This window comes from Mycolicibacterium lacusdiani, from assembly GCF_021916785.1.
In the GTDB taxonomy this organism is placed as follows: Bacteria; Actinomycetota; Actinomycetes; order Mycobacteriales; family Mycobacteriaceae; genus Mycobacterium; species Mycobacterium lacusdiani.
The window spans coordinates 343,402-457,350 of record NZ_JAKCFC010000002.1 but is presented as its reverse complement, the minus strand read 5'-3'; the positions used below and the strand labels follow the sequence as shown (position 1 = coordinate 457,350).

The window sequence follows — 113,949 nt, the reverse complement described above, 5'->3', positions numbered from 1 at the left end:
CGACCGCTCGCTGGATCTGGGCCAGCATCCCGTTGAGCGCCAACGACAGTCGCCCCACTTCGGTGCGGGGGTCGCGCTGCGGGATGCGCCGGTCGAGTTCGCCTGCCGCGATCGCCGCGGCCGTCCGTTCCACCTCGACCAACGGACGCAGGCTGCGGTGCACCACCGCGTAACCCACGATGCCGAGCACGAGCAGGACCGCAGTGCCGATGCCGACCTGCGACCACGTCAGCGCCCGCACCGTCGACTGCACCTCGGACAGGTCGATCGCCACGGTGGTCAGTTCCCCGCGCGGGCCACGCACGGTCATCGCGCGCCACTCGACGCCGGAGTGGTTGACCGAATCGATCGTCACCGGAACGGGGCCGACGTCATTGCCGTCGGGCAACTGCGGTTCGGCCTCGCGGTCGTTGACCGCCATCCACACCCGGCCGTCGGGATCGATGCCCCGGACGTAGAAGTCCGTCGGCGGCCGGCCCGGATTCGGGCCCTCGATCGGAGTGGTCGGTACGCGGCTAGGCGCCTGCGCCCACCCCCGGGAGGCATCCAGCAGCGACTGATCGACGCGGTTGATCAGGCTGTGCCGCATGATCGACGTGACGGCGACGCCGGAGGCCAGCAGGCCGCACGCGACGAGGACGAGCGTCGCAGCCACCAGTCCCACCCGCAGGGGCACGCCTGCGCCGTCCAGTCTCGACACGTCTCTATCGTGCGCTAGCGGGGCTCATGCTCTTCGCGCAAGCGCTCATCGGGGCTCGCGCAGGACGTAACCCACTCCGCGCAGCGTGTGCAGCAACCGCTTGTCGCCGGTGTCGATCTTCCGTCGCAGATAGCTGACGTAGGACTCGACGACGTTGACGTCGCCGCCGAAGTCGTAGCGCCAGACGTGGTCCAGGATCTTCGGCTTCGACAGCACGGTGCCCGCGTTGATGATGAAGTACCGCAGCAGCGTGAACTCGGTCGGCGACAGCGAGACGGGCTGGCCGGCCTTCCACACCTCGTGGGTGTCCTCGTCGAGTTCGATGTCGGCGAACGACAGTCGCGCGCTGCGGGGTTCCTCGACGCCGCGGCCGGAGCGGCGCAGGATGACGCGCAGCCGCGCGACGACCTCCTCCAGGCTGAACGGCTTGGTGACGTAGTCGTCGCCGCCCAGCGTGAGGCCGGCGATCTTGTCTTGCAGGGAGTCCCGCGCGGTGAGGAACAGAGCAGGCGCGTCGATGCCGTCGGCGCGAAGCCTGCGCAGCACGCCGAACCCGTCCATCCCGGGCATCATCACGTCGAGGATCACGGCGTCCGGACGGATCTCGCGCGCCTTGTCCAGGGCGGCGGGACCGCTCGACGCGGTGTGCACCTCGAACCCCTGGAACTTCAGGCTCACCGAGAGCAGTTCGACGATGTTGGTCTCGTCGTCGACGACCAGGACCCTTGCTTCGGGAACGGACTCGGGAATCGCAGGCATTGCCATGGATCTCAATGTCCCTCGTTTCGCTGAGAATGGAACTGCCGAGGCGCTGTGAGATTCCTGTGAATTTTCTCAGTTAGCGCTTCCACCCAGACGGTCACATGCTGTGACGGCCGCCATAGACTCGAACCATGAGCCTCGGCAAGAGCCTGTTCGACCTGGCCACGGCGCCCGCGCGCGTCGGATTGGCAGTCGCCGACGCCGGACTCGGCATCGCCGGAGCGACGATCAAGACGGTGCAGCGGGGCCTCTCCGACGCCTCCGCTCCCCTGGGCGGAACGTCGTCGATGGCGAAGGTTCTCGGTCTCGACGATGCGGTCGAGCGTGCCAACCGGCTGGCCCGCCTGATGGACGACGACGCGCCGCTCGGGCGTGCCCTGGCACCCGACGGCCCCCTCAACCGGTTGCTGCGGCCGGGCGGCATCATCGATCAGCTGACCGCCGATGGCGGTCTGCTCGACCGTCTCACCGAGGACAACGGACCACTGACGCGCGCGGTCGCGCCGGGCGGACTGGTCGACCAGATCACCGCCGAGGGCGGACTGCTGGATCGGCTCACCACCGACGACGGCGCGCTGTCCCGGGTGATCGCGCCGGGCGGTCTCGCCGATCAGCTGCTCGCCAACGACGGACTGGTCGAGCGGGTGCTGCGCGAGGACGGCGTGGCCGACAAACTCCTGGCCGAAGGTGGCCTGCTCGACACCCTGACCGCCGAGGACGGCCCGCTGCTCAAGCTGGCCGACGTCGCAGACACCCTCAACCGGCTGGCTCCGGGGCTCGAGGCGCTGGCGCCGACCATCGACGCGCTGCACGAAGCCGTCATCACGCTGAGCCAGGTCGTCAACCCGCTGAGCAACATCGCCGACCGCATTCCATTGCCCGGGCGTCGCGCCGGGCGCCGGGCGATGCCCCGGCCGGTGACCTCGCAGCGGATCATCGACCACGAGGATTGACCACGCAGCCGGTCGAGCGAGCGGGCCCGGAACCGATATCCTGAGCCCGCATGCCTCCTTAGCTCAGCGGTAGAGCAACGCTCTTGTAAAGCGTAGGTCATCGGTTCAATCCCGATAGGGGGCTCCACGCCGGGCGCGACCCCGAGCTGCGCGCTCGGTCATCAGCAAATCGACACCCATGGTAGCCCGCCGAAAACCAGATCCCGAGGCCTCGCGAAACTGCTGATAGACCGCCGCGTCGACTAGGGTTACGATCATGAATCGCACTAGCCCGAACTTCCACCAGCAATGGAGACGCACGGGCTGAGCTGGTTTCGGCACCATTCGGGGGTGGGGTTTGTCGCGCGTTGGCACCTGGCTGCACGAACCCGACCAATTCGAATGGGTGACGACGTTCCTACGCCAACGTGGCCTGCTGCGCACTGCCCGCATCGTCATGGCCGTGATCGCTGGGTCGGCCGCGCTGACCCCGATCACGGCGCTGCTGCGGCCCGATCCGAGCGCGGGCGTCGTGGCCATCGGGGTGATGGGTGCCGCGATAGCCCTCGGCATGGCGTGGTTCTGGCTCACCCGGTGGCCGAGCCGACGCGTGTCGCTCTACTCCGTGGTGCTCGGCATGTTCTGCGCGGCGGCGTGGAGTCTCACTGAACACAGCGCGGCCGTCGCGGCCCTGGCGTGCATGGTCCTGGCCATCACCGGCGGTTACGTGGCGTTCTTCCACAACACCCGGGTGCTCGTGCTCAACACCGCCGTCGCCCTCGGTTCGGCCGCCGTTGCGGCCTATCGGCTGGCCAACGACACCGACCTCGCCACCGCCGTCGCCGCGTTCTGGCTGATGTGGTTGCTCAACATCGCCGTGCCCCTTGGCATTCGCGCGGCGATCAAAGCCATGGGCCGGTACGCCATCCGCTCCGATCAAGACCCGCTCACCGGACTGCTGAACCGTCGCGGGTTCAGCCACGCCGTCGAGCGCTTACTCATCCCGGACATGTACGAGACCGGGCAGGCCTACCTGGTCGTGATGATGATCGACCTCGACGACTTCAAGCGAGTCAACGACACTCGGGGGCACGCCGCGGGCGACGTCATCCTGCTACGCGTCGCCGACCAACTGCGGCAGCACGTTCCCGCCGCAGCGGCCGTATGCCGCTCTGGCGGTGAGGAATTCCTGGTCGCGATGTCGTCGTGGACTCACGACGCGTCCATCCTGACCGGGCCGCTCTGCCAAGCCATCCATCGTCACTGCGACGACGTCAGCGCCAGCATCGGCGTGGCGTGGGCTCCGCGAAGTGAGACGGAAGCCATCACGACCGACGTCCTCGTCAACCAGTTGATCGACGCGGCCGACGCGGCGATGTACGAGGCCAAGCGCAGCGGCGGGAACCGGGTGCACGTGTCGCGCCACATGCGCTGCGCCTGAGGCCGGCGCTTCAGTATTCGTCGGCGACCTGGTTGCGGTCCTGCTGCAGCGCGGGCCCTTCGGGATCCTCGCCCTGATGATCGAGTTCCTCCTGCAGTTCCCGCTGCTCCTCGCTGGCCTCGGTCGCGTCCTTGGGCGTCGGCGGCGGGGTGCTCTGCTGTTCCATTGCCGTCGTGTCTCCCGTTTGGCACGTGACTAAACGCTTCGCCGGCGGGTCATGCGGCTCGAGCGTCACGTTCGCGTCGCCGTCAACCGTTACGCGGGTTTTACTTCCCGGGGTTGACGCGGTGCGGTCAACATCACACACTTGCAGTCACTAACGGTCACGGATCCACAGAAGGGTGCGGTGTGCTTCCCGTAGCTCGGCACGACGCCATCGTCGACCTGGTGAATGGTGCGCATACGGTCAGCACCGACGAACTGGTCAACCGGCTTGGCGTGTCGGCCGAGACCGTGCGACGCGACCTCGCACTGCTCGAGGAGCGCGGCGCCATCCGGCGCGTGCACGGCGGCGCCGCCAGCCTGCTGCAGCGGGTGAGCGGCGAGGAGCCGCCGTTCGCCGAACGCACCGTCATCCACCAGGAGGCCAAGGCTCGGCTCGCCCGCGTCGCCGCGGAACTGGTGCAACCTGGCCAGACCGTCGTCATCGACATCGGCACCACTGCCGTCGAGGTGGCCCGCGCAATCCCCGCCACGTTCCGCGGCACCGTAGCGACTTCATCGCTGCTCGTCGCCATCGAACTCGCAGCGCGACCGGGCATTCACGTGCTGGTGTCCGGCGGCCGGGTCCGGGCCGGCGACCTCGCGTGCCGAGGAGCCCACGCGCGCTCGTTGTTCGCAGACGTCTACGCCGACGTGGCATTCATCGGCTCCGGCGGCGTCGACGCGGCCGCCGGCCTGACGGACTACCACCTCGACGAGATCGACGTACGCCGCACGATCATCGCCAACAGCGCGTCGAGCTACATCCTGGCCGACTCGTCGAAGCTCGACCGGATCGGCCCGCACCGGGTGTGCGACCTGACCGCGGTCACGGGTCTGATCACTGACGAATGCACGTCACCGGCCGTCGAGGCCGCCGTCCGAGAGGCAGGGGGTGTGGTCCTGTCAGCGTGACCGACCCCGTATGGGGCAGCCCCGAGCAGGGGTGCGGGCGGCGACTACTTGTCCGGGCAGCGCCGCCCGCGCGGATCGAACAGTCAACTCACGTCAGAAAGCACGATCCATGACCAATGATTCCACACCCGGCGACGCACCCAGCGTCGCTCAATTCGGCTACACCCAGGCGATGGAGCGGTCGACCGGCCGCTTCGCCTCCTTCGCCGTCGCCTTCGCCTTCGTGTCGATCGCGACGGGCATCTTCACCACGTACGGGAGCGTCCTCAATTCGTCCGGACCACTGGGCATCTGGACGTGGCCGATCGTCGTGGTCGGCCAGCTCGCGGTAGCGCTGCTGCTGGGCGCCCTGGCCGCGCGCATCCCCGTGACCGGCTACGCCTATCAGTGGGTGTCGCGCCTGGCCAACCCGATCTTCGGCTGGATCACCGGCTGGATCTCGTTCACGTTCCTGGCCATCGTGGTGATCGCCGTCGACTACACCGTCGCCTCGACCGTGCTGCCCGCCCTGTTCGCCTTCGAGGGCACTCCTGCCACGGCGTTCCTCATCACCGCCGTCGTACTCGTCCTGCAGGCATTGCTCATCGGGCTGTCGACCCGATGGACCGAACGGGTCAACAACTTCGCCGTCACCGCCGAACTCATAGGCATGGTCGCGCTCGTCGCGCTCCTGCTCATCATCGGCGTCATCACCCACCGCCTGAGCGTCGACAACCTGTTCTCCCACGGCGCCGTCCCCACCGAGGACTACTGGAGCTTCGGCGAGGCCACCGCCGCCGGCCCCTGGATGCTTGCCTTCCTGTTGGGCGCCTTCACGATCGTCGGCTTCGAATCGGCGGCCAACCTCGCCGAGGAGACCAAGCAGCCCGAGGTCGTGGTACCCCGTGCGATGTGGCAGGCAGTGCTCGCCTCGGGAGTGCTCGGATTCCTGTTCCTGCTCGCGGTGACCGCGGCGGTCGACGACCCCGTCGCGCTGGCCGAGTCCGGCACGCCCATCGCCGACGTCATCAAGGACATCCTCGGTTCGTTCGTCGGCACCGCTCTGCTGGTACTCGTTGCGATCGCGATCTTCGCGTGCGGGCTGGTCATCCTGTTGACCGGCGTGCGGTTGGTGTGGGCCATGTCGCGCGACGAGCGCTTCCCGGGTTGGCAACTGCTGCAGCGGATTTCCCCCCGCACCAAGACGCCGCTGAACGCCACGATCGTGATGACGCTCATCTCGGCAGTCATCCTCGGGCTGTTCTCGACGAGCACCGACGCCCTGTTCAAGCTGTTCGGCGCGGCGACGCTGCTACCGGCCATCATCTACGCGATCACCGTGGGCCTCTACATCGCCAAGCGCCGCACCCTGCCACCCAGCGCGGGATTCAGCCTGGGCCGGTGGGAGATCCCGATCATCGTCGTCGCCGTCGTGTGGCTGGTGTTCGAGCTGTCACTGTTCCGCGACGCCTCGTTCCGGGACCCGTGGATCTACCTTGCCGTGATGGTCGCGATCGGCGCGGTGTACCTCGGCTACCTGCTCGCCACCCGCGGCCGCGACGGCCTGCGGATGCCCGACATGCGTTCCATCGACGCCGAAATCGAGACCGTGTGACGGTACTCGCCATAGATCAGGGCACCTCCGGAACGAAGGCGATCGTCGTCGATCCCGCGGAGGGGGTCGTCGGCATCGCCGAAGTGGCGGTGCACCCGCGCTACCTCGACGGCGGCGGAGTCGAGCAGGATCCCCGGGAATTGCTCGACTCGGTGCTGGAGGCGGGCCGGGCCGCCGTGGCCCAGGCGGGCCGGCAGATCGACGCTGTGTCGCTGGCGAATCAGGGCGAGACCGTCCTGGCGTGGGATCCGGTCACCGGACGCGCTCTGACCCAGGCCATCGTGTGGCAGGACCGCCGCGCCGAGTCCATCTGCGCGGATCTGACCGAGCACGCCGCCGAATTCGCCTGTCGCACCGGGCTGGTACTCGACCCGTACTTCTCGGCGCCCAAGATGGCCTGGCTGCGGCGCAATGTCGAACGCGACGGCGTCGTCACGACGTCGGACACCTGGCTGCTGCACCAGCTGACCGGGGAGTTCGTCACCGACGCCACCACGGCCAGCCGCTCGCTGGTGGTCGGTCTGGGCGAGAACACCTGGAGCGCCGACCTGTTGGCGCTGTTCGAACTCGACGGTGAGCGATTGCCGGACATCGCCGCCAACGACGCCGTCATCGGTACGACGTCGGCGTTCGGCCCCGAGGTGCCCGTCGGCGGGATCGTCGTCGACCAGCAGGCCGCACTGCTGGCCGAGTCGTGCTTCGAGGCGGGCATGGCCAAGTGCACCTTCGGTACCGGCGCCTTCCTGCTCGCCAACACCGGTGGCACACCGGTGCTGTCGACCTCGGGCTTGACGACGTCAGTGGCATGGCGGGTCGCCGGTGACGACACCTTCTGCGTCGACGGTCAGGTCTACACCGCGGCTTCGGCCGTGCGCTGGCTGGCGTCGCTGGGGATCATCGCCGGCGCGCATGAACTCGACGCTGTCGCAGCGACCGACAGTGGCGGCGTGCTGTGCGTTCCCGCACTCGCCGGGCTGGCGGCACCGTGGTGGGAAAGCGCTGCCACGGCGTCGTTCTCGGGCATGACGCTGTCCACCGATCGCGGCCACGTGGTGCTCGCCCTACTGCAGGGCATCGCGGCGCAGATCGGTGAACTGGTGGCCGCCGTCGGAGAGGGCACGGCTACACCACTCACCCGCCTGCGCGCCGACGGCGGCCTCACCCAGTCCACCGTGCTGATGCAGGCGGTCGCCGACGTAGTGCAGGTGCCGGTGGACGTCTACCCGTCGGCACATGCGACCGCCCTCGGCGCCGCGGCCCTAGCGGATCTGAGCCTGCACCCCGACAAGGGATTGCGCGGCGTCGTACCGTCGTGGAAGCCGTCGTCGACCTACGAGCCGGCCTGGGATGCCGGACGCGCAGAGGACTTCCGATCGTCGTGGCGCGCCCTCGCCGCGACGACCTATCCGAGAGAGGGAACGTGAACACTCAGTACGACGTCGTCGTCATCGGCGCCGGCATCGTCGGATCGGCCATCGCACGCGAATTGTCCGGCCACGAACTGTCGGTCGCGCTGCTCGACGCGCGCAGCGACGTCGGCGACGGCACCAGCAAGGCCAACACCGCGATACTTCACACCGGCTTCGACGCCACGCCGGGGACGCTCGAGTCGGCCATGGTCAGCCGCGGCTACCACCTGCTCAGCGAGTACTCGGCACGCACCGGCATCCCGATCGAGCACACTGGCGCCATCCTGGTCGCCTGGGACGACGAACAACTCGACGCCCTGCCGAAGCTCCGGAACAAGGCCCTGGCCAACGGATACGACCGCTGCGAGATCATCGATGCAGCAGCGGTTTACGATGCCGTTCCCGACCTCGGCGGCGGCGCGCTCGGCGGGCTGACCGTGCCGGACGAATCGATCATCTGCACGTGGACGGTGAACCTGGCGCTGGCCACCGACGCCGTCAACCGCGGTACGGCATTGCTGACCAATCACCGCGTGCACGGTGTGGACGTCGGCGACGACCGCACCACGCTGCACACGGACGCGGGGTCGGTCAGTGCGCGCTGGGTCGTCAACTCCGCGGGCCTCGGCGCCGACCACCTCGACGAGCTGTTCGGCTACTCGCGGTTCACCGTCACTCCCCGACGCGGCGAACTCATCGTCTACGACAAACTGGCCCGCACGCTGGTCAACAAGATCGTCCTGCCGGTCCCGACCTCGCGTGGCAAGGGCGTGCTCGTCAGCCCCACGATATACGGGAACGTGATGCTCGGTCCCACGTCGGAGGACATCGAGGACCGGTCGGCCACCGCCACCACCGCACACGGCATCGAGTTTCTGCTCGACAAGGGCCGCAGGCTGATGCCGCGGCTGCTCGACGAGGAGGTGACGGCCACCTATACCGGCCTGCGGGCAGCGATCGATCACGGCGACTACCGGATCGAAACCGATGCGGCGCAACGCTATCTGCTTGTCGGCGGTATCCGCTCGACCGGCCTGACCGCGGGCATGGCCGTCGCCGAACACGTTCGCGGCATGCTCGCCGACGCCGGAATGGCGCTGACACCGCGCGCGAACCTGCCCGAGCCGCCGCGGATGCCCAACCTCGGCGAGGCATTCACCCGTCCGTATCAGGACGAGACGCGCATCGCCGAGGACCCGGAGTACGGCACCATCGTGTGCTTCTGCGAACGCGTCACCGCCGGCGAGCTGCGCGACGCCTGCCGGTCCACGATCCCGCCCACCGGACTGGACGGCCTCCGTCGCCGCACACGGGTGATGAATGGGCGCTGCCAAGGCTTCTACTGCGGCGCCGAGGTGCAAGCCGTCCTCGACCGGCAGGTGGCTAGCCGATGAGCACCCCCGTCATCGAGACCGACGTCGCGATCGTCGGAGGCGGGCCCGCCGGACTGACCGCGGCCGCAGCGCTCGCCCCCGAACTCAGGGTCGTCGTCCTCGAGCGGGAGGCAGCGGCAGGCGGCATCCCCCGGCACAGCGACCACCCGGGTTACGGCATCAGGGACATGCGGACGTTCATCAGCGGACCTTCCTATGCCAGGCGGCTGGTCGACCAGGCCACCACTGCAGGTTCCGAGATCCGCACCCGTGCGATGGTGACCGGCTGGTCGGGGGACACCGCGCTGGACGTCACGTCACCTGAAGGGCGGCAGCGCATTCAGGCCCGCGCAGTCGTCCTCGCCACCGGTGCGCGCGAGCGGCCGCGGTCGGCGCGACTCATCCCCGGTGACCGAGGATCCGGTGTCTACACCACCGGTCACCTGCAGAACGTGGTCCACGTCCAGCACCGCACGGTCGGTCGGCGCGCCGTGATCGTCGGCGCCGAACTCGTGAGCTATTCGGCTGTTCTGACGCTCAAGCACGCCGGATGCGACACCGCGCTGATGACGACGACGCATGCCTCCCCGGAGTCCTACGCCGTGTTCAACCTCGCCGGCCGGTCACCGTTCCTGGGCGTCGACGTCGCCACCCGCACCCGGGTCACCCGCATCATCGGCAAGCCAGCACTGCGGGCCGTCGAGATCGAGCAGCTCGACACCGGGCGGCGCCGCATCGTCGACTGCGACACGCTGATCCTCACCGGCGACTGGATCCCCGATCACGAGCTGGCGCGGGCGGCCGGGCTCGACATGGACCCGGCGACGCTGGGCCCGCTGACCGATACCGCGTTGCGCACCAGCAGATCCGGCGTATTCGCGATCGGCAACCTGCTGCACCCCGTCGACACGGCAGACATCGCGGCGCTCGACGGCCGCCACGTCGCGACGGCCGTGCGGAGCCATTTGAGCGGCGTGCCGGTGCCGGCGGCAGGGGCGCGGCTGACGGCCGAGGCTCCCCTGCAATGGGTAACGCCGGGCGTCCTTCGGCCCGGCGACGGCCCGCCGGCCCGCAACCGCCTGTTGCTGTGGACCGACACCCTGGTGCGGGCGCCCAAGGTGGTCGCCCGTCAAGACGGCCGGGTGGTCGGCCGCAGAACCCTGCCATGGGCTGCCTCGCCAGGGCGCGTCTTCCGTGTCCCGTCGGGGATCCTGGACCGCGTCGACCCCGAGGGCGGACCCGTCACCGTGTCGCTGGGTTGACGTTTACCGTGCGGGCGCCGGTTACGTAGTTTCGCCCGAAGGAACGTGCGGGACTACTGCACTTTGCTGACGAACTACTGGCCTTTCCGCAAAACCCTTCCCTTTAGCTCGACGCCAGGGTAAATATTGTCAGCGGCGTCAACGTGACTCGTGAGTTTTGCTTAGCCAGCCTTGCAAATCGGAGTCGAGTCATGGGTTTCAGCCGCTACGTCGGTCGTGTCGGAGCATTGGCCGTGGTGCTGGGGGTCGGCACCGTCGTCGCCTTCCCGCAGACCGCACTCGCCGACGAGGGCGACGGATCGGTCGGGTCGACCGCCGCCTCCTCGCAGGAGTCCGCCTCCGGAACCGCTGGTGCAACGGCTGCGGAGTCGAACCTCGGAGCGCCGACGGTCACCGCGCCCGACCCGACGACGAACACCACCGCCACCGGGACGCAGGATACGAGCGGTGATGCGCCGTCGAGCACCGTCAGCGCTCAGACGAACACGGGCAGCAGCACGCAGACGTCGGTCGATCCGTCAACGGAGCCCTCATCGTCACTTGAGCCGACCACCGAACCGGTCGTCATCGAGGAGCCCACCGGCGAAACTCCGGTCACCCCCGACACTCCCCCACCCGCGGAACCAACCGGGACCGAGACACCGACGGCCGGCCCGGCTACCGGCTCCGACACCGCACCCCCGTCGACGGCGAAGCCACCCGTACCCGAGGCGTCGACGCCCTCGAAGCCGACCACCGAGCCCGCCGCCGCGGCGCCTCGCAGCCTGCAGGCGGCAACGAACGCGACGCAGCAGCCCGGCCCCTCGGCCGAAACCCTCAGCCAGCGCATGACTCTCACGACCACGGCGGCACTGGTGCCTGCGGCTCCTGCGCTAGACCCGCTCAGCGCGCTGCTGGCGATTCCGGTGTCGATCGTCACCACGTTGGTCAACGCAGTCCTGACACCCTTCCTCGGCGGCGCCCCCGCCGCGCCTGCCCAACCCCCGCTGCTGTGGGCGGTGCTGGCCTGGGTGCGTCGCGAGTTTCAACGCACTTTCGCGAATTCGACGCCGATAGCGCCCAACCAGAACGTCACCATCAGCTTGGCACTCCCCAACGCGGTGAGCGGACCCATAGCGTTCGGCGCCACCGACGCCAACGGCGACCGGCTGACCTACACCGTGCCCGCGCGCGGCGCCGTCGGAGGACCGACTCACGGCACCGTCACCGTCGACCAGGCCACGGGCACCTTCACCTACGACCCGGACGATGCCTATGCGCTGACCGGCGGGACCGACACCTTCACCTACACCGTGAGTGACGCCGGCGCACGGCGGAACATCTTCGGCATCCCGCTGTCTTTCAGCCCGACGACGGCCATGGGCACCGTCGCCGTGACACTCAACCGGGTCAACGTCGCGCCGATCATCAATGGCGACGACCGCACCATCCTCGAGGACACCCCTGTCACCATCGCCGTGCTCGGCAACGACACCGACGCCAACGGGAACCCGCTGACGGTCACCGGCGTCACGCAGGCGACCAACGGGACGACCACCTTCACGGCGTCAGGGGTCACATACACGCCGAACGCCAACTACTCCGGCACCGACAGCTTCACCTACACCGCGACGGATGGATCGCTCAGCGGCACAGCCACCGTCACCCTCACCGTCACTGCCGTCGACAACAGCCCCGGAGCAGTGAACGACACCGCCACCGTCACCGAGGACAGCGGCACGACCTCGATCGACGTCCTGGCCAACGACACCGACATCGACGGCGGACCCAAGACGATCACCAGCGTCACCCAGCCCACCGGCGGCACGGTCACCTTCACCGGCACGACCGTGAGCTACACCCCCAACGCCAACTACAACGGCACCGACACCTTCACCTACACCCTCACCGGCGGCTCCACCGCCACTGTCACAGTCGCCGCCACGGCCGTCGAAGACAACCCCGTGGCCGTGAACGACACCGCCACCGTCGCCGAGGACAGCGGCACGACGCTGATCGACGTGCTGGCGAACGACACCGACGTTGACGCCGGACCCAAGACCATCACCGCCGTCACCCAGCCCACCAACGGCACGGTCACCTTCACCGGCACGACTGTGAGCTATACGCCGAACGCGAACTACAACGGCACCGACACCTTCACCTACACGCTCAACGGCGGCTCCACCGCCACCGCCACCATCACAGTCACCGCCGTCGACGACGGCCCCGTGGCGGTGAACGACGCCACCACCGTCGCCGAGGACAGCGGCACCACGCTCATCGACGTCCTGGCCAACGACACCGACGTCGACGCCGGACCCAAGACGATCACGGGGGTCACCCAGCCCACCGGCGGCTCGGTCACCTTCACGGGCACCACCGTGCGCTACACCCCCAAGGCGAATTACAACGGCACGGACACCTTCACCTACACCCTCACCGGCGGCTCCACCGCCACCGTCACCGTCACCGTCACCCCGGTCAACGACGCCCCGGTCGTCGGGCAGGTGTCATCCACACCGGGGTCGGGTAACACCTGGGTGGTATCGACGAACGCCAGCGACATCGATGGTGACGTGCTGACCACCACGGTGATCAGCGCGAATGCCACCCCGCTCACCGTGACTCAACTGCCCGGGGGCAACCTTCAGGTGACCGTCGACCCCACCTGGGCCAGCGCCCACCCTGGTGCGCAATTGCCGGTCACCGTCACCGTCACCGATACCCAAAATGTAAGCGTTGCCAAGAGTTTGGTCATGGGCACCGCCAGCAACGTGACCGCCATCGGGATGAACGTCTACGGACAGACGAACATCCCCGCTCTACCGGCCGGGGTCACCTACACCCAGGTAGCGGTCAGCCTCTTTTCCACGGTGTTGCTGCGGTCCGACGGTACTGCCGTAGGAGTCGGGGACAACTCCGACGGGCAGCTGGACATCCCTCAGCCACCCGCAGGTATCACGTACACCCAAGTGGCGGCCGGCTACAACCACACAGTGCTGCTGCGCTCCGATGGCACCGCTATCGGTCTTGGCGACAACGAGTATGGACAGATCAACATCCCCCAGCTGCCGGCCGGCATGAAATACACGTACGTCGCCGCCGGCGAAGACGGCACGGTGCTGCTGCGCTCCGACGGCACCGCGGTCGCCTTCGGCACCAATGACTACGGACAACTCACCATCCCCCCGCTGGCGGCCGGGGTCACCTACACCAAGGCCGCCATCGGGATACGGCACACGGTCCTGCTGCGCTCCGACGGCACCGCCGTCGCCATCGGCAACAACGCCTGGGGGCAAATTGCCGTACCCGCCTTACCGGCCGGGGTCAAGTACACCCAGGTCGCCGCCGGCGAGATCCACACGGTACTGCTGCGGTCCGATGGCACCGCCGTCGCATTCGGGAACAACGGCTGGGGACAATCCACCATCCCGGCGTTGCCCGCCGGGATGACCTACACCAACGTTGCGGCCGCCCGCTACAACTCGGCGCTACTGCGCTCAGACGGCACCGTCGTCGCCTTCGGGCAGAACGCAAGCGGGCAGCTCAACATCCCGGTCTTACCGGCCGGGGTCACCTACACCCAAGTCGCCGCCGCCAATCACACCGTCTTGATCTCCTCCACCACCGCCGCGCTCAACACACCGCCGATCGCCGCGAACGAGGCCGCCACCGTCGCCGAGGGTGGCACCACCACCATCACGGTGACCAACAACGACACCGACGCCGACGGCACCGTGGACAGCACCACCGTCGTCATCACCCGGCAACCCACCTCGGGAACCGCCACCGTCAACCTCAACGGCACTGTCACGTACGCCAACAACGGCAGCGAGGCGAGTACCGACAGCTTCGCCTACAAGGTCAAGGACGACACCGGCGCGCTCAGCAACGAAGCGACCGTGACGATGACGATCACCGCGGTCAACGACGCCCCGGTCGCAGTCACCGACACCGCGACCGTCGCCGAGGGTGGCACCACCACCATCACGGTGATCAGCAACGACACCGACGGCGACGGCACCGTGGACAGCACCACCGTCGTCATCACCCGACAGCCCACGGCAGGCACCGTCACGGTGAACCAGAACGGCTCGGTCACCTACGTCAACAACGGCAGCGAGGCGACCGCCGACGGCTTCGCCTACAAGGTCAAGGACGACACCGGTGCACTCAGTAACGAAGCGACCGTGACGATCACGATCACCCCCGTCAACGACGGGCCCACCGCCGTGAACGACAGCTACACCGTTGTCGGGAACGGCACGCTGACCATCAGCGCACCGGGCCTGTTGGCCAACGACACCGACCCCGACGGCAACACTCTCGCGATCTCGGCCATCTTCACACCTCGAAACGGCACGCTCTCCGACGTGTTCTCGGGCGGCGGCTTCACCTACCGACCGAACGCCGGTTTTCTCGGAACGGACTCGTTCCGATACACGATCAGCGACGGCACGACGACCAGCGAGGGCATCGTGACGATCACCGTCATTGCCGATCCGAACAACGTTGCGCCGGTGGGTAACCCAGATTCGTACACCATCAACGAGGACACAGTCCTGACCGTGAACGGCCCAGGGCTCCTGGGCAACGACACCGACGCCAACGGCCAAACGCTGACCGTCGTGAGTATCGGCGTCCTACCGACCCGTGGCTCGCTGGTGCTCAACGACGACGGGTCCTTCACCTACACGCCGGGACCCAACCTCAACGGCACGGACACGTTCACCTACAAGGCGAGCGACGGGGCCGCCGAGACGGCCTTCACGACCGTCACCATCAACGTCACCGCCGTCGAAGACGTCCCCGTGGCGGCCAACGACACCATTCCACACGCCAAGGACACCTCCGTGGCCTATTCGTTGCTCAACCGGGTGTCCGACGCCGACGGCGACACGCTGACCGCCACACTGGTCTCGAGCACCCAGCACGGCACCCTTCAGTTCTTGGCCAGCCAGTTCGCGTTCGTCTACACGCCCAACGCCGGCTACACCGGGACGGACTCCTTCACCTACAAGGTCAACGACGGCAAGGCCGACAGCGCCATTGCCACCGTCACCCTCACCGTGGCCTGACGCCCCCACACGAACGTCGACTTTCCGTCGCCCCCAGGCCGGATGGGCGACGAGAAGTCGACGTTCGCCAATCTCCCACGAGTTTCGTTACGCCGTGTAACGATATGCGCCATGACGGCGGAACCCTCTCGCGGTAGGCCGCGCGACCCCCGCACGCAGCGGGCAATACTCGCCGCCGCCCGCACGCTGCTGTCGACCGTCGGATACGAGCAAGTCTCGATGGACGCCATCGCGCGCGAGGCGGGGGTGAGCCGTCCGACGATCTACCGGCGCTGGCCGTCCAAGGCCCACGTCGTCTTCGATGCGGTATTCGGCGAGGCGGACGTCGACCACGTCCTGTCCAGCACAGGCCATTTCGAGACCGATCTGCGAGACTTCGTCCGCGCCGTGTGCGAGTTCTGGCGTGACCCCGTGGTTGCGGCTGCGACGATGGGCATTCTCGCCGACCGGCACCGCGACCCGGCGCTGTCGATACGGACGCAGCAACTCCTCGACGAGCACACGCGCAACAGGTTCGCCGGCCTGGTCCGCTCGGGCATCGACCAGGGCGTAGTCGCGCGAGACGTCGACGTGGACATGCTGTGGCAGCTGCTGGTCGGCACCAGCCTCTACGCCGTTCAGGTGCAGCTTCTCGAGGACGTCGACGACCTCGCCGGCCGAATGTGCGCCCTCGCCATGCAGGGCGCAGCCACCAGGAAAGAGGATCGATGACTAACGAACCAACGCAAACCGAACTCTCGCAGGCGTTCTCGGGACTACTCGACGAAGTCAGGGCCGTCGAGCGCAAGATGCTCGATGCCGAGCCACCCCTGGACGAGCCAGACCTGCTCGACGGCTACCGCCTCGCCTTCAGCCTGCTGCGCGTCGCCGTCGATGCCTTCGTATGGAACGAGAAGGAACGCCCGCGCCTGGTCGACGTGATCGCACCGTTCCTCAAGTGGGGCGGCGACAACTCCGACGCCTACTACCAACTAGCGCCGATCGATCCCACCCGGACGTACCGCGTCAGCGGGAATCGCGGCGACGCCGTCTACCTGTCGATGACCGTCTACGGCGGCCCCGACGACGGTCACTACTCCGACCGCATCGTCGGGACGCTCAACGACAGGTCGCTCGACTTCGACGCAGACGGCAACTTCGAGTTCGTCATGAGCCCCGACCCCACCAAGGGCCCCGGCCTGACGTTGGAACCCGACGCGGTCTTCGCGCTCACCCGCGACTACGTCAACCACCGCGCCACCGACCGCCGTCCGGTGTGGACCATCGAGGCACTCGACGCTCCCCAACGCCGCAGCGAGGACCGCGCCGACCTGACCCGCAGGCTCACGGCGGCACGCACCTGGCTCGCCGAACAGCTGTCGTTCCTGCCCACCCGCCTCGAACCGCCCAACGAGATCCACGAGCCCTACCCGGTACCCAGTCAGACCTACGGTTGGGCAGCTGGCGACGCGGCATATGCCATGGGTGCCTTCGACTTACGACCCGATCAGGCACTCGTCGTCGAGGGCAGCTCACCCGACTGCGTGTTCTGGAACCTGTGCCTGTGGAACCCCTTCCTGCACACCTTCGACTTCAGCTCCGAGCGGACCACCATCAACGGCGCCGAGGTGACCTACGAGGCCGACGGGTCGTGGCGCATCGTGATCGCTGAACGCGACCCCGGACACCCGAACTGGGTATCGACGGCAGGTCGACCAAGAGGCCTCATCTGGCTGCGCTGGTTCCTGCCCGTGGCCACCCCGTCGCGTCCGGTCTGCCGGGTGGTCGCCGTCGACGAGGGCGTCGCGTGACTGCGCAACGGCCCGCCGACATCAGGCTGACCGATCTCGCCGACCCCGTCTTCCCGGACGCGGCACGCCCGATGCGCGACGGCCTGGCTGCCTACGGCGCGACGCTGACGCTGAATCCGGAAACGCTGCTCGACACCGCAATCGAGCGCACCGGTCTCGCCGACTGGGGCGATCCCGCGTTCCGCGAACGCCTCGACGTGCTGTGCGAATCGTTGACCACGCAGGCCCATCTCTCCGACGTCGGCACCGCGATGGTCTTCGAGCAGCTGGTCGGCCATCTGATCAACCGGCTGCGCCTGGAAGCCCTCGTCGCCGCGCACCCCGAGATCACCGACGAGCCAGTCATGGCGCCGATCATCATCTGCGGTCTACCCCGAACCGGAACCACCCACTTGCACAACCTGATCGCCGCCGATCCCGCATTGCGGTACCTGCCGTACTGGGAGAGCCTCGAGCCCTTCCCCGGGCCCGACGACGTCGACGAACGACCGCGCCGGGACCGGTGCGCGGCCGGCCTCGACATCATCGAGGACTCCATGCCGGAGTTCAAGCGGATGCACGAGATGACCGTCGACCACGCCCACGAGGAGATCCAGCTTCTGGCCAACGACCTGTCGGGCATGCTCTTCGAAACCACCTACCAGGTGCCGGGTTTCGCCGCGCACTACAAGGCGCACGATCAGACCTCGTCGTACGCCTACCTGAAGCTCACGTTGCAGGCACTGCAGTGGCTGCGCGGCGGCCGACGATGGGTCCTCAAGTCACCGCAGCACCTCGAACAGTTCCCCGCTCTGCTCGCCACCTTCCCCGACGCGACGTTCGTGGTCACCCATCGCGACCCGGTCGCGGTGACGCAGTCGATGGCCACGATGATCAGCTACGCGTCGCGGATGGCGTGCGAGCGGCCCGACCCGATCGCCGTCTCGCGCTACTGGCTGGGCCGCGCCGACGACCTACTGGGCGGCTGCCTGCGCGACCGGGACGTACTACCGCGGGACCAATCGATCGACGTGCGGTTCGAGGACTTCATGGCCGACGAACAGGGCACCGTCGCCGCGATCTACGACCTCGCCGGCCAGCCATACGACGCGCGGGCGCGGGAATCGATGTCGGCCTTCTGCGCCGAGCACCCCCGCGGACGCCACGGCGGGGTCGTCTACGACCCGACGGTGCTGGGGCTCCGCCCGGCCGAGGTCGCCGACGCCTTTCGCGGGTACCGGGAGCGGTTCGTCGACGCGTGACGGGCTAGTCGCCCGCGACCGCCGCTTCGTGGTCGGACACCAACAGCCTCGCCACGTCGGCCAGGCGGACGTTCGTCTCCTGCGACGCCCGGATGAGCGTCGCGAACGCCTGCAGACCCGTCAGGTTGTCACGGTTCATCAGGATGCCCTTGGCCTGACCGATGATGTCGCGGCTGGCGACCGCCCCATGGAGCTGCTCTTCGGTGGCGACACCCTTCATCGCCACGGCGGCGTGCTGGGCCAGGAGTTTGCCGACTGCAAGCGACTCGTCGCTGAAGGCGTGTGGCGTGTCCGAGTACAGGTTCAGCACGCCGAGGTTCTCGGTCGAGATGAACAGCCGGAACGACAACATGCTGCGCACACCGAACTCGACGGCACCTCGCGCGAAGTGCGGCCAGCGCGACTCGGCGGACAGGTCCTCGACGTGGACGGTCCGGTGCTCTCGGAGCACGTCGAAGACCGGTCCCTCGCCGAGATCCATCTGCATCTGATCCAGCCGGGCAGAAACCTCATCACTGGGGGCATGCGAGCGGACCTTTCGGCCCGCCACGAGTGAGAGGCACGCCCATCGCGACCCGGGCACGATGTCCACCGCGGCGGTTGAGAGGACCTCTAGCACGGACTCCGAATCGCGCAGCTCCCGCATCTGCACGGCCAGATTGCCGAGGGTGGACGCGAGCACGTGGCGCGTCGGGTCGGCTGATATCTGAGAATCCTGGTCGGACATCGGGCATCACTCGCTTGGTTCGTGCAGGCTAGGTCGTTCGCGGCTGCGCCCTTCCGGACGCTGCGTACCTGGTGCTCAAGTACTGGGCGCTTCGCCTGACCAGCTTCCGTTCGAGAGCGCCGCGACGTCCATTCAATACCCAAGAATGGGAAATCTTGAAACTTCCTAGGTCGTATCGCATGGCGTCAGAGTGTCGGCCGATCGGTTCGCCGCGACGCCGATAGGTTCGACGTCGAGGAGGCAACCGATGTCTGAAGCGGGTATCTGGGTGGCATGGGGAATTCCCGCCCGCGGGCGGGAACGGCAGGCATTGGACTTGCTGCGCGAGACCGCCTCGGGCTATCTCGACACACTGCGCGATGCAGGGCGAATCGAGCGCTTCGACGTCGCCATCCTGCGTCCGCAGAGCACCGAACTCGGCGGCTTCATCCTGATTCAAGGATCAAAGGACCAGGTAGAGGCGCTACGCACCGATCACGAGTTCGAGGTCTGGCTGACCCGCGTCCAGTTGGTCGCCGACCGCGTCGGGGTCGTCGACGCCTGGGTGGGCGACGGACTGTCCGAGGCGATCGACCTCTACGAAGACGCCATTGCCGAGATGGGCGCACCACCCCGGTAACACCTGTGTCTCCTGTGACGAAGAACATCGCGAGTGAGCGCTGAGGCCAATCCTCGGGTTTGCGCACCTCCACGCCGATAGAGGAGTTCAATCGGCAGTCGGGGGGTGAGGTGATTGGTCTGAGCAAGGGGACGTCATGGGTGCTTCCAACTACATCGGTCGCGTCGGCGGCCTAGCGGTCGCGCTGGGCGTGGGAACGGCGGTCGTCACCGGACACGGCGTCGCGTTCGCTGATGACGGCGGTGGCGATACGAATACCTCATCGTCTGAGGGCGCATCGAGTGGCGAGGGGCCCGACACGGGCCCCGCCGCCTCGACCACGGACACCACGTCCGGGACCGCTTCCACGACGCCGACGTCTACCTCGACGTCCACGGCCACCGATTCGAAGGCGACCGATACGACGACCGGCTCGGGGCCCGCGCCCGCCGGGGTCGTGAGCGCGCAGACCAATACCGGATCGTCGTCCAACGGCACGGCCATCAAGCCCCCCGAGCCCGAGCCCACCGCGGAGCAGGCACCCACCGCCACACCGGAACCTACGGCCGAGTCGGCGCCCACCGTGACTCCGGAACCCACGGTCGAGCCGAAGCCAGAGCCGACGCCCGAGCCGACGCCCGCAGCCGACGACAACGACGGCGGAGGAGCCTCCAAGACACCCACCGCGACGCCGAAGCCGACCAAGACCCCTACGGCAGCCGAGTCGGGAACCGAGGCTCCCGCCGCACTCGCGGCGACTCCGAAGGCCAAGAACGACACCGAACCGGCAGCGACTGCGCTGGCGGCGAAGGTTCAGTCGACTGCACAGATCGCCGCCGCCGCCGTCACGTCGGCTTCCGTCACCCCGGCATCCGTCGCGGTTGCGCCCGCGTCCGCCCCCAATCCGCTCCAAGTCGTGGGCAACGTACTCTCCAGTGTCGTCAACTGGGTGCTCGGCCCACTGGCTGGCACCGCACCGGCCACCCCGGCCGAACCCCCTCTTGCCTGGACCCTGCTGGCCTTCGCCCGCCGCGAGATCGACACCTTCGTGTCTGCGGTCACCGGTGCGCTCGGCCTGAGCAACCCGGCCGCGGCCGCCCAGACCACCAGCCTGGCCGCGACCAGCCTCGCCCTGGCTCAGCCGTTCGCCCTCGCCGCGGCAGCCGCGGTGCCCGCGCGGCCCGGGTTCCCCGTCCCCGGCGCGCAGATCAGCCCGTCGACGAGCTTCGTCGACTGGGTCACCGGCAACTTCCAGCCGAACAACACCTACGCCCGATACGGTATGTGGGGCACCGACATCGGCACCATGTGGGACAACGGCATCGCCGACGACCCGACCACTCCAATCAACGAGCACCAGGTTCTCATCGCGTTCGGTGACACCTTTGGTGGGCCGAACATGACGGGCACGTGGCGGCTGAACACGCTGTTCCGCAGTTCGGATCTCACCCTGGCCGACGGGCTGGCCGTCCCCGACGGACAGTGGCTGAACGGCAACATGTTCGGCGGCTCGCCGCTGTGGCAGTCGGACTACGCGCGCCAGATCATCCTGCCCGAACGGTTGCCCGCGGGCCTGCCCGCCGGCGTGACGCTGATCCCGACCGCAGGCATCTCGGTCCCGACGCCCGGCACCCAGTTCGGTGCCACCCAGTACCTGAGCTTCATGTCGGTCAAGCAGTGGGGCGCCGCTGGCCGCTGGACCACCAACTACTCGGCGATCGCGTACTCAGAAGACAACGGTGAGAACTGGTACGTCGCGCCGCAATCGGTCCGGATGAACGACTCTTGGAGCGGCAACGCCAACTTCCAGCAGGCCGCGTTCGTGCGTCCCGGTGACGGCTACGTGTACTCCTACGGGACGCCGAACGGCAGGCAGGGCGCGGCCTACATCTCGCGCGTCGCCGAGAAGGACATCCTCGACGTGTCCAAGTACGAGTACTACAGCAAGGGCACCGCAGGCGGATGGTTCGGCATCGGTGCCACCAAGGCCGGGTGGTACAAGGGCCAGCCCGCGAAGGCCACCGCGATCTTCGGCGGCGCCGAGCAGGGTGCCTGCGGCGCGACCAAGCCGGGCAGCCAGGTCAGTGAGTTCTCGGTCCAGTACAACAAGACGCTGAAGAAGTACGTCGCGATGTACGGCGACCAGTCGAACAACATCGTCATGCGCACGTCGGATACACCGCAGGGCGGTTGGTCCGAGGCGAAGGTCCTGATGACCCAGCAGCCCGGTGGCATCTACGCCCCGATGATGCACCCGTGGTCGCCGTCGACGATGGGCACCGGAAGCGACCTGTACTGGAACCTGTCGCTGTGGTCGGAGTACAACGTCATGTTGATGAAGACCGACCTGACCAAGGTGTAGTCGTGCGCTGGTCTGCGATCGCCATCGTCGCCGCCGCCATCGTGACACCGACGGCGACGGCGTCGGCCGAGCCCGCCGTTCCCCCGCCATGCACTAGCGACCTCGCCGGCGCGATGACCTGGCCTGCCGGCGCCGAGGCGCCACTACGGTGCGACGGTGGGCGCTGGCTGGGCGTCGATGATCCCTACCCGTTCAGCGACCGCTGGGTCAGCGACGGCCCGTCGATGACGTTGTACGGCGGCGCCAGGCCCAACCCGGCCATCGAGCCCGGCGTCTGGACGGCCACCCCGCTGACCGCAGGCGACCGCTGCAGCGCCCGGCAGACCACCGTCACCTACGGCAAGGTGGACGGTCCGCCCCGCGTCGACGAGGGAGGCGTCGGGCAGCCGCTTCGGGTGGAGGTGCTGCCGCGGCTGCTCACCATCGACATGAGCGGTGATTGTCTGTGGCAGAAGCACTCTGACTGATCCTCACCCGAGCCGCGCGCGGGCGACGTCCAGGTGGGACTCGATGCCTGCCCACGTCTCGCGCACGATCTGCTCCACTGGCAGCAGGTCGAGGATCCGCGACGAGACCTGGCCGGTGTTCGCGACGCTGGCCTCCATGTCGCCACCGAAGTACAACTCGGTGACCTGACCGAGCAGTCGTGCGTCCGGGTCCGCCGCGGACACCCGGGCCGCCAGACCGGTCCGCAACACCCGCATGGTCGGATTGCCGGGGACGTCGAGCAACACGGTGCCCGCATCGTCGGCCGCCACGATCGCTTCCTTGAACCCGACGTGCACCGCCGACTCGAGGCTCGCGAGCATCCGCGTCCCCATCTGCACGCCCTCGGCTCCGAGCACCAAAGCGGCTGCCGCAGAACGCGCATCGCACATGCCGCCGGCCGCGATGATCGGCAGGTTCACCCGTTCGGCGACCAGGGGAAGCAACACCATCGTCGAGGCGCCGAGTGCCGACTTGAACCCGCCGCCCTCCACGCCTTCGACCACCAGTGCGTCGACGCCGGCGTCGGCGGCCTTGTGCGCCGCCTTCAGGGATCCGATGACGTGGACGACCTTCATGCCCGCGTCGTGCAGCCTGGCGGTGAACAGCGCCGGATCGCCCGCGGAGGTGAACACGTGCGTGATTGGCTCCGCGCGGATCGCCCGCACCAGCCGCAACGAGCACCCGAGGCGTTCGGCGATGTCCTTGGCCGTCAACACCCGCAGCGTCAGCCCCGAGACTAACCAGGCCCGGTCCTCGATCGGGAGCTGCGTCATACGCCGCGACGCTTTCGGCGACGACAACACCGCGTCGACGATGTGCGCGTCCGGCTCCCCACCGCTGCGGCGCCGTCACGCATACGAATTTCCAGCCAGCGTCACGCGGCGCGTGATAGACAGGAACCCCCCGACACCGCTCGCGTCGATACTCCATCGTGGGCGACGTGGGGTCGATGACGGAGCCCTTTCCACCCCCGCGGACATTCTCGTCTTACCCCCACCCGGTGACGTCTAGGCGCCGTTAGGGTTGGCCGTGGCGCTTTCGAAGCTCATCCTCGACCTGCAGGCGCTGGGGGCTGGCGCCGTCGTACGACAATGGCTCCTTCACCGTGAATTCGACGGCAACGACTTCGCCGACTTGGCGGGCGGCGTAACGAACGCACTCCTCCAGAATCTGCCGGTAAGTGTGTGGGCCGACCGTGGAGCAATGGTCACCGCAGATAGCGGCGGGGAGGTCACGAACGAGACAGTCGTCGAGATCGCGCCAGTAGTGTCAGACACCGCCAGGAGAGCGGCCGTCGAGTCGTCCTGGCAATTCGAGTACGCGACTCACATGATCGTGGGAAGACGGTGGGTTGACGACGCGTCCGACAGTTGGCGAACCGACGACGCCAGAAGCAAGTTGGCGCAGTTGGCGATACATGAGTTCAGACACGCCAGCGCTCGAGCTGCCCATGCCGACGACACCGAGCGAGTTATTCAAGCCGAGGTTGCGATCGTCGGGGGTTACCTCCTGGTCCCCTCGCTCGACGACGTTCGTAAAACACTGCGCAACGTTCTCCGGGTGGCAACCCGCGCTCAGTCGTTCGATACCTACCGTGCTGTCTCGTCCCTAGCAGAGCAATATCGTGCACTCCCTGCAGACGCAAGTCTTCCGCTGCCCTTAACGAGTAGAGAATTCCAGTGGTCTCCCACTCCTGTGCAGCTCTCCCCAGAAGCAATCCGCGCAGGACTGCGGTCTAAACGTCCGACTGAGCCAGAATCCGGCACTGTTCCAAGGCGTCCGTCCAATGGGGCTCGGCCCCGAAAGCGCCGAAACAGCTGAGGCGGCTCGCCACCGAATACTCCAAGAACCCCAGCAACACCGTGACAATGGCTTGTCACTACACACCGTCCCAGCTACTTTTTCGACATGGGATTCGCCGACGACCTGGCAGCCATGGGGGACGACCTCAGTAAGGCGACGGAGACAGCCAAGAATGCCCATGCCAAGGCGCTCGCAGCCAAAGCCAGCGCATCGGAGCGCATCGCAACCGACCTAGCCGAGGTCGGCCAGTTTCTCCGCCAGCGCGGGCATAGCCCCCTACCCATTGTCGAAAGACCCTTGCCTCAATCACGTTGGAGTATGTCGAGAACGCAGTTGCGCCTCGTCGGGCGAGGATGGGCATTGCCAGGGACCGGCATGCTCACCACCGACAGTGAACTCTTCTGGCCAGGCCACTTCAAGCCACGGGCGCGACTGTCGAAACCCGTGCTCAAAACGCTTTACGCATCCCCACCGCCCGGGGTGGCCGTCGACGACTTCGTCTACCTCCACGGCCACCTGTGCCCGATGCCCGCTCTCGAACCACTGCCGTACGACACTGCAAGCCTGGTCGCCATCTCCGACTTCGGGCCCGGCAATCTGGGCCAACGCAACTACCGGCAGTTTCGAAGCACACACATGGTGACCCTCCCCAAGCCCCCGCCGGGGGTTCCGGCCAATCTGACATCAAAGTACCTCGGCGTCACGCACGACGAAGAACCGATCCTCGTCAGCGTGAACTATGACCCGCAAGATGGTGCGTTCTGCACTCTGGTGTCGTTCGAATATCAGCTCAAATACACCGTCAAGACAATGCTGGCCTAGCAGCCGCCGCGCTTACTGGGCCACTGGCATGGTCAGCGCCGTCCGGTCCGCGCCCAGCGCTGCCCGCCCGATCCAACATGCGGATCGCGCCCGCCAGGTCGGGTTCGAGCGTGCGAGTAACTCGTCGAACACACCACGCCGCCTGAGTTCATCGACCAACGTCGACACCCTGCCAACCGTCCGCGCTGACTGCGGCCGCCCCACACACACGCCCAACGCAAGCGCCAGCGCAGCATCCCACAACGCCACTAAGCGCGAATCTCCTGCCGGGGCTGGAACGCTCACGGTCGTATCATCACGACGTCGCGACGGAACGCGTCCTGGGCTCGGAACAAACGTTGCGTACACGTGCAGCGCAAGCCTGGTTCTGCCTGTCGGCGTGTCCCAGAACACATTCCGTGATGCGAGCTGGATCATCTTCGTATGCCGCCGGTTCCGCCTCCGCCCACCGAACGTCTGATTAGACGTCTGCTGCTTTCCCGGTGGGGGCGACCCGTGCAGTGGTTCCGCGACGAGCAATTCTGGCGTGACGTCACCAAGAGTGCTGTGTCGGCGCTCATCGTCGCCGCGATTATCTACGCTTTCGGCCTCGGCGCCGGAACCATCCCGCCCCCCACCAGCGACAACTTCGCGGTAAACGTCCTGGTGGTCATCGGTTCGATCGTCCTGTCGCTGTTCCTGGCAGCACTCGTCGGCGCCGTAACTAACGCGCGATTCATGGTCCCGCGTGATCAGTTCGGCCGCGCCTGGTTTGCCGCGCAACCCTTCAATCGACGACTGGGTGCGTACGTTGTCCGAGCGTTGCCTTGGACTGTCTTCGTTAGCGGTTCGCTGGGCATCTCATGGGCGTTGATCAGCTGGCTTGCCCCATGACGCAGGTCGCAGTTTATCGACACATTCCGGGGCCATGCCGCGGAAGATAGACCCGCCAGCCGACACGGCTACCCCACCCGCTGCGACATCCAATCGTCGATGCGCGTCACCGAACCGCGCTGTGACATCGGCGTGAAACCGTTTTGCCCCAATGTCAGACCATCCAGCTCTGACGGCGCGGCGAACGACCACTCCGCACCCACCGCGTGACTGAGCACATCGTCCGCAACGACCCACGCCGCCAACGAGTCTGGCTGATGCTGCCCCGCCTGCAACAACACCGCCCGCTCCTCCAACGACGGGAAGTGGCCGGCCAACCTGGCCGTGCCGACCTCGAGCGCCTTGAGCAGAGCACCACTGCGCGCCACCGCGTCACCACCACCACGACCGCTGCCCTTCGGCGGCCAGGATGACACCTTGATCGGTCGCCCCACCTCCGCCCGGGCGATCGCATCCCGAACCATCCGCGTGTACGTCTCCCGCGCGCTGAACCCCTCCACCGCGATCGCGCTGGCCCCCACCTCCACAGCGAGTTTCACCGCGGCCCGCGCCCACTCATCCGACGTCGTCGGCGCCGACTCATCCGCAATCAACGCCCGCACACCGTCACCCGTCATCGACGCCGCCACCAAACCACACGCATCACCCTTACCGCTGTCCGACGGATCCACCCCCACCACCGTCAACAACGGCCGCGCCGGAGCCGCCGCCAACAGCCACTGATCCAGCCACGACGCCTTGATCAACCCACCTGCGGCGCCGACGGCACCCCCATGTACATCGAATACCACGTCCTCTCACCACTAGTTCGGCGCATCGCCGCGTAGTGCGCCTCGGTGTAGCCCAACGCCGACGTCATCACCGCACCCGGCCGACGCCCCAACGCATCCGGCAGGAGATGCTCCGCGACGCCCAGGAGTACGCGCACTGGCTGACCACGCACGGGGTTCCCGTGCGGGACGTTGCGGAGCTGTTGGACGTGTCGCCTCAGCGTGTGAGCCGACTCGCCAACAAGGAGTGACCGGTGTGCCGGCGGGTGATGACCGCGGCGCGGGAGTTCGCCCTTGGGCCGCCTATCTGGCGCGCTGCGTTCTCAGCCGAACGGTTGAGGTGGAAGCGACCCGCCGGTGTGACGGGGTTCGGCAGCGATTTGATGGTGATTGATGATCCGGTGAAGGACGCGGCGGAGGCTGATTCCGCGGCGCGTCGGAAGAGGGTGCTGAACGAGTTCCGCAGCGGACGAATGCGCCGGATCGCCTGCGGAGGTGAACACGTGCCGCACCCCTGCCTCGGCGAGGACGTCCACGATCGACGGGTCCCGCTTCCATCCCTGGATCATCAAGTTGGCCGCGACCGGCCGATCGGTCAGGGAACGGACGCGGTGAAGGTCCTCGCGCCCTTCGGGAGTCAGCGTCTCGAGCATCCCGAGGCCGCCCGCCTCGGACACCGCCGCGGCCAGTTCGGCCCGCGCGATGTACGTCATCGGCGCCTGGACGACGGGGTAGCGGACGCCTAGGAGGGTCTGGATCCGGTTGCGCACGAACCCATCATGACGTGCGCCGGGTCAACGCCTCAGCATGCTGGGGAACGGAAGCGCGGCGTCGGCCGCGTCCTCGCGCTGCGCGTCGGCCATGAAGCAGACCAGGCTGGCGCAGAAGCTGGCCAGCGCGGCGACCAGAACGAGGGTCGCGAAGCCGCTCGACCCCATGCCGAACACGGCCAGGCCCATCACGAATCCGATCACGGCGGCGAACATCAACAGCAAGCCAGTCGAGGACATCGCCTCGTTCATGGGATCGTCGACGTCGCCGCGACCTGGCTTGCTCATCATGTGGTCCTTCCGGTTCGGGTGGGGCGCAGCTCTGATACCCGGGCGCGCCGCAAACGAAACGGACCGACTCACAACGGCAATCTGCGATTGAGGAGGACCGCCGAGATCGCCGCCACCGCGAGCACCAACGCGCCCAGCCGCAGCCAGCCGGTGCTGGCGTCGCCGCGCATCGTCTCATAGCCGATCTGGTCCTGCAGCGTGTCGTAGATCTGGTTGAGTTCCGCCGTGTCGTCGGCGGTGTAGGAGGTGCCGCCGGACAGCTGCGCCACCTCCTTCATCGTCGAGTCGTCGACGGGCACCTCGACCTCGGATCCGTCGACCTCGACCTTGCCGTCGGGGGTGCCGAACGCGATCGTCGAGATCGGGATGCCCTGGTCCTTGGCGGCGCGGGCGGCGGTGAACGCACCTCTGGGGTTGTTCGGATTCGCCGGGGTGGTCTCCTTGCCGTCGGAGAACAGCACGATGCGTGCGGGCGGCGGGCCCTCTCCCCCGCCGATCACGGCGCCGACAGTCGATATCGCCTGCAGTGCGGCGAAGATCGCCTCGCCGGTGGCGGTGCGCTCGGCCACCTGCATCTTGTCGATCGCGACCTTCGTCGCGTCGTGATTGGTCGTCGGCGAACTGAGCATCGTGGGGTTCGCAGCGTAGGTGATGAGCCCGAGGTTGACCCCTGGGGTGAGTTCGTCAGCGAACTTCTTTGCCGCCTCCTGCGCGGCCTTCAGACGATTGGGCGGCACGTCGGTGGCGTTCATCGAGGTCGACACGTCCATCACCAGCATGATGACGGCGCGGTTGCGTGGGAGCTTGCGGTCGAGCGAGGGGCCCGCCATCGCGATCGTGAAGAAGACCAGGGCCACGGCGACGAGCACGGCGGGCAGGTGCCGCCACCGGTTCTGCGGCGCCGCGGAGATGCGGCCGATCATGTCGCTGTCGGCGAATCGCGCGAGGCGCCGCTGTCGGCTGCGCTGAATCGAGACGTAGAGGACGGCCAGGCCCGCGATTACGAACAGGAAGAGGAAGAACCACGCGTGGGCGAAGCCCGACAGTGGCAGCTCGCCCAATACGGGCAGATTCACGACGCTTCCCTTCGACTGATCAATGCGGATCCCTGACCGAGAGTACAAAGCCTGCGACCGACTGCCGGGATGACGAGGCGCCACGCGCGCTGTGCAGTCGCTCAGGTCCGGTCCTGCCCGGGCGCCGGCGCGCACATAGACTCCTGCTGTGCGCGATGTCCTGGACGAGCTGCTCGCCGTGTGGCGGACCGGAGGCACGGCAGGTCTCGCCACCGTCGTGCGCACCATCAAGTCAGCGCCACGGGCGGCGGGGGCGGCGATGGTGGTCGCCCCCGACGGCTCGGTCGCGGGATCGGTGTCCGGCGGTTGCGTCGAGGGCGCGGTGTACGAACTCGCCGGGGAGGTGGTCCGGACCGGCCGGGGGCAACTGCAGCGCTACGGCATCACCGACGACGACGCCTTCGCCGTTGGGCTCACGTGCGGCGGGATCATCGACATCTTCGCCGAACCGCTGTCGGCGGAGACCTTCCCGCAACTCGCCGCCGTCGCCGACGACATCGCCGCGCACCGACCCGTCGCGGTGGCGACGGTGATCAGCCATACGGACGCAGAACGCGTGGGCCGACGGTTGGTGGTCGGTACGACGACGGTCGACGGATCGCTCGGTTCGGCGCGCGCGGACGCGGCAGTCGCCGACGACGCGAGGGGTCTGCTGGCAGCCGGCCGCACCGACGTCCTGGTCTATGGCGCCGACGGCGAGCGCCAAGGCGAGGGCATGGAGGTGTTCGTCGCCAGCCACGCGCCGCGGCCCCGCATGATCGTGTTCGGTGCGATCGACTTCGCCGCCGCGCTCACGCGCCAGGCCGCCCTGCTCGGCTACCGCATCACGGTGTGCGACGCCAGACCCGTCTTCGCGACGCCCGCGCGGTTCCCCGCCGCCGACGAGGTGGTGGTCGACTGGCCCCATCGATATCTAGCCGCCCAAGCCGAACTCGGCGAACTCGACGGCCGGACCGCCATCTGCGTGCTGACCCACGACCCCAAGTTCGACGTGCCCGTGCTCGAGGTGGCCCTGCGCCTGCCGGAGGTGGGCTACGTCGGCGCGATGGGATCGCGTCCCACGCACCACGACCGGGTCGAGCGGCTGCGCGAGGTGGGCCTGACCGACGCCGAGCTCGGCAGGCTGTCGAGCCCCATCGGCCTCGATCTCGGCGCTCGTACGCCGGAGGAGACGGCGGTGTCGATCGTCGGCGAGATCATTGCGCGTCGCTGGGGCGGCGGCGGACAGCCGCTGGCCGACATTCCCGGCCGGATCCACCACGACTAACCTGCGGTAACGCCACTCTCTCTTTTTGATACTCGGCTTCTCTTGTACGATAACGAAGCTTGCCCGCCGATGTGATGCGCACCACTTACCCGCGAAAGTGACCAGGGAGCAGCCCATGACCACGAGTACGCCGGAAGTAGTCGCCGCGCGCTACGCAGGCACCCGCATGGCCCGGGTCGAGGACACCCGCCTGCTGACCGGCAAGGGCACCTTCGTCGACGACGTGCAGCGCCCCGGCATGCTGCACGCCTGCTTCGTCCGCAGCCCCTTCGCGCACGCGCGGATCGCGAACATCGACACTTCCGCGGCACTGGCACTGCCCGGCGTGCGTGCGATCTTCACCGCTGCCGACCTCAACGGCGAGGTCGTCGAGGCATGGCATGCCGTCGCAGGCAAGGACGTGCCCGACACTCCGCGACCGCCGCTGGCCGAGGGCGTCGTCAAGTTCGTCGGCGATCCGGTCGCGCTTGTCGTCGCCGAGAACCGCTACGTCGCCGAGGACGCGGTCGACCTCGTCGACGTCGACTACGAACCGATGCCCGCCCTCGCCGACTTCCGCACCTCACCGGAGTCCGGCGTCGTGGTCCACGACGAGTACCCCGACAACGTCGCAGGCGGCATGGGCGGCATGCCGCCTGACGAGGAGCTGTTCGCCTCGGCACCCACCGTCGTGTCCGAACGCGTCTATCAGCAGATGTACGTGCCGGTGCCCATCGAGACCCGCGGACTCGTCGTCGAATGGTCAGCCGCCGCAGGCGAACTCACGCTCTGGGCGTCCACCCAGACGCCGCACGAGTTGCGGGCGTTCTGCGCCCGACTCCTCGGACTACCCGCACAGCGCGTGCGGGTGATCATGCGCGACACGGGCGGCGGGTTCGGCCAGAAGGTCGTGCCCATGCGCGAGGACATGTGCATCATGCTGGCGGCCCGCAAGGTGCCCGCGGCGCTCAAGTGGATCGAGGACCGCAGGGAGAACCTGATGTCGGCGGGTCAGTCCCGGCACGTCGACGGCACCGTCCGGATGGCCTTCGACGACGAGGGCAAGATCATGGCCGCCGACATCGACTTCATTCAGGACGTCGGCGCCTACCCCACTCCCTACCCCGTGCTCACCACCGCCGCGATCGGCATGTTCTTCCCCGGCCCGTACCGGGTGCCCAAGGCCAGCTTCAACTACAAGACGGTCTTCTCGAACACCGCTGGCCTGCACGCATATCGGGGCCCGTGGCAGTACGAGACCCTGGCCCGCGAGATCCTCATCGACATCGGCGCACGCAAGATGGGCATGGACCCCGTCGAACTCCGTCGCATCAACATCCTGCGCGGCGACGAGATGCCGTACGTCAACCCCAACGGCATGCCGTACGACAACGTCGCACCCGCCGACACCTTCGAGCAGGCCGTCAAGATCCTCGACCACGAGGGCTTCCGCAAGGAGCAGGCCGAGGCACTCGCCCAGGGCCGCTACATCGGCCTCGGCTTCTCGGCCTACATCGAACCCACGGCGGCAGCGACCGGCTACCTCGGACACGAGGGCTGCACCATCCGCATCGAGCCGTCGGGCACCATCAACGTCTACGTCAATGGCGGCTCCACCGGCAACAGCCTGGAGACCACCGTCGTGCAGCTCACCGCGGATGCCTTGGGCGCCAACGTCGAAGACGTCCACACCATCCAGGGTGACACCGCCGTCACCCCGTACGGCGCGGGCACCCAGGGCAGTCGCAGCGGTCCCATGACCGCCGGTGCGGTCAACGAGGCCGGTACCGCGGTGCGCGGACAACTGGTCACGCTCGCGGCGCACGCCCTCGGCGTCGACGGGTCCGAGATCGAACTGCGCGACTCGAAGGCCCTGTCGCGCAACGACCCCGAGAAGTCGGTGAGCTTCGCCGAGCTGGCCTACCGGGCACACTACGAGCCCGCACAGTTCCCGCCCGGCATGGCCACGCAACTCGAGGCGACCGCCCGGTTCGTGTCGCAGGCGATGATCCACTGGGCCAACGCGACGCACGCGTGCACCTGCGAGGTCGACGTCGACACCGGCCACGTCACGCTCACCCGCTACATCGTGAGCGAGGACGTCGGGCCGATGATCAACCCGAACGTCGTGGAGGGCCAGGTCGCCGGCGGCACGGTGCAGGGCATCGGAGGCGCACTCCTGGAACAGCTTTCGTACGACACCGACGGCAACCCACTGTCCTCCACCTTCGTCGACTACCTGCTTCCCACGGCCACCGAGGTCCCGCCGCTGGAATTCGGCCACGTCGAGATTCCCGGACCCGGTGTCGGCGGTTACAAGGGCTGCGGCGAGGGCGGCGCCATCGGCGCGACGCCCGCCGTCATCAACGCCGTCAACGACGCACTGGCGCCGCTCGGCGTGACCGTCACCGAACTTCCCGCAAGCCCCGCCACGATCGTGGACCTGATCGAAGCTTCCGGAGGGCGCGAGCGAAGCGACCCGGGAACGAACCTACGAAAGGACCACTGACCGTGGAACTCAACAACGAATTCCGGGTCGCGGTACCCGCCGCGAAGACGTGGGACGTCCTGACCGACGTGGAACGCGTCGCACCGTGCCTGCCCGGGGCGACCCTGCTGTCGGTCGACGGTGACGACTTCACCGGCGCGGTGAAGGTGAAGGTCGGCCCGATCACCGTCTCCTACAAGGGCGTCGCCTCCTACAAGGAGAAGGACGAGGCCGCGCGGCGCATCGTGCTGCGCGCCGAGGGCAAGGAGACGCGCGGCAGCGGCACCGCCGCGGCCACCATCACCGCGCAGCTCGAGGACCAAGGCGACGCCACCCACGTGGTGATCAGCACCGACCTCGCGATCTCGGGCAAGGCCGCCCAATTCGGCCGCGGCGTGCTCGCCGACGTGTCCTCCAACCTGATCGGCCAGTTCGCCCGCAGCCTCGAGGCGGAACTGCTGGGCGCCACCCCCGGGGCCGCCGCGGGCACGACGACCACCGCGCCCACGGCCGAGGCCGCGGTGGCAGCGGCCCAGCCCGGTGCCGATTCGGTCGACCTGCTCAAGGTCGTCGCCCTCCCCGTCGCCAAGCGGGCCGCCCCCGTGGTCGCGGGCCTCGCCGCGGGCGCCGCGCTCGGCTTCCTGTTCGGTCGGCGCAGGAAGCCCGCGCACCCGGCCGCGATCAAGGCCGACGAACTCATCGCGGCACTATCCCGGCTCGTCTCGTGAAGGCCGCGCCGTTCGCGTATCACCGGCCCGGCTCGGTGAAGGAGGCAGTGGACTTGCTCGCCGAGTTCGGCGACGACGCCAAGATCCTGGCCGGCGGACAGAGCCTGGTGCCGATGCTGGCGATGCGGCTCACCCACTTCGAGAACTTGATCGACATCTCGCGCATCGACGAGTTGTGCGGCATCGACCTCGTCGACGGCGAGGTGGTGATCGGCGCTGCCACCCCGCACGCGCTGGTGGGCCTCGACGACGAGGTTGCCGACTCCGTGCCGCTGCTCACCGCGGTGACCCCGCACATCGGCCACTTTCAAATCCGGACCAGGGGCACTCTCGGCGGCGCGGTCGCCCACGCCGATCCCGCGGCGGAGTACGCCGCCGTTGCGTTGACGCTCGGTGCGACGATCGACGCCGCGTCATCGCGCGGCGACCGGCAGATCCCGGCGGCCGACTTCTTCACCGGCTTGTGGGAGAACTCCCTGGAACCCGACGAGATCCTGCGCTCCGTGCGCTTCCCCGTGTGGTCGGGCCGCACCGGTTTCGCGGTTCACGAATTCGCCCGCAGGCACGGCGACTTCGCCATCGCCGGTGCCACGGTGGCCGTCGCACTCGACGGCGATGACCGCGTGACGCGCTGCGGCATCGGCCTGCTGGGGCTGGGATCGACGCCCAAGCGCGCCACCCCTGCCGAGGACGCGGTCACCGGGCGGCCGGTCGCCGAGATCAGCGCCGAGGAGATCGGCGCGCTGGCGATGTCCGGTCTGACCGACGTCCCCAGCGATCTACAGGGCTCCGCGTCCTACCGCACGCGGGTGGGTGCGGCGATGGTCGCGCGGGCATGGACGGATGCGACCACGGAGGCACTCGATGCACGAGACTGACGTCCACATGACGGTCAACGGCACCCCGCACGGCGGCGTCGTCGAGCCGCGGCTCACGCTCGCGGACTTCCTGCGCGAGAAGTGCGGGCTGACCGGCACCCATCTCGGCTGCGAGCACGGGGCATGCGGTGCGTGCACGGTGCTCCTCGACGGCCAGGCGGTGCGGTCGTGCCTGATCTTCGCCGTCCAGGTCGACGGCCAGGAGGTGACCACGGTCGAGGGCATCGCATCGCCCGACGGCGAGCTGTCACCGGTACAGGCGGCGATGCGGGCGTGTCACGGTCTGCAGTGCGGTTTCTGCACACCAGGGTTCGTCACGTCGATCACGGCGTTGCTGCGCGACAACCCACAGCCGACCGACGACGAGATCCGCGAAGGGCTCTCGGGCAACTTCTGTCGATGCACCGGCTATCAAGGCATCGTCAACGCCGTCCACCAGGCCGCCCAGTCCCAGACGTAACAGTCGTCGGCCACGGCCGATACACCCTTCGAGGTTTGCTGACGTACGGTGGACCCGCACGGTTCATCGCTGAGGAGGGCAAGACGCATGAGGTTCGGCCACGTCGCCGCGGCACTTCTGATCGCCGCCGGTACCGCTGCATCCCTGGCGGCGCCCGCGTCCGCTGATCCCGCCGACGCGCAGGTGGACAAGGTCTTCGCCAAGGCCGTTCGCGACGCGCGGCTGCAGATCCCGTCCAGCGAGGCCATCGACCTCGCCCAATCGACGTGCAACGTGCTGGTCAACGGCGGCTCGGTCGAGGCGGCGCTGCGGCACATCCAGACCGCCACCGAGTGGAAGTCGGTCGACGACATCAGCACGTTCGGCAGCCTCGCCGTGCAGGGCTACTGCCCGCAGGCGAACCCGAACCGCTAACCGGCTCGACGGGCATTCTCCACACCCCGCGGTGATAGTGGAGAACATGGACATCGGATTCGTCGGACTGGGCAACATGGGCGCGGCCATGGCCGCCAACCTGATCGCCGCGGGACACACGGTCACCGCATACAACCGCTCCTACGACAAGGCGGAGGCGCTCGAGGGAGCGCACCCGGCCCGCACCGTCGCCGAGGCCTGCGGAGGTGACGTGGTCGTGTCGATGCTCGCCGACGACCACGCCGTCGAGGCCGTCACCTTCGGCGCCGACGGCATCCTCGCGGCTCTGCCGCCGTCAGCCGTGCACGTGTCGTGCTCGACCATCAGCGTCGGTCTGGCCGAACGCCTCACCGCCGCGCACGCCGAGGCCGGGCAGCACCTGGCCGCCGCGCCCGTGTTCGGCAGGCCCGAGGCCGCCCGCGCCGCGAAGCTGTTCGTGGTGGCCGCCGCCGAAGCAGAGGTGTTGCAGACCATTGAGCCGATCCTCGGTGCCGTCGGTCAGCGCACCTTCGTGGTCGGGTCCGAGCCCAAGGCCGCCAACCTGGTCAAGCTGTCCGGCAACTTCCTGATCGCGTCGGTCATCGAAACTCTGGGCGAGGCAATGGCACTGGTCGCCAAGGCCGGTGTCGACAAGGAGCAGTACCTCGAGATCCTGACCTCGACGCTGTTCGGCGCACCGGTGTACCGGACGTACGGCGGGCTGGTGGCGCGCGAGGAGTTCGAGCCCGCCGGGTTCGCTGCGACGCTCGGCCTCAAGGACATTCGCCTGGTGCTCGAGGCCGGTGAGGAACTACGCGTTCCGCTTCCGGTCGCGAGCCTCCTGCGCGACCGGTTCCTGACGCTGCTGGCCACCGGCGGAGGCGCACTGGACTGGTCCGCGGTGGGCGCCTTGGCCTCGTGGGAGGCGGGCGGCAACGGACCGGTCCGCTAGGACACCACCCCGCGCAGGCCGTCGGCGCCGAAGACGGGTTCGAGCATCGACGACATGTCCGGGCCGCGACGCAGACCGTGCCCGCCGTCGACGTTGATGATCTGGCCGGTGATCCACTCGGCAGCATCGCTGAGGAGGAACAGCGCAGCATTGGCGATGTCGGTCACCTCACCCGGGCGTGGCAGCGGCGTGCAGCTCGCGTAGTCGGCGCTGATGTCCGGTGAATCCAGAATGGGCGCAACCATGTCCGTGCGGATCAGGCCCGGCCGGATGCCGTTGACCCGGACCCATGACGCGCCGAGTTCGTCGGCGGCGAGCATCATCAGGTGATCCAGTGCCGCCTTGCTCGGCCCGTAGGACGCGAACCAGCGGTGGGTGTTGCTCGAGGCGATCGACGAGATGCCGACGAACGACCCGCCGCCCCCGCGCACCATCTCCCGGGCGCTGTGCTTGAGGACGTACATCGTGCCGTTGACGTTGAGGTCGACGGTCTGCCGCCAACCCTCGGAGTCGACCTGGGTGATGGGCCCGATCGTCAACGATCCACCCGCACTGTGCACGACGCCGTGCAGCCGACCGTGCCACGCGGTCGTGGCGTCCACGACGTGAGCCACCTCGTCCTCGTTGGTCACGTCGGCGGGCTCGTAGCGCACGCGGCCGGCCCCGTCGCCCGCGCCGATCTCCTCGGCCGCCGCGGCGAGCTTGTCGGCGTTGCGCCCGACCAGCATTGCGTTGCCGCCCGCCGCCACGATGGCTGCCGCGACACCCTTGCCGATGCCGCTGCCACCACCGGTGACGAGGTAGGTCCGATCCACCAACGAGAGTTGCACCATTGCCTCCGCTTGAATCTCACTCATCCGAGTCCGTCGCCCCAGAACTGGAACACGTTCTACATCGAACCACGGCGCCACGAGGCTGCATAGCAGCGACTCGGCAGCGATGCCACAGGCGTCTCGCAGACCCCTCACAGATTTGGTACCGCCGCACCACTTTCTGCCGACTTCGACCGATGGAAGCGGCGTGATCAGCGTATTCTCGCCAACGGAATCGGCCCCCCGCCGCGTTTCCGAACGACGATAGAAAGCGTGACGATGGCCCAGAACATCTTCGCTCCCCGCACGAGCACACCGCAGCGACTGGTCCTCGCCGGAGGCTTCGCACTCGCGATCGCCGCGGCTCCGGCCTTCTTGGCGGTCGCCGCACCCGCGATCACCGGACCGACCGTGACGGCATGCCCGGGCGGCGAGACCGAGGACACCTTCACCAACACCTGCACGCCGGACCTGGTGCCGAATTCCCCCGAGTTCCAGACCACTTCGCCGGGCGGTCTCCCGTCGGTCGACGGAATCCCCTGCACGGGAGGCAATTCCGGCCAGTGCATCGGCCTCGGCGAGGAGCAGGAGGCGCAGGGTCCGATGGCCGTGCCGCGCTCGAGCGTCAGCTCGAGCCCCTAGCCGACGGGGGTTCCCTCCCGTACCCCTTGCCCCGCCATCGTCACGCCGACCGCTCGAACGTGCGACGCTCTCCCAGGGAACTAGTGGAACTCGTGCAGATTCCTGGCAGCTTCCATAGACTCACCTCGACGACACGGTCAATTCTTAGAGAAAGCGTGACGATGGCGATCCTGCATGTCTCAGCCAGACGACTCATCCTTGCGGGCGGGTTCGCGCTCGCCGTCGCCGCGGCGCCCGCGGTCGCCGTGTTCGCCGGACCCTCGGCCGCACCGGCCGCCCCGGTCGCGCAGTGCGGCGGCGGCGAGGAGCCGGATCAGTTCACCGGCGTCTGCATCCCGCACACGGTGCCCAGCTCGCCGTTCAGCGCCATCCCGGGCAACCCGGACATCGCGTCCATCGACGGCATCCCCTGCACCGGCCGCAACAGCGGTCAGTGCATCGGCCTCGCCGAGGACGCCCCGCAGTACGTGCCGCCGCAGTCCTCGGTCGGCAGCAGCCCCACGGTCACCGGCTTCTCCTGATCTGACCCGCCTCTGGGCGACTCGGCCCGCCGAGTCGCCTAGAGTCGAGTCATGGCAGCGACCCCAGATCCAGCGGACATCGTCGAAGACGTCGAACCACTAGCCGACAGCACGGCACGTCAGGCACGCAAGGTGGTGGCCGCTTACGCCACCGATGCCGACGAGTGCCGGGTGTTCCTGTCGATGCTGGGCATCGGGCCGGCGAAGCTCGACGCATAGTGGTGGAGTCGGCTGAACGGGGAGACGCCGACTTCCTCGTGGTGGCCAACCGGCTGCCCATCGACATGGAGCGGTTGCCCGACGGCACCACGACCATCAAGCGCAGTCCCGGTGGCCTGGTCACCGCGCTGGAGCCGATCCTGCGTAGCCGCCACGGCGCCTGGATCGGCTGGCCGGGCATCACCGACGGCGACGACGAACCGGTCGTCGAGGACGGCCTGACGATGCGGCCGGTCGTCCTGTCGGCCGACGACGTCGAGAAGTACTACGAAGGCTTCTCCAACGCCACGCTGTGGCCGCTGTACCACGACGTCATCGTCAAGCCGATCTACCACCGCAAGTGGTGGGACCGCTACGTCGAGGTCAACCGCCGCTTCGCCGAGGCCACCGCCCGTTCGGCTGCCGAGGGCGCGACGGTGTGGGTGCAGGACTACCAGCTGCAGCTGGTGCCGAAGATGCTGCGCATGCTGAGGCCCGATCTCACGATCGGCTTCTTCCTGCACATCCCGTTCCCGCCGATCGAACTGTTCATGCAGATGCCGTGGCGGACCGAGATCATCGAAGGCTTGCTCGGCGCCGACCTGGTCGGGTTCCACCTGCCCGGCGGCGCACAGAACTTCCTCTACCTGGCCCGCCGGCTCGTCGGCGCCAACACCTCGCGCGCGACGGTGGGCGTGCGGTCGCGGCTCGGCGAGGTGCAGGTCGGCTTCCGCACCGTGAAGGTCGGAGCCTTCCCCATCTCGATCGACTCCACCGACCTCGACGGCAAGGCCCGCGACCGACGGGTCCGGCAGCGTGCCCGGGAGATCCGAGCCGAACTCGGCAACCCGCGCAAGGTGTTGCTCGGCGTCGACCGGCTCGACTACACCAAGGGCATCGACGTCCGGCTCGAGGCGTTCTCCGAACTCCTCGAGGAAGGCCGCGCCGACCCCACCGACACCGTGCTCATCCAGCTCGCCACCCCCAGCCGGGAGCGCGTCGAGAGCTACAAGGTGATGCGCGAGGACATCGAGCGCCAGGTCGGACACGTCAACGGCGAGTTCGGCGAAGTGGGCCACCCCGTCGTGCACTATCTGCACAAGCCGATCCCACGCGACGAACTGATCGCGTTCTTCGTGGCTGCCGACGTCATGCTGGTGACCCCGCTGCGCGACGGGATGAATCTGGTCGCCAAGGAGTACGTCGCGTGCCGCAGCGACCTGGGCGGTGCACTGGTCCTCAGCGAATTCACCGGCGCCGCAGCCGAACTCCGGCAGGCCTACCTGACGAACCCGCACCACCTCGACGGCGTCAAGGACTCGATCGAGGCTGCACTCAATCAGTCGCCCGAGGAGGGCCGCCGCCGGATGCGTGCGCTGCGCAGGCAGGTCCTCGCGCACGACGTCGACCGATGGGCCAGGTCATTCCTCGATGCGCTGACCTCGACGCAGCAGGACGCTCCTAGATCGGAGTGATGAACTTGATCTTCCACTGCCCGTCGATCTTCTCGTAGTCGACGCGCAACCGGCTCCCGTCGTAGACGGGCTGCTTGGACTTGTCGGTCACCGTGCGGTTCATGAACACCAGCACGCTGGCCGAATCGCGCCGCGCTTCGAGCACGCCCGAGCCGACCACGTTGGCCTGCGAGATCACCTGGCGCTCACGGGCCTGCGGAATGATGTCCTGGCTCGCCCGCTCCTCGAACTCCCTGCGGTAGTCGGGGGTCAGCAGGTTGTAGGCGTCGGTGAGGCTGCGCTCGACGGTCTGGAAGTCGTAACCGAAGACCAGCGGAATCTGTTCGGCGGCAAGCCCACACTCCGGCGGTGCCATGCCACCCTCGCACGGGCCGAGCGCGATGCGGGTGGCCTCCTGGGCGTTCAGCTGGGCGCGCGTCCACACCAGGTAGCCGCCGACGCCACCGAGCGCGACGAAACCGAACGCCAGCACCACGCCGACCAACACCACCACGCGGGTGGTCCAGCGGCCCATCAGTTGCCACCGTCGGGGTACTTGAGGTCGTAGCCCGTCATGTGCCCGTTGTCGTCCTCGTGCACGACGATCCGCAACCGGTAGGGCTGCGAGGGCTTGTTCACGCCGTCGAGGTCGGTGACGGTCACCCGCGCCGACACCAGCACCGTGGCGTTCTTCGCGGTCTCGTCGACCTTCTCCAGTGCGGCGCCGCTGATGACGGCCTCCGAACTCGCGTTGGTGTCGCGGAAGATGGCCTTCAGGTTTTCGACGTTGTCGCCCTGGCTCAGCATGTCCCGCAGGGGACCGCTGGTGCCGTTGACGAAGCGGTTCACGCTTTCGTCGATCGTGTTCTGGTCGTAGCTGAACATGTTCACGACGGTCTGGGTGGCGGTGTCGACGAAGAGCCGATCGCGGGATACCGCCGCCTGGGCCTCACGCTGCTGCAGCCCGAAGACCACCGTCAGGACGCCGAGCACGGCGACCGCCAAAGCGCACACCCCGAGCCCGACCGCGGTCACCAACGCGCGGTGCGGCTGACGGCGTGGCGGCGGCGCGACGGGCCTGGACACCTTCACGCGCACCGGGGCCGGCGTCTCGACGGTCGCAGCCGTCGGAGACTCCTGCACCGGACTTGCCGGACCTGCAGCGCGCGAGGCGCGCCGGCGGCGGGCGGCATTCACCGGCGGCTCGGGCGCGTCAGTCGCGACGTCGTCCGACACCGAGTCGTTGGTCATCAAGCCTGCCTTGGATCCTTCATCAGATCGACCCAGCTCTCCGCGGGAACGAACTCGTCCGAGCCCGAGGCGAGGACGCCCGTCCCGCCGGAGGGGTCTGCGAATACACCGGTTCTCGAATCGTACGTCGCCGTGGCCGGACCACTGGCGACCGGCGCCGGCTGTCCGGGAACGGCCTGGCTGGGCAGCAGCGGACCCTGTCCGGGCAGCACCGGGCCGGTGGCCGGGGCGGGCGCCTCGGCAGGCAGCGGACCCGGCGCAGGCGGTGGCGGAGCCCCTGGCAGCGACCGGCCGTACGGCGGCACGATCTGGTCGGGCGGCGCGTAGAACGGCAGCGGCGGCGGCGGGATGCCTGGGTCGCTCGGCGGAACCGGAAGTGGGAATGGCGCATTGGGCGCGGGGCCCGGGCCCGGCACCACACCGGGCGGCAGCTGGACCGACGGCGGCCCCGGGTCGTAGTCCCGTTCCGGCGGAATGTTCGGGAACTTGTTCGCCGGGAAGATGTTCCGCGGATCGGTGATCGGCGTGCTGCCGTAGGGCACCGGGGGTCCGCGCCACGGGTTGCTGCCGATCGGCACGTAACCGCGCGGGTCGCGGCACAGCTGCACGGTCGGAGCGCGCTTGCCCGGGAACTCCTGGCACGGGTAGTTGCGGGCGCCACGCACCACGGTCGGATCGCTCTGGGCGGCCTTGCAGTACAGGTCGGTCGGCAGGTCGCGCAGCGTGGTGTCGGCGGGCGTGCGGATCTGCGACGGCGGGATGAACCCGACGTTGCACGGCGGCGGGTCGCCGAGGTCGACCTTGAAGTCCAGCTTGCCGCCCTCGTCGGCGGGCACACCGCCAGCCACGGTGATCAGCGCGGCCATCAGCGCCGGGAAGATGACGAGCGCCTGCTCGATCGACTTGTTGTAGATGACGCCGATGCGCCCTACGTTGGCCAGGTTGGCCGCGAGCATCGGGAAGTTCGGCCGGATGCCGTCGAAGGTCGTGTTGGCTGCCTCGGCGGCCCCGGGCACCTCGCGGAGCACCCCACGCAGCTGCGGGTCGGCGTTCGCGACCTCGGTGGTGAACCGCGCCAGCCCCTCGGACAGCGAGCGGATGTCGTCACCGCTGCGGATCTGGGCGTCGAGGAACGGCCCGACCTGATCGATGAGTTGAGTGGTCTGCCCGTAGTTCGCGTTGGCCTCGTCGACCAGGGCGCGGCCGGACTGGATGAGCCGGGAGAGTTCGGGCCCAGAACCGTTGAACGCCTTGAACGACTCGCGGAGCAGATCCTGGATGCGGCTGTCGCCGATGCTGTTGACGAGGTCGTCGGCCTGGGTGAGCAGACCGGCGATGTCCTGACCGATTGCGGTGCGGTCGGTCCCGATGTCCGCGCCGTCACCCAGCAGTCGGTCGGACGGGTCGGCGGGCGGCACCAGGTCGATGTACTGCTCGCCGATCGCCGACACGCTCTTCACCGTCGCGGTGACGTTCTCCGGCACCGGGGTGTCGGAGTTGAGCCGCATCTCGGCGACCACCGAGTCGTCGGACAGCCCTACCTTCTGGACCCGCCCGATGGTCACGCCGCGGTAGGTCACGTTCGCGTTCTCGTACAGCCCGCCGCCCGCGACGAAGTTGGCGGTGACGTTGTAGGAGCCGATGCCCAGCGCGGACGGCACGTGCAGGTAGAACGCCGAGATGGCGCCCACGCACACCACGGTGACGATCGCGAATATCGAGAGCTGAAGTCTCGTCAACTTGTCGATCATCAGGGCACCGCCTCGGTGTGCTGGGTGGCCGTACCCGCCGGGATCTGGAACGGATCCGCGGCCTGACCGGACAGGTTCGCCATCGCCCCCGTGAGGAAGTCCGGCGGGTTGATCACCTCGTTGAGGCGCTTCATGTTCGGGTCGAGGCCCTTCGACGTGGTGAACACCGACTCGCCGATGCGCCGCACCGTGAGGTCGAACGTCACGAATACGTTGAGATAGTCACCGCGCACGGCGTTGCGCAGGTACTTGTAGTGGAACGGGAACGTCGGCAGGAACTCGAGGTCGGTGATGAAGTCGTCGGCGTTGTCGTTGAACGCCTTCACCACCGGGTAGAGGTCCTTGAAGTCCGCCGTGAAGTCGTCCCGGATCCCCGTCAGCACGCGCGACGCGACGTTCGAGAAGGTCCGCAGCGCCGTGAAGGCGTCGACGAGGTTGGTGCGGTTGGCGTTGAGCACCTTGAGCGCCTCGGGCAGCGTGTCCAGCGTCCGGCCCAGGTCGTCCTTGCTGCGCGCCAGGATTCCCGCGAAGCGGTTGAGTCCCTCTGCCGCAGCGATGATGTCGGCCGTCTGCTGATCCAGCGAACCGGTCAGCTCCGCGAGTCGTGGCATGAGCCCGGCGAAGCTGCCCTGCCTGCTCGCGACACCGGCGTAGATCTCCTCGGTGATGTCTTGCAGCGCGCCGAGATTGCCCTTGTTGACCACGACGCCGAGCGACGACAGCACTTCCTCGGTCGTCGGGTACCGACCGGTCTGGCCCAACGGGATGGTGGCCCCGTTCCGGAGCCTGCCCTTGCCGGCACTATCGGCCGGCTCCTTGAGTTCGACGTGCTGCGATCCGAGCAGCGAGGTCTGCGCGACGGTGGCCGTCGCGTCGTCGGGCAGGTCGACGCTGCCGTCGAGGGACAGCTTCACCGCGGCGAAGAACGTGCCGTCGGAGCGTTGCACGGCCTCGATGCCGGACACACTGCCGACCGTGACGTCGTCGATCATCACCGGCGAGTTCTGCGGCAGCGTTGCCACGTCCGGCAGTTCGACGGTGATCGTGTACGAGCCGCTGCCGTGACCCTGGGTGCCGGGCATGTCCAGTGAGTTCAGCCCGCCGAACGAGCAGCCGGCGAGCAGCACCGCTCCCGATCCGATCGCCACCGAGCGACGGCCGGTCCGCAGTGCGTTGTCGACCAACGAGTTTCGCTTCGTCACGGTTGTCCTCCCCCAGTCTCCGCGGGCAGGGCTTCGGGCGCGGGGCCGGGCAACGGTCCCGCTCCCATGGGCGGCGGAGCCGATGGGGCTCCCGCCGGCGAGACCTGGCCGACCTCCGCGGGCGGGGGCAGGATCAAGTCGGTGATCCTGCCGTCCGGACTCGGCGTCGGGGGCGTCACGCCCGGTGCCGGATTCCACTGCAGGTATGGCACCGGCGTCTGCGCCTTGGCCTCGGTCGCAGGGGTGTCGTAGAGGATCTGGCCCTTGTAGGCGGTGATGCTGTTGATGGGGTGGAACAGCACCGGCGGGTAGTTGACCGCGAGTCGCTTGAACACCGGGCCCATGCGCTGGCGGCAGATCTCGGCGCGCTTGAAGTTGTCGGGTGAAGCACCCACGTCGAACGTGCCGCCGCAGATGAACTGGACGGGGTTGGAGAAGTTCGGCAGTGACAGCAGACCGCCGACGGTGCCCTGTGCCGGGTTGTAGATGTTGTAGAAGTTGGCCAGACCGTTCGGCGTGATGTGCAGGATCTGCTCGATGTCATCACTGTGCTCGGTGAGGATGTTGGTGAAGTCGGTCAGCTTGTTGACCTGACCGATCAGCGCCGAGTTGTTCTCGTTCAGAAAGCCCTTCACGTCCGAGAGCGCCTGATTCAGCGTGCCGAGGGTGTTGTCGAGGTCGGCCGAGCTGTCGGCCAGCACCTGCGACACCGACGCGACGTGGTTGGTGAACTGCACGATCTGCTCGTTGCTGTTCGACAGCGCCTCCACCAGCACCTGCAGATTGCGCACGGTGCCAAAGAGATCGGTACGGGAGTCGCCGAGCCGGCCCGCGGTCTGCGACAACTCGCGCAGCGCCCTGCGGAACGAGTCGCCGTTGCCGTCGAAGGTGTCCGCCGCCTGGTTCACGAACTCCGAGAGCGGCCCCTGCACTCCCCCGTCCTTCGGACCGAGCTGGGTGCTGAGCTGCGTGAGCTGCTCCTTGACCTCGTCCCACTCGACCGGAACTCCGGTGCGGTCCATCCCGATCTCGGCGCCGTTGGCCAGTTCGGGACCGCCGGTGTAGGCGGGCGTGAACTGGATGAACCGCGCCGACACCAGGTTCGGCGCGATGACGATGGCGCGTGCGTCGGCGGGCAGCCTGACGCCGTTGTCGACCGTCATGGTGATCTTGACGTCGCCGGCACGCGGTTCGATCTTGTCGATGGTGCCGACGGGAACGCCGACGACGCGTACGTCGTCACCCGGGTACAGGCCCACTGCCGACGGGAAGTAGGCCACCACCTGGATGCCACCACGCGATGGCCACACCAGGAACACGCCGGCGGCCAGCAGGGCCACCAGGGCCACCACCAGCGCCGGTCGCCACCAGCGACGTCTGAGCCTCTCGTTCTGATGGGTCATGGCGACTTCGGCCTGATGATCAGACGCTCGGAGATGAACCCGCGCAGGTAGTCGGCGAGGCTGTCCGGCAGCTTGCCCGGCTGGAAGTACGTGTCCAGCAGCACTTCCGACAGCGAGGCCGGTGGCAGGCCGTACAGGTTGATCTGGAAGCCGGAGCCCGAGCCGACGACCTCGCCGAGGGTGGTGGCGTACGGCGGGAGCCTGCGCAGCGCCTCGCCGATGTGGTCGCGTCGTTCGAGCAGGTTGTCCATCACCAGGTTCAGCTTCTCCAGCGCCGGTCCGAATTCGCGCCGGTTGTCGTCGACGAAGCCCGACAGCTGTACCGACACGTCGTCGATGCCCGCGATCAGGTTGCTCAGCGCCTGGCGCCGCTCGTCGAGCGCAGCGAAGAGCAGGTTGCCGTCGGTGATCAGCTGGTTCACCTGGCCCGCGCGCTGGGCGAGGGTGTCGGACACTCGCTTGGCGTGTGCGAGGAGCTGCTCGAGCGCCTCGTCGCGGGCGTTGAGGCTGCGCGACAGGTTGGCCACCCCGTCGAGCGCGCCGCGCAACTGCGGCGTCGCATCCCGCAGCGTGCCGGTCAGCGTCTGCAGCGCGAGTTCGAACCGCGGCTTGTCCAGCTCACTGGCGTTCTCCCCAAGGTCCTGCAGCGCCGTGTTCAGGGTGTACGGAGTCGTGGTGCGCTCCAACGGGATCACCGTGACGTTGCCGGTGCCGCGGGGGGTCACCGACAGCGACTTCTGGCCGAGCACGGTGTCGGTCTTGATCGCCACCAGCGACTGGTCGCCCACCCGGATGTCGCGATCGACGGTGAAGTTCACCTTCGCGGCGGCGCCAGCCAGCTCCACCGACGACACCCTGCCGACCTGGATTCCGGAGACCGCAACGTCGTTGCCCGGCGTGATGCCGCCTGCGTCGTCGAAGTAGGCCTCGTAGTTCTTGCCCTGCGGGAAGAACGGCAGCGTCGAGTAGCCGAAGGACACCAGGACGACGCACACCACCAGCACGATGCCGAAGATGCCCGTGCGCAGCGGATTCGAACTATCGGGCCTAGCCATTCTCCGAACACCTCCCCTTCGTCGGATCGGGTGGACCACCGAACGGGAGGAGGATGTCACTGCCCGCGGGGCCGTTGATCTTCATCCGGATCGAGCAGTAGTAGATGTTGAAGAACGACCCGTAGGCACCGAGCGCGTTGAGCCGCAGGTAGTTCTCGGCCAGCGGCTCGATGACCTTGTTCAGGTCGCCCTTGCGCTCGTCGAGCCGCTGCGCGAGCGGCCGTACGTTCTCGATCACGCCCTGCACCGGTCGACGACTGTTCTGCAGCAGGGTGGTCAGGTCACTCGTCGCCGACGCGAGCGGCGGGATGGCGCCGGCGATCGGATCGCGGTTCTGGGCCAGCCCCGTCATCAACTGCTGCAGCTGGTCGACGGTGGTGTCGAACTGCTGGCCCTTCTCGTCGACCGTGCCGAGGACGGTGTTCAGGTTGTTGATCACGTCGCCGATCAGCTGGTCGCGGTCGGCGATCTGCTGGGTGAACGAGCTGGTCGAGGCGAGCATGCTCGACAGCGCACCGCCCTGGCCCTGCAGCAGTTCGATGACGGCGTTGCTGACCTCGTTGACCTTGTCGCCGTCGAGACCCTTGAGCACCGGCCGCAGACCACCGAGCAGCGCGTCGAGGTCGAGCGCGGGCTGGGTGTTCTCCTTGGCGATCGTCGCCCCCACCGGGAGCTTTCGCAAATCTCCCGGGCCCGAGGTTATCTCGAGGTACCGGTCACCGACCAGGTTCTCGTAGCGCACGGCCGCCCGCGTGGACGTGTACAGCTGGTACCGGTCGTTGACGTCGAACTCGACGTCCACCGTGTTGTCGGGGTTGAGGCTGACGTTCTTGACCGCACCGACGGGCACGCCTGCGATGCGGACGTCCTGGCCCGACTTCAGTCGTGATGCCTCGGTGAAGGTGGCGTGAAAGGTATTGCCGGACGCGAACTTGAACTGGCCGAACACCACGACCAGTCCCGCGGCGACGAGCAGCATCACGACGGTGAACACCGCGACGCCGATGATCGTCTTGTCTGCCTTCATCAGTGCGCTCTCCTCTTCGCGCAAGCGCTCATCAGTAATCGTCCCGTTCTGCGAACGCACCGTGGAACAGGAACTGCAGGGTGGACGGCGCGTCGAACTGCAGTTCCGTGTTCGGCTGGAATGGGATGTACGCGTTGTCGGTCACCAGGAACGGTGTGTGGTACCAGGATCCGCCGTACTGCTTGGACGGCACGTCTGGCAGGCCACGGCAGTTCGGGCCGCCGGAGGCGTTCACCATCGGCAGGCTCTCGGGATAGGTGTAGGCCGGCGCGCCGGGCAAGAAGCTGGAGGAGACGAACAGGCCCGGCCGAATGCCACCGATGATCGGGGCGAACGTATCGAGCGCCTTCTTCGTACCACGGAGGATACAGCCGAGTTCGGGCGAGTAGTCGCCGAGCACCTTGAGCGGGGCGCGCAGGCGCTGGATCGCGGCGATCAGGTCGTCGGCGGCCGGTTCCAGTGTCGCGGTGCCGTTGTTGGCCAGTCCGGTGGCCGCCAGCAGGGCAGCGTTGAGGTTCTCCTGCTCGTCGACGACGGTCTGGCTGATGGTCGGGGCGTTCTGGAGCACGGTGGCCAGATCCGGGGCGGCGTCACCGTAGATGCCCGCCACGACGGCCGTCTTCTGGAAGTCCTGCTGCAGCGTCGGCAGCTTCGGATTGAGCTGCTGGAGGTAGTAGTTGATGCCTGCGAGCGAGGCGCCGAGGTCGTCGCCGTTGCCCCGCAGGCCCTCACCGAGCGCGGTGATCGTCGCGTTGAGATTGATCGGGTCGACCTTCTTCAGCACGTCGCTGAGGGTCTGGAAGAGGGTGTTGACCTCGAGCTGCACGTTCGCGGCCGACACCGCGGCGCCGGGACGCAGCGAGTCGCCGGTCGGGTCGGCCGGTTGCAGGAACTCCACCGACTTGGCGCCGAAGACGGTGGTGCCACCGATCTTCACCTGCGCGTTCGACGGGACGTAGCGCATCTGGCTGCTGTCGATGGCCAGCGTCAACTTCGCCTGGTTGCCCGCGTACTGGATCGTCTCGACCTTGCCGATCTGGATGCCGCGGTACTTCACCTTCGCGCCGGTCTCCATGACCAGGCCTGCGCGTTCCGACGTCACCGTCACCTTGTCGACCGAGGTGAACGCCGCGGAGTACGAGAGGTAGGTGAACGCGACGGCGGCGACCAGGACAGCCGCGAGGATCGCGGCTGCGATCCTCACGTGACTGCGCTTGGAATCACTCGACATCGGTGCCGGCCTATCCGGAGAGGTTGAAGTTGCCCGACGCGCCGTAGACCGCGAGGGAGATGAACAGGACGATGGTGACGACGACGATCAGCGACGTGCGGACGGCCTGGCCGACGGCGATGCCGACGCCGACCGGGCCGCCAGAGGCGTTGTAGCCGTAATACGTGTGAACGAGCATCACCGCTATGGACATCACGATGGCTTGGAGGAACGACCACAGCAGGTCGCTCGGCACCAGGAAGGTGTTGAAGTAGTGGTCGTACAGACCGGCTGACTGTCCGTTGATGTAGACGGTCGTGAACCGGGCGGCGAAGAAGGCCGCGAGCACCGAGAGTGCGTACAGGGGCACGATCGCGATGAGGCCGGCGATGATCCGCGTCGACACCAGATACGACACCGAGTGCACGGCCATCGCCTCGACGGCGTCGATCTCCTCGGCGACGCGCATCGCACCCAGCTGTGCCGTGGTACCGGCACCGATGGTGGCGGCGAGCGCGATGCCCGCGATGACGGGCGCGACGATGCGGACGTTGAGGAAGGCCGACAGGAATCCGGTGAGGGCCTCGATGCCGATGTTGCCCAGCGACGAGTAACCCTGCACCGCAATGACGCCGCCCGAGGCCAGCGTCATGAAGGCTGCGACGCCGACGGTGCCGCCGATCATGACCAGTGCTCCGGTGCCCATGGTCATCTCGGCGATCAGACGGATCGTCTCGCGGCGGTACCGCGTCAGCGCGTTGGGGATGTAGCGCACCGACTCGCCGTAGAACAGTGCCTGTTCGCCGATGGTGTCGACCATGTTCGGCACGCCGCGGAAGAACCGTCGCAGGCGCAGGGTGGCGTCGTAACTCATGACAGTCTCTTCTTCGCGCGAGCGCTCATCACTAGCGCTCCAGGACTCTCACGCCGACTGCCGTCATGATCACGTTGATCACGAACAGGCAGATGAACGCGTAGACGACGGTTTCGTTCACGGCCACTCCGACGCCCTTCGGGCCGCCCTGCACCGTCAGACCGCGGTAGCAGCCCACTAGGCCGGCGAATACGCCGAACAGCAGGGCCTTGAACATGGCCAGCACGAGTTCGCCGAGACCCGTCAGGATGGTGAGCCCGTTGATGAAGGCGCCGGGGTTCACGCCCTGCAGGAAGACCGAGAAGACGTAGCCGCCTGCAAGGCCGATCGCGCAGACCAGACCGTTGAGCAGCAGTGCGACGAAGGTCGATGCCAGCACGCGTGGAACGACCAGACGCTGGATCGGGTCGATGCCCAGCACGCGCATCGCGTCGATTTCCTCGCGAATGGTGCGCGCGCCCAGGTCCGCACAGATGGCGGTGGCGCCTGCACCTGCGACCACGAGCACGGTCACGACCGGTCCCAGCTGGGTGATGGTGCCGAACGCGGTGCCTGCGCCGGACAGGTCGGCGGCGCCGATCTCGCGAAGGAGGATGTTGAGCGTGAAGGCCACGAGGACGGTGAACGGGATGGCGACGAGGAGTGTCGGCACGAGCGAGACGCGGGCGATCATCCACGTCTGTTCGAGGAACTCACGGAACTGGAATGGCCGTCGGAAGATCTTGACGAACGTATCCAAGGACATCTCGACGAACCCGCCTACGGCCCGAGCCGGCGCCGCGAGCTGTTCGAACAAACTCGGCTCCGTTTCTCGGGACGAGGGCTGGTCGTCGTCGTGGCGAAGCCGTTGAAACGGCCCGTCTCGATGACCTTCCCGCCCTGGGTTAAGCACCGCTCTTAGTGAGCCGGATCATATTAACTAGAACACGTTCGCAGTGTCAAAGAACGACAAAACCAGTACAAATCGCCATATTCGTGCTGGTAGAAGCATGTGTGACCTAGGTCATTCTATAACGTGTTCTAGTGCCCTGCGTGCACTGACAACCAAGACTGTCAGTCTTGCGCAGCCATCAACGCGCTGGCCGAGAAACCGCGTTCGGGGTCCCGGTCAGCAAAGTACGCGCGCAGTGTGTCGTCGAGGTCGTCCGCAGCCCACGCGTCGGAGTTCGCGGTGAATCGCTTCTCCACCGTCGGTGCGGCGACCAACGTCACGGTTGGACCGTAGACGATGAACAGCTGCCCGTTGACCCCTTCCGATGCCGGGGACGACAGGAACCGCACGAGGTTGACGACGTGCTCCGGCGACAGCTCGTCGATCTGCCCCTCGCTCAGTTCGGGGGCGTCGCCGAAGACGTCGGCGGTCATCGCGGTCCGTGCCCGCGGCGCAATCGCGTTCGCGCGCACGCCGTACCGGCCGAGTCCGCGTGCCGCGGTCAGCGTCAACGCGGTGATGCCCGCCTTCGCCGCTCCGTAGTTCGCCTGGCCGACGGGACCGGCGAGCCCGGCCTCCGACGACGTGTTGACGATGCGGCCGTACACCGTGCCGCCGTTGGCCTTCGCCTTGTCGCGCCAGTAGGTCGCCGCATTGCGGGTCAGCAGGAAGTGGCCGCGCAGGTGTACGGCGATGACGGCGTCCCAGTCCTCGTCGGACATGTTGAACAACATGCGGTCCCGCGTGATGCCCGCGTTGTTGACCACGATCGCCAGACCACCGAGTCCGTCGGCGGTGCTGACCAACTCGTCGGCGGTGGCGCGCTCGCTGATGTCGCCTGCGACGGCCACGCCCTTGGACCCCACGGACGCGATTTCGTCGAGCACGTCCGACTTGTCCAGTGCCGGTGCGATGTCGTTGACCACCACCGTGGCGCCCTGGCGGGCCAGCCCGATCGCCTCCGCCCGGCCGAGCCCTGCAGCCGCGCCGGTCACCACGGCGACCAAGCCGGACAGGTCGCCGGCGTCATTGGAGTTCTGAGTGCCGTCGTTCGTCACTTTATGAATACCTCTAGTCTCTGCGGGTCAGCGCGGCGCGGGGGCATTCCGCGATGGATTGCTCGGCCAGGCCCTCCTGGTCGGCCGGCACCGGATCGACCTTGACGACGGCGTAGTCCTCGTCGTCCAAATCGAACAGGTCGGGCGCAATACCCAAGCACACCGCGTTTCCCTCGCAGCGATCCCGGTCTACTTCCACGTGCATGACAACCTCCTCGCAGCCAGGGTGCGGATGACCCGCCGGTCGTAACGGGTCACGATATCTCCCCGTTCGAACGATGGCAGTAAAGCATGACCTGGATTCCAAGACTAGAACGTGTTACAACCGGGGGTGATCGACGGGGCTTTTCGGCCCTGCTGAAACGGCCAGAACAGTGGAGGAAGACGCGATGCGCATCGGCTACAGCCCCGAGCAGGAGGACTTGCGCCGCGAGCTGCGCTCGTACTTCGGCAAGCTCATGACTCCCGAGCGTGCCGAGGCGCTCACCTCCAGCGACGGTGAGATGGGCCGCGGCAACGTGTACCGCGAGACCGTCGAGCAGATGGGCAAGGACGGCTGGCTGACCCTGTCGTGGCCCAAGGAGTACGGCGGGCAGGCACGCCCACCGATGGACGGCCTCATCTTCAACGACGAGGCATCGATCGCCAACGTGCCGGTGCCGTTCCTGACCATCAACTCCGTCGCGCCGACGATCATGCACTTCGGCACCGAGGAGCAGAAGAACTTCTTCCTGCCCAAGATCGCGGCGGGCAAGCTGCACTTCTCCATCGGCTACTCCGAGCCGGGCGCAGGCACCGACCTCGCAGCGCTGCGCACCACCGCCGTGCGCGACGGTGACGACTACGTGATCAACGGCCAGAAGATGTGGACCAGCCTGATCGCCTACGCCGACTACGTCTGGTTGGCCGTGCGCACGAACCAAGAGGCCAAGAAGCACCGCGGCATCTCGATGCTGATCGTGCCGACCACGGCCGAGGGCTTCTCCTGGACGCCGGTGCACACCATGAGCGGTGTCGACACCAGCGCCACGTACTACCAGGACGTCCGCGTGCCGACGTCCAGCCTGGTCGGCGAGGAGAACGCCGGCTGGAAGCTGGTGACCAATCAGCTCAACCACGAGCGCGTCGCACTGGTGTCGGCGCAGCCGATCTACGTGGCGCTCGACGCGGTTCGCGAATGGGCGCAGAACACCAAGGACATGCACGGCAAGCGGCTCATCGACTCGGAGTGGGTGCAGCTCAACCTCGCTCGCGTCCACGCCAAGGCCGAGGTGCTCAAACTCATCAACTGGGAGCTGGCGTCGACCACCGACGCGTCACCGTCACCGGCCGACGCCTCGGCAGCCAAGGTGTACGGCACCGAGCTGGCGACCGAGGCCTACCGCCTCCTGATGGAGGTGCTCGGCACGGCTGCCACGTTGCGCACCGACTCCCCCGGCGCGCTGCTGCGCGGCCGCATCGAACGCATGCACCGCTCGTGCCTCATCCTCACCTTCGGCGGCGGCACCAACGAGATTCAGCGCGACATCATCGGCATGGTGGCCCTCGGGCTGCCCCGGGTCAACCGCTAAAGCGAAGACGGAGACGACGACATGGACTTCTCACCTACTGAGGCCTCGACCGACCTGGGCGGGCTGGTGCGGACCATCACCGACTCGGTGTGCACGCCCGAACATCAGCGCCAGCTCGACGGACTCGACCAGCGCTTCGACCGCGACCTCTGGACCAAGCTCGTCGACGCCGACGTGCTGTCCACCACCGCACCGGAATCGTTGGGCGGCGGCGGGTTCGGCGTCGTCGAGGAGGTCGCGGTGCTGACGGCACTGGGCCGCCAGATGGCCGCCGTGCCGTACCTGGAGTCCGTCGTCCTGGGCGCTGGAGCATTGGCGCGGTTCGGATCCGCCGAACTGCAGGCGCAGTGGGCGACGCCGGCGATCAAGGGCGAGAAGATCCTCACCGTCGCGCTCGACGCCGAGATGGGCCAGGGACCCGTGCAGGCGACGACGGCCGACGGCGGGTACCGGTTGACCGGCACCCGCGCACTCGTACCGTTCGGCCCGGTCGCCGACGCCTTCCTGGTGCCCGCCGAGACCGATGAGGGCACCAAGGTCTTCCTCGTCGCCGCGAGCGACGCCGGGGTGTCGGCCGCCTCGCTGGCCACCACCGGGCACGGCAGCGTCGGGCACCTCGACCTGCAGGACGTCGAGGTCTCCGCCGACCGCACCGTCGGAGGCGGCGAGGCCGCGGCGTGGCTGACGACACGGGGCACGCTGGCCCGCAGCGCGTTTCAGCTCGGCACGCTGGAACGGGCGCTCGAACTCACCGCGACCTACGCCCGCGAACGCGAACAGTTCGACCGTCCGATCGGCAGCTTCCAGGCCGTCTCGGCACGGCTTGCCGACGGCTACATCGACATCAAGGCGCTGCGCCTGACGGTGACGCAGGCGGCATGGCGTCTGTCGGAGGACCTGCCGTCCGACCTCGAGGTCGGCACCGCCGCCTTCTGGGCGGCCGAGGCGGGACATCGCGTCGCCCACACCGCCGTTCACGTCCACGGCGGGGTCGGCATCGACACCGACCATCCGATCCACCGCTACTTCTTGGCAGCCAAGCAGACCGAGTTCGGCGTAGGCGGAGCCACCGGGGCGTTGTTGCGCATCGGCCGCGAACTCGCCGAGACGCCTGCCTGAGGCCGACGAGCGCTTGCGCGAGGAGCATCTGGTCAGCGTGCCAGGCAACCCCACCGTCACCGAGCTGCTGAGACCGCTCGTGGACGTCACCGATCGCGGCGTCCACGACGGCGATGACTTCGTCAGTTGGCGCGACCACGTCGGTGCGGCGGCGCGGTTGGCATCGGCGCTGCGCGCGCGGCTCGATCCCGACAAGCCGCCACACGTCGGCGTGCTGCTCGGGAACACGCCGTTCTTCTCCACGGTGCTCGTCGCCGCCGGGCTGTCCGGGATCGTTCCGGTGGGCCTGAACCCGACGCGCCGCGGTGCGGCGTTGGCGCGCGACGTCGCGCACGCCGACTGTCAGCTGGTGCTCACCGACGGTGCCGACGCCCTCGACGGCAGCACCGTCGGCGTGGACGTCGTCGACGTCGAATCACCGCAATGGGCAGCTGAACTCGCTCGGCACGGCGATGCGCCCGTGACGTTCGCCGACCTGCATCCCGATGACCTTTACATGCTGATCTTCACCTCGGGCACCAGCGGTGAGCCGAAGGCGGTGCGGGTCACCCACGAGAAGGTGGCGTTCCCGGGCAGGATGCTCGCCGATCGCTTCGGCCTCGGCACCACTGACGTGTTCTACCTGTCGATGCCGCTGTTCCACTCCAACGCGGTCATGGCCGGTTGGGCCGTGGCGGTCGCCGCAGGCGGCTCGATCGCGTTGCGGCGCAAGTTCTCCGCATCTCGGTTCATCCCGGACGTCCGACGGTACGGGGCGACGTACGCCAACTACGTCGGCAAGCCGCTGTCCTACGTGCTGGCCACCCCCGAGCAGCCAGACGACGCGGACAATCCGTTGCGGTTCCTCTACGGCAACGAGGGTGCGCCACGCGACGTCGTCCGGTTCGGCAAGCGCTTCGGCGTGATCGTCGTCGACGGGTTCGGGTCCACCGAGGGTGGCGTCGCGATCGCGCGGACCCCCGATACGCCCGACGGGTCGCTCGGACCGCTGACCGACGAGGTCGACATCGTCGACGTCGACACCGGCGAACCCTGCCCGCCGGGCACGGTGGGCGAACTGATCAACCCGACCGGGCCCGGATGGTTCCGTGGCTACTACCGTGACGAGGGCGCCGAGGCCCAGCGGATGGCGGGCGGCGTCTACCACAGCGGTGACCTCGCCTACCGCGACGAGCACGGCTATGCCTATTTCGCTGGGCGACTCGGGGATTGGATGCGGGTCGACGGCGAGAACCTCGGCACCGCGCCGATCGAGCGGATCCTGTTGCGGCATCCCGACGTCGTCGAAACGGCCGTCTATCCCATACCCGACCCCGCCGTGGGCGATCAGGTGATGGCCGCCATGGTGCTCGTCGACGGCGCCGAATTCGACGCCAACGCCTTCGCGTCGTTCCTGGCAGAGCAGTCGGATCTCGGGCCGAAGCAGTGGCCGAAGTTCGTGCGCGTCAGCACCGCGCTGCCGCGGACCGCGACGTTCAAGGTACTCAAACGGGTGCTGTCCGCCGAGGGCACCGACTGCTCCGACGCGGTGCACCCCATTCGTCGCTAGCCTGGCCATCGTGGGATACCGCGAGATGCCCGCACCCGCTGCGCTGCACGGCCTCGTCGAAACGGCGTGGGTCGCCGACGGCGAAGGCGGAGGGGTTCGGGTACTGCCCGACGGGTGCATGGACCTCATCCGCATGGGCGGCCGCGTGGTGGTTGCCGGTCCGGACACCACGGCACTCGACGCCACCCTGGACGGGGAGCCCATCGCCGGGCTGCGCTTTCGACCCGGCGCTCTCCCCCGGCTTCTCGGCGTGCCCGCCGTCGAGCTGCGGGACCGTCGTGTGCCGCTCGCAGAAGTGTGTTCCGCGACATCCCATCTCCGGCTCTAGGACCTGGCAGTGGAATTGGCGGCGCGGCCCGTCCGAGGTCAGACGGCGCCGTGGCCGCTGCACACGGTTCATCACGTGACGACGCGACTGGCGGCGGGCGCCACGGTAGGCGCCGTCGCCGACGAAGTCGGCTGGTCGAGCAGGACGCTGCACCGTCAAAGCGTCGCGGTGTACGGCTACGGCCCAGCGACCCTCAGGCGGATCCTGCGGTTCCGGCGTGCGGTGGCGCTGCTCCGCGATGGGGTCGCGCCCGTCGCCGTCGCAGCGGCGGCCGGCTACGCCGATCAACCGCACCTGCACCGTGAGTGCCGCGAGTTCTCCGGGCTGAGTGTGGCCGGGCTGGTCTACGGCAGCGGCGCGAACAGATCGACCGACGTACCGTCGGGATCCTCCACCGTCGCGTAGCGCTGGCCCCATGGCGCGTCGAACGGCTCGAGCGGTCCGGGATGTCCGGCACCCGTCAGCCTTTCGTACATCGCGTCGACGGCGTCCGGCCCGGCGAAACCGAATGCCATCGCCACCCGGCCCGGTCCCGACGGTGGCGTCCATCCAGGATGCATACCGGCGATGACGTCCTCGGTGTCGAAGGCAAGCCGGTTTCCGCCCGGCAGCGTCACCTCGACGTGCGGCCCGTCCGGGTCGGGCACGGTGAGCCCGAGCAGTCGGTAGAACTCGAGGGAACGGTCGAGGTCGACGGCGACGATCTCGACGACCGTCGACTGCGGGGTGATGTCCATGGCTGCGACGCTAGGCGAGCCGTGCCGCCGCGTCTTGAACGAATCGGACGGGCCCGGTCAGTTCTCCCGGATGCCGTCCAACCGCTTCGAGGCCTCCTCGAATCCGCTGACCAGTTCGCCGATGATGTCGGCGACGGGCCGAATCTCATTCATTCGCCCCACGATCTGGCCCACCGGCATGGCGACCGCCGTCGGATCCTTTGCCTCGTTCATGCGCTGGTGTGCCTCGCTGACGAGGATGTTCTGCAGCGGCATGGGTAGCGGCTCCGGTGCACCCTCGGCGTCCCAGGCCTCGGTCCACCGGGACTTCAGCAGGCGCGCGGGCTTGCCGGTGTAGATCTTGCGGCGCACGGTGTCACTCGACGTCGCGGCCAGCATGGCCTCCTGGATCACCGAGACACCCGACGAGCCACGCACTCCGAGGTCGTACTCGGCGGCGGTGAGGAATGCCGACCCCATCCACACGCCCTGAGCGCCCAGCGCGAGCGCGGCCGCCACCTGACGTCCGGAACCGATGCCGCCCGCGGCGAGTACGGCGGCACTGCCGTCCAACGCATCGACGACCTCCGGCACCAACACCATCGACGCGATCTCACCGGTGTGCCCGCCGGCCTCGTGACCCTGCGCGATGACGATGTCCACGCCGTTCTCGGCATGGCGCAGCGCGTGTTTGGCGCTGCCGGCGAGAGCCGCGACGGGCACCCCGGCGGCGTGCGCCTGATCGATGACGTCCTTCGGCGGAGAGCCGAGCGCGTTGGCGATCAGCTTGATCGGATGCTTGAGCGCCACCTCGACGTGGGAGCGCGCCACCGAATGCAGCCAGCCCAGCACGCCTTCGGACTTCGCCTCGTCGTCGGGCAGCGGCGGGACGCCGAGGTCGGCGAGCGTCTTGTCGACGAACTCGCGGTGCGTCTGCGGGATCAGCTTGTTGATGTCGACGCTGGTGCCCTCGGTGGGCACCTTCGCCGGCATCACGATGTCGACGCCGTAGGGCTTCCCGTCGGTGTTCTCGTCCATCCACCGCAGCACGTTCTCGAGGTCGTCGGCCTGGTTGAACCGCACGCAACCGAGGACGCCGAGACCACCGGCGCGGGTCACCGCGGCGGCCACCTTCTCCGACGGGGTGAAGACGAAGATCGGGTATTCGATGCCGAAGCGATCGCAGAGTTCGGTACGCATCTATTCAACGGCTCCGTGGGCGACGGCGTGCTTGGCGTGAACGTCGTCGGCCGGACGTTCCTCGGTGGTGTCCTTGGCCCATCGGTAGTCGGGCTTGCCCGCGGGCGAGCGCTTCACCTCGTCGACGAGCCACAGGCTGCGCGGCACCTTGTACCCGGCGATCTCCTTGCGCACGAACGCATCCAGTTCGGCGAGCGTCGGCTTGGCGCCTTGGCGGGGCTGCACGACCGCGGCGACGTGCTGGCCGAAGCGCGGGTCCGGCACGCCGACGACGAGGGCGTCGAACACGTCGGGATGACCCTTGAGTGCGGCCTCGACCTCTTCGGGGTAGATCTTCTCGCCGCCGCTGTTGATCGACACCGATCCGCGGCCCAGCATGGTCACCGAACCGTCGGCCTCGACCTCGGCGTAGTCGCCGGGAATCGCGTACCGCACACCGTGGTACGTGCGGAAGGTCTCGGCGGTCTTCTTCTCGTCCTTGAAGTAGCCGACCGGGATGTGGCCGCACTTGGCGATGATGCCGCGCACACCCGAGCCCGGCGCCACCTCGTTGCCCTCCTCATCCAGGACCTTGGTGTTCTTGTCGATGGTGACCCGCGGACCGCCGGTGTGCGACTGACCCTTGGCCACGATGCTGGTTCCGCCAAAGCCGGTCTCCGACGATCCGATCGAGTCGGTGATGATCCGGTCGGGCAGCAGCTCGAGGAACTTCTCCTTGATGCTGGTGGAGAACAGCGCCGCCGTACTCGCCAACAGGAACAGCGACGACAGGTCGTAGGTGTTGCCTTCGTCCTGGTGGGCGAGCAACGCGTCGAGCAGCGGCCGCGCCATCGCGTCGCCGGTGAAGAACAGCAGGTTCACCTTGTGCTCGTGGATCATCCGCCACACTTCGTCGGCGTCGAACTCCGGTGCCAGCACCACGGTCTGGCCCGAGAACAGCGACATCCAGGTCGCCGACTGGGTGGCACCGTGGATCATCGGCGGGATCGGCAGCCGGACCATCGGCGGATTCGCCGCAGCCTGCTTCGACAGGTCGTACTCGTCGGCGATCGGCTCGCCGGTCGCGAAGTCGGTGCCACCGAACAGGACCCGGTAGATGTCCTCGTGGCGCCACATCACGCCCTTCGGGAACCCGGTGGTGCCGCCGGTGTAGAGCAGGTAGATGTCGTCCTCGCTGCGCGGGCCGAAGTCGCGCTCCGGAGACCCCTGCTCCAGCGCCGCGAAGAATTCGACACCGCCGTAGCGCTCGAAGTCGTCGTCGCTGCCGTCCTCCACCACGAGGATGGTCTTGACGTTCGGCGTCTCGGGCAGCACGTTGGCGACGCGGTCGGCGTAGCGCCGCTCGTGCACCAGCGCGACCATGTCGGAGTTGTCGAAGAGGTACTTCAGTTCGCCCTCGACGTAGCGGAAGTTGACGTTGACGAGGATCGCGCCCGCCTTCACGATGCCGAGCATCGCGATGACGATCTCGATGCGGTTCCGGCAGTACAGCCCGACCTTGTCGTCCTTCTTCACCCCCTGGTCGAGCAGGTAGTGAGCGAGGCGGTTCGCCTTCTCCTCCAACTCGGCATAGGTGAGCTTCTCGTCCCCGGAGATGAGGGCGACACGGTCAGGCACGGCATCGATGGCGTGCTCGGCAAGATCGGCGATATTCAAGGCCACGGAACCTAAACTAGAACCTGTTACATTTTGTGACAAGTCTCCTGCATTGACGCTGAAAGGCGGACCCCCGTGACCGAGCCCAAGAATGAGCCCGACGCCCTCATTGAGCAGCGCGGACACACGCTGATCCTCACACTGAACCGGCCAGAGGCGCGCAACGCGCTTTCGACTGAGATGCTCTCGATAATGGTCGAGGCGTGGGACCGCGTCGACTCCGATCCTGAGATCCGGTCGTGCGTCCTGACGGGTGCCGGCGGCTACTTCTGCGCGGGCATGGACTTGAAGGCCGCCACCAAGGCGCCTCCCGGCGATTCGTTCAAGAGCGGCAGCTACGACCCGACGCGCATCGACGGCCTGCTCAAGGGCCGCCGGCTGACCAAACCGCTGATCGCCGCCGTCGAGGGCCCAGCGATCGCGGGCGGTACCGAGATCCTCCAGGGCACCGACATCCGCATCGCGGGCGAGAGCGCGAAGTTCGGCATCTCCGAGGCCAAGTGGAGCCTGTACCCGATGGGCGGCTCCGCCGTACGCCTGGTTCGCCAGATTCCGTACACCATCGCGTGCGACCTGCTGCTGACCGGACGGCACATCACCGCCGCGGAAGCGCTGGAGTACGGCCTGATCGGCTACGTGGTGCCCGACGGCTCGGCGCTCGACAAGGCGCTCGAGATCGCCGAGCTGATCAACGCCAACGGCCCGTTGGCCGTGCAGGCGATCCTCAAGTCGATCCACGACACCGAGGGCATGCACGAGAACGACGCCTTCCAGATCGACACCAAGATCGGCATCGGCGTCTTCCTCTCCGAGGACGCCAAGGAGGGCCCGCGGGCCTTCAAGGAGAAGCGCTCCCCCAACTTCCAGATGAAGTAGAGGCCCGCGCCTCACCTCCCGCGAACGTCGATTACCGCCACGCGAAATCGAGTTCGGCGTGACACGAGCCGACACTCGCGGTGGCAGATCGGCCGAGTACGGCTAGTCGAGGACCCGCTTCGTCGGGGTGAACACCACCGGCATGGCCTCGGGCCCGCTGACGAAGTTCGCTGCCCGCAGCGGGATCTGCGCACCGTCGGCGAGGCGGAGGTCCGGCAGCCGCTGGAGGATCCGGCTGACCATCAGCCGCAGCTCGAGCCGGGCCAGCTGGTTGCCGAGACAGAAGTGCGTGCCGAAGCCGAACGCCACGTGGCTGTTCGGATTCCGGTCGATGCGGAAGTTCTCCGGATCGCCGAACACCGATTCGTCGAAGTTCGCCGACTCGAACATCAGCATGATCTTCTCGTCCTTGTGCAGCTCGGTGCCGTGAAACTCGGTGTCGGCCGTCAGCGTCCGGCACATGTTCTTCACCGGAGACGTCCAGCGCAGCATCTCCTCGATGGCGCCGGGCATCAGCTCCTGGTCGGCAACCAGCGCCTCCCACTGATCCCGATGGCGCAGAAGCTGTTCGGCGCCGCCGGAGAGGGTGTGGCGGGTGGTCTCGTCGCCACCGATGAGGATGAGCAGCGTCTCGAAGACGATCTCGTCGTCGCTCATCCGCTGCCCTTCGACCTCGCTGTTCACCAGGATGCTGAACAGGTCCTCGGTGGGCTCTGCGCGGCGCTTGGCGATGGTCTCCATGGTGAAGGCGGTGTACGCGGCGAAGGTGTCCATCAACGTCTTGATCGTCGCCTCGTCGACGGTCGAACTGAGCCCGCAGACCAGGTTGTCGGACCACTCCAGCAGCGTCTCGCGGTCCTCGGGCAGCACGCCCAGCATGTCGCCGATGACGGCCATGGGCAGCGGAGCGGCGATGTCGCGCACGAAGTCGCACTCGCCGCGCTCGCACACTGCGTCGATGAGGGTGTCGCACAACCGCTCGATCGACGGCACCTTGTCCATGACCCGCTTGCGCGTGAAGCCGGCGTTGACGAGCTTGCGGCGCAACAGATGTGACGGATCGTCCATGTCGATCATGTAGGGCATGCCGGGCTGGTCGGGCCGGATGCCGCCGGTCGAGCTGAACAGCTCGGGGTTGCGCTCGGCGTCCAGCACGGCCTGGTAACTCGCCGCGGCGGCGAGACCGTTGCGGTCGCGGAACACCGGCTGGTGCTCGCGCATCCACCGGTAGGCCTCACGGGCTCGGCCGTCGGCGTAGAAGTTGCCGTCGGCGAGGTCGACGTCGGGCTTGGTCTCGGGAAGCACAGTGGTCACGCGATCTCCTTGGCGTCAGCGAAGGTCATCTCGACGTTATCGGCCGAACTCGAGATCATGGCCCGCTTCGGGAAACCCAGCGCGGCGAGTTCGCGCGCATAGGGATGGTTGCCGAGCCGCACGGTCGCACCGCCAGGCCGGTAGCGGACGCCGGACATCGTCATCTCACCGTCGGTCATGCGGGTGACGCCGTCGAGGTGCGAGTAGGTGGGGTGCACCTGCGGCTTGGAGGTGAACCGTGCCGGCACGCGCAGCCCCGGCTTGAAGTCCATGCCGACCGCGAACTGACCGTCGATGGTCACGTCGAAGCTGAACCCGTGACCGTCTCGAATGACGAAGTCCGCCAGCACTTTCGGGTAGCCCCAGATGGTCCGGCCTGCTTCCATCGTGAACGCCCCGTCGACGGGCAGGTGGTGGATGAAGGCACCCGCGGACTGCAACGCCTTCAGACCACTGGCCGTCGAGCCCGGCGGATTGACCATGACGTTGGTGCCGTACTCGTAGTACGGGCCCAGGTCGCCGTCGATGTAATGCATCAGCATCAGCACGACGACGGCCTTGCCCGGCCGGTGCCGGCAGACCTGGAGTCCGCTATCGGCGATCATCCGTTGCGCGGCATCGGCGTCCACGGAGAACATCGCCATGTGCTGCGACGCACGGCGGATGCGCACGGGCATGGTCACGACGCTGCCGGCAATGGGGTACTGCGTAGGCAGTGTGGTCTCGGATGAGCGCTTGCGCGAAGACAATGACTCGGTCACGCCCTCGAATCTAGGACCTTCACTAGACACATGGCAAGAATGTGTCTAGTCGGTGCGGCTCAGACCAGCGCCGCGAGGTCCCGGATCTGCTCGGACGAGCGGGCACCGACCACCATCATGGTGACGCCCGAGGCCTCCCAGGCCTTGATCTGCTCCTTGACGTAGGCCAGGTCGCCGACGATCGCCGAGTCGTCGACCAGTTCGTCGGGGATGACGGCGGCCGCCTGATCCTTGCGGTTGCTCCGGAACAGTGCGGTCACCTCGTCGACCACCTCTGAGTAACCCATCCGCCGGTAGACGTCGGCGTGGAAGTTCGTCTCCTCGGCACCCATTCCGCCCATGTAGAGGGCGAGGTGCGGCTTCATCAGCTCCATGACGCCGGGACGGTCGTCGGTGACCACCACCTGCGCCGTCGCACAAATCTCGAACGTCTCGCGGGTGCGTCGGGCACCCGGCCGGGCGAAGCCCTCGTCGAGCCATTCGTTGTACATGTCGGCGATGCGCGGCGAGTAGAAGATGGGCAGCCAGCCGTCGCAGATCTCGGCCGCCAATGCGACGTTCTTCGGACCCTCCGCGCCGAGCATGACGGGGATGTCGGCGCGCAGCGGATGAGTGATCGGCTTGAGGTTCTTGCCCAGCCCGGTGGTGCCCTCACCCGTCAGCGGCAGCGGGTAGTGCGGGCCGTCGCTGTGCACCGGAGCTTCGCGGGCCCAGACCTGCCGGAGGATGTCGACGTACTCGCGGGTGCGCGCCAGGGGCTTCGGGAACTTCTGGCCGTACCAACCCTCGACGACCTGCGGACCGGAGACGCCGAGCCCGAGGATGTGCCGCCCGCCCGACAGGTGGTCGAGGGTCAGGGCCGCCATCGCGCATGCCGTCGGCGTGCGAGCCGACAGCTGGATCACCGAGGTGCCGAGCCGCATCCGGGTGGTCTCCCGGCCCCACCAGGCCAGCGGGGTGTAGGCGTCCGAGCCCCACGCCTCGGCGGTGAAGACGGTGTCGAAGCCCTCGGCTTCGGCCGTCGCGACGAGTTCCGCGTGATCGGTGGGCGGCTGCGCGCCCCAGTATCCGAGCTGGAGTCCGAGCTTCATCTCCGCCAACTTTCTCGGACCCGCGGGCCCGTCCTTGCGACGATTGTTAGAACCTGTTCTACTCGATGCCGTGAGCGCCAGCCAAAGCAGCCCGGCCAGTATCGATGAGCATCAGCCGCCCCTTTCGGCGCCGCTGAAACTGTCATTCGACTACACCCGTTCAGTAGGTTCGACCCTCAGTCGGTTCTTCACCGAACTGCGCAACCGACACGTCGTCGGCGTCCGCGGTTCGGACGGACGGGTACTCGTACCGCCTGCCGAGTACGACCCCGTTACCTACGCTCCGTTGACGGAGATCGTACCGGTGGCCAGTGTCGGAACAGTCGTTTCGTGGACCTGGCAACCCAACCCGTTGGAGGGTCAGCCGCTGCAGCGGCCCTTCGCGTGGGCGCTCATCAAGCTCGACGGCGCCGACACCCCGCTGCTGCATGCGGTCGACGCCGGATCTTCCGACGCCATCAGTACCGGCGCCAGGGTGCACGTGCACTGGGCGGACGAACCGGTCGGCGCCATCACCGACATCGCGTACTTCGAACTGGGCGACTCCGAGGAGCCGGTGGAGGACGTTGCCGACGACCGAGATCCGGTGACGCTGCTGGTGAGCCCCGCCTCGATCGAGATCCAGCACACCGCGTCCCTACCCGAGAGCACGTTCCTGCGCGGTCTCGAGGAGGGCAAGCTCCTCGGCGCCCGCACCGGCTCCGGAGGAAAGGTCTACTTCCCGCCGCGCGAGGCCGACCCGGGCACCGGCCAGCCGACCACCGAGTTCGTCGAGCTGCCCGACAAGGGCACGGTCACCACGTTCGCCATCATCAACATCCCGTTCGCCGGCCAGCGCATCAAGCCGCCCTACGTGGCCGCTTACATCCTGCTCGACGGCGCCGACATCCCGTTCCTGCACCTGGTCACCGAGATCGACGCGGCCGACGTGCGGATGGGCATGCGAGTCGAGGCGGTGTGGAAGCCCCGCGAGGAGTGGGGTCTCGGCATCGACAACATCGACTACTTCCGGCCCACGGGCGAGCCCGACGCCGACTACGACACCTACAAGCATCACCAGTAAGGGAGAACATGACCTTCCGTGACGTAGCCGTCGTCGGCTTCGCGCATGCCCCACACGTGCGTCGCACCGAGGGCACCACCAATGGTGTCGAGATGCTGATGCCGTGCTTCGCCGAGCTGTACGCAGACCTCGGCCTCAAGCAGACCGACATCGGTTTCTGGTGCTCGGGATCCTCGGATTACCTAGCCGGCCGGGCGTTCTCGTTCCTCTCCGCGATCGACTCGATCGGTGCAGTGCCGCCGATCAACGAGTCGCACGTCGAGATGGACGCAGCGTGGGCGCTCTACGAGGCGTACCTCAAGATCCTCACCGGCGCGGTCGACACCGCCCTGGTGTATGGCTTCGGCAAGTCGTCGGCAGGCGTGCTCCGCCGCGTCCTCGCCCTGCAGACCGACCCGTACACCGTCGCACCCCTGATGCCCGATGCAGTGTCGACGGCGGGCCTACAGGCCCGCTTCGGTCTGGACTCCGGTAAGTGGACCGCGGAGCAGATGGCGCAGGTCGCGCTCGATTCGATGAACGCTGCCGGTCGCACCGACTCGGAGAAGCCCGCCAAGAGCATCGACGAACTGCTGTCGCGCCCCTACTTCGCAGATCCGTTGCGTCGGCACGACATTGCGCCGATCACCGATGGTGCGTCGGCCATCGTGCTGGCCTCGGGTGACCGGGCCAGGGAACTGCGGGAGAACCCCGCCTGGATCACCGGCATCGAGCATCGCATCGAGACCCCGGTCCTCGGTGCCCGCGACCTGACCACCTCGCCGTCGACCGCGGCATCGGCGAAGGCCGCCACCGGCGGCGACGTCAGGTCGATCGACGTTGCCGAGATCTACGCCCCGTTCACCCATCAGCAGCTGATCCTCGCCGAGGCCATCGGGCTGAGCGACTCGACGAAGATCAACCCGTCCGGAGGTGCCTTGGCCGCGAACCCGATGTTCTCGGCCGGCTTGGAGCGGATCGGCTTCGCAGCCCGACACATCTTCGACGGATCCGCGCAGCGGGTCCTCGCCCACGCCACCAGCGGCCCTGCGCTGCAACAGAACCTGGTCGCCGTCCTCGAGGGGAAGAACTGATGAGCGCTTGCGCGAAGAGGAGACAACACTGATGGCAGGACTGAACGCAGCCGTCCTCGGCACCGGGCAGACCAAGTACGTCGCCAAGCGCAAGGACGTCTCGATGAACGGCCTCGTCCGCGAGGCCATCGACAAGGCACTCGCGGACTCCGGCTCGACGTTCGACGACATCGATGCCGTGGTGGTCGGCAAGGCGCCCGACTTCTTCGAGGGCGTCATGATGCCCGAGCTGTTCATGGCCGACGCCGTCGGCGCCACGGGCAAGCCGCTGATCCGGGTGCACACCGCGGGTTCGGTGGGCGGGTCGACGGCGATCGTCGCTGCCTCACTGGTGCAGTCGGGCAAGTACCGGCGTGTGCTGACGATGGCCTGGGAGAAGCAGTCCGAGTCGAACGCCATGTGGGCGTTGAGCATTCCGGTGCCGTTCACCAAGCCCGTCGGCGCGGGAGCGGGTGGCTACTTCGCACCGCACGTGCGCTCCTACATCCGGCGCTCGGGCGCCCCGACGCACATCGGTGCGATGGTCGCGGTGAAGGACCGTCTCAACGGCGCGAAGAACCCGCTGGCCCACCTCCACCAGCCGGACATCACGCTGGAGAAGGTCATGGCGTCTCAGATGCTCTGGGACCCGATCCGGTTCGACGAGACCTGCCCGTCGTCTGACGGCGCCTGCGCGATGGTGATCGGCAACGAGGAGATCGCCGATGCCCGCGTGGCCGAGGGCAATCCGGTGGCCTGGATCCACGCCACTGCGCTGCGGACCGAGCCGCTGGCCTACTCCGGTCGCGACCAGGTCAACCCCCGGGCCGGCCGCGATGCCGCTGCCGCGCTGTGGCGCGACGCGGGCATCACCTCACCCATCGACGAGATCGACGTCGCCGAGGTGTACGTGCCGTTCTCCTGGTTCGAGCCGATGTGGCTGGAGAACCTGGGTTTCGCCGCCGAGGGCGAGGGATGGAAGCTCACCGAGGCCGGCGAGACCGCGATCGGCGGCAGGATCCCGTTCAACGCATCGGGCGGCGTGCTGTCGTCGAACCCGATCGGCGCCTCGGGCATGATCCGGTTCGCCGAATCGGCCATCCAGGTGATGGGCAAGGCGGGCGACCACCAGGTGCCGAATGCGCGCAAGGCGCTCGGGCATGCCTACGGCGGTGGCTCGCAATACTTCTCGATGTGGGTGGTAGGCGCCGACAAGCCGGGATCGTGACCGCGGCCGTCTCGTCGGCGGGCAGGCTGTCGCGGGAGGCGGCGATGGCCGGCGACAAGGATGCTTGGCTGGCGCTGTTCGCCGACGACGCCATCGTCGAGGATCCGATCGGGCCGTCGCACTTCGACCCGGAGGGGCGCGGTCACCGCGGCAAGGCGGCGATCGCGCGCTTCTTCGACATGGCGATCGCCCCGAGTCAGCTGGAGTTCCACTTCGACAAGACCTACGTCTGCGGCGACGAGGAGGCGAACGTCGGTCACATCGTGATCGTCGCGAGCGGATATCGCGTCGTCGCCGAAGGCGTGTTCACCTACCGCGTGAACGCCGACGGGAAGATCGTTGCGCTACGGGCTTATTGGGAGCTGGACAAGGCTGCCGCGAGCGCGCAACCCGTCTAGTTCTTCGCTGCTGCCCGACCGAGCGTGACGCCAGCGTTTCATCCACAGGCCACCGCGACTCCAGCGTCACACCGGCCGATTCCGTCGGTCTCGCGTCGGATGGTCCGGGTATGCGAGAACCCTTCATCGGCAGCGAGGCCGTCGCTCGAGGCGACGTCGCGAAGTGTGCGTTGCGCAGTACCTACACACGTATGTTCCGGGACGTCTACCTGCCACCGGGCGTCGACCTCACTCCAGTGAGCCGGGCGCGGGCCGGCTGGCTGTGGTCCCGACGGCGAGCCGTCGTGGCCGGCTTCACCGCGTCGGCGCTCCACGGCGCCAAGTGGGTCGACGACTCGCGACCCGTCGAGCTGCCGCACGACAACCGCCACCGCATGCCCGGATTGCTCGTCCATGGCGACACCCTGCTCGCCGACGAGGTCGTCGGCGTGGCAGACACACCCATGACCACGCCGGAGCGCACCGCTTTCGACCTGGCCTGCTGGTACCCGCTCAACGAAGCGGTCGCGGCAGTGGACGCGCTTGCCCGTGCGTCGGACCTCGACCTGTCGGACGTCGCGCGCCTCGCCGAACGCCATGCCGGGCGGCGCGGGTCCCACCAGGCGCGGAACGTCATCGATCTGGCCGACGCGGGAGCGGAGTCACCCCGGGAGACCTACCTCCGGCGACATGGGATGGGAGGGCGAATGGCGCATCGCAATCGAGTACGACGGCGATCACCATCGGACGGACGAGAGGCAGTTCGCCCGCGACATCGCCAGGGTGGAGCGCCTCGAGGCCGCCGACTGGATCGTCATCCGCGTCACGGCGAAGGACAAGCCGGCCGACGTCCTCCGACGCATCCGCGCCGCCATTGCGCGGCGAGCGTGACGCCAGCGTCGCGTTCGGCCGCCTACGTGACTCTGGCGTCACGCTCGGCGCCAGGGTCGGCGCCAGAAGCCACCAGCAGGCCGCACTACGCCTCCTGGATCTCCCCCAGGCCGTTCCGGTAGCGCTCGGCGAGACCGCGGTACGTCGCCGGGGTCATGTTGACCCACCGCTCCGCACCGGTGCCTGCAATGGGGCCGCGCACCTTCGCCGGAGCCCCCGTGACGAACACCTCGTCGGGGATCTTCGTGCCGCCGATCACCAGCGAGTGGGCGGCGACCATGCTGCGGCGGCCGATCACGGCTCCGTCGAGGACCGTGGCGTGGTTGGCGATCACGGCCTCGGGGCCGATGTGCGCGCCGTGGATCACGCAACAGTGCGCGATCGACGCGAGCGGGCCGACGTCGGTGGGAATCCCCGGTGGAGCGTGCAACACGCTGCCGTCCTGCACGTTCGCCCCCTCCCGGATGATGATCGGGGCGAAGTCGGCGCGCAGTACCGCGTTGAACCACACCGATGCGCCCGCCTCGACGTGCACGTCGCCGATGAGGGTCGCCGTCGGCGCCACGAAGGCGCTCGGGTCGACCACGGGTGAGCGTCCCTCGAATGAGTAGAGCGGCATGGACTGGTTATACCGCAGGTAGTGGACCCGACGAGGGCTTGCGCGAACAGCCGGTGAACTGCGTTGCGTTGCGCTTTGGGCGGCAAAAACTGTAACGTGTTCTAGTTAGAAGTCCAGATACGGGAGGCCCACCGTGACGACCGAAACCGCAAGCGTCCGCGAGATCGACACTGGCTCGCTGCCAGACCGGTATGCGCGTGGCTGGCACTGCCTCGGCCCCGTGGCCAATTACCGCGACGGCGAGCCCCACGGCATCGAGATCTTCGGCACCATGCTGGTGGTCTTCGCCGACTCGAACGGCGACGTCAAGGTGCTCGACGGCTACTGCAGGCACATGGGCGGCAACCTGTCCCAGGGCACCATCAAGGGCGATACGGTCGCCTGCCCGTTCCACGACTGGCGCTGGGGCGGCGACGGCAAGTGCAAGTTGGTGCCCTACGCCAAGCGCACCCCCCGACTGGCTCGCACCCGCGCCTGGGAGACCGACGTCCGCGGCGGACTGCTGTTCGTGTGGCACGACGCCGAGGGCAATCCGCCGCCACCCGAGGTCCGCATCCCCGAGATCCCGGAATTCGTCGACGACGGCTGGACCGAGTGGCGCTGGCACACGTTGCTCATCGAGGGCAGCAACTGCCGCGAGATCATCGACAACGTCACCGACATGGCGCACTTCTTCTACATCCACTACGGCCTGCCGACGTACTTCAAGAACGTCTTCGAAGGCCACATCGCCAGCCAGTACCTGCACAACGTCGGTCGGCCCGACATCAACGACATGGGCACCACCTACGGTGAGGCGCACCTCGACTCCGAGGCGTCCTACTTCGGGCCGTCGTTCATGATCAACTGGCTGCACAACAACTACGGCGGCTACAAGGCCGAGTCGATCCTGATCAACTGCCACTACCCGGTGACCCAGGACTCGTTCGTGCTGCAGTGGGGCGTCATCGTCGAGAAGCCCAAGGGCGTCGACGAGAAGACGTCCGACAAGTTGGCCCGGGTGTTCACCGAGGGCGTCAGCAAGGGATTCATGCAGGACGTCGAGATCTGGAAGCACAAGACCCGGATCGACAACCCGCTGCTCGTCGAGGAAGACGGCGCGGTGTACCAGATGCGACGTTGGTACCAGCAGTTCTACGTCGACGTCGCCGACGTGACGCCGGACATGACCGACCGCTTCGAAATCGAGGTCGATACCACGGCCGCCAACGAGAAGTGGCACGTCGAGGTCGAGGAGAACCTGAAGGCGCAGGAGGCGGCGAAGGAGTCCGCGCAGCAATCGCAGGAGCAGCCCACCGAGGTGTCCTGATGACTGCGCACGACGAGCGGACCCAGGCGCCGGACGTCGACCGTCTGGCTCGCTCGATGCTGCAGCTCACCGGTCACGACGACGACGATCACCACGCGGGCTCCGCCGATACGACCGGTGGCAGCGCGTGGTCGAAGGCGCCGGACTTCGCCGCCGATCCCGAGCGTGCAGCCGCGGTGCGCGAGGCGAGCCACCGCGACAGGGAGCGCTACCTCACCGCCGGCCTGGTACCCGTCGACTGCCGGTTCTGTCACGCCACCGTCGCGGTGAAGAAGCTGGGTCCCGAACACACTGCCGTGCAATGGAATTCGATTGCGACGCAGCGATGCGCGGTGTTCGCCGAGATCCGCGCGTCCGGCGGCGACAGCAGCCGAAGCCGCGCGTGCCCGAAGCTGTCCGACAGCATCCGGCACGCCGTCGCCGAAGGCTGCCTCGAGGAAGTCTCGAGCGCTCCACCACCCGGCGACGGCTAGGTCTGCTCACAGACCCTGGAAGCGCTCCTTGACCTCCTCGGCGGTCAGACCGTAGTCCGCCAGCGAGTAGGTGTGCTTGGGTGCGCGTGGTCCCTTCTTGCTCTCGGCGTGACTGTGCTCCACGGCCGCCCGCGCGTCGTCGGTGAAGTCGATGCCGAACTGCCGGTACACGCCTTCGACCGCCGCGATCGGATCCTCGACGAACTCGAAGTAGTCGAGATCGTAGAACTGGGCCGGGTCGTGCTTAGCGCGTTCGGCGTCGAACAGGCGCAGTCCCCGTGACCAGGTCTCCATCGCGTCGCGGCCGATGACCTCACCGGTGAAGCTGTTCGACCACCCCTCGGTGGTGTGCTGGGCCAGCGAGCACATCGAGGCCATGATGGTCTCTGCCGGCCGGTGGCACTGCACGACGAGGGCGTCGGGATAGGTCGCGAACAATGCGTCGAGCGCGAACAGATGGCTCGGATTCTTGAGCACCCACCGCTTCTCGGGATCGTTCGACCCGATCAGCTGAAGGTTCTTGCGGTGCCGCGCATATGACTTCGTCCAGTCGCGGCCCGCCAGCCACTGCGCATACGTGGGAATGTGCGCCAGTGTCTCGTACGACACCGAGTGCAGCGACTGGCGCAGCAGCTGCCAGCACTCCTCGACCTCGTCGGCGGTCATGTAGTGCAGCCCGGTGTAGTCCGGGTTTTCCGCGTGGGCCTTGCTGAACTGCGCGTCGAGCTGCTGGAACACCGGGTTCTGCGACCACGTCTCACGCGGCGGGCGGGGCTGCGGGAACTCGGCCAGCCACAACTCGAGGCCCTGGTGCCGCGGGTCGGCGGTCAGCAGCCGATGGATGACGGTGGTGCCGGTGCGCGGCAGACCGGTCACGAAGATGGGCCGTTCGATCGGCACGTCGACGTGCTCCGGGTACTGCTTGAACGCCGCCTCCGACACCAACCGGGCCACCAGCGCGTTGCGCACGAAGAACCGCTGCATCTTGCTGCCGAGTTCGGTCAGGTCGGCGTCGCGCTGATAGGAGTCGAGCAGGACCGCGAGCGCCTCGCGGTAATCGTCGTCGTCGGAACCGAAGTCGTCGAGACCGCAGGCCTTGATGGCCGAGGCGTGCAGGTCGTCGACGGTGCCGACGTTGGTTCTGGTCGTCATGCCTTGTACTCCCCGCAGTTGACGTCGAGTGCCTGGCCCGTGATGCCGCTGGACAGGTCGCTGGCCAGGAACAGGATGGCCGAGGCCACCTCGTCCTCGGTGGGCAGCCGCTTGAGATCGCTGTTGACCGCAGCCGCCTTGTAGATCTCGTCCACCGTGGTGCCGTACTTGCCCGCCTGGTGCTCGAAGTAGCTCTGCAGGGTGCCGCCCCAGATGTAGCCGGGCAGAACGGAGTTGACCCGGATTCCAGCCTCACCGAGTTCGCTCGCCAGCGACTGCGACATGGCCAACAGCGCCGACTTCGCCATCTTGTACGCGCCCTGCTTGGGGTCGGAGTGCCGGACCACCATCGAGTTGACGTTGACCACCGAGCCGTTCGCTTCGGTGAGGGCGGGGGTGAAACCCTGGATCATCCGCAGCGCGCCGAGCACGGTCAGTTCAATCGTGTCGCGGATGTGGTCGAAACTGGTCTTGGCGAAGGGCTTCATCGACGGCACGCGGAACGCGTTGTTGATCAGGACGTCGACCTTGCCGAACTCCGCGATCGACGTGGACACCAGATTGGCGACCTGCGCCTCGTCGGTGATGTCGGTACCGACTGCCAGGGCACGCCGGCCCAGTGCGGTGACCTGACCGGCGACGTCCTCCAGTCGCTCGACCGTGCGGGCGGCCAGTACGAGATCGGCGCCCTCCTCGGCACATCGCCGAGCGAGGGTGGTGCCCAGCGCGGGGCCCACACCACTGATGACCACGACCTTGCCCTGCAACAGACCTGTCATGACTAGCCCACCATCCTCTCGCCGATCAGCCTCTGCCGCAGCGCGATGCGCGCCCGCCAGTCGTCCTCGGAGATCACGTTGGAGTCGTAGTAGGGCAGGACCGATTGCACCTTCTCGACGTCCACCACCTCGAGCGTCGGGCCATCGGCCTCGGTCAGCTCCCGCGACACGCGCTGCCAGCGGAACTGCAGATAGCCCTTGGCGTGGCCGAGCGTCTCGCACCAGTTGGTGACGCCGGGGTTGGCGTCGGACACGACGATGCGAATCTTGCCGTCCGGATCTGCCTGCGCCTGAGTACCGTTGAGCGAGGTCTGGTGGTTGATGTAGTCCAGCGAGATGTACCAGAGGCTGCCCAGCTGGAAGCCGAGATACGGCGCGTCACTGACGGGCAGCGTGATGACGATCGCCTGGTCCGGCGCCAGGTCGTAGTGGCCGACCGACGAGTACTGCGTGGCCAGCCCGCCGGGGGTCAGGCGCGGTGCGGTCAGGGTGTTGACCGGCAGGTCGTCGTAGAACCACTTCGGGAACTGCAGCCAGGTCTTGACCCGTTGCACCAGTTGCTTGCCCGCGACGGCGTAGCGCTTCTCGATGAGCTCACGCGTCAGCGGTGGGGGCGCGGTGCCCGCCGTGTCGGTGCGCGCGATCGCGAACGTTCCGCGTTGCGCCGACCAGTCGTTGTAGACCTCGCGAATCACCAACTGCGAGGGCACCTTCGGCGTGAACCGCCATTCGAAGGTGCCGTCGGAGGCGATGTCGAGCTTGCGGTCGTCGAACGCGGTCGCGCTGTCGGGCACGTTGTCGTCGGTGTACTCGCCGCCGAGCAGCTGGAAGCTGACGTCGGTGGTCGTGCCGCGCCTACCCGTGACGACGTACTCGTGCTCGGGCTGCACGCGCGTCCCGAAGTACATGGTGTCGGGGTTGTCCAGGCCCATCTTCGTGAACGGCCCGGTTCCGCTGTGCAGGAACGGATGATCGCGGTCGTAGTCGAAGGCGACCGACGTACACGCGGCGATGCAGCCCGCCAGGTACTGCAGCCCCTCCAGGAGATCTGCCTCGGATTCGATGAATGGTGCAGCGGCAACGAGGCTCTCGGCCTCGGCGATGGCGTCGGCCAACGGCTGTGCGTACATGCGGATGAGGCCTCCGGGATGAGGTCAGCCGTTCCATTATTGGAACGCGCTGGTAGAGTTCTGACCCGAACACTAGAACGTGTTCCAATTCGAGTCAACGTCGGAGGGGGCACCGTGACGGGCCGGACGTCACCGCCGACGCAACGCGTCGTCGAGGTTCTCGACTTCCTGGCGCGCCATCCGCACGACCGGTTCGGCATCTCCGAACTCGCGAGGAGAACGGGCCAGAGCAAGCCCACCTGCCTCGGCATCGTCACCACGCTGGCCGAATCCGGCTACCTCCTGCGCGATGCGGACGACAAGACCTATCGCCTCGGACCGTCGCTGATCGCCCTCGGTCACGTCGCGCAGGAGTCCATGCGCGCCGGCCCGTCGGCACGGGAGGAACTCCGGGCACTTTCCTCGGCGTACGGCACCACCGCAGCACTCGCGGCGATCGTCGACGACCGGATCACGCTGCTCGAACTCGTCGACCCGCCCGGCGCGGATCTCCGGAGGTCGGTGCGGGTGGGCCAGAGCTACCCGTTCGCGCCGCCGGTGGGGCTGATGTTCGTGCTGTGGGACGACGACGCGCTGCGCGACTGGCTGGCCAGGGAACCGACCATTCCACTGCGCACCGGCTCCGACCGCCTGGACCGCGTCGTGGCCGAGTGCCGCGCCTCGGGCTACCTGGTGGAGCGGCTCACCCCGGGCGGGCGGCGGCTCTACGCGCTGATGGCGGGGATGTCCTCGACGATGCCCCAGGAGTTGCGGGCGCTGCTCGGCGAACTGATCTCCGACGTCGGCGAACGGGTGTACCTGCGCAGCGAGGCCGGTGCCCAGCGCCAAAAGCACGACATCAGCGTGATCTCCGCCCCGGTGTACGACCACTACGGGCGGCAGACGATGGTGGTGTCGCTTCAGATCGGCAGGGCGCTCACCGATGCCGAGATCGCCAGGCACGCGAAGGGCGTGATGGCCACGGCGCACACGCTCACGACGCAGCTGGGCGGCCTGCATCCGTCGCACGGCGAGCGCGCCACGCGGCCCACGCCCCGGTAGCCCACAGCGCCCAGACCACCAGCAGCGGCTGGAACGCCAGCCGGATGGCGCGCGAGCGATCCGAGTCCAGCCCGAATGCGTCGGAGTGGGTGAGGTACTGCGACACGTTGCCGGGGAACACCGCGACGAACAGGGCAGCGGTGAGCCAACCCAGGGCCACCCGCCACCGCGCGACGAAGAGCAGGCCGAGGCCGAGCGCGATCTCGACGATCCCCGACACGATGACGACGAAGTCGACGTTCAGCGGCAGGTACGGCGGGACCTGCGCGTAGAACGACGCCCGGGCGAAGGTCAGATGGCTGACGCCGGCGAAGACCAGCGCCGCGCCGAGCAGCAGACGAGCCAGCGTCCGCACGTCAGCTGACCGCGGCGATCGCGAACGGAAGGACCTCCGGCGCTCCGGCCTGACGCAGGACCCGGGCCGCCATCGTCATCGTCCACCCGCTGTCGACGAGGTCGTCGACCAGTAGCAGCGGCCCGCCGAGGTCCGACAGGTCTGGCATCTCCCACGAACCGTCCAGCGCTGCAACGCGATACGCCGAATTGGCGGCCGTCACGGGCCGGCGCTCGACGGCGTAGGCCAGCGAGCCCAGGTTGGTCAGCCGCCCCAGGTCGGCGAGCCGTGCCACCAGCGATTCGATCAGCAGCGGATGGCGTTCGGAGTCCAGACCCATCACCGCCGTCGGGCGGGTGTCCCACTTCCAGGCGGCCAGCACGTCGACTGCCGCGCGCACCAGGTCGTCGGGCGCCTCGGCGTCGGGGCCGTCGAGCACCGCGCGCAGGCGCGCTCCCCAGCCCAGGTCGGTGAGCCTGCCGATGGCCCGCCCCGCACCGGGACCCTCCGAGATCTTGCCGCTCAGGCTGACACCCAGCTTGGCCAGGCCCGAGGGCCATTGCCTGCGCGGAGTGATCTCGACGCCCGGACGCATCAGCCGCTGCCGGGTCGCCTCGGCCGCCGACTCGTCCACGGTCGCGTCGTAGTGGGCGCCCGTGCAGTTGTCGCACCGGCCGCACTTCTCGCCGTCGGCGAGTTCCGGGTCGTTGAGTTGCCTGCGGAGGAACGTCATCCGGCACTCGTCGGTGGCGAGGTAGTCGAGCATCGCCTGCTGCTCGCGCCCGCGGGCCTCGTCCAGCCTGCGATAGCGCTCCTCGTCGTACTCCCACCGCTCCCCGGTGCCCACCCAGCCGCCCTTGACCCGACGCACCGCCCCGTCTACGTCGAGGACCTTGAGCACCATCTCCAGGCGCGTCCGGTTGAGGTCGACGAGCGGTTCGAGCGCGGGCGTGGACTGCGGACGGTCGGTTTCGAGTGCTCGAATGACGTTGCGCACCATGGGCTCCGACGGGAAGGCGACCGACGCGAAGTAGCGCCACACCTCGCGGTCCTCGGCACCGGGCAGCAGCACCACCTCGGCACTCTCCGTCGAACGCCCGGCACGTCCCACCTGCTGGTAGTACGCGATGGGTGACGCAGGCGCACCCAGGTGCACGACGAAGCCGAGGTCCGGCTTGTCGAAGCCCATGCCGAGCGCGGACGTGGCCACCAGCGCCTTCACCCGGTTCGCCAGTAGGTCGCCCTCGAGCTGTTCCCGCTCGGCGGCCTCGGTGGCCCCGGTGTAGGCCGCGATCTCGTGGCCCCGTTCGCGCAGCATCGCCGCGACGTCGTTGGCCTGCGCCACCGTCAGCGTGTAGATGATCCCCGACCCCGGCAGGGTGTCCAGATGCGCGGCCAGCCACGCCGCGCGTTGGGCGGGATTACCTGCCTTGACGACCGACAGTCGCAGGGACTCGCGGTCGAGCCCGCCGCGGAGCACGAGTGCGTCTCCGCCTGCCTCTCCCCCGCCGACACCCAGCTGGCTGCGCACGTCGTCGACCACGCGGTCGTTCGCGGTGGCGGTCGTCGCGAGAACCGGTATGCCGGTGCCCAATTCGCCGATCAACGTGCGGATGCGGCGGTAGTCCGGACGGAAGTCGTGGCCCCAGTCGGACACGCAGTGCGCTTCGTCGATCACGACCAGGCCTGCGTCGCGGGCCAGCGCGGGCAGCACGTCGTCGCGGAAGTCGGGGTTGTTCAGCCGTTCCGGGCTGACGAGCAGCACGTCGAGGTCGCCGGTCCCCACCGCGCGGTGGACGTCCTGCCAGTCCGCGACGTTGCTCGAGTTGATCGTCGCCGCCCGCACCCCGGCCCGTGCGGCGGCCTGGACCTGGTTGCGCATCAGCGCGAGCAACGGGGACACGATGACCGTCGGGCCACGCCCCTCGGCGCGCAGCAGCTTGGCCGCGATGAAGTAGACGGCCGACTTGCCCCACCCGGTGCGCTGCACCACCAGCGCGCGGCGGCGGTGCACCACCAGGGCCTCGATGGCCGTCCACTGGTCGTCGCGCAATGTCGCCTGCGGCCCAGCCAACTGCTCCAGCAGGGTCTGCGCCTGATCGCGCGTCGCCGTCACGGGCGGCGCGGGCGAGCGCAGCGATGGTGGGTTGTCATGGGTCCATCGTGCCGGGTCGCTCCGACGGACGGGTCGCAGCCCACCGCGAGCGTCGACTTTCCGTCGGCGGAACGCGCGAACGTCAACGGAAACTCGACGTTGGCGCAGATCAATACGCGTAGGTGTTGGCGGGCTTCTCGATGCGCGTCACCGTCGCGGCGCTCATCGTGGGCACGTAGTCGTTGACCGCCTGCGCGGAGCCCGGCTCGACTTCGCCCTCCACCGCTATCCACGTCTCCTCGCCGAAGGCGGCGGCGGTCGCGGCGGCCGGGCCCGACAGCCGGATCCGTGCCAGTTGGGCGTCGGCTGCGCAGCAGACGATGACCACGCGGCCGAGGTAGACGCCGTCGGGGTAGCGCAGCGTGAAGCCGGTGGCGGTGATCGTCCGGCCGTCGAGACTGCGCGCCGGGTCGGCGGCAGCTCGCATCACGATCTCGGGCACCGCGACGGTCGGCGCGGGTCCGGCAGGCAGCGGTGGAAAGTCGCGCGGCTTCGGCGCCGACGTGACGGGCGGCGCGGCGGTGGCGCCGCGGGCGTCCAGCGGCGGGGGCACGATGAACGCGACCATCGCGATCGGCACGAGCAGCAGCCACGCCAGCCCGCCGCGGTGCCGATGGCCATGGCCGTGTGCGTCGTCGTGGTGCTCGTCGGGTCGGCCGGCGTTGCGCACGTCGCGGACCACCGCGGCCAGACCGAGCCCGACCAGCACCACCGCGGCGATCACGAGCCACGGCAGCAGCGCAGGCTTTACGTAGTGCACGTAGGTCCCTCGCAGCAGCATCACCGCCATGCTCGCGCCGACCAGCAGCAGGACCAGATTCTGGGTGAACCGGCTCATCGACCGTCCCCCAGGAAGGCGAGGCCGACCAGCGTCGCGATCACCGTCGCGACGACGAACGTGGCCGGGCCGAACCGCACGGCGAAGCTGCGTCCGAACATGCCCGCCTGCATCGCCGCGAGTTTGACGTCCACGGCGGGACCGACGACCAGGAACACCAGCCGCGGCAGCAGCGGCAGCATGGTCAGGCTCGCCGCCACGAACGCATCGGCCTCCGAGCACAGCGCCAGCACGACGGCGAGCACCGCCATGGTCAGCACGGCGAGGATCAGGTTGCCCGCGAGGTGTTCGAACATCCAGGCGGGCACGACGACCCGCAGCGTCGCGGCGGCCGCGGCGCCGACCACGAGGTAGGACGCCGCCTGCAGGAAGTCGTGGCGGGCCGCCTCGGAGAACGTGGTCCACCGCGAACTCCCCGGCGCCCGGTCGGTGCGGGGTAGTGAGCGCGTCACCCATTCGTGGCGGCCGAAGCGCAGCCACAGCATGCCCATCGCGACGGCGGTCAGCAGCGACGCCACGCACCGGACCAACACCATCTCGGGATTGCCCGGGAACGCAACCGTCGTCGCGACCAGCACCACGGGGTTGATCGCGGGGGCGGACAGCATGAACGTCAGCGCGGCCGCTCCGGTGCGGCCGGGCCCATAGAGCCTGCGCGCAACCGGGACCGAGCCGCATTCACAGCCGGGCAGCGCAGCGCCGCCGATGCCTGCAACCGCGACCGCGGCGGCGGGCCGACGGGGCAGCCAGGACGCCAGCCGCTCGGCGCTGACGAAGGTGGCGATGAGACCGCTGACGACGACGCCGAGAACCAGGAAGGGCAACGCCTGCACGAACACCCCGCTGAACACCGTGGCGGCCGTGCTCAGCGCCGAATGTCCAGCGACGACGCCGCTCAACCATGGTGCGGAGACCGCCAATCCGAGCAGCGCGAGCAACAGCATCTCGAGCGAACCGGCACGGCGTCGCCCAGTGGTCGACGACGACGGGGCTGCGTTCACGGGCCCATCATGCCTGCGCCGGCTGGGCGTCCGGCGACGCCGGCTCGACGCGCCGACGATCATCGTATTGCTGGTGGTGGCGCGGGCTACCATCCGATGACGATGACGCACGCCAAGCCCGACGAAGAGCAGCCGCCACCGCAGCGGACCACGACCGCGGACAGTCCCCGCGTCACCACGCCCGCGCTGCCGCCGCAGCGCTCGGGACGCTTGGCCGTCGTGGTGCCCGTGTTGATCTCACTCGTCGCGCTCGGAGTCGCGAGCTGGGCGCTGTTGCGCTCGCCCGACGACACTCCGCCACCACCGACCGATCAACAGGTCGCGGAAGCAAAGGACGCGGCGTGCGCTGCCTATACGCGGGTGCGCACCTCGGTGGCGCTGCAGAGTCAGGCGGGCGCTGGCGCCGACCCGAACGCGGCACCGCTCGTTGCCGTCAACGCGCGCCTGGCCATGGCCATCGGCAGCCAGCACATCGTCGACAGTCTGAGCCCTGCGGTTCCAGCCGAACTCGCTGATTCATTGCGGTCCGTGGCGACGGGGCTGCAGGACATCACGATCAACGCACTGGCCGGGACCGATGGCGGCGACGCCGGCCAGGTCGACCGGCTGCGCGAGGTCGAGGCGACCAGCCAGAAGATCGTCGAGCTGTGCAAGTAAAGGCGCGCCGGCCGTAGCCGGCGCGCCTTCACCGGTGAGTCCTAGCTTGCGTCGGATCCTGCATCTCCGCCGGACTCGGAGCCCGTACCGCTCGTCCCGCCGGCGTCGGCCCCGCCCGGCGTACCGGCACCACCGGGTGCTGCGAATCGGTTTCCGGTGAGGGCGCCGATCCCATTGCTGATGGCATCGGTGAACGGCTTGAACGGCGTGAACGGAGCGCGGCCGCCCGATCCCGACGTCGGGCTGGTCGACGGCTTGTCCAACGGTGCCCCGTTGACACCGGGGATGACGACGGCCGGCTCATCGGTGGTGACCTCGTCGGTCTCGGGAGTCGCCGCGGGCGTCTCGGGCGCCGGCGCCTCCGCGGCGGTGGTCTCGTCGACCGTGTCGAAGGTTGCGACGTCACCGGTGGCCTCGGCGGGCGCGGAGAGCGCCTGAGCTTCGTCCGCGGCGAGCGGCGCTACGGGGGCCGGAGCCTGAGCCGGAGCCGAGACCGCAATGACGTTCGGCGGAACCGGGAGTCCGCCGTTCGGCTGCACGATTCCCGGCGTGGGAGGCGTGAATGGCGCGAACGGCGTATTGGCCGCCGTCATATTGGGCGACAGCCCGAACGAAAGGGTGGGCGGCAGCAGGATTCCGGTACTGACGAACGGCAGGAAGTTGAATCCGAACGACATCGGACCGACTTGAGTGGTCGTGCTCAAACCGCCGACGCGGTAGTCGTAGAAGGGGCCGTTCGCGAAGTCCTGATAGGTGACGAAGCCGGTGGTTCCCGAATTGGTGATGATTCCGGGGATTCCAGCAGTCCACCGACCGATGTCGACGGAACTGAAGTTGTCCGGTTGCCCATTGATGCCGGTCTGGCCGGTCGGCGCCTGAGTGAAGCCGATGGCCTTGAGCACGTTGAGGTCGAAGACGAGCGGGCCGAGTCGGTTGGCGGTCTGCAGGACGCCCGCGTGGGTGGCCACGTAGGGGTCGTAGGACACGGCATTGTCGGTGAAGCCGATCGCGCCGGTGCTGCTCGCCAGACCGGCGATGCCCGAAACCCACTCATCCATCTGGGTGTAATTGGCCGTGCCGGCGGTGCTCCCGGGTGGCGGGCCTGCGGCGCTGAACGACCTCAGGGAGTTCAGATCGAAGCTCAGCGGTCCCAGGCGGTTGACGGTCTCGAGCGTGCCGTTCACCGCTGCGGCGGTGTCGGTGACGACTGCCGACACGGCGGCGGCACCCGCAGTACTGGTCGTCGGCGACGGCGCCACGACCCAGGGCAGCATTTCTTGGAAGCTGAAGTTGGCCGTCGGCTCAACTTCGCGAACTGTCGGCTCGGGGTTAGCCAGTGGCAAACTATATCCGGCTACCAGCAACGCTCCTGCACCGATTGCGGTAATGCCTACGCCGCAATAGCGGCAAATGTTCTTGATCATCGTTTCCCCAGCCAGATGCGTTGAATTGTCGGTCCAGTAAATACCAATCAGCCCTGCATGGTCAAGGGATTCTCCAGACACGGCTAAGTCCGAAGAGTATGAATTACGAATAGCTCAAGATCAAATTGGCGCATACTCGGGGCGTCGAGGTGCTATTGCCGTCGGCATGTCGTGAACGCAGCGGCCAGCTACCGATTCGCCAGAGGGGATTCGGGCGCTACTGCGGACGGGCCGTCAGTTGACGAGGAGCCAGATCGCGACGAAGTGGCACGTCGCGCCGACCGCGGTGAAGGCATGAAAGAACTCGTGGTGGCCGAACGTCGCCGGCCACGGATTCGGCCAGCGGGTGCCGTAGAGGATCGCACCGATGTTGTACAACACGGCGCCGGCGACGAGCAGTGCGACGACCACGATCCCAGCGCCATCGAGCAGCACTTCGACGAACAGCACGGCGACGTAACCCAGCAGCAGGTACAGCGGGACCCCGACCCAACGCGGGGCCGACGGCCACAGCATCTTCAGCGCGACGCCCGCGGCGGCGCCCGTCCAGACGATGACGAGCACCTTGTTGCCGACGTCCGGAGGCATCGCCAGCACCGCCAGGGGTGTGTAGCACGCCCCGATGAAGACGAAGATCAACGAGTGGTCGAACCGCTTCATCCACTTCTCGGCGACCGGCGACCCCCACCGGACCCGGTGATAAGTGGCACTGACGCTGAACATCCCGACGATCCCGATGGCGTAGACCACGGCCGCCCAGAAGGCGCCCGGCCGCGGCGCGTACCAGGCTCCGTAGACCAGGGCGGTGCACGCGACGAGGGCGACACCGGCGGAGACGAGGTGGATCATTCCGCGCGCGCTGGGGACCCCGACGAACTCCGCCACCATTTCGACCGCCGTCGGCGCATGGATGTGCGCTTCCGGATCGAGGGGGCCGGAGATCATGTCGGCCGGTTGAACGGTCAGAGCGCGTCTCCGATGTCGTGAGCGTGCCAGCACTCGTCAGGGCAGCGCGGCGTGGAATACGTCGGCGCATCGCGAGCCTACAGTGACGATGTTCGCTGGACGGACTTGGAGACGTTCGTTAAGCGGCTGTTGCGGTATCGATATCCGGGCGGTCAGCCTGCGGTTGCCGCAGCGTCTTGTTCGCGCTTGATTTCCAGGGCGATGTCGATGAGCTGGTCCTCCTGGCCGCCGATGAGCTTGCGCTGCCCGGCGCGGTGCAGGAGCTGATGCGCGGGTACGCCGTAGCGCTCGGACTGGCGGATGGCGTGCTTGAGGAAACTGGAGTACACCCCGGAATAGCCCATGATCAGCGCATTGCGGTCGAGCAGGCACTCGGCCGGCATCGCAGGTGCGACGACCTCCTCGGCGGCGTCGGCGATGTCGAAGAAGTCGATGCCGGTCTTCACGCCGATCTTGTCGAACACGCCGATGAGCGCTTCGACGGGCGCGTTGCCCGCACCCGCGCCGAAGCGGCGGCACGATCCGTCGATCTGCTTGGCGCCCGCGCGCACGGCCTCGATGGAGTTTGCGACGCCGAGCCCCAGGTTCTCGTGACCGTGAAAGCCCACCTGAGCGTCATCGCCGAGTTCGGCGACCAACGCCGCGACCCGGTCGGCCACCCCGTCGAGGACCAGTGCACCGGCGGAGTCCACGACGTAGACGCACTGACATCCCGCATCGGCCATGATCCGCGCCTGAGCGGCGAGCTTCTCCGGAGAGATGGTGTGGCTCATCATCAAGAACCCGACGGTCTCCAGACCGAGTTCACGGGCCAGGCCGAAGTGCTGGATCGACACGTCGGCCTCGGTGCAATGCGTGGCGATGCGGCAGATGGAGCCGCCGTTGTTCTGCGCCTCCTTGATGTCTTCCTTGGTGCCCACGCCCGGCAGCATCAGGAAGGCGATCTTGGCGTCCTTGGCGGTCTCGGCCGCCAGCTTGATCAGCTGCTGCTCCGGGGTCTTGGAGAACCCGTAGTTGAAGCTCGACCCGCCCAGCCCGTCGCCGTGGGTCACCTCGATGACCGGCACGCCCGCCGCGTCGAGCGCGGCGACGATCGAGCCGACCTCCTCGAGGGTGAACTGGTGACGCTTGTGATGGGACCCGTCGCGCAGCGACGTGTCGGTCATCCGGACGTCCCAGATGGGGTTGAAGTAGATGCCGTCGGTGCCGGTGGTGACGCTCACGATTGCGCTCCTGCTGCTGTCAGGGACTGCTTGGCGATCTCCTCGCCCACCTTGGTGGCCGCGGCGGTCATGATGTCGAGATTGCCGGCGTAGGGCGGCAGGTAGTCGCCCGCGCCCTCGACCTCGATGAACGTCGTGACCACGGCTTGACCGCCGGAGTTCATCGACGGGTCGTCGAACTGCGGCTCGTTGAGCAGGCGGTAGCCCGGCACGTAGGTCTGCACCTCGGCGACCACGTCGCGGATCGACGCGGCGATCGCATCGCGGTCGGCGTCCTCGGGAATCGCGCAGAAGATGGTGTCGCGCATGATCATCGGCGGATCGGCCGGGTTGAGGATGATGATCGCCTTGCCGCGGCGCGCACCGCCGATGCCCGACACCCCGGCGCTGGTGGTCTTGGTGAATTCGTCGATGTTGGCCCGGGTTCCCGGACCGGCCGACGCCGAGGACACCGACGCCACGATCTCGCCGTAGGGCACCACCCCACCCTGGGCCTCCACCGCGCGGGTCACGGCGTAGACGATCGGAATTGTCGCCTGCCCACCGCAGGTCACCATGTTCACGTTCGGTGCGTCGAGGTGCTCGCGCAGGTTGGCGGGCGGAATGACCCCGGGCCCGATGGCCGCCGGGGTCAGATCGATCGCGCGGATGCCCGCCTCCGCGTAGCGCGGTGCGGCTTCACGATGCACGTAGGCACTGGTCGCCTCGAACACCAGATCGGGCTTCTCATCCTGCGCGAGAAGCCAATCCACACCCTCGTGACTGGTCTCCAACCCCAGCTTGCGCGCCCGCGCCAAACCCTCGGACTCCGGGTCGATCCCGATCATCCACCGCGGTTCCAGCCAATCCGACCGCAGCAACTTGTACAGCAGGTCGGTGCTGATGTTGCCCGACCCGACGATCGCGACGGATCGCTTCCTAGAAGCCATTTCGGCCATGTGCATCGGCTCCTGAATCGAAGATCATCACTGGAAGGAAAGGTGAACTGAACCTAGCCCGTCGAACCGAGCTACGAAATCGTCTCCCGGACGTGCATCTATCGCACGCGTGCAGGATCCCGGCAACACGATGTCACCGGCCTTCAAACGCACGCCGAACTGATCGACCTTGCGCGCCAACCACGCCACCGCAGTCACCGGATTGCCCAGCACCGCATCACTTCTTCCCTCGGCGACCACCTCGCCATTGCAGGTCAACACTGCATCGATCGCCCGGATGTCGACGTCCTTGGGCGATACCCGTTCCTTCCCCAGCACCCAGCCCGCAGACGAGGCGTTGTCGGCGATCGTGTCGCACAACTTGATCTTCCAGTCGGTGATCCTGGTGTCGATCAACTCGATCGACGGCGCGAACGCCGCCGTCGCCGCCAGCACGTCGTCCTCGGTGCAGCCCTCCCCGGGCAGGTCGTCGGCCAGGATGAAACCGACCTCGACCTCCACCCGCGGATACAGGAACCGACCGGCCTCGACCGGCCGATCCTCGAAGACCTCCATGTCGTCGAGCAGATGCCCGTAATCGGGCTCGTCGACTCCCATCATCTTCTGCATCGCCTCCGACGACAGACCCACCTTGTGGCCGATGACCCGAGCCCCCTCGGCGACCTTCTGCCGGATGTTGATCAGCTGGATCTCATACGCGTCGACCACGTCGATCTCCGGATGGCCATCCGTGAGCGGGGTGATCGGATCGCGGCTGCGCTCAGCCTGGGCCAGCTCCGCGGCCAGCTTCGTGCGCACCTCGACGGGCAACATTCGTGAAGTCCCCTCGTTTGATTGACCGGCACTGTTGTTGGATGGCCGGGCCATTCTATAACGTGTTCTACATGACTGAGCAGGAGTGCCAGGAGTTTGACGTCGTCGTTGTCGGGAGCGGCGCCGCCGGCATGGTCGCCGCCCTCACCGCCGCCCACCAGGGCCTCTCGACAGTAGTCGTCGAGAAGGCCCCGCACTATGGAGGTTCTACGGCGCGGTCGGGTGGCGGCGTGTGGATCCCGAACAACGAGATCCTCAAGCGTAACGGGGTCAAGGACACTGCCGATGCGGCGCGCACCTACCTGCACGCGATCATCGGCGACGCCGTCCCGCCGGAGAAGATCGACACCTACCTCGAGCGCGGCCCGGAGATGCTGTCGTTCGTGCTCAAGAACTCGCCGCTGAAGCTGTGCTGGGTGCCGGGGTACTCCGACTACTACCCCGAGACGCCGGGCGGCAAGGCCACCGGCCGCTCCGTGGAGCCCAAGCCCTTCAACGCCAAGAAGCTCGGCCCCGACGAGAAGGGGCTGGAACCGCCGTACGGCAAGGTGCCGATGAACATGGTGGTCATGCAGCAGGACTACGTCCGGCTCAACCAGCTCAAGCGGCATCCGCGCGGCGTGCTCCGCAGCGTCAAGGTGGGCGTTCGCTCGGTGTGGGCCAACGCCACCGGCAAGAACCTGGTGGGCATGGGACGCGCGTTGATCGCCCCGCTGCGGATCGGCCTGCAGAAGGCCAACGTGCCGGTGCTGCTGAACACCGCGCTGACCGACCTGTACGTCGAGGGCGGCGTCGTCAGAGGCGTGTGGGTCAGGGACACGAACGAGCCGGAGAGCGCCGAGCCACGACTGATCCGGGTGCGCCGCGGCGTCATCCTCGGTAGCGGCGGCTTCGAGCACAACGAGCAGATGCGGGTGAAGTACCAGCGCGCGCCGATCACCACCGAGTGGACCGTGGGCGCGGTCGCCAACACCGGCGACGGCATCATCGCTGCCGAGAAGCTGGGCGCCGCACTGGAGATCATGGAGGACGCCTGGTGGGGTCCGACCGTGCCGCTGGTCGACTCGCCGTGGTTCGCACTGTCGGAGCGCAATTCGCCCGGATCGATCATCGTCAACATGGCGGGCAAGCGGTTCATGAACGAGTCGATGCCGTACGTCGAGGCGTGCCACCACATGTACGGCGGCCAGTACGGCCAGGGCGCGGGCCCCGGCGAGAACATCCCCGCGTGGCTGATCTTCGACCAGCGTTATCGTGACCGCTACATCTTCGCCGGATTGCAGCCGGGACAACGGATTCCGAAGAAGTGGCTGGAGTCGGGCGTGATCGTCAAGGCCGACTCCCTGAAAGAATTGGCCGAGAAGACCGGGCTGCCCGCCGACGCGTTCGCCGCGACGGTCGAGCGCTTCAACGGCTTCGCCCGCACCGGCGTCGACGAGGACTTCAAGCGGGGCCAGAGCGCCTATGACCGCTACTACGGCGACCCGACCAACAAGCCGAACCCCAACCTGGGCGAGATCGGCCATGGGCCGTTCTACGCCGCGAAGATGGTGCCCGGCGATCTCGGCACCAAGGGCGGGGTCCGCACCGACGTCGACGGCCGCGCGCTGCGCGACGACGGCTCGGTGATCGAGGGCCTGTACGCCGCAGGCAACGTGAGTTCCCCGGTGATGGGCCACACCTATCCGGGTCCCGGCGGCACCATCGGACCGGCCATGACGTTCGGCTATCTCGCCGCGCTGCACCTGGCCAAGACCTCGAAGCCGGCGGCCACGGGCGGAGCGCGTACCTGATGCCGATCGACCTCGACGTAGCGCTCGGCGCCGAACTACCGCCCGCGGAGTTCTCGTGGACCAGTAGCGACGTTCAGCTGTACCACCTGGGCCTCGGAGCGGGAGCCGACCCGCTCGACCCGCGTGAACTGCGGTACCTCACCGACGACACCCCTCAGGTGCTGCCGACGTTCGCCAACGTCGCGCAGAGCTTCCACATGACCGAGGCGCCCACGGTGCGCTTCCCCGGCATCGACATCGAGCTCAGCCGTGTCCTGCACGCCAGCGAAGCCGTGATCGCGCCATCGCCGATCCCACCGTCGGGCACCGGCATCGCCGTCACGCGCTTCACCGACATCTGGGACAAGGGCAAGGCCGCCGTCATCTGGTCGGAGACGACGGTGACCGCGCCCGACGGCACGCCACTGTGGACGCAGAAGCGATCGATCTTCGCACGCGGCGAGGGCGGATTCGGTGGTGAGCGGGGACCGTCCACGTCGTCCGAACCACCGCAGCGGGCACCCGATTACGAACTCGCCATTGCGGTGTCGCCGCAGCAGGCGCTGCTCTACCGGATGTGCGGTGACCGCAACCCGTTGCACTCCGATCCCGAATTCGCCTCGGCTGCAGGCTTTCCGAAGCCCATCCTGCATGGGCTGTGCACGTACGGCATGACGGCGAAGGCGCTGACCGACCTGCTCCTCGACGGTGACGCGGCCCAGGTCGGAAGCTACGGTGCACGTTTCGCGGGCGTGGTCTTCCCTGGCGAGACACTCAAGGTCAGCATCTGGCAGGACGGCGGCGCCTATCAGGCGATCGTCACCGCACCCGAACGCGACGATGCGGTGGCACTGGCCGGCGTGGAGTTCACCCCCGCGACCTAGGTACCGCGTCCTCCCAAGCCACCCACCCCACCGGGATCACGATGATTAGTCGACCGGCCGCGGGGAATACGCGGGTGTTCCAGCCGTCTCCAGCAACCTGCTAGTTTCGTCTGGCGTGACCATCCCGTCGGGGGATGCGTAGATCGAAGAAGATCACCAGGAGGGCACGACAGTGAATATCACCATGGCCGACATGAGGCTGACCACCACCAAACTGACCATCACCCGGTTGGCCGCTGCGGCGGTCGCCGCCGGCTCGATCGCAGTGGCGGGCGCGGGCTTCGCATTCGCCGAGGGCGCCGCGACGCAGCCGATCGGATCGCAGGGAAAGTTGGTCGACGGCAACGTCATTCAGGGCTGGACCGTGAACGGCCTCAAGCCGAGTTCCGACGTCATCCCCTACCCCGTTGCGGGCACCCTGTGGGAGGTCACCGCAACCGACGAGGCGATCCAGGGCGGCGCGATCCCGATCGTGTCGAACTTCAACGCTCGCGCCAACGACGGCCAGACCTACCGGGCGCTGTTCGGCGTGGCCACGCCTCAGGGCGTGAATCCGGCAGGCCTGGCGCAGGGCCAGTCGACCAGCGGAAAGATCTACTTCGACGTCACCGGAGCGCAGCCGGACAGCGTCGTCTACAACGCGGGCGGCAACGACCTGTTGGTCTGGACCCCCGCTCCCGCACCACAACCGCGCCAGGGCGGTACGCAGTCCTACCCGGCGCAGCGCGGCGGGCAGACCGCGTCGGCTCCCGCGAGTTCGCCCGCCACCGAAGCACTGGAGGGTGTCTCGGCCGCGACGCCCGAGGGCGCCCAGGCAGCCGAGGCACCCGAAGGCACCGCTGCGTCGACCGAGGGAGCTCCGCTGCCCGCGAGCGCCGAACGCGTCCCGGGCGCGCCGCTGCCGCAGGGCAGCACGGGGACACCGCTTCCCGAGGGCAGTTCCGGCACGCCGCTGCCGGAAGGCAGCTCGGGCACGCCGCTGCCCGCTGGAGCCCAGCCCGCAGGTAGCCAGGGCACCCCGCTCCCCGCAGGCACCGAGGGTGCGCCGCTGCCCGCGTCCGTGACACCGGCTCCCGCTGCGCCCACCACCACCGTCGTGGTGCCGCCGCCGGCCTGAGAGTAGGCCTGCTCGTACGTCGGCGATTCAGCCGAGCCGCCGGCCCTTGCCCACGCGGGCGGGGCCGGCGGCTCGCGTCACGAGTGCGACGACCACCAGGCGTACAGGCGGTCCAGCGGCGGCCCCTTCTCGTCACCGCGAACCGCGCTGACGACGAGGTCGGCGTCGTTCGTCCACGCCAGCGTCGGCAGGTCCCGCTGGTAGCCGCAGAACAGGATGCCCGCGACCTTCTCCGGCGTGGCATTGCGGCGCCATGGCCCCGGCGATTGGATCGAGCCGGGGCACACCACGACGGTCGAGGCCCGGATGACGTCCTCGAACGCGGTCTTCAACGCCGCCTTGTCGGCCACCAGCGTGTAGGTCGCCAGCGGCGGGCCGCCGGGGTCCCCGTTGCGTTCGCAGCCGAACTTCGCCAGCGCACCCCTTGGAGTGGCCACCGGCTCGCACGCCGCAGGTGCATACCCCCGGGGCAACAACCTCCGCAGCCGCTCGCGGGCCTGCGCCTCTGGCGAGACCGTCGCCGTGGGAGTCGACTCCGCCGGCGGCGCCTCGTCACCCGACGAGTTCGCCATCCACACGCCGAGGCCGCCGAGGACGACGGCCGCGGCGACGGCAATCGCGATGGGCCGCAACGGGATGCTCGGCTTCGGCCGGGGCTGACGCTGCCGGGGTATCACCGACGCCGCCGCTGAGCCCGGCGGTCCCTGGAACCCGCCCGACCAGGGGCCGTCGTCATGCGGCTCGAACGGGCGGAAGGGTCCGGACGGATGCTCGGCGACGGGGCGGGGATGGACGGCTGGGGCCTGCACGGACACCGGATCCACGCCGGACTCGGCGAGCCATTCGTCGTCGCGGAGGTCCTCCAGGTCACCCGGACCGCCACGACGGTGGTCGATCGGATCGGACGGGAGGCGCCACCGACCGGTGAAGTTCGGGTGCACGTCGTGCTCGCCGTCCGAATCCGGTTCGGGCGGACGCGAATCCGACGGCGGGGGCACCGTCATGCCCGCACCTCGGTGATACTCGCGATCACTGCACTACTCCTGAAATCGTCCCCGGCGACGTTAGGACCCTCTGATCACGAACCCGGCGTCGCGGCCGGGCTGCGGTACCGAGGGTAATCGCCGACGGCGCGTGACGTGCCGACGTGCCGAATGAGCCGCAGCGGGTTCTACATTCGGCGAGCGAGATCCTCGTCGCCGCCGGGGGACTGCCGAGGCACGTCCACCGGCGGCGGGCCTGCGCTGCCGGTGCCGGCACCCGGCCCCGCTGCCGCAGCGGGCGGCTCAACCGGCGCTCGCTCGGCGGGCGGTCGATCCTCGCCCTCGCGCTGCCGTTCCCGCTCCTGCTCAAGGGAGTCGTCCCGGGAATCGGGCTCGTCGCGTGGCGAGGCATTGGGAGCACCGCTCGGGGCGCCACCGCCCGCGGAACCGCCACCCTGCTGGCCGAAACCCTGGGCGGCCTGCATCGCCTGCTGCATCATCTGGCCGAAGCCACCGCCGCCCTGGCCCGCGCCCGAGGCCTGCTGACCGGCCTGCTGAGCCATCTGACCCATCTGGCCCAGCATGCCGCTGATCTGTCCGACCGACTGCCCGCCCGAGGCGTCGGCGTTCTCGTAGGCCGACTGCGCAGCGCCGACCTTGCCCGCGAAGTTCGTCTCCTTGGCCTGCAACGAGGCCACGCTCGTGGCCAGCGGGGTCGTCAGCGTCGGCAGCACCGCGGCGATCGTCATGCTCATCGCGTCCTGGCCGGGCGGCAACATCGGCGGCTGGGGCAGCTCGACGGTGGCGGGGTTCCAGGTGATGCCCTCGGGCTTCTGCAATGGGCTCGTCATGTCCGCTCCTCTAGCTCAGCTCGGCTTCGTCGAACGGCGTTGTCGTACAGGTGCACTCACCAGTCATCGTCGCCGTCCTCTTCGCCGAGGTCGTATTCGAGCGCCGCCGGCGGTGCCAGCGACGCGGCCGAGCCGCCGCCGGTCTCGCCGCGGTGCGGCATCATGCCCATTCCGCCGCCCATGCCGCCCGCGGCCACCGGAGCGATGCCGCCGACCGCGGAGCTGTTCGCGCCTGCGGGCACCGCGAACGCTTCCGGCGAGGCTCCGACGAGCCCCGCCATCAGTGGGGTCTGCGCGCCAATGCCTCCAGACCCCGGCAGTGACGCCGCCTTGACCATCCCGGCGCCGCTCCCCGGCCCCGAGCCACCGGCCAGCGGATGGTTCGAGAACGCCGAGAAGGGTGTCGCACCGCCGGCTCCCATTCCACCGCCACCGCCACCGCCGCCCTTGCCGCCGAACATCGAGGTCAGCTGCTGCAGCGGCTGCGCCAACTGCTGCAGTGGTTGCATGAGCTGCTGTGGCGCCTGGGTCAGCATGCCGCCGAGTTGCTGCGGGAGCTGGGCGGCCATCGACGCCATCTGAGTCATCATCTGCATGGCCTGTTGCGAACCCTGTCCGCCTGCTTCCCGACCCGCCTTGGCGGCCTTGTCGGCGCCTTGGGTCGGCACCCCGGGGGCACCGGTCGGCGGGAACGTCGGCGGCACCCCGAGGCCGTTGGCGAGTTCGGCGGTGTTGGCGTTGACGTAGGCGGTGTTCTGCGCCAGGCCCATCTTCATCCGGCTCTGGATCAACTCGGCAGTGTTGCTGACCGGCATCGCTTGAATTGCCTCGCATTCGCGCTGCACCTCCAGGGCGGTGGCGTTGACCAGCGCCTTGGTCTTCGCGACCGTGACCTCCATGCTGCGCAGCTTCAACGCGATCGCCGCGGCTTGGGCGGCGTTGGCCTCGTGTCCGCCGATGATGGTCGTCGCCTCACCGGCCGCCGCGACCGCTCCCCCGCCGGTCCACTTCTCCGACAGCGACGCCAGCTGACTCTGCTGCAGCGGCACCACCGAGCCGGTCAGCTTGGCAGCGAGCGCTTCGTACTGTGCTGCCGACGCGGCCAGCGCATCCTCGTCGACGTTCGGCCACCCCGGCCCCATCACCGTCTGCGACCCGTACGGGCTCACGTCCTGTTGCAGTCCCATGACACGGTTCCCCTCCCGCGTGTCCAGTGTCGGTTCGAGATTACCGTCCGCGCGATGCCTGGCAGTGCGCCTATTGCAGGACGCACGCATGCGCATTCCCCTGCAAGGGCACCCTGGTGCCCACCGCGTCTCGGCCGGCAACTTCAGCAAATTTGCGTCGGTCGTCGAAGCGCGGGTCCTCCACGTCTTTACGGGGGCGTCAACCGTTTACAACGGGCCATCACAGGTTGTACCCTGCGATCTAGATCACAAATCTAGCAACGAGGAACGCACCACCAACGGAGATCCGCGGAACGGCCGACTGCCGCTCTCCGACCGCCAGGGGTGGGGGGTACGAGGCTGCAGGTGGAAACGCCTGCAGCCTCGTCTCGTCGGCGTTCCAACACACGAATCTCTGGTCGATCCACTATCGATGCGCACGAGCGTAGGCGGGTAGATGATGCGAGGGTGAGCCCCCTGCGCCGATCCCGCACCGCGGCGTCGTGGATCTGCGCCGCGGTGGCCGCGCTGATCGTCGCGGGCTTTCCCGTCTACGTCCGCCCGCAAGTCGACCCGGTGCGCAAGGCGGACGCGATACTGATCCTCGGCGGGCCGAGTTACGGTCGCTACCCCCGGGGCCTGGAACTCGCATCGGCAGGCGCGGCTCCGACGGTGGTGGTCTCGAATCCCAACGGGCGCAAAGATCCATGGCTCACGCAGCAATGCGCTTCGGCACACGCCTACGAGATGGTCTGCTTCGTACCGGATCCGCCGACCACTCGGGGCGAGGGTCGCGAGCTACGCCGCCTGGCGGCCGAGCGAAGATGGCGGACGGTCGTCGTCGTCACCTTCCGACCGCACGTCTCCCGGGCGCGCTTCATCCTCCAACGATGCTTCGACGGTGAACTCGTCATGGTCGTACCCGACGATCCGGTGTCGGCGCCACGATGGGTCGTCGAGTACGCCCTTCAGACCGTCGGATACGTGCGGGCAGCACTCCAGCCCGGGTGCTGATGGCTACCATCACGACATGGGGAGGAGGCGAAGCCGTACCCGACTGGTCCTGGCGCGACTGTGGGCATACCCCCTCTGGTGCGGCATCAGGTGTTCGAACGTCGGCGGGGTCGTCGCGGACGACGTCGCCTGGTGGATCACCTGCATCGACGATGCCGAGCTGCGAGGGTTCGACCCGTACACCCAATTCGCCTACCTCAGTGCAGCGCTCGGGGAATTCCGGACGCTGGCGCACTTCCGACTACGCCAGGGACCAGCCGTACTCAGGCTCGTCCTGCGCATCGTCTACCGGCCGTCACCGACGCTGATCCTCGAAGCGGATCGGATCGGTCCCGCGTTCTTCATTCAGCACGGCCTGGGCACGATCGTCACCGCGACGTCCATCGGCAGCCGGTGCTGGATCAACCAGCAGGTGACGATCGGCCACGACGCCGTCGGCAGACCAACTCTGGGCGATGACGTCAGGGTCGGCGCTGCAGCGGTGGTACTGGGACCCATCACCCTCCACGACGGTGCGACGGTCGGAGCCAATGCGACCGTCATCCACGACGTGGGTCCGGGCGAGACCGTCGTCGCACCGCTGGCGAGGGCACTCGAACCTCGTCGTACGGGCGGCGACGACGGACCAGTTCAGGCACCCAGATGAGAGCCGGAACCACCTGTGCCACAACGATTGCCAGTGCGGCGGCGACGACGACGCCTACCGCGCCGTAGCCCGGCGCCACGGCGCACCCCAGCCCGATGCTCGCCACGGCCATGACGATCGTCCAGAACGCCTGCCATCGCGCCTCTGCGGGCAGCGTCAACAGCACGGTCGCAGGCAGGTGCATCGCCTGGCCGATGAGCAGTGCCCCGAAGGCCAACGCCAGCCAGGCCGTCACCTCGATCTCGCCGCCGGACAACACTTCGGCCGCCCAGGGCCCCAGGAGCCACATCGCCGCCGCCGCGAGCGCGGCGAGCGCGGCGAACGACGTCGTGAGACGCCGCCACATCGCGATCGTCTCGGCGGTCTCGGTGCGGCGCCGCACGAAGATCGGCCAGTAGGCCAGGCCCGCCGCTGACAGCACCGACCAGCACGCCGCGTACATCTGCGCCAGCAGGGAGTACTCGGCGAGTTGTTCGGGAGTCGAGAGGTGCGCGAGGATGACCCGCCCCGTCTGCAGTCCGATCGGCAGGCCCAATCCCACGACGAAGAGCCACATGCTGCCTGCCAGCAGCGGTGTTCCGGTCGAGGCACCCCGCACCGGAGAGAACGCCGACGACCCCAATCCGGACAGGCGCAAGGCCAGGACGCAACCCAGCAGCTGACCCGCGAGGAGACCGCCCAGGCTCGACGTGACGTACCAGATGCCGTCCACGCGGGCGGAGAACAGCAGCAGCGTCAGACCGAGCGCGAAGGCGGGGCAACTCATCAGGACCACTGTTGCCAGCGGGTTGCGGTCGATCCCGATCAGGATCCGAACGCCAAGGCCCGCAGGCAGAGTCATCCCGAACAGACACACCGCGACGGTGACCGCCCACCGGTCCTGCGGCCCCGAGGCGAAACCGATGACCGTGGCCCAGCCGTCGAGCGACATGATCACGACGGCGACGACCACCACTGCGCCTGCAACGCCAAGTAGAACGCGGAACCCACGACGCACGACGTCTGCCGCAGCGGGGTCCGCATTCGGACCGCGCAGCCGTGCGCTCGCACTGATCACGGACGCACCGATGCCGAGGTCGGCGAACGGGAAGAGCAGCGTGACGGTCGCGACCAAGGCGACGAGACCGAAGACGGCCGCACCGGTCTCGCGCACGACGATGGCCGTGTTGAGCAGGCCCAGCGCGACGGTGATCGGCGTACCGGCCAGCCGATACATGGGCGCGGCCAACGACGCGCGCCGCTCCTGCGGCGCCAACCGGTCCCGCGCCACGGTCACGACCGGATCGGGCCGACGAGCCGACCGATGACGATCCGCACGGCGCTCAGGCCCGCGTAGGTCAACGCACACGGGCCGGGGCGCCCGTGCGCGAGCGCCGACCACACTGCGCGGGCCACCCCTGACAGCGACCGTGCCGACACAGCCGCGCTGACGGGACTACTGCACAGGTAATCGCCTCGGACGCGACGTGATTCGCCGCCCAGGTGCTGCAACCCCCAGGCGATGTAGTCGCCAGTGCGATCCTCAGAACTCCGCGACACCGATGACCGGCGGACGTCGTACACGCTCAGTACCTCTGGTACGTGCAGAAGCTGGACGTCGGGCACGCGGCGCTGGACCTCGATGAGCCACGTGGGTTCGTCGTGGACGGCCCCGCGGTGACCGTCCCAGCGCACCTGGTGCGCCAGGGCGGCAGGGAACACCAGCGTGGAGGTCTGCAGCACGGCGCCACCGACACCGACCTCGCGAACACGGAAGAGGTACTCGGCGACCGACTCGCCCGGTTCGATGAGTCGCCGTGGCCAAGTCCTCCGCCGGTCGCCGGGTCCGACGACGGCCATGCGGGACGAGGACACCCACCCCGGGCCCCATTCGGGACGTACCCCCGACAGCTGGCACTCGAGCTTGCCCGGGAGCCACTCGTCATCGTCGTCCAGCAGCGCGATCACCGAACCCCGCGCGGCGTCGATGCCCAGTTGTCGACATCTCGCGGCACCACTGCCCGCCGGAGCATGGATCAGGACGACCCGGTCGTCGGACGGAAGGGGCACCGACGTCGCGGCGTCCAACACGACGATCACCTCGCGGACCTCCGCCGACTGTGCGAGCACCGATCGAACGGCGACCGCGACGCTCGGCCGACCGACCGTGGCTATGACCGCACTGACGACGTGGCTCATCCCGTCGCCGCCGCGGGACGCCGGGACGTGATCGCGCAGAACAGAAGTGCGACACAGGCATCCTCGGCGATCGTGTTGTAGGTCCATGGCGAGAACAGCAGATCCCAGATGCACTGCAGGGCCACCGTCAACGCCAGCGCGGACCAGCGGCCGAACTCGACGTTCCGCCACACCACGACGACGCAGGCGACCAGCAGCCAGGCAGGCAGGAGAGCGGCGAGGATTCCGCCCTCGGCCCAGGAGCCCAGCAGGATCGAGTGCATCGCGGAGTAGTCGGTGGCGGGAAGCCGCCAGTAGAGGTCGAACGGGAAGGTCGGGTCGAATCCCATCGCAATCGCGAGATGCTCTGCGCGCGTGTACACCTCCGGCGTGAGGTTCGTGCCGCTACCCCAGCCGAGAAGCGGCCGATCGGCGATGGCGGTCAACGTCATCGGAGGCTCCGTACGGCCGGCCAGCAGCAGTGGCAGATTGGTCGCGTCCTGCTCGAGGGTCTTTCGCTCCAATGCGGCTCCGAGCATCCCCCATCGCGCGGCGATTGGCATGAGGAACGTGAAGAGCACCGCGAAGGCCCCCACGCCGACGAACTGCCAAGCCCGGCCGATCCGGTCACCCACCAGGTACCGCGCGAACAGGATCGCCGCGGCGATCAGGCACACCAACGCATGAGATCGGAAGTTGAGTGCCAGACTGGCCACACCGATGATCGCCAACGCGGCCGGTATCACGAGGCGCGGCAGATCCATTCGGGTCAGCACGTACAGGAACACGACGGTCACGCCGTGGGCGACGCCGTACTTCCAGAAGTGGAGGAAGTTCCCGGTGCTGGTGAGTTCGATTCCCTCGGTGAGGAAGAATACGACGGTCCCGAGACCGATCCCGGCTAGAACCGTTGCGATCGACTCGATCGACCTGCTCGTCAGCACCGTCAGACCGATGAAGTAGAGCGAGAAGGCCGCGGGTGCTACCGCATTCGGCCAGAGCAGGCTGACACCGTTCACCAGGCACGACGCGATGTACGCCGCCCAACCCAGGGCGGCAAGGCCCAGGGGGACCACGTCGACGCTGCGGTGGCGGACGAGCAGGAAGCCGGGAACGAGCACCAGACACACGATCGACAACACCGTCGCGGTCACGTTGGCGATCTGCACGGCGGACGTCGCGCCCACTACGAAGATCGCCACCTGCCCGGCGAGGGCCGCCCGCGCCTGCGGCCTGACCTCGGCGACGTCCTCGTACCTCACGATGCACCATCCCACGTGTCGAGCGTCTGACCGGATGGCCGCTGGATTGAGATCGACTGCACTGCAGCGCCTGTCGCGCGCGACGAATGCACGAGTCATCCGATGACGTCTCGTTCACCCTCCACCGGATCGGCGCTCGGCGTACATGGATCTCGGGGACCAATTCGTCGCTGGTCATGGATCTAGTCCATGACGCCACGAGACGTCCGCGCAGCGGGCTCACCCTCGCCGACGACTCTCGAACCCCGTGTTGACCGATGTGCCGAATGCCGTCTCAGCCACCTGTCATCGCCGGATTCACCGCCCCGCCCCGGATCGCAGAACGAACTAGTCCCGAACGCATGAAGAACTAGTTCGCTACTGCCCAAGAGGATTTCAGCAACATTCCTGACGTCCGCATACACTTTCCCTAGTCGGTCGAGGACGCCTCGCCGCAAAGTTGGCAAAGAGTCGGCCTGGGGGGGTAACGACATGGGGGTCACCACGTCGCAAGTCCATTGGTCGCTGGCCGCGGCCCGGGGCTGCTCGTACGACAAGGGCCGCGGGGTGCTGTTCCAGGCCCTCTGGGTAGCCGCCTCCGAGCTGGTGGTCACCAAGGTCTGGTGTCCCAACCAACTCAGGTGCGCGATCCTGCGGTGGTTCGGGGCGAAGATCGGCCGCGGTGTGATCATCCGGCACCGGGTCAGGGTGCACTGGCCGTGGAAGCTGTCGATCGGCGACGATTCGTGGGTCGGCACCGACTCCGAGTTGTACAACCTCGACACGATCGACATCGGGTCGGACGTGTGCATCTCGCAGCACGCATACCTGTGCACGGGCAGCCATGACCGCTTCTCGCCGGACTTCGACTTCGACAACGGCCCGATCGTCGTGGCAGACGGAGTATGGATCTGCGCCCGATCCACGGTGCTGCGCGGTGTCACGATCGGCGCGAACTCGGTGATCGGCGCGACCTGCATGATATCCGGCGACGTTCCACCGAATGCCGTCGTCCGGGCACCACGGCCGACGGTGTCGTGATGCGGATCCTCCAGGTGGTGTCATTGCTGAACCCGGATGGTGCCTACGGGGGTCCGGCTCGGGTCGCCCTGAACACGAGCGCCGAGATCATCGGGCGGGGCCACGACGTGACCGTCGCCGCGGCGACCCGCGGCTATCCCGTCGGCAGCACCACCTTCGACGGCGTGCCCGTCGAACTGTTCGATGCGCGAATGCTGATGCCCACGAACAAGTTCTACGGCATGGGAGCACCTGACCTGTCGCGGTGGTTTCGCGCCAACGGCAGGAACTACGACGTCGTGCACATTCACTTCGCTCGCGATCTCGTCGTACTGCCGATCGCCATGTCGGCACGGCGGCAACGCATCCCCTACGTGCTGCAAACCCACGGCATGGTGATTCCGTCCCAGCACCCCCTGGCGGCACCTCTCGACGTGACGTGCACGCGTCGGGCACTCCACGACGCCGGAGCGGTCTGTTACCTGACGGCTCAGGAGAAGGGACAGCTGACGACGGTGGCCGGGCCGCGGCTGAGGCTCTTCGAGCTGGGCAACGGCGTCCCCGAATACGCAGGCCCGACTGCACGGTCAGGAGTGCCGGAGGTGCTCTTCGCTGCCCGTCTGGCCAGTCGGAAGAAGCCGCTGTCGTTCGTCGCCATGGCACGCATGCTGCTGACGTCGGGGCACCGCGCCTGCTTCACGCTCCTCGGCCCGGACGGGGGGCAGGGTCCCGCCGTCACCGCGGCGACCATCGCGCACCCCTCCATCAACTGGGACGGCGCCGTCGAACCGAACGAGCTGCCGACGCGAATGGCAGCCGCGAACGTCTTCGTCCTCCCATCGGTTCGCGAGCCGTACCCCATGGCGGTCCTGGAGGCCATGTCGGTGGGTCTGCCCGTCGTAATCACCGATGACTGCGGATTGGCACCGATGGTCGACCGAACGGGGTGCGGGATCGTCACGGACCCCTCTCCCCCATCGCTCGCGGCCGCGGTCGGCAAGCTGCTCGACGACGAATCGCTGGCGGCCGACATGGGTCGGCGGGGCCGCGAGGTAGCGCGGTCCGAGTTCAGCATGTCCGCCATCGGTGACCGCCTGGAGCAGGCCTATGCACGCGTCGCGGAGGGCGCACGGTGAGGAACGCATCGACGTTTCGCCGCTCGACTCCGATTGCGGTGACCGCCCTCGTCCTGACCGGAGCGATCGTCTCGGCGTCCCTCGTGTTCACCCGTCTTCGTGAACCCGACCCCAGTTGGCCGCTCAGCGTCGCCGTCATCGGAGATGCCTTCACCGCCGGCGAGTCGAACGGGGTCGTCTGGCCGACACTGCTTGCGCAGCGCACCGGTTGGTCGGTGTCCAACTTCGCGATGCCCGACGCCGGTTTCGCAGCCGACGGCCGGGGCGGGCACGCCTTCACCCACCAGGTGGAGCGCGCCCAGGCAGCACGACCCCGGATCATCCTCATCACGACCGGCCAGGCGGACAACGATCTCCCCGAGATGGGTGCGGTGACGGTCGGCGCGATCGACGCGTTCGACAAGATTCGACTCGGCGGGCAACGCGCCCTGGTCATCGGGCCCATTTGGTACGGAACCCCCACACCCGGCAAGGTGCACATGGTCTCCGAGGCCGTGCGGGAGGCGGCACGAATCGCCGACGTTCCGTTCCTCAGCGGTATCGAGCCACCGTGGCTGAGTAGGAGCCTGATGCAGGGGAACCTGCACAGTCCCAACGATGCCGGCCAGTCCGTCATCGCAGACAGGGTGGCCGCGTGGCTGCGGACGGAGATCGGCGCATGAACGGTGTGCGCTTGTCCGACATCGCCTCGGCGGCGACGGCGGCCGCAGTGGCCATCGGCCTCGTGCTCGCCTTGACTCCCGACAAGACCCCGTCCGCGCCGCCGCAGCCGGCCGACACGCTGAGCCTTCGACTTCCGCAGGCAGAGCACGAGCCTCCGACTGCCCTGTTCATCGGCGACTCCTACACCGCCGGCCCAGGGCCACGGGAACTCTCGCCCAGTTGCTTGGCAGCCAGCCGGCTGGGATGGCTGTGCCACCTGTCGGCAGTCCCCGGCACCGGCTACGTCAGCGGCGGGCCCTCCAACCGGTTCACGGTCGATGATTACCGCGGCGAATCGACGTCGTTCTCGGAGCGAATCCCCCTGCTGGCCAATCAGTTCGATCCCGACATCGTCATCCTCGACGGCGGCAGGAACGACCAGTTCCCGCCACGGGCGAACGTACTGGCTGCGATGGTCGCGACCATCGCCGATGCCAGGCGGGCATGGCCCGAGGCCGAGATCGTCTTCGAGAGGCCTCGTTTCCTGAGTCGACCGAACGACGATCTCGGCTTCGACGAGTCCTTCACGAACCGGTTGCTCCGCGACCCCGATGCCCGCGGCGTATCCGTCATCGACCCGATCCGGGCGATCGACGGTCGCGACACGTCCAACCTGCTCTCCGACGACGGCATCCACCCCAACCGGCAGGGCGAACTCGACCTCGCCGCGGCGATCACGGCGTCGCTGGTCGATCAGCGCTTCGCGGCGGACGCGTGATGAGCACCTCGTATCTGGGTCTGCTCCGCGCCAAGTGGCGTTGGCTCTCGTGGGGTGTCCTCTTGGCACTGGCGGTCACGACCGCAGCACTCGTGGCGACACCACCCCTCTACCGATGCGAGGCAACTCTGTTCGTGCGCACACCGGGGGACGTCAGCAGCGTGGTCGACGGTGGCGACTCGTATGCACAGGGCCGCGCCCGTACGTTCGCCGCGTTGGCCGACAATTCGGCCCTGACATCCCGGGTCGTCACCGACCTGGGGCTCGAACTCGCGCCCGAGACGCTCGCCGCGCGAGTCGACGCCGAGAACCCTCCTGGTACGGCGCTGATCGAGATAGAGGTGAGTAGTCCAACGCCGTCTGAGGCGCGACGCACCGCGACCGTTCTGCTCGACGAACTGGCCGCGACGGTCGACGGATTGGAGACCGTGCCGGGTTCGCTCGTTCCGCGCGCCGAACTGGTCGTCGTCAATCCACCGTCGGCCGAGGTTCGGGTCAGCGCGTGGGGTCTGCCGGTCGCCGCAGTGTTGGCGGGCGCCGCATTGACGGGTGTCTTGGTGGGGGCGATGTGCGTGGTTCTCACCTCGGTCCGCGCCTCGGCGGGGCGGTCATCCGCCGGTGCCGAATCCCTCGTCGACGAGCCAGCCCGGGGTGTGCGGTGAACGTCTTCGAGTTCATCGGCGAAATCTGCAGGAGATGGCGGACATTCGCGTGGATCGCATCCGGCGTCGCCGTGCTGGGGACGGCACTCATCCTGGCGACCCCGACGACGTACACGTCGTCGACGCAACTGCTGGTGTCCATCTCCGGATCGACGACGTTCGAGGCATACCAGAACGACGACGTGGCCAGGGAGCGGATCAACTCCTACCTCCCGTTGCTGACGAGCGAGGTCGTGAGTCAGCGCGTCGTGGACGAACTCCGGTCATCGGAGACCGCGGAGCAATTGGCCGAGCGCGTCAGCGCAGCGAGGGTGCCACCGAACACCTCGCTCATCGACGTGTCGGCCAGTGCCCCCTCGGCCGACGAGGCACGGGCGTTGGCCGACGCGTACGCGACCGAATTCATCGCCTACACCAGGGCATTGGAGACTCCCACCGGGATGGGCGCCCAAAAGGTGCGGGTCACCCAGGTGAGCGGTGCGAGCGATCCGCGCAGTGACGTCCCGGTACGACTGGCGCTCGGCATTCCGACGGCGCTCATCGCCATCGTGCTGGGCGCGGCGGCGGTGTGGATCAGATCCGGGTCCACGCGCCGTCGACATCCCGAACTCGCGAAGCCCGTGAAAGGAAACTGACCCGTGGACCTGTTCGACGTCGTCCGATCGTGCCTGCGACGCTGGTACATTCTGATCCCCTTGCTGGCGGTCACCGGGGTGTACTGCCACCAGGTGTACACCTCGGTCCTACCGGTGTACTACTCGCAGACGGTGATCGGGCTTGCTCCTCCCAATCAACGGGTGGACACCGTCGCAACGGGCCAGGCGGTGCCACGCAACGGGCTGCTCGACTTCGGTGGGGCGCCGCTGCTCGCGAACATGGCCTCGCTGGGTCTGCGCCAGACGACGGTGGTCAACCGTGTCGTCGCCGCGGGCGGTGAGCCCATCTACGACGCACGGCTCTTTCCGGTACCCGCGACGTCGCCGCCCATCCCCCTGGTCATGATCGACGTCGCCACGGCGAACCCCGAATCTGCCACGAGGACACTCGAACTGGCCGCCATGGAACTTCGCGCGTCGCTGGAGAACATCCAGGTGCAGGCCGACGTTCCCCCGGAGATGATGGCCACGTCGTTCATCGTCTCGCCGCCCAGCGTGCCGGTTCCGGCCATGCCGTCACGGACACGGTCCACGATGACAGTGGCAGTCGGCGGTGTCGGCCTCACGGTCCTCCTGACGGTGCTGGTGGACGTCGCGCTGAACCGCCGTCGCAAGCGGGTCAGATCGACGGCCGGGCCCACCGGGGACGTGGCAGCCGACGCGACGATCCTCGACGAGCCCACCGCCGGCCTGGCGATGGACGATCGGCGGCCGCGTGAGCCGGCAAGAGTGGCACCGTCGCAGTGACCATCGCCGACCAGGACGCGCCACCGGTTGGCGCCGTCAGCGCGGACCCGGCACCCGCCGACCCGCCACCGCCATGGATGCTGCGACTGCTGTGCTTCGTCATTCCGGCACTTCCGGTGTACGTGGTGCTGCCGGGCGCGTTGAAGGGCAATGGAAGCCCCGTCCGGATCATCACGCTGATCATGTTCGGGCTCCTGCTACTCGGCTTCCTGACTCGGCGCAGATCGGGCGGCGGCCGCACCCTCAACCCGGGGGTCGTGATACTGCTGGCCTACCTCGCCATGTGGCTGATCGTCTCCGGCATGGGCATGACCGCGCACGACGACTTCACGACCGCTTCCAACCGGACCCGCGCACTGCTCGCGCTGGCGGGTCACGTCGCCGCGGGGTTGTACGTGTTGGTGAGCGTTCGGTCCGCGCGGCAACGCGACGTCCTGCTCGGGTGGCTGGCGGCAGGGCTGACGTTCGCGTGTCTCGTCGGACTGCTGCAGAGCGTGAGTTCCATCGACCTGCGCTACTTCTTCCAACCGCCGGGGTTCGTCCTCAACACCGAAGACCTTGCCTTGAGCGAACGGATGGGGGTCACCCGCGTTAGAAGTACGTCTCAGCACGCCATCGAGTTCTCGGTGTTGGCGGCGGTGACCATTCCGCTGACCATCTACTTCGCCCGCCACGCGACGCGTCGTCGGGTTCGATGGCTGTCCGGCGCCGCGTGCGTCATCGCGGCGCTCGCGCTACCGGCCTCGGTCTCGAGATCCGGGATCATCTCGCTGCTGGTCGCATTGGCCATATACGTGTTCGCGTTCAAGCTTCGCCCGATCGCCGTGTCGTCGGTCGCGATCGCCGCCGCGATCACCGGATACGTGGCGGCATTCCCGGAGGTCGCCGACGCGCTGTGGCGCACGTTCACGGGCTCTGCAGAGGACGAGAGCGTCTCGGGCAGGCTCGAGGACTACGCCAAGGTCTCGGAGACACTCAGCGAACATCCGATCTTCGGGCTGGGTCTCGGCGGCGCACCGCCCACCGAATTCGGCTATCTCGACAACGAGTGGCTGCAGGCGGTCGTCCAGGGCGGCGTGATCGGGTTGATCGCGATGACCGCTGTGATGATCGGCGCGCTCTTCGGCATGTCGGCTTCCATGCGTGGTGTCACGTCACCGAGGGAGCGGGAGCAGACCTATGTCTTGGCCGCGATGACCGTCGGGATCATCGCGTCGAGCTTCACCTTCGACCTGTTCTCGTTCGAGCAGGCGGCGCTCGTCTTCTTCGTCCTGTTCGGCCTGCTGTGGTCGGGCTTCGACGTCGCCGCGCCGGAGCGGCGACGCGGCCGTCACCTCCTCGACCGGCTGGTGACGTCGCGCTCCCAGCTCGTGGCGGGGCGGGCGGCGCGCCACCGAACCAGCAGTGCCACGGCGAGATAGACCGCGGCGTCGGCCGCCGATCGCGGACCCCTGGCGGTGCGCAACACGGCGCGAGCGGTGGTGCCGGCCGTCCTCGGCGCGCCGAGCGGATCGAGTGCCGCCAACTCGACGTTGCCCCTGTTGTGGCGGCCGAGGACGGTGAGCAGGCCGCGGACGTTCGTCGGTGTGACCCAGATCGAGGGTTCCGTCGACACGACCATCTTCTCGTCGGTCTCGAACTGGCTGTCCACGAACTTGTCGTCGCCAGTGATGTCGGGGAACCGGCCGAAGCGTCGGTGTCCCGCCTCGGTGAGGGCGTACACCCCAGCCCACCACAACGCATCGCGCTCGGCGGTCATCCGCGCGCGCGCACGGTAGTACGCGCGGACCAGTGCGGTCGCCCCCTGCGTGCCGTACCGGAACGCAGGACGGGCCGCGAGCACGTCACCGCGCCGTAGTGCGTCGAGCACGGCCAGCACGGCCGTCGGCGTGATCTCGATGTCGGCATCGAGGTAGAGCCGCGGCCAGGAGGTGGCGGCCTCGTCACCGGTGTTGAGTGCGAACGTCTTCGAGCCGACGTCCGTTTCGAGTACCACGGCGCCCGGGATGCCTCGCGCTCGCTGCGCGGTGTCGTCGGTGCATCCGTTGCACACCACGATGAGTTCGATGGATCCCTCCACCGCCAGCTGACTCAGCGGGTTGAGGGTGCGTTCGATCACCATCGCCTCGTCGTATGCGGGCACGATCACCGCACCACGGTTCATGCCGACGAAACTCACAGCGGCGCCGCTATCTTCGTTGCCTTCGGCAACCCCGACCACTTCCGCCGGCTCAGTACCACCGCGAGTGTGCGGCGGTGCGTCCGATCATACGATCGCAGCACTTCGCCGAGCGCCACGGCAGCACGGAACATCACGGAATACGTCCGCCCGTGGTGCATCTCGACGTAGCGGATCCGGTTGACCGCCATGAGCGCGGCGAGTGCGGGCGAGGTACCCGATCCGCCCAGTCGGTGCTCGACGACCGCGGTGGGCTCGTAGCGCGCCACGCAGCCGCTGTCGCGTACCCGCCGGAAGTACTCGATCTCCTCGGAGTAGAGGAAGAACCGTTCGTCCCAGTCGCCCAGACGACGCGCAACCTCACCCCTGATGAGCATCGCCGCGCCGGTGGCCCAGTCGACGTCGTGGGCGTCTCGGTAACTGTCGCTGCGGTAGTCGAATTCGGACAGGCGGCACGGCCGGCCTCGCCAGAGCGTTCGGCCGAAGAGCGAGTCGCCGACGACGCCCATCGTGGATGGCTCGAAGCGCAGGGACGGATAGGTCTGCCCGTCATGATCGAGTATGCGTGGCACGACCACGCCCACTCGATCGTCGGATGCGAGTGTCTCGAGCATCCGACCAATGGCCTCCGGTCTGACTCGCAGATCCGGATTCAGGATCAACACCGATCCGCACGATCCGGTGTGCGGCAGCGCGCGATTGATGCCGCCGGCGTAGCCCAGATTGCCGCCTGACTCGATGAGCAACGCGTCCGGGTACGTCGCAACGACTTCGACGGTCCCGTCGGACGACTGGTTGTCCACCACCAGGACGCGCAAGGCGTGCGAGCGAGCCGAGGCCCGCAGGTCGTCGAGCAATAGACCGATGTCGGCTGCGCTGTTGTAGGTCACGACGATGATCGATGCATCCGCGTGTTCACCGGCGGCCAAGAATCTACCGTCCGCCACGTCGGTTCCGAGTGAGGTCACGAGACCGGCTCCTTCGCAGTATCGTTCGACCCCGCCCTGCTTCTCGGCCACACCGTGTCCTTCACCCACGCTGCGCCGACGATCGCCCACAGCGCGAGGAACGGCAGGGCAGGTACGAGGAAGCGGAACCCGCCGCCGAACACCATGACCTGCACCGTCAGGAGCACCGCGAAACTGAGGGGAACCAGCCACGGGCCGCGGTGGCGCCGGAACAGTCCCACTGCGACGAGCAAGAGCGCAGCGATCCACCCGACTCGAACCGTCCATCTCGGAGCGGGGTCCAAGAACACGCCGCGGTTGAGCCGCGTGACCGGGTCGAACGTTCGGACCAGCCGTTCGGGTACCCGCTCGGCGAACTCCGCGGGATTCTCGCGGATCCACGCGACGGCGAAGTCGCGCAGGAAGCGGTCATTCTCGACTTCGTCGACCGGCGGGACCGGCAATCCCTCGTTCGCCTGTGCGGAATCCGCCAGGTCGTTGTTGGCCAGCGCGATCGTCACTCCCCCGGCAGTGGTCAGCGGAACGAATGCGTCCAGTCGTTCGTAGTTCCGCCACGACCAGGCGCCAAGGATTATCGCCAGCCCCACCACCGCTCCGGTGGCCGCGCGCCAATCGAGTCGGCGGCCGAGGGCGAACAGCACCAACGCGGGCAGCCAGAACGCCATGACCGGCCGCACGAGTGTGGCGTACCCCGCCAGCAGCCCCGCCGCGAGCCACCACCACGCCACCTGCCGTCTCTCGCGCAGTTCGACGACCAGGTAGCAGAGGACGACCGTCAGCAGGTTGAAGAGGCTCTCTGCGTACAGCGACGCACCGATGATCAGCACCCAGGGGAACAACCCGTACGCGAGACCCGCGAGCGTCGCCTGCCTCGGCGTCATGCCGAGGCGCTCGCCGAGGCACATCAGCGCGACGGCGGTCAGACCCGCCAGGACGGCGGTGAGGACGAGCCCCACGTTGGGGTGTGGACCGAAGATTCGGTACGGGATCGCCAGGAGCATGGGCCAGCCAGGCGGACGCGCCGCCTCGAAGTGCGGCGGGCCGAAGTCGAGATCGCTCGCCAGCCCGGCGGCGAGAACATGAAAGTGACCGCCGTCCTCGTACAACGCCCCCACCGAGCGACTCAGCACGGCTGCGACGATCAGATGGGTGGCGGAGACCGTCGCTCCCACCATCCAGTAGGTGCGCGCGCGATTTCGCACGGCTACCTCACCCCGCATTGCCAGACCCCCGACTGCCACCGCCTCACGATAACGACCAAACGGCGTTCTGCCTACCGGTCGAAGGACTATTCGACGTTTGCCTGTAGCGCTTGGGAAGCTAGAAAATGCGAAATGCGCGCGCACGTATTACGTTGTCCCCATGCGTTTCTGAGCGCTTTTACGATGGAACTAGTTCCTTTTGCCTAGTTCGCCAGATGTTAAGCTCGTCGCGTGCCGTGGCCATGCGGCACTCGAGTACAGGGGGAAATGAATGGATGCTCGAATCCGCTCGGAACTGACCGGTTTCATCGTGGACAACTACCTGTTCGGCGATGTATCGCGAACGCCGGCAGTCGACGAATCACTGGTCGAAGGCGGTGTCGTGGACTCGACCGGAATTCTCGAACTCATCGAATTCCTCGAGTCCCAGTTCGGCATCGAGGTGTCCGAGACCGAGACGGTTCCAGAGAACCTCGACACGATCGCGCGGATGACGCGCTTCGTGCTCGAGAAGCAGCACGTGCTCGAGACGGCGTAGATCCGGCCAACGTCGATCCGGGGGGATTACGTTGTCAGGCAGAGAGATCGATGTTGGCCGGGGGGCCGATGCGCCGATCGAACGTCGGTACCGCGCTTCAGTCCAGGGTGCGTGGGGTCCGCTGGCGGATGTCCGCGCCCGGGCCGACCGCGACGGCACCCGGCGGCACGTCCTTGGTAACGACGGCGTTCGCGCCCACGACGCAGCCCCGTCCGAGCGTGAGGCCGTAGCCCTCCTTCGGGATGATGCATGCGCCGGCGCCGATCGTGACGCCGTCCTCGATGACGACGCCCATGCCGGAACCCGCATGCGGGGCGCCTGCGGCAACCGTCACGCCGTGGGCGATCTGCACGCCGCGGCCGATGGTGGTGTCGGGGTGGATCACCACCCCAAGCCCGTGATGCCAGAGCACCACGTCGTCCGCGACGTCGGCCTCGGGCGGCAGTGCCGTGCTGAACGCGACGGCGTTGACCGCCTTCAGCACCCGGGCGCAGCGGCGCAGGCCGCGGCGGTGAAGTCGGATGCTGGTCAACCAAATTCGTTCCGGTATCACCACAGCAGCGTATCCACCGCCGTGGGTGGTGTCACGCACGACGATCCGTGGCGACACCGCGTCCGGGGAGGAGTCGTCTCGTGGTGATTGACCACATCTGCTTCGCCGTTCGCGACCTGGCTGACGGCATTGCGCACTGGGAGAATGCCTTCGGCTATCGACGTCGCACGGAGGTCGTCACCAATTCGCGCCAGCGGGTCAGGGTCGTCTTCCTCGACAAGCTGGGTAGCTTGCCGGTGAAGTTGATCGAACCGTTGGACGACAACCTCGCACTCCAGAAGTCGGTCGAACGCGGTGGCGGCTTCCACCATCTGTGCTTCAAGTGCGACGACGTGGACACCGGGATCACCGGATTGCGCGACAAGGGGCTGCGCGTGCTGGTTCCACCCCAACCCGGCGAGGCCTTCAACGATCACGAAATCGCCTTCTTGCGAGCGAAGTACGGCTTGCACATCGAACTGATCGACACCGACGAACGAGCAGGACTCCTATGACCGAGACGACGGCGACACGGCCGGCCACCGCCACCCCCTCCCCGCCCGATGCGGGAGCGCAGAGGCGGACGGCGATCACGGACGCTCTCGTCCGGCTCTACGCCATCCGGCGGCTACGGCCGGTCGTGCTGTGGGTGCTGCGCCGCCTCGAGGGTGATGACTACAAGTCCCCCACGATCCGCACGATCTTCGCCAAGTACTGGGGGGTCGAGATCGGGATGTACACCATCGGTGCGTGCTTCACGCCGTGGGTCGTGGATCCCAAGACGAAGATCGGCCGCTACTGCTCGATCGCCGCCGGCGTTCGCATCATCAACGGCAACCACCCCCTCGGCTTGAAGTCCACGAACGCCGTGTTCCACAACCCCATGTTCGGGTTGTGCGATGACTGGATCGGTGACGAGCTGAACGCACTCGAGATCGGCAACGACGTGTGGATCGGTGCGAACGCGGTGATCCTGCCCGAGGTGACCCGTGTCGGACACGGCGCCGTCATCGGTGCCGGCGCGGTCGTGAGCAAGGACGTTCCCGACTACGGCGTGGTGCTGGGCAATCCCGCCCGGCTGGTCAAGAAGCGGTTCTCCGACGAGACGATCACCGCCCTACTGGAGGAGCGGTGGTGGGATCAGGACCTCGAGGACCTCACCCACAGGCTGCCCGAGTTCCAGAACTACCTCGGAGGCTAGCTCGCCGTGAACACACCGAAGCGCATGCTGCGACCGTGGCGATGCCTGGTCTACGAACAGCGCAACCGATTCGTGGGACGCAACTCGATCAAGGAGAACCGGCTGTTCCACGCGCGCGAGTTGATCCGACTGCGTGCGACGCTGACGAGCGGCTGTCCGCGGGCCCGGGTCGTCGTGGTGGTCCCCACCTGCAACCGTCCCGAAGGCCTGGTGCGTGCGGTCGAAACCGCACTCGCTCAGTCATTTCGGAATTTGGCCGTCGTGGTGGTCGACGACGGCGCCGGACTGCCGGAGCTGCCCACCGACCCGAGGCTTCTCGCGGTCTCGCTCTGCCGCAACTCGGCGACGCCGGGGCTGGTGCGCAACATCGGCATCGACCTCAGCGACTCGGAGTTCGTCGCCTTCCTGGATGACGACAATGTCTGGACTCCCGAACACGTCGCCACGGCGGTGTCGGCCCTGGACGCCGACCCCGGCTTGTCCGCCGTCTACACCTCGGTGTCGCGGATGCGGCCAGACGGAACGGAACTCGACGTGCTCGGCTCCCCATTCGATCGGCGCAGGCTTCGGTGGGACCCCTACATCGACGTCAACAGCGTCGTGGTGCGGCGGTCATGCAACCGCGGCTTCAGCCTGCTGCCCCGGACCAAGGCGACGCTGCCGAAGGAGGACTGGGAGTACGTGTGGCAGCTCAGCCGGCGGGGCCGGATCGAGCACGTGCCGAAGGTCACCGTCCGCTATGCGATCAATCCCGACAGCTACTTCACCGACTGGGCCGACGATGCGCGGGCCGGCGCGCGTCAGACGGCTCTCACCGCGCCTGCGCAGGAGGAACAGTGAACATCTGCGATTTCCTGTCGAACACCGGCGCCGCCGATGACGTCGCGATCGTCGACGGACAGCGGCACCACACGTATGCCGAGTTGCGCGCGGCTGCAGCGACCGTGGCAGGTTCGGTGTCGGCATTGCAGTTGGCGCCCGGGTCCCGGATCGCGATACTCGGTCCGAATTCCTTCTTCTGGGTGGCGTCGTACCTCGCGATCATGAAGCTCGGCATGGTGGCGGTACCGCTGTCGGACAAGGGCACGTCGGCCGACGTCCGCCGCAGCATCTCCGCCGTCGACTGCTCGGCGGCCCTGGTCGACCGGCGGCACCTGAGGCACGACCCCGCCGCCGCGGACTTCGTCACCGTGATCACCGACGACGTTCTTGATTCCGGCCAGGATCCGTACTGGCCGGAGACCACGACGGAAGCTGGTTCGGACGCAGTCCTGCTGTTCACCTCCGGTACCACGGGCGCCCCGAAGGCAGTCCGCGTGACGCACCGGAACATCGCGGCCAATACCGAGTCGATCATCAGCTACCTGGGCTTGGAGCGTACGGACAGGGCGCTGGTGATCCTGCCGTTCTTCTACTGCTATGGCGCTTCGCTGCTCCACACGCATCTGCGCGTGGGAGCGACCCTCGTGCTGTGCAACTCGTTCGCGTTCCCCGAGACCACCGCGAAGCTGCTGGAGGAGCAGGAGTGCACTGTGTTCGCCGGAGTGCCCTCGTCCTTCCAACTCATGTTGCGCGCCACCAGCTTCGCGCAGCGAGCCACGCCGTCGCTGCGGATCATCCAGCAGGCCGGCGGCAAGCTGCCTCCGGTGATGATCGAAGAACTACTCGCCGCCAAACCGCACGCCGCGCTGTTCGTCATGTACGGGCAGACGGAGGCGACCGCACGCCTGTCGTACCTACCCCCGGCGATGCTCACCGAGAAGCTCGGGTCCATCGGGAAGGGCATACCGGGTGTCGAACTGCGCGTCCTCGGTCACGATCTCGAACCCGTGCCCGCAGGCGGCAAGGGTGAGATCTACGCCCGCGGGCCCAGCATCTCACCCGGCTACTACGGGGAGCCGGAGGGAACGTCGGACAAATTCACCCCGCACGGCCTCCGAACCGGCGACGTGGCCGTGGTCGACGAGGACGGTTACGTCTTCATCGTCGACCGGCGGGACGACTTCATCAAGTCCTGGGGCTACCGCGTCTCGAGCCAAGAGGTCGAGGCTGCGGCCCTGCGAATGCCGCAACTGGTGTCGGCAGCCGCCATCGGAGTCCCAGATGACGTTGCAGGAGAGGCGATCGTGCTCTTCGTGACCGTCGCACCCGACAGTGCGATCACCACCGACGCCGTGGCCGCCGCCTGCCGCCGGTCCCTGCCCAAGCACATGGTGCCGAAACAGGTCGTCGTCCTCGACGGCATGCCGCTGAACGCCAGCGGCAAGATCGCGAAGACGCGACTCCGCGACCTCGCGGCCGCACGGGCATCGTCGGCGTTGGCCCACCCGGGCTGACGTTCATCGAACACGAACGGGGGATTCGAAGATGCGTTCTCGCAGAAGAAGAGGGTCCGTATTTCGTCGGGCGCTGTGGGTGGTTCCCGCGGCACTGCTCGTGATCGTGCTCATCGCCGCAGTGGTGACTCAAGACGTCTGGAAGGGGCAGTCGATGCCGGTCGAGGGTGAGGTCGTCGCAACGGTCGACGACGGACAGCTGGCGGTCGTCGACCGCACGCGGGTGTTCTTCGGGCACCAATCGGTGGGCGAGAACATCCTGGGAGGCGTCGAAGTCATCTACTCGCGACAGGGTCTGATCGCCCCACCCATAGAGGAGAAGGGCGCCAGGCCGGGACCCGCAGGCGGTTTCATCTCGCACGCGTACATCGGCGCGAACGAACAGCCGCGGCTCAAGATCGACGACTTCGCGCGGATCCTCAGGAGCGGTCTCGGCGCTCGGGTCGACGTCGCGCTGATGAAGTTCTGCTTCCTGGACATCTCGACCCGGACCGACGTCGACGCGCTGTTCACCCACTATCGAGACACGATCGCCGAACTGCAACGTGACTATCCCGCGATCTCCTTCGTGCACGTCACCGTTCCGCTCACCACGGACTCCGGGATCAAGAACAGAGTCAAGATCATGTTCGGCGGCAGCGACCGCTACGGGCAGGGCGAGAACGTCGCGCGGCACCGCTACAACGAGCTGCTGCGTCAGCACTACGGTGAGGACCGCGTATTCGACTTGGCCGCAATCGAATCGACCACCCCCGACGGTGGCCGCCGGGAATTCCGGTACCGCGACCAGCCTTACTACGCGCTGCACACCGGCTACGCCTCGGATCTCGGACACCTCAACGCAGAGGGTTCGGAGATCGCGGCGAGCGCCTTCCTGCGGGCCGTCGCGAATGCGTCGGGTAGGCGGTGACCGATGCTGGGTGAGACGGGCATCGACATCGTTCCGGTCGCGCGGATCGACCGGTTGATCCGGGATCATGGTGACGGGTTCCTCCGACGGTGGTTCACCGCAGGCGAGATCGAATACTGCACCCGCAAGGCCATGCCGAGCCGGCACTTCGCCGCACGCTTCGCTGCCAAGGAGGCCGTCGCCAAGACACTGCCCGGGCACTGGGACGGCCCTCTGCCCTGGCGGTCGATCGAGGTGGTGAGCACGCGAACCGGCGCCCCGGGCATCCGGCTCTCCGACGCGCCGCTGGCGATCGCCGCAGGCGCGGGCGTGACGGACATCCGCATCTCGATGTCGCACTGCGACGACTACGCGACCGCGGTGGCGATCACGACCCTCGCCGCCGAGAAACCGGACGGGCCGTGAACCGCGACCACGTCGAGCAGGCGCTGGCCGACCTCGTAGCGCTCACGGCGTCGAATGACACTGCTCAATCGAGTCGATTCGAACTCAGTGCCGTGACCATCGCCCTCGCACTGGAGGACGTCTTCGCGATCCAGCTCGACGATGCCGACATCGACTCCATCGACCCGAGTGATCCGGTGGCGCTCGCGACCCTGCTCGACCGCGCGAGAGGGCAGCGCTGATGTGCGGCATCTGCGGAGTGGTCACCACGGGCGCACCTCCCGAGCTGACGTTGCTCGACAAGATGATGAGTCGGCTCGGCCACCGCGGACCGGACGGCCACGGCTTCTACCGCGACCACCGCGCGGCGCTGGGGCACACGCGCCTGGCCATCATCGACATGGCGGGCGGCGCCCAGCCGCTCTGCAACGAGGACGGCACGCTCTGGGTGACGTTCAACGGCGAGATCTTCAACTACGTCGAGTTGGCTCGCGAACTCAAGGCGTTGGGTCACCGCTTCCGAACCGCGAGTGACACCGAGGTAATCGTGCACGCCTGGGAGCAGTGGGGCACCGATTGCTTCGACAGGTTCAACGGCCAGTGGGCGCTCGCGCTGTGGGACAGCCGCGAGGAGCGCCTCATCCTGTGTCGCGATCGGATGGGCGTGCGGCCACTGTTCTACACCCGCAAGCGTGACCGCTTCCTGTTCGCATCCGAGGTCAAGGCGCTGTTCGCCGACCCAACCGTGCCGCGATCGTTTGATTCCGAAGGTCTGTCGCAGACCTTCG

The 113,949-nt window shown here is 67.8% G+C and carries 113 protein-coding genes, 1 tRNA gene and 3 pseudogenes (2 of these 117 cut by a window edge); 65 read left to right on the top strand and 52 right to left on the bottom strand.

The features are described 5' to 3' along the window. Window positions 1-700: the start of a sensor histidine kinase gene (locus tag LOK44_RS07140; protein ID WP_237569301.1), read on the bottom strand. It extends 734 nt beyond the left edge of the window; the window shows 700 of its 1,434 coding nt (coding positions 1-700); it begins with the start codon at window positions 698-700; its stop codon lies off the left edge, out of view. A gap of 45 nt (window positions 701-745) precedes the next feature. Then, a complete protein-coding gene (locus tag LOK44_RS07135; RefSeq protein WP_163922094.1) occupies window positions 746-1,465 on the bottom strand; it encodes a response regulator transcription factor in 720 nt (239 codons plus the stop codon). Between the two features lie 128 nt (window positions 1,466-1,593). On the opposite strand from LOK44_RS07135, the gene LOK44_RS07130 reads away from it, so the two are divergent. The 3 genes from LOK44_RS07130 to LOK44_RS07120 all read left to right on the top strand — a co-directional run bounded on the left by LOK44_RS07130 (window position 1,594) and on the right by LOK44_RS07120 (window position 3,835). Next, on the top strand, window positions 1,594-2,415 hold the full coding sequence (locus LOK44_RS07130) for a hypothetical protein (RefSeq protein ID WP_237569300.1): 822 nt from the start codon (window positions 1,594-1,596) through the stop codon (window positions 2,413-2,415). Between the two features lie 52 nt (window positions 2,416-2,467). Further along, window positions 2,468-2,542: transfer RNA gene (locus tag LOK44_RS07125), tRNA-Thr, on the top strand. Between the two features lie 210 nt (window positions 2,543-2,752). Further along, the gene (locus LOK44_RS07120) at window positions 2,753-3,835 is read left to right on the top strand and encodes a GGDEF domain-containing protein (RefSeq protein ID WP_237569299.1); all 1,083 of its coding nucleotides are present in this window, start codon (window positions 2,753-2,755) and stop codon (window positions 3,833-3,835) included. Between the two features lie 10 nt (window positions 3,836-3,845). Here the strand turns inward: LOK44_RS07120 and LOK44_RS07115 are convergent, their stop codons facing one another. Then, window positions 3,846-4,001: a hypothetical protein gene (locus LOK44_RS07115; protein ID WP_237569298.1), complete on the bottom strand. Its 156-nt coding sequence runs from the start codon at window positions 3,999-4,001 to the stop codon at window positions 3,846-3,848. Between the two features lie 182 nt (window positions 4,002-4,183). Here LOK44_RS07115 and LOK44_RS07110 point away from each other — a divergent pair, with 182 nt between their 5' ends. The 9 genes from LOK44_RS07110 (at window position 4,184) to LOK44_RS07070 (ending at window position 18,680) form a co-directional block, all read left to right on the top strand. Further along, entirely contained in the window at window positions 4,184-4,951 is a 768-nt protein-coding gene (locus LOK44_RS07110; protein ID WP_308192720.1) for a DeoR/GlpR family DNA-binding transcription regulator, read from the top strand. A 109-nt stretch (window positions 4,952-5,060) separates the two neighbouring features. Next, a complete protein-coding gene (locus LOK44_RS07105; protein WP_237569296.1) occupies window positions 5,061-6,545 on the top strand; it encodes an amino acid permease in 1,485 nt (494 codons plus the stop codon). Continuing rightward, entirely contained in the window at window positions 6,542-7,969 is a 1,428-nt protein-coding gene (locus LOK44_RS07100) for an FGGY family carbohydrate kinase (RefSeq protein WP_237569295.1), read from the top strand. The genes LOK44_RS07105 and LOK44_RS07100 overlap by 4 nt, the downstream gene beginning before the upstream one ends. After that, on the top strand, window positions 7,966-9,348 hold the full coding sequence (locus LOK44_RS07095; RefSeq protein ID WP_237569294.1) for an NAD(P)/FAD-dependent oxidoreductase: 1,383 nt from the start codon (window positions 7,966-7,968) through the stop codon (window positions 9,346-9,348). Before LOK44_RS07100 ends, LOK44_RS07095 begins: the two co-directional genes overlap by 4 nt. Beyond that, window positions 9,345-10,589 carry an NAD(P)/FAD-dependent oxidoreductase gene (locus LOK44_RS07090; RefSeq protein ID WP_237569293.1) on the top strand — a complete coding sequence of 415 codons (1,245 nt, stop codon included), beginning with the start codon at window positions 9,345-9,347 and terminating at the stop codon, window positions 10,587-10,589. Before LOK44_RS07095 ends, LOK44_RS07090 begins: the two co-directional genes overlap by 4 nt. A gap of 191 nt (window positions 10,590-10,780) precedes the next feature. Continuing rightward, a complete protein-coding gene (locus tag LOK44_RS07085; protein ID WP_237569292.1) occupies window positions 10,781-15,649 on the top strand; it encodes an Ig-like domain-containing protein in 4,869 nt (1,622 codons plus the stop codon). 111 nt (window positions 15,650-15,760) lie between these two features. Next, entirely contained in the window at window positions 15,761-16,360 is a 600-nt protein-coding gene (locus LOK44_RS07080) for a TetR/AcrR family transcriptional regulator (RefSeq protein ID WP_237569291.1), read from the top strand. After that, window positions 16,357-17,439 (top strand): DUF1214 domain-containing protein, encoded by a 1,083-nt coding sequence (locus LOK44_RS07075; RefSeq protein WP_237569290.1) that lies wholly within the window; start codon window positions 16,357-16,359, stop codon window positions 17,437-17,439. Before LOK44_RS07080 ends, LOK44_RS07075 begins: the two co-directional genes overlap by 4 nt. Next, window positions 17,436-18,680 carry a sulfotransferase family protein gene (locus LOK44_RS07070; RefSeq protein WP_237569289.1) on the top strand — a complete coding sequence of 415 codons (1,245 nt, stop codon included), beginning with the start codon at window positions 17,436-17,438 and terminating at the stop codon, window positions 18,678-18,680. Before LOK44_RS07075 ends, LOK44_RS07070 begins: the two co-directional genes overlap by 4 nt. A gap of 4 nt (window positions 18,681-18,684) precedes the next feature. Here LOK44_RS07070 and LOK44_RS07065 read toward each other — a convergent pair whose 3' ends face one another. Further along, window positions 18,685-19,407, bottom strand: a complete 723-nt coding sequence (locus LOK44_RS07065) for a GAF and ANTAR domain-containing protein (RefSeq protein ID WP_237569288.1) — start codon at window positions 19,405-19,407, stop codon at window positions 18,685-18,687. Between the two features lie 247 nt (window positions 19,408-19,654). Between LOK44_RS07065 and LOK44_RS07060 the strand changes: the two genes are divergently transcribed. From LOK44_RS07060 to LOK44_RS07050, 3 genes are all read left to right on the top strand, one after another. After that, on the top strand, window positions 19,655-20,026 hold the full coding sequence (locus tag LOK44_RS07060; RefSeq protein ID WP_237569287.1) for a hypothetical protein: 372 nt from the start codon (window positions 19,655-19,657) through the stop codon (window positions 20,024-20,026). 136 nt (window positions 20,027-20,162) lie between these two features. Further along, the gene (locus tag LOK44_RS07055) at window positions 20,163-22,367 is read left to right on the top strand and encodes a glycoside hydrolase family 183 protein (RefSeq protein WP_237569286.1); all 2,205 of its coding nucleotides are present in this window, start codon (window positions 20,163-20,165) and stop codon (window positions 22,365-22,367) included. A gap of 2 nt (window positions 22,368-22,369) precedes the next feature. Next, on the top strand, window positions 22,370-22,834 hold the full coding sequence (locus tag LOK44_RS07050) for a hypothetical protein (protein WP_237569285.1): 465 nt from the start codon (window positions 22,370-22,372) through the stop codon (window positions 22,832-22,834). 3 nt (window positions 22,835-22,837) lie between these two features. Here the strand turns inward: LOK44_RS07050 and LOK44_RS07045 are convergent, their stop codons facing one another. Next, window positions 22,838-23,629: an NAD(P)H-dependent flavin oxidoreductase gene (locus LOK44_RS07045; RefSeq protein ID WP_237569284.1), complete on the bottom strand. Its 792-nt coding sequence runs from the start codon at window positions 23,627-23,629 to the stop codon at window positions 22,838-22,840. A 1,135-nt stretch (window positions 23,630-24,764) separates the two neighbouring features. Here LOK44_RS07045 and LOK44_RS07040 point away from each other — a divergent pair. Next, entirely contained in the window at window positions 24,765-25,481 is a 717-nt protein-coding gene (locus tag LOK44_RS07040) for a hypothetical protein (protein ID WP_237569283.1), read from the top strand. Window positions 25,482-25,493: 12 nt separating this feature from the next. Here LOK44_RS07040 and LOK44_RS30175 read toward each other — a convergent pair whose 3' ends face one another. Next, window positions 25,494-25,898 carry a DUF7423 domain-containing protein gene (locus tag LOK44_RS30175; protein ID WP_443678099.1) on the bottom strand — a complete coding sequence of 135 codons (405 nt, stop codon included), beginning with the start codon at window positions 25,896-25,898 and terminating at the stop codon, window positions 25,494-25,496. Window positions 25,899-25,976: 78 nt separating this feature from the next. Between LOK44_RS30175 and LOK44_RS07035 the strand changes: the two genes are divergently transcribed. Beyond that, window positions 25,977-26,354 (top strand): hypothetical protein, encoded by a 378-nt coding sequence (locus tag LOK44_RS07035; RefSeq protein ID WP_237569282.1) that lies wholly within the window; start codon window positions 25,977-25,979, stop codon window positions 26,352-26,354. Between the two features lie 68 nt (window positions 26,355-26,422). Here the strand turns inward: LOK44_RS07035 and LOK44_RS07030 are convergent. From LOK44_RS07030 to LOK44_RS07015, 4 genes and pseudogenes are all read right to left on the bottom strand, one after another. Continuing rightward, window positions 26,423-27,264 (bottom strand): annotated as a pseudogene (locus LOK44_RS07030) (phage terminase large subunit family protein); the annotation flags it as partial. A gap of 336 nt (window positions 27,265-27,600) precedes the next feature. Further along, a pseudogene (locus tag LOK44_RS07025) lies at window positions 27,601-27,894 on the bottom strand (NAD(P)H-dependent flavin oxidoreductase); the annotation flags it as partial. A 24-nt stretch (window positions 27,895-27,918) separates the two neighbouring features. Continuing rightward, on the bottom strand, window positions 27,919-28,182 hold the full coding sequence (locus LOK44_RS07020; RefSeq protein WP_163922043.1) for a hypothetical protein: 264 nt from the start codon (window positions 28,180-28,182) through the stop codon (window positions 27,919-27,921). A 71-nt stretch (window positions 28,183-28,253) separates the two neighbouring features. After that, a complete protein-coding gene (locus tag LOK44_RS07015) occupies window positions 28,254-29,261 on the bottom strand; it encodes a VWA domain-containing protein (protein ID WP_237569281.1) in 1,008 nt (335 codons plus the stop codon). A gap of 148 nt (window positions 29,262-29,409) precedes the next feature. Here LOK44_RS07015 and LOK44_RS07010 point away from each other — a divergent pair, with 148 nt between their 5' ends. From LOK44_RS07010 to LOK44_RS06980, 7 genes are all read left to right on the top strand, one after another. Beyond that, complete coding sequence (locus tag LOK44_RS07010; RefSeq protein ID WP_237569280.1) at window positions 29,410-30,528, top strand: XdhC family protein; 1,119 nt, start codon at window positions 29,410-29,412, stop codon at window positions 30,526-30,528. 115 nt (window positions 30,529-30,643) lie between these two features. Continuing rightward, window positions 30,644-33,016, top strand: coding sequence for a xanthine dehydrogenase family protein molybdopterin-binding subunit (locus LOK44_RS07005; RefSeq protein WP_237569279.1), 2,373 nt, complete (start codon window positions 30,644-30,646; stop codon window positions 33,014-33,016). A gap of 2 nt (window positions 33,017-33,018) precedes the next feature. Further along, window positions 33,019-33,723: an SRPBCC family protein gene (locus tag LOK44_RS07000; protein WP_237569278.1), complete on the top strand. Its 705-nt coding sequence runs from the start codon at window positions 33,019-33,021 to the stop codon at window positions 33,721-33,723. Next, a complete protein-coding gene (locus tag LOK44_RS06995) occupies window positions 33,720-34,601 on the top strand; it encodes an FAD binding domain-containing protein (RefSeq protein ID WP_237569277.1) in 882 nt (293 codons plus the stop codon). The genes LOK44_RS07000 and LOK44_RS06995 overlap by 4 nt, the downstream gene beginning before the upstream one ends. Next, on the top strand, window positions 34,588-35,061 hold the full coding sequence (locus tag LOK44_RS06990) for a (2Fe-2S)-binding protein (RefSeq protein ID WP_237569276.1): 474 nt from the start codon (window positions 34,588-34,590) through the stop codon (window positions 35,059-35,061). Before LOK44_RS06995 ends, LOK44_RS06990 begins: the two co-directional genes overlap by 14 nt. An 87-nt stretch (window positions 35,062-35,148) precedes the next feature. Further along, entirely contained in the window at window positions 35,149-35,475 is a 327-nt protein-coding gene (locus tag LOK44_RS06985; RefSeq protein WP_163922025.1) for a DUF732 domain-containing protein, read from the top strand. Between the two features lie 46 nt (window positions 35,476-35,521). Beyond that, complete coding sequence (locus tag LOK44_RS06980; RefSeq protein WP_237569275.1) at window positions 35,522-36,406, top strand: NAD(P)-dependent oxidoreductase; 885 nt, start codon at window positions 35,522-35,524, stop codon at window positions 36,404-36,406. Here the strand turns inward: LOK44_RS06980 and LOK44_RS06975 are convergent. Then, window positions 36,403-37,236 (bottom strand): SDR family oxidoreductase, encoded by an 834-nt coding sequence (locus LOK44_RS06975; RefSeq protein ID WP_237569775.1) that lies wholly within the window; start codon window positions 37,234-37,236, stop codon window positions 36,403-36,405. The genes LOK44_RS06980 and LOK44_RS06975 overlap by 4 nt on opposite strands. 261 nt (window positions 37,237-37,497) lie before the next feature. Between LOK44_RS06975 and LOK44_RS06970 the strand changes: the two genes are divergently transcribed. From LOK44_RS06970 to LOK44_RS06955, 4 genes are all read left to right on the top strand, one after another. Further along, window positions 37,498-37,860 carry an intersectin-EH binding protein Ibp1 gene (locus LOK44_RS06970; RefSeq protein WP_237569774.1) on the top strand — a complete coding sequence of 121 codons (363 nt, stop codon included), beginning with the start codon at window positions 37,498-37,500 and terminating at the stop codon, window positions 37,858-37,860. A 161-nt stretch (window positions 37,861-38,021) separates the two neighbouring features. After that, the gene (locus LOK44_RS06965) at window positions 38,022-38,381 is read left to right on the top strand and encodes an intersectin-EH binding protein Ibp1 (protein WP_237569274.1); all 360 of its coding nucleotides are present in this window, start codon (window positions 38,022-38,024) and stop codon (window positions 38,379-38,381) included. A 51-nt stretch (window positions 38,382-38,432) separates the two neighbouring features. Beyond that, the gene (locus tag LOK44_RS06960; RefSeq protein ID WP_170314487.1) at window positions 38,433-38,600 is read left to right on the top strand and encodes a hypothetical protein; all 168 of its coding nucleotides are present in this window, start codon (window positions 38,433-38,435) and stop codon (window positions 38,598-38,600) included. Beyond that, window positions 38,597-40,054 (top strand): alpha,alpha-trehalose-phosphate synthase (UDP-forming), encoded by a 1,458-nt coding sequence (locus tag LOK44_RS06955; protein WP_372481209.1) that lies wholly within the window; start codon window positions 38,597-38,599, stop codon window positions 40,052-40,054. Before LOK44_RS06960 ends, LOK44_RS06955 begins: the two co-directional genes overlap by 4 nt. Here the strand turns inward: LOK44_RS06955 and LOK44_RS06950 are convergent. The 12 genes from LOK44_RS06950 to LOK44_RS06895 form a co-directional block, all read right to left on the bottom strand. After that, window positions 40,041-40,568, bottom strand: coding sequence for a mammalian cell entry protein (locus LOK44_RS06950; RefSeq protein WP_237569272.1), 528 nt, complete (start codon window positions 40,566-40,568; stop codon window positions 40,041-40,043). The two genes, LOK44_RS06955 and LOK44_RS06950, sit on opposite strands and share 14 nt — an antisense overlap. Continuing rightward, entirely contained in the window at window positions 40,568-41,284 is a 717-nt protein-coding gene (locus LOK44_RS06945; RefSeq protein ID WP_237569271.1) for an Rv1363c family protein, read from the bottom strand. Before LOK44_RS06945 ends, LOK44_RS06950 begins: the two co-directional genes overlap by 1 nt. Then, window positions 41,284-43,035, bottom strand: coding sequence for an MCE family protein (locus LOK44_RS06940; protein ID WP_163922010.1), 1,752 nt, complete (start codon window positions 43,033-43,035; stop codon window positions 41,284-41,286). Before LOK44_RS06940 ends, LOK44_RS06945 begins: the two co-directional genes overlap by 1 nt. After that, window positions 43,035-44,219, bottom strand: coding sequence for an MCE family protein (locus tag LOK44_RS06935; protein ID WP_372481208.1), 1,185 nt, complete (start codon window positions 44,217-44,219; stop codon window positions 43,035-43,037). Before LOK44_RS06935 ends, LOK44_RS06940 begins: the two co-directional genes overlap by 1 nt. Before the next feature lie 14 nt (window positions 44,220-44,233). After that, entirely contained in the window at window positions 44,234-45,640 is a 1,407-nt protein-coding gene (locus LOK44_RS06930; protein WP_163922007.1) for an MCE family protein, read from the bottom strand. Beyond that, a complete protein-coding gene (locus LOK44_RS06925; RefSeq protein ID WP_163922004.1) occupies window positions 45,637-46,695 on the bottom strand; it encodes an MCE family protein in 1,059 nt (352 codons plus the stop codon). Before LOK44_RS06925 ends, LOK44_RS06930 begins: the two co-directional genes overlap by 4 nt. Then, entirely contained in the window at window positions 46,688-47,722 is a 1,035-nt protein-coding gene (locus LOK44_RS06920) for an MCE family protein (RefSeq protein ID WP_163922001.1), read from the bottom strand. The genes LOK44_RS06925 and LOK44_RS06920 overlap by 8 nt, the downstream gene beginning before the upstream one ends. Window positions 47,723-47,753: 31 nt before the next feature. Then, entirely contained in the window at window positions 47,754-48,953 is a 1,200-nt protein-coding gene (locus LOK44_RS06915; protein WP_163921998.1) for an MCE family protein, read from the bottom strand. 10 nt (window positions 48,954-48,963) lie between these two features. Next, window positions 48,964-49,806: an MlaE family ABC transporter permease gene (locus LOK44_RS06910; protein WP_237569270.1), complete on the bottom strand. Its 843-nt coding sequence runs from the start codon at window positions 49,804-49,806 to the stop codon at window positions 48,964-48,966. Window positions 49,807-49,837: 31 nt separating this feature from the next. Further along, window positions 49,838-50,602, bottom strand: coding sequence for an MlaE family ABC transporter permease (locus tag LOK44_RS06905; protein WP_237569269.1), 765 nt, complete (start codon window positions 50,600-50,602; stop codon window positions 49,838-49,840). A gap of 257 nt (window positions 50,603-50,859) precedes the next feature. Further along, the gene (locus tag LOK44_RS06900) at window positions 50,860-51,795 is read right to left on the bottom strand and encodes a 3-oxoacyl-ACP reductase (protein ID WP_237569268.1); all 936 of its coding nucleotides are present in this window, start codon (window positions 51,793-51,795) and stop codon (window positions 50,860-50,862) included. 13 nt (window positions 51,796-51,808) lie between these two features. Beyond that, window positions 51,809-52,000 (bottom strand): ferredoxin, encoded by a 192-nt coding sequence (locus LOK44_RS06895; RefSeq protein ID WP_163921990.1) that lies wholly within the window; start codon window positions 51,998-52,000, stop codon window positions 51,809-51,811. Between the two features lie 184 nt (window positions 52,001-52,184). Here LOK44_RS06895 and LOK44_RS06890 point away from each other — a divergent pair, with 184 nt between their 5' ends. The 5 genes from LOK44_RS06890 to LOK44_RS06870 all read left to right on the top strand — a co-directional run bounded on the left by LOK44_RS06890 (window position 52,185) and on the right by LOK44_RS06870 (window position 56,767). Continuing rightward, a complete protein-coding gene (locus tag LOK44_RS06890; protein ID WP_237569267.1) occupies window positions 52,185-53,366 on the top strand; it encodes an acyl-CoA dehydrogenase family protein in 1,182 nt (393 codons plus the stop codon). A 21-nt stretch (window positions 53,367-53,387) separates the two neighbouring features. Beyond that, window positions 53,388-54,485, top strand: coding sequence for an acyl-CoA dehydrogenase family protein (locus LOK44_RS06885; protein WP_237569266.1), 1,098 nt, complete (start codon window positions 53,388-53,390; stop codon window positions 54,483-54,485). A 37-nt stretch (window positions 54,486-54,522) separates the two neighbouring features. Next, window positions 54,523-56,034, top strand: coding sequence for a long-chain-fatty-acid--CoA ligase FadD17 (gene fadD17, locus LOK44_RS06880; protein WP_237569265.1), 1,512 nt, complete (start codon window positions 54,523-54,525; stop codon window positions 56,032-56,034). Between the two features lie 10 nt (window positions 56,035-56,044). Next, the gene (locus tag LOK44_RS06875) at window positions 56,045-56,362 is read left to right on the top strand and encodes a DUF6597 domain-containing transcriptional factor (RefSeq protein ID WP_237569264.1); all 318 of its coding nucleotides are present in this window, start codon (window positions 56,045-56,047) and stop codon (window positions 56,360-56,362) included. Window positions 56,363-56,437: 75 nt separating this feature from the next. After that, on the top strand, window positions 56,438-56,767 hold the full coding sequence (locus LOK44_RS06870) for a helix-turn-helix domain-containing protein (protein WP_237569263.1): 330 nt from the start codon (window positions 56,438-56,440) through the stop codon (window positions 56,765-56,767). Here the strand turns inward: LOK44_RS06870 and LOK44_RS06865 are convergent. The 3 genes from LOK44_RS06865 to LOK44_RS06855 are packed head-to-tail and all read right to left on the bottom strand — an operon-like array spanning window position 56,707 to window position 59,940. Continuing rightward, window positions 56,707-57,099: a VOC family protein gene (locus tag LOK44_RS06865; protein WP_237569262.1), complete on the bottom strand. Its 393-nt coding sequence runs from the start codon at window positions 57,097-57,099 to the stop codon at window positions 56,707-56,709. The two genes, LOK44_RS06870 and LOK44_RS06865, sit on opposite strands and share 61 nt — an antisense overlap. Window positions 57,100-57,156: 57 nt before the next feature. Further along, a complete protein-coding gene (locus LOK44_RS06860; RefSeq protein ID WP_237569261.1) occupies window positions 57,157-58,278 on the bottom strand; it encodes an NAD(P)H-dependent flavin oxidoreductase in 1,122 nt (373 codons plus the stop codon). After that, complete coding sequence (locus tag LOK44_RS06855; protein WP_237569260.1) at window positions 58,279-59,940, bottom strand: medium/long-chain-fatty-acid--CoA/3-oxocholest-4-en-26-oate--CoA ligase; 1,662 nt, start codon at window positions 59,938-59,940, stop codon at window positions 58,279-58,281. Between the two features lie 69 nt (window positions 59,941-60,009). Between LOK44_RS06855 and LOK44_RS06850 the strand changes: the two genes are divergently transcribed. Next, window positions 60,010-60,810, top strand: coding sequence for a crotonase/enoyl-CoA hydratase family protein (locus tag LOK44_RS06850; protein WP_237569259.1), 801 nt, complete (start codon window positions 60,010-60,012; stop codon window positions 60,808-60,810). A gap of 102 nt (window positions 60,811-60,912) precedes the next feature. On the opposite strand, the gene LOK44_RS06845 is transcribed toward LOK44_RS06850, so the two are convergent. The 3 genes from LOK44_RS06845 to LOK44_RS06835 form a co-directional block, all read right to left on the bottom strand. Then, window positions 60,913-62,124 (bottom strand): cytochrome P450, encoded by a 1,212-nt coding sequence (locus LOK44_RS06845; protein WP_237569258.1) that lies wholly within the window; start codon window positions 62,122-62,124, stop codon window positions 60,913-60,915. Then, the gene (locus tag LOK44_RS06840) at window positions 62,121-62,801 is read right to left on the bottom strand and encodes an acetoacetate decarboxylase family protein (RefSeq protein ID WP_237569773.1); all 681 of its coding nucleotides are present in this window, start codon (window positions 62,799-62,801) and stop codon (window positions 62,121-62,123) included. The genes LOK44_RS06845 and LOK44_RS06840 overlap by 4 nt, the downstream gene beginning before the upstream one ends. A 143-nt stretch (window positions 62,802-62,944) precedes the next feature. After that, entirely contained in the window at window positions 62,945-63,976 is a 1,032-nt protein-coding gene (locus tag LOK44_RS06835) for an LLM class F420-dependent oxidoreductase (protein WP_163921959.1), read from the bottom strand. 70 nt (window positions 63,977-64,046) lie between these two features. On the opposite strand from LOK44_RS06835, the gene LOK44_RS06830 reads away from it, so the two are divergent. From LOK44_RS06830 to LOK44_RS06810, 5 genes and pseudogenes are all read left to right on the top strand, one after another. Beyond that, entirely contained in the window at window positions 64,047-65,039 is a 993-nt protein-coding gene (locus tag LOK44_RS06830) for a Zn-ribbon domain-containing OB-fold protein (protein WP_237569257.1), read from the top strand. A gap of 8 nt (window positions 65,040-65,047) precedes the next feature. After that, window positions 65,048-66,112, top strand: a complete 1,065-nt coding sequence (locus LOK44_RS06825; protein ID WP_237569256.1) for a thiolase family protein — start codon at window positions 65,048-65,050, stop codon at window positions 66,110-66,112. 31 nt (window positions 66,113-66,143) lie between these two features. Continuing rightward, a complete protein-coding gene (locus LOK44_RS06820) occupies window positions 66,144-67,319 on the top strand; it encodes a thiolase family protein (protein ID WP_237569255.1) in 1,176 nt (391 codons plus the stop codon). A gap of 44 nt (window positions 67,320-67,363) precedes the next feature. Beyond that, window positions 67,364-67,717 (top strand): nuclear transport factor 2 family protein, encoded by a 354-nt coding sequence (locus LOK44_RS06815; RefSeq protein WP_163925066.1) that lies wholly within the window; start codon window positions 67,364-67,366, stop codon window positions 67,715-67,717. A 110-nt stretch (window positions 67,718-67,827) separates the two neighbouring features. Beyond that, a pseudogene (locus LOK44_RS06810) lies at window positions 67,828-68,587 on the top strand (putative endonuclease domain-containing protein). Window positions 68,588-68,672: 85 nt separating this feature from the next. Here the strand turns inward: LOK44_RS06810 and LOK44_RS06805 are convergent. Beyond that, complete coding sequence (locus LOK44_RS06805; protein WP_163921938.1) at window positions 68,673-69,206, bottom strand: gamma carbonic anhydrase family protein; 534 nt, start codon at window positions 69,204-69,206, stop codon at window positions 68,673-68,675. A 133-nt stretch (window positions 69,207-69,339) separates the two neighbouring features. Between LOK44_RS06805 and LOK44_RS06800 the strand changes: the two genes are divergently transcribed. Together LOK44_RS06800 and LOK44_RS06795 are read left to right on the top strand one after the other, a co-directional pair. Next, the gene (locus LOK44_RS06800; protein WP_237569254.1) at window positions 69,340-70,515 is read left to right on the top strand and encodes a 3-ketosteroid-9-alpha-monooxygenase, oxygenase component; all 1,176 of its coding nucleotides are present in this window, start codon (window positions 69,340-69,342) and stop codon (window positions 70,513-70,515) included. Further along, a complete protein-coding gene (locus tag LOK44_RS06795) occupies window positions 70,515-70,988 on the top strand; it encodes a hypothetical protein (protein ID WP_237569253.1) in 474 nt (157 codons plus the stop codon). Before LOK44_RS06800 ends, LOK44_RS06795 begins: the two co-directional genes overlap by 1 nt. 6 nt (window positions 70,989-70,994) lie before the next feature. Here LOK44_RS06795 and LOK44_RS06790 read toward each other — a convergent pair whose 3' ends face one another. The 3 genes from LOK44_RS06790 to LOK44_RS06780 are packed head-to-tail and all read right to left on the bottom strand — an operon-like array spanning window position 70,995 to window position 74,049. After that, window positions 70,995-72,140 (bottom strand): sulfotransferase family protein, encoded by a 1,146-nt coding sequence (locus tag LOK44_RS06790; protein ID WP_237569252.1) that lies wholly within the window; start codon window positions 72,138-72,140, stop codon window positions 70,995-70,997. Further along, on the bottom strand, window positions 72,137-72,919 hold the full coding sequence (locus LOK44_RS06785) for an SDR family oxidoreductase (RefSeq protein WP_237569251.1): 783 nt from the start codon (window positions 72,917-72,919) through the stop codon (window positions 72,137-72,139). Before LOK44_RS06785 ends, LOK44_RS06790 begins: the two co-directional genes overlap by 4 nt. A 2-nt stretch (window positions 72,920-72,921) precedes the next feature. Next, window positions 72,922-74,049 carry a hypothetical protein gene (locus LOK44_RS06780; RefSeq protein ID WP_237569250.1) on the bottom strand — a complete coding sequence of 376 codons (1,128 nt, stop codon included), beginning with the start codon at window positions 74,047-74,049 and terminating at the stop codon, window positions 72,922-72,924. Window positions 74,050-74,163: 114 nt separating this feature from the next. Between LOK44_RS06780 and LOK44_RS06775 the strand changes: the two genes are divergently transcribed. Further along, window positions 74,164-75,090 carry an IclR family transcriptional regulator gene (locus LOK44_RS06775; RefSeq protein WP_237569249.1) on the top strand — a complete coding sequence of 309 codons (927 nt, stop codon included), beginning with the start codon at window positions 74,164-74,166 and terminating at the stop codon, window positions 75,088-75,090. On the opposite strand, the gene LOK44_RS06770 is transcribed toward LOK44_RS06775, so the two are convergent. The 4 genes from LOK44_RS06770 to LOK44_RS06755 all read right to left on the bottom strand — a co-directional run bounded on the left by LOK44_RS06770 (window position 75,023) and on the right by LOK44_RS06755 (window position 79,361). Continuing rightward, window positions 75,023-75,445, bottom strand: coding sequence for a DoxX family protein (locus tag LOK44_RS06770; protein ID WP_237569248.1), 423 nt, complete (start codon window positions 75,443-75,445; stop codon window positions 75,023-75,025). The genes LOK44_RS06775 and LOK44_RS06770 overlap by 68 nt on opposite strands. Before the next feature lies 1 nt (window position 75,446). Further along, entirely contained in the window at window positions 75,447-77,540 is a 2,094-nt protein-coding gene (locus LOK44_RS06765; protein WP_237569247.1) for a RecQ family ATP-dependent DNA helicase, read from the bottom strand. 148 nt (window positions 77,541-77,688) lie between these two features. Next, a complete protein-coding gene (locus LOK44_RS06760; RefSeq protein WP_237569246.1) occupies window positions 77,689-78,417 on the bottom strand; it encodes a TIGR03943 family putative permease subunit in 729 nt (242 codons plus the stop codon). Next, the gene (locus LOK44_RS06755; protein ID WP_237569772.1) at window positions 78,414-79,361 is read right to left on the bottom strand and encodes a permease; all 948 of its coding nucleotides are present in this window, start codon (window positions 79,359-79,361) and stop codon (window positions 78,414-78,416) included. Before LOK44_RS06755 ends, LOK44_RS06760 begins: the two co-directional genes overlap by 4 nt. 159 nt (window positions 79,362-79,520) lie before the next feature. Between LOK44_RS06755 and LOK44_RS06750 the strand changes: the two genes are divergently transcribed. Next, a complete protein-coding gene (locus LOK44_RS06750) occupies window positions 79,521-80,075 on the top strand; it encodes a hypothetical protein (RefSeq protein ID WP_237569245.1) in 555 nt (184 codons plus the stop codon). A 41-nt stretch (window positions 80,076-80,116) separates the two neighbouring features. Here LOK44_RS06750 and LOK44_RS06745 read toward each other — a convergent pair whose 3' ends face one another. The 5 genes from LOK44_RS06745 to LOK44_RS06725 all read right to left on the bottom strand — a co-directional run bounded on the left by LOK44_RS06745 (window position 80,117) and on the right by LOK44_RS06725 (window position 85,439). After that, entirely contained in the window at window positions 80,117-81,349 is a 1,233-nt protein-coding gene (locus LOK44_RS06745) for a hypothetical protein (protein ID WP_237569244.1), read from the bottom strand. A 384-nt stretch (window positions 81,350-81,733) separates the two neighbouring features. Continuing rightward, window positions 81,734-82,444, bottom strand: a complete 711-nt coding sequence (gene trhA / locus LOK44_RS06740) for a PAQR family membrane homeostasis protein TrhA (protein WP_372481196.1) — start codon at window positions 82,442-82,444, stop codon at window positions 81,734-81,736. Window positions 82,445-82,617: 173 nt separating this feature from the next. Beyond that, complete coding sequence (dmpG, locus tag LOK44_RS06735) at window positions 82,618-83,631, bottom strand: 4-hydroxy-2-oxovalerate aldolase (RefSeq protein ID WP_237569770.1); 1,014 nt, start codon at window positions 83,629-83,631, stop codon at window positions 82,618-82,620. Between the two features lie 53 nt (window positions 83,632-83,684). Beyond that, complete coding sequence (locus LOK44_RS06730) at window positions 83,685-84,617, bottom strand: acetaldehyde dehydrogenase (acetylating) (RefSeq protein WP_237569769.1); 933 nt, start codon at window positions 84,615-84,617, stop codon at window positions 83,685-83,687. Between the two features lie 36 nt (window positions 84,618-84,653). Continuing rightward, window positions 84,654-85,439, bottom strand: coding sequence for a 2-keto-4-pentenoate hydratase (locus LOK44_RS06725; RefSeq protein WP_237569243.1), 786 nt, complete (start codon window positions 85,437-85,439; stop codon window positions 84,654-84,656). Window positions 85,440-85,510: 71 nt separating this feature from the next. Between LOK44_RS06725 and kstD the strand changes: the two genes are divergently transcribed. The 3 genes from kstD to LOK44_RS06710 all read left to right on the top strand — a co-directional run bounded on the left by kstD (window position 85,511) and on the right by LOK44_RS06710 (window position 89,212). Then, window positions 85,511-87,232: a 3-oxosteroid 1-dehydrogenase gene (kstD, locus tag LOK44_RS06720; protein ID WP_237569242.1), complete on the top strand. Its 1,722-nt coding sequence runs from the start codon at window positions 85,511-85,513 to the stop codon at window positions 87,230-87,232. After that, window positions 87,232-88,095, top strand: a complete 864-nt coding sequence (gene chsH3, locus LOK44_RS06715) for an enoyl-CoA hydratase ChsH3 (protein WP_237569241.1) — start codon at window positions 87,232-87,234, stop codon at window positions 88,093-88,095. The genes kstD and chsH3 overlap by 1 nt, the downstream gene beginning before the upstream one ends. A gap of 193 nt (window positions 88,096-88,288) precedes the next feature. After that, entirely contained in the window at window positions 88,289-89,212 is a 924-nt protein-coding gene (locus tag LOK44_RS06710) for an MPT63 family protein (protein WP_237569240.1), read from the top strand. A gap of 77 nt (window positions 89,213-89,289) precedes the next feature. Here LOK44_RS06710 and LOK44_RS06705 read toward each other — a convergent pair whose 3' ends face one another. The 3 genes from LOK44_RS06705 to LOK44_RS06695 form a co-directional block, all read right to left on the bottom strand. Further along, entirely contained in the window at window positions 89,290-90,216 is a 927-nt protein-coding gene (locus tag LOK44_RS06705) for a hypothetical protein (RefSeq protein ID WP_237569239.1), read from the bottom strand. Window positions 90,217-90,383: 167 nt separating this feature from the next. Beyond that, the gene (locus LOK44_RS06700; RefSeq protein ID WP_237569238.1) at window positions 90,384-91,046 is read right to left on the bottom strand and encodes a hypothetical protein; all 663 of its coding nucleotides are present in this window, start codon (window positions 91,044-91,046) and stop codon (window positions 90,384-90,386) included. A gap of 56 nt (window positions 91,047-91,102) precedes the next feature. Next, window positions 91,103-92,233 (bottom strand): hypothetical protein, encoded by a 1,131-nt coding sequence (locus LOK44_RS06695; protein WP_237569237.1) that lies wholly within the window; start codon window positions 92,231-92,233, stop codon window positions 91,103-91,105. A 447-nt stretch (window positions 92,234-92,680) separates the two neighbouring features. On the opposite strand from LOK44_RS06695, the gene LOK44_RS06690 reads away from it, so the two are divergent. After that, window positions 92,681-93,226, top strand: a complete 546-nt coding sequence (locus tag LOK44_RS06690) for a YdcF family protein (RefSeq protein ID WP_308192719.1) — start codon at window positions 92,681-92,683, stop codon at window positions 93,224-93,226. Between the two features lie 16 nt (window positions 93,227-93,242). Continuing rightward, window positions 93,243-93,872, top strand: a complete 630-nt coding sequence (locus tag LOK44_RS06685) for an LbetaH domain-containing protein (protein WP_237569236.1) — start codon at window positions 93,243-93,245, stop codon at window positions 93,870-93,872. Here the strand turns inward: LOK44_RS06685 and LOK44_RS06680 are convergent. The 3 genes from LOK44_RS06680 to LOK44_RS06670 are packed head-to-tail and all read right to left on the bottom strand — an operon-like array spanning window position 93,766 to window position 97,291. Further along, window positions 93,766-95,148 carry a lipopolysaccharide biosynthesis protein gene (locus tag LOK44_RS06680; RefSeq protein ID WP_237569235.1) on the bottom strand — a complete coding sequence of 461 codons (1,383 nt, stop codon included), beginning with the start codon at window positions 95,146-95,148 and terminating at the stop codon, window positions 93,766-93,768. The genes LOK44_RS06685 and LOK44_RS06680 overlap by 107 nt on opposite strands. Then, the gene (locus LOK44_RS06675) at window positions 95,145-96,050 is read right to left on the bottom strand and encodes a glycosyltransferase family 2 protein (RefSeq protein WP_237569234.1); all 906 of its coding nucleotides are present in this window, start codon (window positions 96,048-96,050) and stop codon (window positions 95,145-95,147) included. The genes LOK44_RS06680 and LOK44_RS06675 overlap by 4 nt, the downstream gene beginning before the upstream one ends. After that, complete coding sequence (locus LOK44_RS06670) at window positions 96,047-97,291, bottom strand: hypothetical protein (protein ID WP_237569233.1); 1,245 nt, start codon at window positions 97,289-97,291, stop codon at window positions 96,047-96,049. Before LOK44_RS06670 ends, LOK44_RS06675 begins: the two co-directional genes overlap by 4 nt. A 471-nt stretch (window positions 97,292-97,762) precedes the next feature. On the opposite strand from LOK44_RS06670, the gene LOK44_RS06665 reads away from it, so the two are divergent. The 8 genes from LOK44_RS06665 to LOK44_RS06630 are packed head-to-tail and all read left to right on the top strand — an operon-like array spanning window position 97,763 to window position 104,332. Continuing rightward, entirely contained in the window at window positions 97,763-98,311 is a 549-nt protein-coding gene (locus LOK44_RS06665) for an LbetaH domain-containing protein (protein ID WP_237569232.1), read from the top strand. Next, complete coding sequence (locus tag LOK44_RS06660; protein ID WP_237569231.1) at window positions 98,311-99,426, top strand: glycosyltransferase; 1,116 nt, start codon at window positions 98,311-98,313, stop codon at window positions 99,424-99,426. Before LOK44_RS06665 ends, LOK44_RS06660 begins: the two co-directional genes overlap by 1 nt. 38 nt (window positions 99,427-99,464) lie before the next feature. Then, window positions 99,465-100,088: an SGNH/GDSL hydrolase family protein gene (locus tag LOK44_RS06655; RefSeq protein ID WP_237569230.1), complete on the top strand. Its 624-nt coding sequence runs from the start codon at window positions 99,465-99,467 to the stop codon at window positions 100,086-100,088. Beyond that, the gene (locus LOK44_RS06650; RefSeq protein WP_237569229.1) at window positions 100,085-100,846 is read left to right on the top strand and encodes an SGNH/GDSL hydrolase family protein; all 762 of its coding nucleotides are present in this window, start codon (window positions 100,085-100,087) and stop codon (window positions 100,844-100,846) included. The genes LOK44_RS06655 and LOK44_RS06650 overlap by 4 nt, the downstream gene beginning before the upstream one ends. Next, window positions 100,846-101,508, top strand: coding sequence for a YveK family protein (locus LOK44_RS06645; RefSeq protein ID WP_237569228.1), 663 nt, complete (start codon window positions 100,846-100,848; stop codon window positions 101,506-101,508). Before LOK44_RS06650 ends, LOK44_RS06645 begins: the two co-directional genes overlap by 1 nt. Then, window positions 101,505-102,143 carry a YveK family protein gene (locus LOK44_RS06640; RefSeq protein ID WP_237569227.1) on the top strand — a complete coding sequence of 213 codons (639 nt, stop codon included), beginning with the start codon at window positions 101,505-101,507 and terminating at the stop codon, window positions 102,141-102,143. The genes LOK44_RS06645 and LOK44_RS06640 overlap by 4 nt, the downstream gene beginning before the upstream one ends. Window positions 102,144-102,146: 3 nt before the next feature. Continuing rightward, window positions 102,147-102,911, top strand: coding sequence for a hypothetical protein (locus tag LOK44_RS06635; RefSeq protein ID WP_237569226.1), 765 nt, complete (start codon window positions 102,147-102,149; stop codon window positions 102,909-102,911). Further along, entirely contained in the window at window positions 102,908-104,332 is a 1,425-nt protein-coding gene (locus tag LOK44_RS06630) for an O-antigen ligase family protein (protein WP_237569225.1), read from the top strand. The genes LOK44_RS06635 and LOK44_RS06630 overlap by 4 nt, the downstream gene beginning before the upstream one ends. Here the strand turns inward: LOK44_RS06630 and LOK44_RS06625 are convergent. From LOK44_RS06625 to LOK44_RS06615, 3 genes are read right to left on the bottom strand one after another with little or no spacing between them, the layout of a single operon-like run. Beyond that, entirely contained in the window at window positions 104,242-105,090 is an 849-nt protein-coding gene (locus tag LOK44_RS06625; protein ID WP_237569224.1) for a glycosyltransferase family A protein, read from the bottom strand. The genes LOK44_RS06630 and LOK44_RS06625 overlap by 91 nt on opposite strands. After that, window positions 105,087-106,058 (bottom strand): glycosyltransferase family 2 protein, encoded by a 972-nt coding sequence (locus LOK44_RS06620; RefSeq protein WP_237569223.1) that lies wholly within the window; start codon window positions 106,056-106,058, stop codon window positions 105,087-105,089. Before LOK44_RS06620 ends, LOK44_RS06625 begins: the two co-directional genes overlap by 4 nt. Continuing rightward, window positions 106,055-107,299: a glycosyltransferase family 39 protein gene (locus tag LOK44_RS06615; RefSeq protein ID WP_237569222.1), complete on the bottom strand. Its 1,245-nt coding sequence runs from the start codon at window positions 107,297-107,299 to the stop codon at window positions 106,055-106,057. Before LOK44_RS06615 ends, LOK44_RS06620 begins: the two co-directional genes overlap by 4 nt. Window positions 107,300-107,531: 232 nt before the next feature. Here LOK44_RS06615 and LOK44_RS06610 point away from each other — a divergent pair, with 232 nt between their 5' ends. Further along, the gene (locus LOK44_RS06610) at window positions 107,532-107,798 is read left to right on the top strand and encodes an acyl carrier protein (protein WP_237569221.1); all 267 of its coding nucleotides are present in this window, start codon (window positions 107,532-107,534) and stop codon (window positions 107,796-107,798) included. A gap of 97 nt (window positions 107,799-107,895) precedes the next feature. Here LOK44_RS06610 and LOK44_RS06605 read toward each other — a convergent pair whose 3' ends face one another. Then, on the bottom strand, window positions 107,896-108,330 hold the full coding sequence (locus LOK44_RS06605; RefSeq protein WP_237569220.1) for a serine O-acetyltransferase: 435 nt from the start codon (window positions 108,328-108,330) through the stop codon (window positions 107,896-107,898). A 101-nt stretch (window positions 108,331-108,431) separates the two neighbouring features. Between LOK44_RS06605 and LOK44_RS06600 the strand changes: the two genes are divergently transcribed. From LOK44_RS06600 to asnB, 8 genes are all read left to right on the top strand, one after another. Further along, entirely contained in the window at window positions 108,432-108,845 is a 414-nt protein-coding gene (locus LOK44_RS06600; protein ID WP_237569219.1) for a VOC family protein, read from the top strand. Beyond that, a complete protein-coding gene (locus LOK44_RS06595) occupies window positions 108,842-109,531 on the top strand; it encodes a CatB-related O-acetyltransferase (RefSeq protein WP_237569218.1) in 690 nt (229 codons plus the stop codon). Before LOK44_RS06600 ends, LOK44_RS06595 begins: the two co-directional genes overlap by 4 nt. Before the next feature lie 6 nt (window positions 109,532-109,537). After that, window positions 109,538-110,371 (top strand): glycosyltransferase family 2 protein, encoded by an 834-nt coding sequence (locus LOK44_RS06590; RefSeq protein WP_237569217.1) that lies wholly within the window; start codon window positions 109,538-109,540, stop codon window positions 110,369-110,371. After that, entirely contained in the window at window positions 110,368-111,867 is a 1,500-nt protein-coding gene (locus LOK44_RS06585; RefSeq protein ID WP_237569216.1) for a class I adenylate-forming enzyme family protein, read from the top strand. Before LOK44_RS06590 ends, LOK44_RS06585 begins: the two co-directional genes overlap by 4 nt. A 79-nt stretch (window positions 111,868-111,946) precedes the next feature. Further along, window positions 111,947-112,777 carry a hypothetical protein gene (locus tag LOK44_RS06580; protein ID WP_237569215.1) on the top strand — a complete coding sequence of 277 codons (831 nt, stop codon included), beginning with the start codon at window positions 111,947-111,949 and terminating at the stop codon, window positions 112,775-112,777. Between the two features lie 3 nt (window positions 112,778-112,780). Beyond that, a complete protein-coding gene (gene acpS, locus LOK44_RS06575) occupies window positions 112,781-113,182 on the top strand; it encodes a holo-ACP synthase (RefSeq protein WP_237569214.1) in 402 nt (133 codons plus the stop codon). Further along, a complete protein-coding gene (locus LOK44_RS06570; protein ID WP_237569213.1) occupies window positions 113,179-113,403 on the top strand; it encodes a hypothetical protein in 225 nt (74 codons plus the stop codon). The genes acpS and LOK44_RS06570 overlap by 4 nt, the downstream gene beginning before the upstream one ends. Beyond that, a protein-coding gene (asnB, locus tag LOK44_RS06565) for an asparagine synthase (glutamine-hydrolyzing) (protein WP_237569212.1) crosses the window boundary here: on the top strand, window positions 113,403-113,949 show its start. 1,463 nt of this gene lie beyond the right edge of the window; 547 of the gene's 2,010 nt are visible here — the first part of the coding sequence; the start codon lies at window positions 113,403-113,405; its stop codon lies beyond the right edge, outside the window. Before LOK44_RS06570 ends, asnB begins: the two co-directional genes overlap by 1 nt.

Excerpts from the sequence above, each read along its gene's own strand:
- LOK44_RS07135 (WP_163922094.1), bottom strand. The coding sequence starts at position 1,465 with ATGGCAATGCCTGCGATTCCCGAGTCCGTTCCCGAAGCAAGGGTCCTG.
- LOK44_RS07130 (WP_237569300.1), top strand. The coding sequence starts at position 1,594 with ATGAGCCTCGGCAAGAGCCTGTTCGACCTGGCCACGGCGCCCGCGCGC.
- LOK44_RS07115 (WP_237569298.1), bottom strand. The coding sequence starts at position 4,001 with ATGGAACAGCAGAGCACCCCGCCGCCGACGCCCAAGGACGCGACCGAG.
- LOK44_RS07105 (WP_237569296.1), top strand. The coding sequence starts at position 5,061 with ATGACCAATGATTCCACACCCGGCGACGCACCCAGCGTCGCTCAATTC.
- LOK44_RS07090 (WP_237569293.1), top strand. The coding sequence starts at position 9,345 with ATGAGCACCCCCGTCATCGAGACCGACGTCGCGATCGTCGGAGGCGGG.
- LOK44_RS07085 (WP_237569292.1), top strand. The coding sequence starts at position 10,781 with ATGGGTTTCAGCCGCTACGTCGGTCGTGTCGGAGCATTGGCCGTGGTG.
- LOK44_RS07080 (WP_237569291.1), top strand. The coding sequence starts at position 15,761 with ATGACGGCGGAACCCTCTCGCGGTAGGCCGCGCGACCCCCGCACGCAG.
- LOK44_RS07075 (WP_237569290.1), top strand. The coding sequence starts at position 16,357 with ATGACTAACGAACCAACGCAAACCGAACTCTCGCAGGCGTTCTCGGGA.
- LOK44_RS07065 (WP_237569288.1), bottom strand. The coding sequence starts at position 19,407 with ATGTCCGACCAGGATTCTCAGATATCAGCCGACCCGACGCGCCACGTG.
- LOK44_RS07060 (WP_237569287.1), top strand. The coding sequence starts at position 19,655 with ATGTCTGAAGCGGGTATCTGGGTGGCATGGGGAATTCCCGCCCGCGGG.
- LOK44_RS07055 (WP_237569286.1), top strand. The coding sequence starts at position 20,163 with ATGGGTGCTTCCAACTACATCGGTCGCGTCGGCGGCCTAGCGGTCGCG.
- LOK44_RS07045 (WP_237569284.1), bottom strand. The coding sequence starts at position 23,629 with ATGACGCAGCTCCCGATCGAGGACCGGGCCTGGTTAGTCTCGGGGCTG.
- LOK44_RS07040 (WP_237569283.1), top strand. The coding sequence starts at position 24,765 with ATGGGATTCGCCGACGACCTGGCAGCCATGGGGGACGACCTCAGTAAG.
- LOK44_RS30175 (WP_443678099.1), bottom strand. The coding sequence starts at position 25,898 with ATGATCCAGCTCGCATCACGGAATGTGTTCTGGGACACGCCGACAGGC.
- LOK44_RS07020 (WP_163922043.1), bottom strand. The coding sequence starts at position 28,182 with ATGAGCAAGCCAGGTCGCGGCGACGTCGACGATCCCATGAACGAGGCG.
- LOK44_RS07005 (WP_237569279.1), top strand. The coding sequence starts at position 30,644 with ATGACCACGAGTACGCCGGAAGTAGTCGCCGCGCGCTACGCAGGCACC.
- LOK44_RS06990 (WP_237569276.1), top strand. The coding sequence starts at position 34,588 with ATGCACGAGACTGACGTCCACATGACGGTCAACGGCACCCCGCACGGC.
- LOK44_RS06985 (WP_163922025.1), top strand. The coding sequence starts at position 35,149 with ATGAGGTTCGGCCACGTCGCCGCGGCACTTCTGATCGCCGCCGGTACC.
- LOK44_RS06980 (WP_237569275.1), top strand. The coding sequence starts at position 35,522 with ATGGACATCGGATTCGTCGGACTGGGCAACATGGGCGCGGCCATGGCC.
- LOK44_RS06970 (WP_237569774.1), top strand. The coding sequence starts at position 37,498 with ATGGCCCAGAACATCTTCGCTCCCCGCACGAGCACACCGCAGCGACTG.
- LOK44_RS06965 (WP_237569274.1), top strand. The coding sequence starts at position 38,022 with ATGGCGATCCTGCATGTCTCAGCCAGACGACTCATCCTTGCGGGCGGG.
- LOK44_RS06960 (WP_170314487.1), top strand. The coding sequence starts at position 38,433 with ATGGCAGCGACCCCAGATCCAGCGGACATCGTCGAAGACGTCGAACCA.
- LOK44_RS06950 (WP_237569272.1), bottom strand. The coding sequence starts at position 40,568 with ATGGGCCGCTGGACCACCCGCGTGGTGGTGTTGGTCGGCGTGGTGCTG.
- LOK44_RS06945 (WP_237569271.1), bottom strand. The coding sequence starts at position 41,284 with ATGACCAACGACTCGGTGTCGGACGACGTCGCGACTGACGCGCCCGAG.
- LOK44_RS06940 (WP_163922010.1), bottom strand. The coding sequence starts at position 43,035 with ATGATCGACAAGTTGACGAGACTTCAGCTCTCGATATTCGCGATCGTC.
- LOK44_RS06930 (WP_163922007.1), bottom strand. The coding sequence starts at position 45,640 with ATGACCCATCAGAACGAGAGGCTCAGACGTCGCTGGTGGCGACCGGCG.
- LOK44_RS06925 (WP_163922004.1), bottom strand. The coding sequence starts at position 46,695 with ATGGCTAGGCCCGATAGTTCGAATCCGCTGCGCACGGGCATCTTCGGC.
- LOK44_RS06920 (WP_163922001.1), bottom strand. The coding sequence starts at position 47,722 with ATGAAGGCAGACAAGACGATCATCGGCGTCGCGGTGTTCACCGTCGTG.
- LOK44_RS06915 (WP_163921998.1), bottom strand. The coding sequence starts at position 48,953 with ATGTCGAGTGATTCCAAGCGCAGTCACGTGAGGATCGCAGCCGCGATC.
- LOK44_RS06910 (WP_237569270.1), bottom strand. The coding sequence starts at position 49,806 with ATGAGTTACGACGCCACCCTGCGCCTGCGACGGTTCTTCCGCGGCGTG.
- LOK44_RS06895 (WP_163921990.1), bottom strand. The coding sequence starts at position 52,000 with ATGCACGTGGAAGTAGACCGGGATCGCTGCGAGGGAAACGCGGTGTGC.
- LOK44_RS06890 (WP_237569267.1), top strand. The coding sequence starts at position 52,185 with ATGCGCATCGGCTACAGCCCCGAGCAGGAGGACTTGCGCCGCGAGCTG.
- LOK44_RS06885 (WP_237569266.1), top strand. The coding sequence starts at position 53,388 with ATGGACTTCTCACCTACTGAGGCCTCGACCGACCTGGGCGGGCTGGTG.
- LOK44_RS06865 (WP_237569262.1), bottom strand. The coding sequence starts at position 57,099 with ATGGACATCACCCCGCAGTCGACGGTCGTCGAGATCGTCGCCGTCGAC.
- LOK44_RS06860 (WP_237569261.1), bottom strand. The coding sequence starts at position 58,278 with ATGCGTACCGAACTCTGCGATCGCTTCGGCATCGAATACCCGATCTTC.
- LOK44_RS06840 (WP_237569773.1), bottom strand. The coding sequence starts at position 62,801 with ATGCCCGTGCGCATCCGCCGTGCGTCGCAGCACATGGCGATGTTCTCC.
- LOK44_RS06835 (WP_163921959.1), bottom strand. The coding sequence starts at position 63,976 with ATGAAGCTCGGACTCCAGCTCGGATACTGGGGCGCGCAGCCGCCCACC.
- LOK44_RS06825 (WP_237569256.1), top strand. The coding sequence starts at position 65,048 with ATGACCTTCCGTGACGTAGCCGTCGTCGGCTTCGCGCATGCCCCACAC.
- LOK44_RS06820 (WP_237569255.1), top strand. The coding sequence starts at position 66,144 with ATGGCAGGACTGAACGCAGCCGTCCTCGGCACCGGGCAGACCAAGTAC.
- LOK44_RS06815 (WP_163925066.1), top strand. The coding sequence starts at position 67,364 with ATGGCCGGCGACAAGGATGCTTGGCTGGCGCTGTTCGCCGACGACGCC.
- LOK44_RS06805 (WP_163921938.1), bottom strand. The coding sequence starts at position 69,206 with ATGCCGCTCTACTCATTCGAGGGACGCTCACCCGTGGTCGACCCGAGC.
- LOK44_RS06795 (WP_237569253.1), top strand. The coding sequence starts at position 70,515 with ATGACTGCGCACGACGAGCGGACCCAGGCGCCGGACGTCGACCGTCTG.
- LOK44_RS06790 (WP_237569252.1), bottom strand. The coding sequence starts at position 72,140 with ATGACGACCAGAACCAACGTCGGCACCGTCGACGACCTGCACGCCTCG.
- LOK44_RS06785 (WP_237569251.1), bottom strand. The coding sequence starts at position 72,919 with ATGACAGGTCTGTTGCAGGGCAAGGTCGTGGTCATCAGTGGTGTGGGC.
- LOK44_RS06780 (WP_237569250.1), bottom strand. The coding sequence starts at position 74,049 with ATGTACGCACAGCCGTTGGCCGACGCCATCGCCGAGGCCGAGAGCCTC.
- LOK44_RS06760 (WP_237569246.1), bottom strand. The coding sequence starts at position 78,417 with ATGAGCCGGTTCACCCAGAATCTGGTCCTGCTGCTGGTCGGCGCGAGC.
- LOK44_RS06755 (WP_237569772.1), bottom strand. The coding sequence starts at position 79,361 with ATGCTGTTGCTCGCGCTGCTCGGATTGGCGGTCTCCGCACCATGGTTG.
- LOK44_RS06750 (WP_237569245.1), top strand. The coding sequence starts at position 79,521 with ATGACGCACGCCAAGCCCGACGAAGAGCAGCCGCCACCGCAGCGGACC.
- LOK44_RS06745 (WP_237569244.1), bottom strand. The coding sequence starts at position 81,349 with ATGCTGCCCTGGGTCGTGGCGCCGTCGCCGACGACCAGTACTGCGGGT.
- trhA (WP_372481196.1), bottom strand. The coding sequence starts at position 82,444 with ATGATCTCCGGCCCCCTCGATCCGGAAGCGCACATCCATGCGCCGACG.
- dmpG (WP_237569770.1), bottom strand. The coding sequence starts at position 83,631 with ATGACCGACACGTCGCTGCGCGACGGGTCCCATCACAAGCGTCACCAG.
- LOK44_RS06730 (WP_237569769.1), bottom strand. The coding sequence starts at position 84,617 with ATGGCTTCTAGGAAGCGATCCGTCGCGATCGTCGGGTCGGGCAACATC.
- LOK44_RS06725 (WP_237569243.1), bottom strand. The coding sequence starts at position 85,439 with ATGTTGCCCGTCGAGGTGCGCACGAAGCTGGCCGCGGAGCTGGCCCAG.
- kstD (WP_237569242.1), top strand. The coding sequence starts at position 85,511 with ATGACTGAGCAGGAGTGCCAGGAGTTTGACGTCGTCGTTGTCGGGAGC.
- chsH3 (WP_237569241.1), top strand. The coding sequence starts at position 87,232 with ATGCCGATCGACCTCGACGTAGCGCTCGGCGCCGAACTACCGCCCGCG.
- LOK44_RS06710 (WP_237569240.1), top strand. The coding sequence starts at position 88,289 with ATGAGGCTGACCACCACCAAACTGACCATCACCCGGTTGGCCGCTGCG.
- LOK44_RS06705 (WP_237569239.1), bottom strand. The coding sequence starts at position 90,216 with ATGACGGTGCCCCCGCCGTCGGATTCGCGTCCGCCCGAACCGGATTCG.
- LOK44_RS06700 (WP_237569238.1), bottom strand. The coding sequence starts at position 91,046 with ATGACGAGCCCATTGCAGAAGCCCGAGGGCATCACCTGGAACCCCGCC.
- LOK44_RS06695 (WP_237569237.1), bottom strand. The coding sequence starts at position 92,233 with ATGGGACTGCAACAGGACGTGAGCCCGTACGGGTCGCAGACGGTGATG.
- LOK44_RS06685 (WP_237569236.1), top strand. The coding sequence starts at position 93,243 with ATGGGGAGGAGGCGAAGCCGTACCCGACTGGTCCTGGCGCGACTGTGG.
- LOK44_RS06675 (WP_237569234.1), bottom strand. The coding sequence starts at position 96,050 with ATGAGCCACGTCGTCAGTGCGGTCATAGCCACGGTCGGTCGGCCGAGC.
- LOK44_RS06665 (WP_237569232.1), top strand. The coding sequence starts at position 97,763 with ATGGGGGTCACCACGTCGCAAGTCCATTGGTCGCTGGCCGCGGCCCGG.
- LOK44_RS06660 (WP_237569231.1), top strand. The coding sequence starts at position 98,311 with ATGCGGATCCTCCAGGTGGTGTCATTGCTGAACCCGGATGGTGCCTAC.
- LOK44_RS06650 (WP_237569229.1), top strand. The coding sequence starts at position 100,085 with ATGAACGGTGTGCGCTTGTCCGACATCGCCTCGGCGGCGACGGCGGCC.
- LOK44_RS06645 (WP_237569228.1), top strand. The coding sequence starts at position 100,846 with ATGAGCACCTCGTATCTGGGTCTGCTCCGCGCCAAGTGGCGTTGGCTC.
- LOK44_RS06610 (WP_237569221.1), top strand. The coding sequence starts at position 107,532 with ATGGATGCTCGAATCCGCTCGGAACTGACCGGTTTCATCGTGGACAAC.
- LOK44_RS06595 (WP_237569218.1), top strand. The coding sequence starts at position 108,842 with ATGACCGAGACGACGGCGACACGGCCGGCCACCGCCACCCCCTCCCCG.
- acpS (WP_237569214.1), top strand. The coding sequence starts at position 112,781 with ATGCTGGGTGAGACGGGCATCGACATCGTTCCGGTCGCGCGGATCGAC.